The organism is Streptomyces marianii (genome assembly GCF_005795905.1).
Taxonomy (GTDB): Bacteria; Actinomycetota; Actinomycetes; order Streptomycetales; family Streptomycetaceae; genus Streptomyces; species Streptomyces marianii.
The window spans coordinates 6973495-7086025 of the sequence record NZ_VAWE01000001.1; the positions used below are offsets into that span (position 1 = coordinate 6973495).

The 112531-nt window shown below is 72.7% G+C and carries 104 protein-coding genes, 6 tRNA genes and 5 pseudogenes (2 of these 115 running past the window's edge); 75 read left to right on the forward strand and 40 right to left on the reverse strand.

What is annotated here, in order from left to right:
• From FEF34_RS31585 to FEF34_RS31625, 9 genes are all read left to right on the forward strand, one after another.
• Nucleotides 1-112: the final stretch of an FKBP-type peptidyl-prolyl cis-trans isomerase gene (locus FEF34_RS31585; RefSeq protein WP_138056208.1), read on the forward strand. 821 nt of this gene lie to the left of the window's left edge; the window shows 112 of its 933 coding nt (coding positions 822-933); its start codon lies off the left edge, out of view; its stop codon occupies nucleotides 110-112.
• Nucleotides 113-155: 43 nt separating this feature from the next.
• The gene (locus FEF34_RS31590; protein ID WP_138056209.1) at nucleotides 156-530 is read left to right on the forward strand and encodes an FKBP-type peptidyl-prolyl cis-trans isomerase; all 375 of its coding nucleotides are present in this window, start codon (nucleotides 156-158) and stop codon (nucleotides 528-530) included.
• 121 nt (nucleotides 531-651) lie between these two features.
• The gene (locus FEF34_RS31595) at nucleotides 652-1608 is read left to right on the forward strand and encodes a helix-turn-helix transcriptional regulator (protein WP_138056210.1); all 957 of its coding nucleotides are present in this window, start codon (nucleotides 652-654) and stop codon (nucleotides 1606-1608) included.
• 17 nt (nucleotides 1609-1625) lie between these two features.
• Entirely contained in the window at nucleotides 1626-2582 is a 957-nt protein-coding gene (locus FEF34_RS31600; protein ID WP_138056211.1) for a helix-turn-helix transcriptional regulator, read from the forward strand.
• A gap of 28 nt (nucleotides 2583-2610) precedes the next feature.
• Nucleotides 2611-2865, forward strand: a complete 255-nt coding sequence (locus tag FEF34_RS31605) for a hypothetical protein (protein ID WP_138057844.1) — start codon at nucleotides 2611-2613, stop codon at nucleotides 2863-2865.
• Between the two features lie 25 nt (nucleotides 2866-2890).
• The gene (locus FEF34_RS31610; protein ID WP_138056212.1) at nucleotides 2891-3088 is read left to right on the forward strand and encodes a hypothetical protein; all 198 of its coding nucleotides are present in this window, start codon (nucleotides 2891-2893) and stop codon (nucleotides 3086-3088) included.
• A gap of 209 nt (nucleotides 3089-3297) precedes the next feature.
• Nucleotides 3298-3588, forward strand: coding sequence for a Sec-independent protein translocase subunit TatA (gene tatA / locus FEF34_RS31615; RefSeq protein ID WP_138056213.1), 291 nt, complete (start codon nucleotides 3298-3300; stop codon nucleotides 3586-3588).
• A 42-nt stretch (nucleotides 3589-3630) separates the two neighbouring features.
• Nucleotides 3631-4578, forward strand: a complete 948-nt coding sequence (tatC, locus tag FEF34_RS31620) for a twin-arginine translocase subunit TatC (RefSeq protein ID WP_138056214.1) — start codon at nucleotides 3631-3633, stop codon at nucleotides 4576-4578.
• A 138-nt stretch (nucleotides 4579-4716) separates the two neighbouring features.
• Nucleotides 4717-7545 carry a DEAD/DEAH box helicase gene (locus FEF34_RS31625; protein WP_138056215.1) on the forward strand — a complete coding sequence of 943 codons (2829 nt, stop codon included), beginning with the start codon at nucleotides 4717-4719 and terminating at the stop codon, nucleotides 7543-7545.
• 446 nt (nucleotides 7546-7991) lie between these two features.
• Here FEF34_RS31625 and FEF34_RS31630 read toward each other — a convergent pair whose 3' ends face one another.
• The 5 genes from FEF34_RS31630 to FEF34_RS31650 form a co-directional block, all read right to left on the reverse strand.
• On the reverse strand, nucleotides 7992-8804 hold the full coding sequence (locus FEF34_RS31630; protein ID WP_138056216.1) for an anti-sigma factor: 813 nt from the start codon (nucleotides 8802-8804) through the stop codon (nucleotides 7992-7994).
• Nucleotides 8801-9385: a sigma-70 family RNA polymerase sigma factor gene (locus FEF34_RS31635; protein ID WP_138056217.1), complete on the reverse strand. Its 585-nt coding sequence runs from the start codon at nucleotides 9383-9385 to the stop codon at nucleotides 8801-8803. Before FEF34_RS31635 ends, FEF34_RS31630 begins: the two co-directional genes overlap by 4 nt.
• Nucleotides 9386-9871: 486 nt before the next feature.
• The gene (locus FEF34_RS31640) at nucleotides 9872-10708 is read right to left on the reverse strand and encodes a siderophore-interacting protein (protein WP_138056218.1); all 837 of its coding nucleotides are present in this window, start codon (nucleotides 10706-10708) and stop codon (nucleotides 9872-9874) included.
• Nucleotides 10709-10756: 48 nt separating this feature from the next.
• Entirely contained in the window at nucleotides 10757-11704 is a 948-nt protein-coding gene (locus FEF34_RS31645; protein ID WP_138056219.1) for a 5'-3' exonuclease, read from the reverse strand.
• Nucleotides 11705-12062: 358 nt separating this feature from the next.
• Nucleotides 12063-12272, reverse strand: coding sequence for a hypothetical protein (locus FEF34_RS31650; RefSeq protein WP_138056220.1), 210 nt, complete (start codon nucleotides 12270-12272; stop codon nucleotides 12063-12065).
• 280 nt (nucleotides 12273-12552) lie between these two features.
• On the opposite strand from FEF34_RS31650, the gene FEF34_RS31655 reads away from it, so the two are divergent.
• Nucleotides 12553-13104, forward strand: coding sequence for a helix-turn-helix domain-containing protein (locus tag FEF34_RS31655; RefSeq protein WP_138056221.1), 552 nt, complete (start codon nucleotides 12553-12555; stop codon nucleotides 13102-13104).
• Nucleotides 13101-13811 carry a helical backbone metal receptor gene (locus tag FEF34_RS31660; RefSeq protein ID WP_138056222.1) on the forward strand — a complete coding sequence of 237 codons (711 nt, stop codon included), beginning with the start codon at nucleotides 13101-13103 and terminating at the stop codon, nucleotides 13809-13811. The genes FEF34_RS31655 and FEF34_RS31660 overlap by 4 nt, the downstream gene beginning before the upstream one ends.
• Here the strand turns inward: FEF34_RS31660 and FEF34_RS31665 are convergent.
• Complete coding sequence (locus FEF34_RS31665) at nucleotides 13747-14913, reverse strand: SLAC1 family transporter (RefSeq protein ID WP_138056223.1); 1167 nt, start codon at nucleotides 14911-14913, stop codon at nucleotides 13747-13749. The two genes, FEF34_RS31660 and FEF34_RS31665, sit on opposite strands and share 65 nt — an antisense overlap.
• Nucleotides 14914-14983: 70 nt before the next feature.
• Here FEF34_RS31665 and FEF34_RS31670 point away from each other — a divergent pair, with 70 nt between their 5' ends.
• Nucleotides 14984-15907, forward strand: a complete 924-nt coding sequence (locus tag FEF34_RS31670) for a LysR family transcriptional regulator (RefSeq protein WP_171053171.1) — start codon at nucleotides 14984-14986, stop codon at nucleotides 15905-15907.
• Between the two features lie 254 nt (nucleotides 15908-16161).
• Here the strand turns inward: FEF34_RS31670 and FEF34_RS31675 are convergent, their stop codons facing one another.
• The 3 genes from FEF34_RS31675 to FEF34_RS31685 all read right to left on the reverse strand — a co-directional run bounded on the left by FEF34_RS31675 (nucleotide 16162) and on the right by FEF34_RS31685 (nucleotide 19719).
• Complete coding sequence (locus tag FEF34_RS31675) at nucleotides 16162-16845, reverse strand: gamma-glutamyl-gamma-aminobutyrate hydrolase family protein (protein WP_138056224.1); 684 nt, start codon at nucleotides 16843-16845, stop codon at nucleotides 16162-16164.
• 307 nt (nucleotides 16846-17152) lie between these two features.
• On the reverse strand, nucleotides 17153-18604 hold the full coding sequence (gene eat / locus FEF34_RS31680; RefSeq protein ID WP_138056225.1) for an ethanolamine permease: 1452 nt from the start codon (nucleotides 18602-18604) through the stop codon (nucleotides 17153-17155).
• Between the two features lie 386 nt (nucleotides 18605-18990).
• Nucleotides 18991-19719: a FadR/GntR family transcriptional regulator gene (locus FEF34_RS31685; RefSeq protein ID WP_138056226.1), complete on the reverse strand. Its 729-nt coding sequence runs from the start codon at nucleotides 19717-19719 to the stop codon at nucleotides 18991-18993.
• 78 nt (nucleotides 19720-19797) lie between these two features.
• On the opposite strand from FEF34_RS31685, the gene FEF34_RS31690 reads away from it, so the two are divergent.
• The 4 genes from FEF34_RS31690 to FEF34_RS31705 are packed head-to-tail and all read left to right on the forward strand — an operon-like array spanning nucleotide 19798 to nucleotide 24336.
• Nucleotides 19798-21162: a glutamine synthetase family protein gene (locus tag FEF34_RS31690; RefSeq protein ID WP_138056227.1), complete on the forward strand. Its 1365-nt coding sequence runs from the start codon at nucleotides 19798-19800 to the stop codon at nucleotides 21160-21162.
• Nucleotides 21163-21170: 8 nt separating this feature from the next.
• Nucleotides 21171-22541, forward strand: coding sequence for an aldehyde dehydrogenase family protein (locus tag FEF34_RS31695; protein ID WP_138056228.1), 1371 nt, complete (start codon nucleotides 21171-21173; stop codon nucleotides 22539-22541).
• Nucleotides 22542-22547: 6 nt separating this feature from the next.
• Nucleotides 22548-23342 (forward strand): 3-oxoacyl-ACP reductase, encoded by a 795-nt coding sequence (locus FEF34_RS31700; RefSeq protein ID WP_138056229.1) that lies wholly within the window; start codon nucleotides 22548-22550, stop codon nucleotides 23340-23342.
• Nucleotides 23343-23373: 31 nt separating this feature from the next.
• A complete protein-coding gene (locus FEF34_RS31705) occupies nucleotides 23374-24336 on the forward strand; it encodes a DUF2510 domain-containing protein (RefSeq protein WP_234042623.1) in 963 nt (320 codons plus the stop codon).
• A gap of 85 nt (nucleotides 24337-24421) precedes the next feature.
• On the opposite strand, the gene FEF34_RS31710 is transcribed toward FEF34_RS31705, so the two are convergent.
• Entirely contained in the window at nucleotides 24422-25624 is a 1203-nt protein-coding gene (locus FEF34_RS31710) for an amino acid deaminase/aldolase (protein ID WP_138056230.1), read from the reverse strand.
• A gap of 1336 nt (nucleotides 25625-26960) precedes the next feature.
• Between FEF34_RS31710 and FEF34_RS31715 the strand changes: the two genes are divergently transcribed.
• The 13 genes from FEF34_RS31715 (at nucleotide 26961) to FEF34_RS31780 (ending at nucleotide 40659) form a co-directional block, all read left to right on the forward strand.
• Nucleotides 26961-27686 carry a hypothetical protein gene (locus FEF34_RS31715; protein WP_234042624.1) on the forward strand — a complete coding sequence of 242 codons (726 nt, stop codon included), beginning with the start codon at nucleotides 26961-26963 and terminating at the stop codon, nucleotides 27684-27686.
• On the forward strand, nucleotides 27683-28873 hold the full coding sequence (mycP, locus tag FEF34_RS31720) for a type VII secretion-associated serine protease mycosin (RefSeq protein ID WP_138056231.1): 1191 nt from the start codon (nucleotides 27683-27685) through the stop codon (nucleotides 28871-28873). The genes FEF34_RS31715 and mycP overlap by 4 nt, the downstream gene beginning before the upstream one ends.
• A 68-nt stretch (nucleotides 28874-28941) precedes the next feature.
• Nucleotides 28942-29679 carry an SseB family protein gene (locus FEF34_RS31725; RefSeq protein ID WP_138056232.1) on the forward strand — a complete coding sequence of 246 codons (738 nt, stop codon included), beginning with the start codon at nucleotides 28942-28944 and terminating at the stop codon, nucleotides 29677-29679.
• Nucleotides 29680-29702: 23 nt separating this feature from the next.
• On the forward strand, nucleotides 29703-30083 hold the full coding sequence (locus FEF34_RS31730; protein WP_138056233.1) for a DUF1844 domain-containing protein: 381 nt from the start codon (nucleotides 29703-29705) through the stop codon (nucleotides 30081-30083).
• A gap of 401 nt (nucleotides 30084-30484) precedes the next feature.
• Nucleotides 30485-31108, forward strand: a complete 624-nt coding sequence (gene infC / locus FEF34_RS31740) for a translation initiation factor IF-3 (RefSeq protein WP_138057848.1) — start codon at nucleotides 30485-30487, stop codon at nucleotides 31106-31108.
• Nucleotides 31109-31209: 101 nt separating this feature from the next.
• Entirely contained in the window at nucleotides 31210-31404 is a 195-nt protein-coding gene (gene rpmI / locus FEF34_RS31745) for a 50S ribosomal protein L35 (RefSeq protein WP_019884943.1), read from the forward strand.
• A 105-nt stretch (nucleotides 31405-31509) separates the two neighbouring features.
• On the forward strand, nucleotides 31510-31896 hold the full coding sequence (rplT, locus tag FEF34_RS31750) for a 50S ribosomal protein L20 (protein WP_017945472.1): 387 nt from the start codon (nucleotides 31510-31512) through the stop codon (nucleotides 31894-31896).
• Between the two features lie 172 nt (nucleotides 31897-32068).
• Entirely contained in the window at nucleotides 32069-32959 is an 891-nt protein-coding gene (locus FEF34_RS31755; RefSeq protein ID WP_138056234.1) for a TrmH family RNA methyltransferase, read from the forward strand.
• Between the two features lie 213 nt (nucleotides 32960-33172).
• Nucleotides 33173-34291 (forward strand): sensor histidine kinase, encoded by a 1119-nt coding sequence (locus tag FEF34_RS31760; RefSeq protein WP_138056235.1) that lies wholly within the window; start codon nucleotides 33173-33175, stop codon nucleotides 34289-34291.
• 126 nt (nucleotides 34292-34417) lie between these two features.
• Nucleotides 34418-35560: a phenylalanine--tRNA ligase subunit alpha gene (pheS, locus tag FEF34_RS31765; RefSeq protein WP_138056236.1), complete on the forward strand. Its 1143-nt coding sequence runs from the start codon at nucleotides 34418-34420 to the stop codon at nucleotides 35558-35560.
• A complete protein-coding gene (gene pheT, locus FEF34_RS31770; protein WP_138056237.1) occupies nucleotides 35560-38094 on the forward strand; it encodes a phenylalanine--tRNA ligase subunit beta in 2535 nt (844 codons plus the stop codon). The genes pheS and pheT overlap by 1 nt, the downstream gene beginning before the upstream one ends.
• A 607-nt stretch (nucleotides 38095-38701) precedes the next feature.
• Nucleotides 38702-40042 carry a transcriptional regulator gene (locus FEF34_RS31775; RefSeq protein WP_138056238.1) on the forward strand — a complete coding sequence of 447 codons (1341 nt, stop codon included), beginning with the start codon at nucleotides 38702-38704 and terminating at the stop codon, nucleotides 40040-40042.
• Nucleotides 40043-40128: 86 nt separating this feature from the next.
• Nucleotides 40129-40659 carry an NUDIX hydrolase gene (locus FEF34_RS31780; RefSeq protein WP_138056239.1) on the forward strand — a complete coding sequence of 177 codons (531 nt, stop codon included), beginning with the start codon at nucleotides 40129-40131 and terminating at the stop codon, nucleotides 40657-40659.
• A gap of 71 nt (nucleotides 40660-40730) precedes the next feature.
• Here FEF34_RS31780 and FEF34_RS31785 read toward each other — a convergent pair whose 3' ends face one another.
• Nucleotides 40731-40988, reverse strand: coding sequence for a hypothetical protein (locus tag FEF34_RS31785; RefSeq protein WP_138056240.1), 258 nt, complete (start codon nucleotides 40986-40988; stop codon nucleotides 40731-40733).
• Nucleotides 40989-41252: 264 nt separating this feature from the next.
• On the reverse strand, nucleotides 41253-42113 hold the full coding sequence (locus FEF34_RS31790; protein WP_199800758.1) for a 3-hydroxybutyryl-CoA dehydrogenase: 861 nt from the start codon (nucleotides 42111-42113) through the stop codon (nucleotides 41253-41255).
• A 251-nt stretch (nucleotides 42114-42364) separates the two neighbouring features.
• Here FEF34_RS31790 and FEF34_RS31795 point away from each other — a divergent pair, with 251 nt between their 5' ends.
• Nucleotides 42365-43543: a glycoside hydrolase family 10 protein gene (locus tag FEF34_RS31795; RefSeq protein ID WP_456114793.1), complete on the forward strand. Its 1179-nt coding sequence runs from the start codon at nucleotides 42365-42367 to the stop codon at nucleotides 43541-43543.
• A gap of 21 nt (nucleotides 43544-43564) precedes the next feature.
• Here FEF34_RS31795 and FEF34_RS31800 read toward each other — a convergent pair whose 3' ends face one another.
• Nucleotides 43565-43759: a DUF1918 domain-containing protein gene (locus FEF34_RS31800; RefSeq protein WP_138056243.1), complete on the reverse strand. Its 195-nt coding sequence runs from the start codon at nucleotides 43757-43759 to the stop codon at nucleotides 43565-43567.
• Nucleotides 43760-43824: 65 nt separating this feature from the next.
• A complete protein-coding gene (locus FEF34_RS31805; RefSeq protein ID WP_138056244.1) occupies nucleotides 43825-44784 on the reverse strand; it encodes a DMT family transporter in 960 nt (319 codons plus the stop codon).
• On the opposite strand from FEF34_RS31805, the gene FEF34_RS31810 reads away from it, so the two are divergent.
• From FEF34_RS31810 to FEF34_RS43345, 4 genes and pseudogenes are all read left to right on the forward strand, one after another.
• Nucleotides 44783-46228, forward strand: coding sequence for an aminotransferase-like domain-containing protein (locus FEF34_RS31810; protein WP_138056245.1), 1446 nt, complete (start codon nucleotides 44783-44785; stop codon nucleotides 46226-46228). The two genes, FEF34_RS31805 and FEF34_RS31810, sit on opposite strands and share 2 nt — an antisense overlap.
• A 191-nt stretch (nucleotides 46229-46419) precedes the next feature.
• Nucleotides 46420-46839 carry a GNAT family N-acetyltransferase gene (locus FEF34_RS31815; protein ID WP_138057849.1) on the forward strand — a complete coding sequence of 140 codons (420 nt, stop codon included), beginning with the start codon at nucleotides 46420-46422 and terminating at the stop codon, nucleotides 46837-46839.
• Between the two features lie 61 nt (nucleotides 46840-46900).
• Nucleotides 46901-47476, forward strand: a complete 576-nt coding sequence (locus tag FEF34_RS31820) for a histidine phosphatase family protein (RefSeq protein WP_138056246.1) — start codon at nucleotides 46901-46903, stop codon at nucleotides 47474-47476.
• Nucleotides 47477-47509: 33 nt separating this feature from the next.
• A pseudogene (locus FEF34_RS43345) lies at nucleotides 47510-47604 on the forward strand (helix-turn-helix domain-containing protein); the annotation flags it as partial.
• A gap of 286 nt (nucleotides 47605-47890) precedes the next feature.
• On the opposite strand, the gene FEF34_RS31825 reads toward FEF34_RS43345, so the two are convergent.
• Nucleotides 47891-49126 (reverse strand): cytochrome P450, encoded by a 1236-nt coding sequence (locus FEF34_RS31825; protein ID WP_138056247.1) that lies wholly within the window; start codon nucleotides 49124-49126, stop codon nucleotides 47891-47893.
• Between the two features lie 409 nt (nucleotides 49127-49535).
• The gene (locus tag FEF34_RS31830; protein WP_138056248.1) at nucleotides 49536-51056 is read right to left on the reverse strand and encodes a ricin-type beta-trefoil lectin domain protein; all 1521 of its coding nucleotides are present in this window, start codon (nucleotides 51054-51056) and stop codon (nucleotides 49536-49538) included.
• Between the two features lie 324 nt (nucleotides 51057-51380).
• On the opposite strand from FEF34_RS31830, the gene FEF34_RS31835 reads away from it, so the two are divergent.
• Nucleotides 51381-52691, forward strand: a complete 1311-nt coding sequence (locus FEF34_RS31835; RefSeq protein ID WP_138056249.1) for an alkyl sulfatase dimerization domain-containing protein — start codon at nucleotides 51381-51383, stop codon at nucleotides 52689-52691.
• A 314-nt stretch (nucleotides 52692-53005) separates the two neighbouring features.
• Here the strand turns inward: FEF34_RS31835 and FEF34_RS44015 are convergent.
• A pseudogene (locus FEF34_RS44015) lies at nucleotides 53006-53974 on the reverse strand (MFS transporter); the annotation flags it as partial.
• Entirely contained in the window at nucleotides 53971-55179 is a 1209-nt protein-coding gene (locus tag FEF34_RS31845) for a JmjC domain-containing protein (RefSeq protein ID WP_138056251.1), read from the reverse strand. The pseudogene FEF34_RS44015 and the gene FEF34_RS31845, both read right to left, overlap by 4 nt.
• A gap of 535 nt (nucleotides 55180-55714) precedes the next feature.
• Here FEF34_RS31845 and FEF34_RS31850 point away from each other — a divergent pair.
• From FEF34_RS31850 to FEF34_RS31885, 8 genes are all read left to right on the forward strand, one after another.
• Nucleotides 55715-56314, forward strand: a complete 600-nt coding sequence (locus tag FEF34_RS31850) for a TetR/AcrR family transcriptional regulator (protein WP_138056252.1) — start codon at nucleotides 55715-55717, stop codon at nucleotides 56312-56314.
• Nucleotides 56315-56327: 13 nt separating this feature from the next.
• Nucleotides 56328-57236: a phytanoyl-CoA dioxygenase family protein gene (locus FEF34_RS31855; protein WP_138056253.1), complete on the forward strand. Its 909-nt coding sequence runs from the start codon at nucleotides 56328-56330 to the stop codon at nucleotides 57234-57236.
• Between the two features lie 106 nt (nucleotides 57237-57342).
• A complete protein-coding gene (locus FEF34_RS31860; protein ID WP_138056254.1) occupies nucleotides 57343-58005 on the forward strand; it encodes a GAP family protein in 663 nt (220 codons plus the stop codon).
• 350 nt (nucleotides 58006-58355) lie between these two features.
• Nucleotides 58356-59384: an N-acetyl-gamma-glutamyl-phosphate reductase gene (gene argC, locus FEF34_RS31865; RefSeq protein ID WP_138056255.1), complete on the forward strand. Its 1029-nt coding sequence runs from the start codon at nucleotides 58356-58358 to the stop codon at nucleotides 59382-59384.
• Entirely contained in the window at nucleotides 59381-60535 is a 1155-nt protein-coding gene (gene argJ / locus FEF34_RS31870; protein WP_138056256.1) for a bifunctional glutamate N-acetyltransferase/amino-acid acetyltransferase ArgJ, read from the forward strand. Before argC ends, argJ begins: the two co-directional genes overlap by 4 nt.
• Nucleotides 60536-60702: 167 nt before the next feature.
• Nucleotides 60703-61608, forward strand: coding sequence for an acetylglutamate kinase (argB, locus tag FEF34_RS31875; protein WP_138056257.1), 906 nt, complete (start codon nucleotides 60703-60705; stop codon nucleotides 61606-61608).
• Nucleotides 61605-62807, forward strand: a complete 1203-nt coding sequence (locus FEF34_RS31880; RefSeq protein WP_138056258.1) for an acetylornithine transaminase — start codon at nucleotides 61605-61607, stop codon at nucleotides 62805-62807. The genes argB and FEF34_RS31880 overlap by 4 nt, the downstream gene beginning before the upstream one ends.
• A 7-nt stretch (nucleotides 62808-62814) precedes the next feature.
• Nucleotides 62815-63378 carry an arginine repressor gene (locus FEF34_RS31885; RefSeq protein ID WP_138056259.1) on the forward strand — a complete coding sequence of 188 codons (564 nt, stop codon included), beginning with the start codon at nucleotides 62815-62817 and terminating at the stop codon, nucleotides 63376-63378.
• 111 nt (nucleotides 63379-63489) lie between these two features.
• Here FEF34_RS31885 and FEF34_RS31890 read toward each other — a convergent pair whose 3' ends face one another.
• From FEF34_RS31890 to FEF34_RS31900, 3 genes are read right to left on the reverse strand one after another with little or no spacing between them, the layout of a single operon-like run.
• Nucleotides 63490-64242: an FAD:protein FMN transferase gene (locus FEF34_RS31890; RefSeq protein WP_138057850.1), complete on the reverse strand. Its 753-nt coding sequence runs from the start codon at nucleotides 64240-64242 to the stop codon at nucleotides 63490-63492.
• Nucleotides 64243-64280: 38 nt separating this feature from the next.
• Nucleotides 64281-65126: an FMN-binding protein gene (locus tag FEF34_RS31895; RefSeq protein WP_138057851.1), complete on the reverse strand. Its 846-nt coding sequence runs from the start codon at nucleotides 65124-65126 to the stop codon at nucleotides 64281-64283.
• A gap of 38 nt (nucleotides 65127-65164) precedes the next feature.
• Entirely contained in the window at nucleotides 65165-66532 is a 1368-nt protein-coding gene (locus FEF34_RS31900) for a ferredoxin reductase family protein (protein WP_138057852.1), read from the reverse strand.
• Nucleotides 66533-66874: 342 nt separating this feature from the next.
• On the opposite strand from FEF34_RS31900, the pseudogene FEF34_RS31905 reads away from it, so the two are divergent.
• Nucleotides 66875-67018: pseudogene (locus tag FEF34_RS31905) on the forward strand (ISAs1 family transposase); the annotation flags it as partial.
• A 30-nt stretch (nucleotides 67019-67048) separates the two neighbouring features.
• On the opposite strand, the pseudogene FEF34_RS44355 reads toward FEF34_RS31905, so the two are convergent.
• Nucleotides 67049-67237 (reverse strand): annotated as a pseudogene (locus FEF34_RS44355) (transposase family protein); the annotation flags it as partial.
• 400 nt (nucleotides 67238-67637) lie between these two features.
• On the opposite strand from FEF34_RS44355, the gene FEF34_RS31915 reads away from it, so the two are divergent.
• The 3 genes from FEF34_RS31915 (at nucleotide 67638) to FEF34_RS31925 (ending at nucleotide 71223) form a co-directional block, all read left to right on the forward strand.
• Nucleotides 67638-69149, forward strand: coding sequence for a flavin-containing monooxygenase (locus FEF34_RS31915; protein ID WP_138056260.1), 1512 nt, complete (start codon nucleotides 67638-67640; stop codon nucleotides 69147-69149).
• Nucleotides 69146-70042: an alpha/beta fold hydrolase gene (locus tag FEF34_RS31920; protein WP_138056261.1), complete on the forward strand. Its 897-nt coding sequence runs from the start codon at nucleotides 69146-69148 to the stop codon at nucleotides 70040-70042. The genes FEF34_RS31915 and FEF34_RS31920 overlap by 4 nt, the downstream gene beginning before the upstream one ends.
• A 116-nt stretch (nucleotides 70043-70158) precedes the next feature.
• Nucleotides 70159-71223, forward strand: coding sequence for a zinc-binding dehydrogenase (locus FEF34_RS31925; RefSeq protein WP_138056262.1), 1065 nt, complete (start codon nucleotides 70159-70161; stop codon nucleotides 71221-71223).
• 336 nt (nucleotides 71224-71559) lie between these two features.
• Here the strand turns inward: FEF34_RS31925 and FEF34_RS31930 are convergent, their stop codons facing one another.
• Nucleotides 71560-72294, reverse strand: coding sequence for a YoaK family protein (locus FEF34_RS31930; protein WP_138056263.1), 735 nt, complete (start codon nucleotides 72292-72294; stop codon nucleotides 71560-71562).
• Between the two features lie 22 nt (nucleotides 72295-72316).
• Complete coding sequence (locus FEF34_RS31935) at nucleotides 72317-74134, reverse strand: alkyl/aryl-sulfatase (protein ID WP_138056264.1); 1818 nt, start codon at nucleotides 74132-74134, stop codon at nucleotides 72317-72319.
• Between the two features lie 377 nt (nucleotides 74135-74511).
• Between FEF34_RS31935 and FEF34_RS31940 the strand changes: the two genes are divergently transcribed.
• Nucleotides 74512-74784: a transposase gene (locus FEF34_RS31940; protein ID WP_267905297.1), complete on the forward strand. Its 273-nt coding sequence runs from the start codon at nucleotides 74512-74514 to the stop codon at nucleotides 74782-74784.
• 71 nt (nucleotides 74785-74855) lie between these two features.
• On the opposite strand, the pseudogene FEF34_RS31945 reads toward FEF34_RS31940, so the two are convergent.
• A pseudogene (locus tag FEF34_RS31945) lies at nucleotides 74856-75014 on the reverse strand (pyridoxamine 5'-phosphate oxidase family protein); the annotation flags it as partial.
• Complete coding sequence (locus tag FEF34_RS31950) at nucleotides 74990-76522, reverse strand: hypothetical protein (RefSeq protein WP_234042627.1); 1533 nt, start codon at nucleotides 76520-76522, stop codon at nucleotides 74990-74992. The pseudogene FEF34_RS31945 and the gene FEF34_RS31950, both read right to left, overlap by 25 nt.
• Nucleotides 76523-76639: 117 nt before the next feature.
• On the opposite strand from FEF34_RS31950, the gene FEF34_RS31955 reads away from it, so the two are divergent.
• Nucleotides 76640-77833, forward strand: coding sequence for an argininosuccinate synthase (locus tag FEF34_RS31955; protein WP_138056265.1), 1194 nt, complete (start codon nucleotides 76640-76642; stop codon nucleotides 77831-77833).
• Between the two features lie 135 nt (nucleotides 77834-77968).
• Nucleotides 77969-79396 carry an argininosuccinate lyase gene (gene argH / locus FEF34_RS31960; protein WP_138056266.1) on the forward strand — a complete coding sequence of 476 codons (1428 nt, stop codon included), beginning with the start codon at nucleotides 77969-77971 and terminating at the stop codon, nucleotides 79394-79396.
• A gap of 90 nt (nucleotides 79397-79486) precedes the next feature.
• Here argH and FEF34_RS31965 read toward each other — a convergent pair whose 3' ends face one another.
• The gene (locus tag FEF34_RS31965; protein WP_138056267.1) at nucleotides 79487-79993 is read right to left on the reverse strand and encodes an HAD domain-containing protein; all 507 of its coding nucleotides are present in this window, start codon (nucleotides 79991-79993) and stop codon (nucleotides 79487-79489) included.
• 85 nt (nucleotides 79994-80078) lie between these two features.
• Here FEF34_RS31965 and FEF34_RS31970 point away from each other — a divergent pair, with 85 nt between their 5' ends.
• The gene (locus tag FEF34_RS31970; protein ID WP_138056268.1) at nucleotides 80079-80630 is read left to right on the forward strand and encodes a TetR/AcrR family transcriptional regulator; all 552 of its coding nucleotides are present in this window, start codon (nucleotides 80079-80081) and stop codon (nucleotides 80628-80630) included.
• A complete protein-coding gene (locus FEF34_RS31975) occupies nucleotides 80627-82174 on the forward strand; it encodes an MFS transporter (RefSeq protein ID WP_138056269.1) in 1548 nt (515 codons plus the stop codon). Before FEF34_RS31970 ends, FEF34_RS31975 begins: the two co-directional genes overlap by 4 nt.
• 255 nt (nucleotides 82175-82429) lie before the next feature.
• On the opposite strand, the gene FEF34_RS31980 is transcribed toward FEF34_RS31975, so the two are convergent.
• Nucleotides 82430-83092 (reverse strand): lysophospholipid acyltransferase family protein, encoded by a 663-nt coding sequence (locus tag FEF34_RS31980; protein WP_138056270.1) that lies wholly within the window; start codon nucleotides 83090-83092, stop codon nucleotides 82430-82432.
• 253 nt (nucleotides 83093-83345) lie between these two features.
• On the opposite strand from FEF34_RS31980, the gene FEF34_RS31985 reads away from it, so the two are divergent.
• The 3 genes from FEF34_RS31985 to FEF34_RS31995 all read left to right on the forward strand — a co-directional run bounded on the left by FEF34_RS31985 (nucleotide 83346) and on the right by FEF34_RS31995 (nucleotide 85891).
• Complete coding sequence (locus FEF34_RS31985; protein WP_138056271.1) at nucleotides 83346-84524, forward strand: glycerophosphodiester phosphodiesterase; 1179 nt, start codon at nucleotides 83346-83348, stop codon at nucleotides 84522-84524.
• Between the two features lie 143 nt (nucleotides 84525-84667).
• Nucleotides 84668-85327, forward strand: a complete 660-nt coding sequence (locus FEF34_RS31990; RefSeq protein ID WP_234042628.1) for a sigma-70 RNA polymerase sigma factor region 4 domain-containing protein — start codon at nucleotides 84668-84670, stop codon at nucleotides 85325-85327.
• Nucleotides 85328-85363: 36 nt separating this feature from the next.
• The gene (locus FEF34_RS31995) at nucleotides 85364-85891 is read left to right on the forward strand and encodes a GNAT family N-acetyltransferase (protein ID WP_138056272.1); all 528 of its coding nucleotides are present in this window, start codon (nucleotides 85364-85366) and stop codon (nucleotides 85889-85891) included.
• Nucleotides 85892-85997: 106 nt separating this feature from the next.
• On the opposite strand, the gene FEF34_RS32000 is transcribed toward FEF34_RS31995, so the two are convergent.
• Together FEF34_RS32000 and FEF34_RS32005 are read right to left on the reverse strand one after the other, a co-directional pair.
• Complete coding sequence (locus FEF34_RS32000) at nucleotides 85998-86330, reverse strand: hypothetical protein (RefSeq protein ID WP_407698367.1); 333 nt, start codon at nucleotides 86328-86330, stop codon at nucleotides 85998-86000.
• Nucleotides 86331-86445: 115 nt separating this feature from the next.
• Nucleotides 86446-86805, reverse strand: a complete 360-nt coding sequence (locus FEF34_RS32005; RefSeq protein ID WP_138056273.1) for a hypothetical protein — start codon at nucleotides 86803-86805, stop codon at nucleotides 86446-86448.
• Between the two features lie 98 nt (nucleotides 86806-86903).
• Here FEF34_RS32005 and FEF34_RS41590 point away from each other — a divergent pair, with 98 nt between their 5' ends.
• The 9 genes from FEF34_RS41590 (at nucleotide 86904) to FEF34_RS32045 (ending at nucleotide 99103) form a co-directional block, all read left to right on the forward strand.
• Nucleotides 86904-87071 carry a hypothetical protein gene (locus tag FEF34_RS41590; protein WP_171053172.1) on the forward strand — a complete coding sequence of 56 codons (168 nt, stop codon included), beginning with the start codon at nucleotides 86904-86906 and terminating at the stop codon, nucleotides 87069-87071.
• Nucleotides 87072-87391: 320 nt separating this feature from the next.
• The gene (locus FEF34_RS32010; RefSeq protein ID WP_138056274.1) at nucleotides 87392-88465 is read left to right on the forward strand and encodes a methionine ABC transporter ATP-binding protein; all 1074 of its coding nucleotides are present in this window, start codon (nucleotides 87392-87394) and stop codon (nucleotides 88463-88465) included.
• Nucleotides 88462-89130, forward strand: a complete 669-nt coding sequence (locus FEF34_RS32015; RefSeq protein WP_138056275.1) for a methionine ABC transporter permease — start codon at nucleotides 88462-88464, stop codon at nucleotides 89128-89130. Before FEF34_RS32010 ends, FEF34_RS32015 begins: the two co-directional genes overlap by 4 nt.
• A gap of 107 nt (nucleotides 89131-89237) precedes the next feature.
• On the forward strand, nucleotides 89238-90101 hold the full coding sequence (locus tag FEF34_RS32020; RefSeq protein ID WP_138056276.1) for a MetQ/NlpA family ABC transporter substrate-binding protein: 864 nt from the start codon (nucleotides 89238-89240) through the stop codon (nucleotides 90099-90101).
• Between the two features lie 178 nt (nucleotides 90102-90279).
• Nucleotides 90280-90918, forward strand: a complete 639-nt coding sequence (locus tag FEF34_RS32025) for a GNAT family N-acetyltransferase (protein WP_171053173.1) — start codon at nucleotides 90280-90282, stop codon at nucleotides 90916-90918.
• 362 nt (nucleotides 90919-91280) lie between these two features.
• A complete protein-coding gene (gene cbiE / locus FEF34_RS32030) occupies nucleotides 91281-92495 on the forward strand; it encodes a precorrin-6y C5,15-methyltransferase (decarboxylating) subunit CbiE (protein ID WP_138057856.1) in 1215 nt (404 codons plus the stop codon).
• A 369-nt stretch (nucleotides 92496-92864) separates the two neighbouring features.
• Entirely contained in the window at nucleotides 92865-96599 is a 3735-nt protein-coding gene (cobT, locus tag FEF34_RS32035) for a nicotinate-nucleotide--dimethylbenzimidazole phosphoribosyltransferase (RefSeq protein WP_138056278.1), read from the forward strand.
• 352 nt (nucleotides 96600-96951) lie between these two features.
• Nucleotides 96952-98220 carry a uroporphyrinogen-III C-methyltransferase gene (gene cobA, locus FEF34_RS32040; protein WP_138056279.1) on the forward strand — a complete coding sequence of 423 codons (1269 nt, stop codon included), beginning with the start codon at nucleotides 96952-96954 and terminating at the stop codon, nucleotides 98218-98220.
• Nucleotides 98221-98284: 64 nt separating this feature from the next.
• Entirely contained in the window at nucleotides 98285-99103 is an 819-nt protein-coding gene (locus FEF34_RS32045; RefSeq protein ID WP_138056280.1) for a TrmH family RNA methyltransferase, read from the forward strand.
• Nucleotides 99104-99388: 285 nt separating this feature from the next.
• Here FEF34_RS32045 and FEF34_RS32050 read toward each other — a convergent pair whose 3' ends face one another.
• Nucleotides 99389-100594: a serine/threonine-protein kinase gene (locus FEF34_RS32050; RefSeq protein ID WP_138057857.1), complete on the reverse strand. Its 1206-nt coding sequence runs from the start codon at nucleotides 100592-100594 to the stop codon at nucleotides 99389-99391.
• 201 nt (nucleotides 100595-100795) lie between these two features.
• On the opposite strand from FEF34_RS32050, the gene FEF34_RS32055 reads away from it, so the two are divergent.
• The 4 genes from FEF34_RS32055 (at nucleotide 100796) to FEF34_RS32070 (ending at nucleotide 103092) form a co-directional block, all read left to right on the forward strand.
• Nucleotides 100796-101056 (forward strand): hypothetical protein, encoded by a 261-nt coding sequence (locus FEF34_RS32055; RefSeq protein ID WP_138056281.1) that lies wholly within the window; start codon nucleotides 100796-100798, stop codon nucleotides 101054-101056.
• A 186-nt stretch (nucleotides 101057-101242) separates the two neighbouring features.
• A complete protein-coding gene (locus FEF34_RS32060; protein WP_138056282.1) occupies nucleotides 101243-101449 on the forward strand; it encodes a hypothetical protein in 207 nt (68 codons plus the stop codon).
• Nucleotides 101450-101816: 367 nt separating this feature from the next.
• Complete coding sequence (locus tag FEF34_RS32065; protein ID WP_138057858.1) at nucleotides 101817-102767, forward strand: phosphotransferase family protein; 951 nt, start codon at nucleotides 101817-101819, stop codon at nucleotides 102765-102767.
• A gap of 52 nt (nucleotides 102768-102819) precedes the next feature.
• Nucleotides 102820-103092, forward strand: a complete 273-nt coding sequence (locus tag FEF34_RS32070) for a TFIIB-type zinc ribbon-containing protein (protein ID WP_138056283.1) — start codon at nucleotides 102820-102822, stop codon at nucleotides 103090-103092.
• A 122-nt stretch (nucleotides 103093-103214) separates the two neighbouring features.
• Here the strand turns inward: FEF34_RS32070 and FEF34_RS32075 are convergent.
• From FEF34_RS32075 to FEF34_RS32095, 5 genes are all read right to left on the reverse strand, one after another.
• Nucleotides 103215-103286, reverse strand: a tRNA-Val gene (locus tag FEF34_RS32075).
• Nucleotides 103287-103329: 43 nt separating this feature from the next.
• Nucleotides 103330-103401, reverse strand: a tRNA-Val gene (locus tag FEF34_RS32080).
• 43 nt (nucleotides 103402-103444) lie between these two features.
• Nucleotides 103445-103516: transfer RNA gene (locus FEF34_RS32085), tRNA-Val, on the reverse strand.
• Between the two features lies 1 nt (nucleotide 103517).
• Nucleotides 103518-103591, reverse strand: a tRNA-Cys gene (locus FEF34_RS32090).
• 36 nt (nucleotides 103592-103627) lie between these two features.
• Nucleotides 103628-103700: transfer RNA gene (locus FEF34_RS32095), tRNA-Gly, on the reverse strand.
• A gap of 168 nt (nucleotides 103701-103868) precedes the next feature.
• On the opposite strand from FEF34_RS32095, the gene FEF34_RS32100 reads away from it, so the two are divergent.
• Genes FEF34_RS32100 through FEF34_RS32110 form a run of 3 tightly spaced genes read left to right on the forward strand, consistent with a single transcriptional unit; the run spans nucleotide 103869 to nucleotide 106640 of the window.
• Nucleotides 103869-104915 carry a chorismate-binding protein gene (locus FEF34_RS32100; protein WP_138056284.1) on the forward strand — a complete coding sequence of 349 codons (1047 nt, stop codon included), beginning with the start codon at nucleotides 103869-103871 and terminating at the stop codon, nucleotides 104913-104915.
• A complete protein-coding gene (locus tag FEF34_RS32105) occupies nucleotides 104915-105742 on the forward strand; it encodes an aminotransferase class IV (RefSeq protein WP_138056285.1) in 828 nt (275 codons plus the stop codon). The genes FEF34_RS32100 and FEF34_RS32105 overlap by 1 nt, the downstream gene beginning before the upstream one ends.
• A 58-nt stretch (nucleotides 105743-105800) precedes the next feature.
• The gene (locus FEF34_RS32110) at nucleotides 105801-106640 is read left to right on the forward strand and encodes a GNAT family N-acetyltransferase (RefSeq protein WP_138056286.1); all 840 of its coding nucleotides are present in this window, start codon (nucleotides 105801-105803) and stop codon (nucleotides 106638-106640) included.
• Between the two features lie 83 nt (nucleotides 106641-106723).
• Here the strand turns inward: FEF34_RS32110 and FEF34_RS32115 are convergent, their stop codons facing one another.
• Nucleotides 106724-107230 carry a DsbA family protein gene (locus FEF34_RS32115; protein ID WP_138056287.1) on the reverse strand — a complete coding sequence of 169 codons (507 nt, stop codon included), beginning with the start codon at nucleotides 107228-107230 and terminating at the stop codon, nucleotides 106724-106726.
• Nucleotides 107231-107425: 195 nt separating this feature from the next.
• Here FEF34_RS32115 and FEF34_RS32120 point away from each other — a divergent pair, with 195 nt between their 5' ends.
• Together FEF34_RS32120 and FEF34_RS41595 are read left to right on the forward strand one after the other, a co-directional pair.
• On the forward strand, nucleotides 107426-107878 hold the full coding sequence (locus FEF34_RS32120; RefSeq protein WP_138056288.1) for a hypothetical protein: 453 nt from the start codon (nucleotides 107426-107428) through the stop codon (nucleotides 107876-107878).
• A gap of 135 nt (nucleotides 107879-108013) precedes the next feature.
• Nucleotides 108014-108166 (forward strand): hypothetical protein, encoded by a 153-nt coding sequence (locus tag FEF34_RS41595; protein ID WP_017945528.1) that lies wholly within the window; start codon nucleotides 108014-108016, stop codon nucleotides 108164-108166.
• Between the two features lie 67 nt (nucleotides 108167-108233).
• On the opposite strand, the gene FEF34_RS32125 is transcribed toward FEF34_RS41595, so the two are convergent.
• Nucleotides 108234-108800: a CGNR zinc finger domain-containing protein gene (locus FEF34_RS32125; RefSeq protein ID WP_138056289.1), complete on the reverse strand. Its 567-nt coding sequence runs from the start codon at nucleotides 108798-108800 to the stop codon at nucleotides 108234-108236.
• A gap of 191 nt (nucleotides 108801-108991) precedes the next feature.
• Nucleotides 108992-109405, reverse strand: coding sequence for an SsgA family sporulation/cell division regulator (locus tag FEF34_RS32130; RefSeq protein WP_003959770.1), 414 nt, complete (start codon nucleotides 109403-109405; stop codon nucleotides 108992-108994).
• 188 nt (nucleotides 109406-109593) lie between these two features.
• On the opposite strand from FEF34_RS32130, the gene FEF34_RS32135 reads away from it, so the two are divergent.
• Together FEF34_RS32135 and FEF34_RS32140 are read left to right on the forward strand one after the other, a co-directional pair.
• Nucleotides 109594-110052: a TIGR02611 family protein gene (locus FEF34_RS32135; RefSeq protein WP_138056290.1), complete on the forward strand. Its 459-nt coding sequence runs from the start codon at nucleotides 109594-109596 to the stop codon at nucleotides 110050-110052.
• A gap of 96 nt (nucleotides 110053-110148) precedes the next feature.
• Nucleotides 110149-110223 (forward strand) — tRNA-Val (locus FEF34_RS32140).
• A 79-nt stretch (nucleotides 110224-110302) separates the two neighbouring features.
• Here FEF34_RS32140 and FEF34_RS32145 read toward each other — a convergent pair.
• Nucleotides 110303-112531, reverse strand: the 3' portion of a protein-coding gene (locus FEF34_RS32145) for an SCO7613 C-terminal domain-containing membrane protein (protein ID WP_171053174.1). It continues 342 nt past the right edge of the window; only the last 2229 of its 2571 coding nucleotides appear in the window; its start codon lies beyond the right edge, outside the window; the stop codon is at nucleotides 110303-110305.

Sequence of the window (112531 nt, forward strand, 5' to 3'; positions counted from 1 at the left end):
CCGGGTGCTGCTCGTGGCGCCGCCGGACATGGCCTACGGCGACCAGGCCCAGGGCCCCATCCCGGCGAAGTCCACGCTGGTCTTCTCCGTCGACATCCTGGCGGTTCTGTAAGACTGTCAGCGTTGACTCGCACAGAGAACGCAAGGAGCAACACGTGAGCATCGAGAAGCCCGAGATCGACTTCCCGGGCGGCGAGCCGCCGGCCGACCTTGAGATCAAGGACATCTGGGAGGGCGACGGGCCCCAGGCCAAGGCGGGCGACACCGTCTCCGTCCACTACGTGGGCGTGGCCTTCTCCACGGGCGAGGAGTTCGACGCTTCCTGGAACCGCGGCACCCCGCTGCAGTTCCAGCTCGGCGTCGGCCAGGTCATCCAGGGCTGGGACAAGGGAGTGCAGGGCATGAAGGTCGGCGGCCGCCGCCAGCTGACCATCCCGGCACACCTCGCCTACGGCGACCGCGGTGCCGGTGGCGGCCGTATCGCTCCGGGCGAGACGTTGATCTTCGTCTGCGACCTGGTCGCGATCTGATCGCAAGCGGTCCGGTGGGGCCCATGCCCGTACGGGCATGGGCCCCGCGCTTTTGCGGCGACGCTCCGTAGCGGTAGGTTCGACGATCAGAAGAACGGTGAGGAAGGGCGGAAGGGCGTCGATGGCCATTGCCAAGGCCGAGCGGCTGATGAACCTGGCGCTGTGTCTGCTCGGGACACGGCGGCCGCTCAGCAAGCGGGAGCTGCGCGGCTCCATCGAGGCCTACCTGGAAGCCGCCTCCGACGACGCCTTCAACCGGATGTTCGAGCGCGACAAGGACGACCTCCGCGAACTCGGGCTCGTCATCGCCACGGTGGACAACCTCGACGGCGAAACCGGCTATCTCGCCCGCCGCGACTCCAACCGGCTGCCCCCCATCACCCTCGACGCCGAGGAGGCGGCGGCGCTGGGCCTGGCCGCCAAGGTCTGGCAGCAGGCACGGCTCGCCGGAGCGGCCAGCGGAGCCCTGCAGAAACTGCGCGCCGCCGGAATGCCGGAGGCGGAGGACCTGTACGAGGCCCAGCACGGCGCCCTCGAGCCGCGCATCCCCGTCCACGAGGCGGCTTTCGAGCCCTTGATGCTCGCCTGCCGGGACCGGCGCCCCGCCGTCTTCGACTACCGCAAGTCCAACGCCGTGCGTCCCGAGACCCGCCATGTCGAGCCCTGGACGCTGGAGTGCTGGCGCGGGCACTGGTACCTCGCGGGCTGGGACCGCGACCGCGGTGCCGAGCGCGTCTTCCGCCTCTCCCGCATCACCGGGAAGGTCCGCTCCCGCGCCGGCTCCTTCACCGCGCCCGTGCCCGACGTGGTCACGGTGCGCGAGACGGTCGAGAGCTGGGCCGGCGAGACCGCCACCAGGTCCGCGCGGATCAGGCTGCGGGCGGACGCGGGTTACCCGCTGCGAGCACGCGCCTCGTCCGTCCGGGAACTCGGCGACGGCTGGGACGAGTTGGAGATTCCGTACGGGCACGGTCTGGACGCCTGGCTGGTGGAGTTCGGACCGGACGTCGTCGTGCTCGAGCCCGCGGATCTGCGGGCCGATGTGGTGGACCGGCTGCGCGCCGTGGCCAAGGGCTGAGGGAGACTCGTACAGGCATGGCCGCGAACGCCATCGACCAGACCCGGCGGATGCTCTCGCTGGTGACCTACCTGCGCGAACGTCCCGGGGCGCGCGTCGGGGACGTCGCCCGGGCCTTCGGGATCACCGAGGACGAGCTGATCTCCGACCTTGACGTCCTGCCCATGTGCGGGACCAGCTTCCGCGGCGGTGATCTGCTCGACATCGACACCGACGGTGAGCGCATCTGGTGGCACAACCCCGACGACGTCGCCGAGCCGCTCCGGCTGGCAGCCGACGAGGCGACCGCGCTCCTGGTCGCCGCGCGGGCCGTCGCGACGCTGCCCGGACTGCGGGAGGGCGACCGCGAGGCGCTGGTGCGGGCCACCGCGAAGCTGGAGGCCGCGGCCGGTGAGTCCGCGGGCGCCAGCTCCCGGCTCTCCGTGACCTTCGAATCAGAGGGGGGTGTCTTTGCCGACGTCGACCGCGCCATCTCGGAGCGCCGCAGACTGTGGCTCCGCTACTACTCCCCGGCGCGGGACGAGCTCACCGAGCGAGAGGTCGACCCGATCCGGCTCTTCGCCGTCGGCCACACGTACATGGAGGGCTGGTGCTACCTCTCCGAGGCGCGCCGGACCTTCCGGCTTGACCGGGTGGCCGAGATCCGGCTGCTGGACGAGCCGTCGGCACCGCCGGAGACGGAGCTGCGCGATCTGTCGGAGGGGCTGGTGCAGCCCTCGGCGGAGGATCCCGAGGTCGTCGTCGAGGTCGGCCCGGGAGGCCGTTGGGTGGCTGAGTACTACCCGCACGACAGCGCGGAGGAGCAGCCCGACGGCGGGTTGCGGATCAGTCTGCGCACCCCCGACCCGGCGTCCCTGCGGCGGCTCGCGCTCCGGCTGGGGCGCGACGGCCGGATCGTGTCGCCGCCCGGTCTCGCGGAGAGCGCCCGGCGGGCGGCGCGTGAGGCGCTCGCCGCGTACGACAGCCAGGACTGACGGTCGACCGATGGGAACCAAGAGGGATATGTCCGCTCTGTCTGGAATTCGGGCGCCGAAGGTCCCGATGCTCTTCAAGGCCGCCTGCCCCGACTGCCGCGGCCACTTCGAACTCGCGGCGGGCGCGTTGCGCCTCGCGATCGGCGCGAGCAGGCGGACCACCTTCTACTCCTTCACCTGCCCCGAGTGCGGGGCGGCCGTCCGCAAGCCCGCGGGGGAGCGGATAGTCGAACTCCTCACCGGAGGCGGCGTGCGGACGCTGCGCCTCCACTCCACCGTCTGACCCCTCCGACCTCTAGGCTCTGCCCATGTTCTGGCCCATGCTCGCCATCGCCCTGGGATTCCTCGGGATCGCCGTCCTCGGTGTCCTCGGCGTCCGCGTCTTCCTGGAGGCCCAGCGCCTGGGCCGGCAGGTGGCCGCCACCGCCGAACGCGTCGACCGTGCCGCGGAGGACCTGGAGAGAGCGGCGGCGGGGCTGGCGCGCGCGGGCGAGGCGCTGCGGTAGAGGCGGGCGGACTCCTCCTGCGGACGACCCGGAGGTACCCTGCCAGTGGCGGGCCCGTCGCCGCTTCGGGTCGCAATCGCCGGTACGCATGGGCATTGCCCTGCGTTTACTCCGGCGGGTTACGATCGCTGTCAAGTCGGTGGTCGGATTCCTGTCCGCCCCCCCGGGCAGCCCGCCCTTCAGCCGCCTCAGTGAGAAGGAAGTCGCACATGATCGGCAATCTGAAGCCCCTCGAGATCATCCTGATCATCGCGGTCATCCTGTTGCTGTTCGGCGCCAAGAAGCTGCCCGACATGGCCCGTTCGCTGGGCAAGTCCGCCCGGATCCTGAAGAGCGAGGCCAAGGCGATGAAGAAGGACGACGAGCCGGCGGGCGGCCAGACGACGCCGGGCGCCGACCCCGCCGCGCAGAAGGACGCTCCTCGCACCATCCAGGCCGCCCCCGGCGATGTGACGAGCAGCCGTCCGGTCTCGGAGCCGAACCGCACGACCCAGAGCTGACCCGGTTCCCCCGACGGTTCCCGCACGAGACGAGGAAGTGGGTTGCTCAAGTCTGCCCGCAAGCTGGAGAGGGACGCCGAGGGGCGGATGCCTCTCGGAGAACACCTGCGTGAGTTGCGCAACCGGCTGATGAAGTCGGTGCTGGCGATCGTGGTGGTGACGATCGTCGCGGCCTTCTTCCAGAAGGAGATCTTCGAGTTCCTGATGCGGCCGATCCTCGAGTCGGTCGGCTGCGTGAACGGTCAGGTCGTCATGCGGAACGGCCAGCTCTGTGCCGAGATGACGACACAGGGCCTCCTCTCGCCGTTCACCATCGCGCTGAAGGTCGCCCTCATGGCGGGAGTGCTGGCGGCCACCCCGGTCTGGCTCTACCAGCTCTGGGCCTTCGTCGCCCCCGGGCTGCACAACCACGAGAAGCGCTATGCGCTGAGCTTCGTGGCCGCAGGCGTACCGCTCTTCGTGGGCGGCGCCTACCTCGCGTACTCGATCCTGCCGCAGACCGCCGAGATCATGCTCGGCTTCGCCCCCTCCGGCGCGAAGCCGCTGCTGCCGCTGGACGACTATCTGGACCTGATCACCCGCATGGTGATCGTCTTCGGCATCGCCTTCGAGCTCCCGCTGCTCCTGATCCTGCTCAACATGACCGGTGTGCTGACCGGCAGGCGGATGCTTCGCTGGTGGCGCGGAATGATCATCGGTCTCACCGCCTTCGCCGCGATCGCCACGCCGGGTGGTGAGCCGATCTCGATGCTGCTCCTGGCCGGCCCCCTGGCCGTGCTCTACTTCCTCGCCGTGGGCTTCTCCTTCCTCAACGACGCCCGCCGCGCACGCAGGAACCCGGACGCCGGCCTGAGCGACGACGAGGCGTCCGAGCTCGACCTCACGCCCGAGGCCGTCGGCGAGGTCGAGGCCGTCCCCGCCGCCCGCGCGCTCCCCGAGCAGCAGAGCGGCGACCGGGACCGGATCAACGGCTACGACGACGTCACCTGATCCCGGACGGACACCCCGGGGCCCGGGGTGTCCCGCGGGCGTGGGCGCGACGCGTCCGAACGCCCGCCCCGGGCCTCCGCTCGCGCTCGAATAAGATCGCGCCCACTGTCGGACCCGGCGGGTAGGCTCGACTGCAAGATGACAGAGGACCTCTCACCAGCTGAGCGATACGCAGCTGCTCGGACCCGCGCCGCCGAGCAGGCCACCGCGCTCGCTCCCTTCCGCGAGATGTACGACTTCGAGCTGGACCCCTTCCAGATCGAGGCCTGCGAGGCGCTCGAGGCGGGCAAGGGCGTACTCGTGGCGGCTCCCACGGGCTCCGGCAAGACGATCGTCGGCGAGTTCGCCGTGCACCTCGCCCTCACCCAGGGGCGCAAGTGCTTCTACACGACCCCCATCAAGGCGCTGTCCAACCAGAAGTACTCGGACCTGGTGAAGCGGTACGGCCCCGGGAGGGTCGGCCTGCTCACCGGCGACAACAGCGTCAACTCCGAGGCGCCGGTGGTGGTCATGACCACCGAGGTCCTGCGCAACATGCTGTACGCCGGCTCCCAGTCGCTGAACGGCCTCGGCCATGTGGTCATGGACGAGGTGCACTACCTCTCCGACCGCTTCCGCGGAGCCGTCTGGGAGGAAGTGATCATCCACCTCCCCGAGTCGGTGACGCTGGTGTCGCTCTCGGCGACGGTGTCCAACGCGGAGGAGTTCGGTGACTGGCTGGACACCGTCCGCGGCGACACCGAGGTGATCGTCTCCGAGTCCCGCCCCGTGCCCCTGTGGCAGCACGTGCTGGCCGGGCGCCGGATGTACGACCTCTTCGAGGAGGAGACCGACCACGGCGGCCGCGGCGCGGCCCGCCGAGAGGTCAACCCCGACCTGGTCCGACTGGCCAGGATGGAGAACTCGCGCACCTACAACCCGCGGGACCGACGCCGGGGCAAGATGGTCCGCGAGGCCGACCGGGAGCGCGAGCGCCGGCAGCGCGGCCGCATCTGGACTCCGGGACGGCCCGAGGTCATCGAGCGGCTGGACGCGGAAGGGCTGCTGCCCGCGATCACGTTCATCTTCAGCCGCGCCGGCTGCGAGGCCGCCGTCCAGCAGTGCCTGTACGCGGGGCTGCGGCTCAACGACGAGGAGGCCCGCCTCGAGGTACGGGCGATCGTCGAGGAGCGCACGGCGTCCATCCCGCGCGAGGACCTCCACGTCCTCGGCTACTACGAGTGGCTGGAGGGCCTGGAGCGGGGCATAGCCGCGCACCACGCCGGAATGCTCCCGACGTTCAAGGAAGTCGTCGAGGAACTCTTCGTCCGCGGCCTCGTCAAGGCCGTCTTCGCCACCGAGACCCTGGCCCTCGGCATCAACATGCCGGCCAGGTCCGTCGTTCTGGAGAAGCTCGTCAAGTGGAACGGCGAGCAGCACGCCGACATCACCCCCGGCGAGTACACCCAGTTGACCGGACGCGCGGGGCGACGCGGTATCGACGTGGAGGGCCATGCCGTCGTGCTCTGGCAGCGCGGGATGGACCCGGCGGCGCTCGCCGGCCTCGCCGGGACCCGCACCTATCCGCTGCGCTCCAGCTTCAGGCCGTCGTACAACATGGCGGTCAACCTGGTGCAGCAGTTCGGCCGGCACCGCTCGCGCGAGCTTCTGGAGACCTCCTTCGCGCAGTTCCAGGCGGACAAGTCGGTCGTCGGGATCTCGCGCCAGGTGCAGCGCAACGAGGAAGGACTCGAGGGCTACCGGGAGGGCATGACCTGCCACCTGGGCGACTTCGAGGAGTACGCGCGGCTGCGCCGTGAGTTGAAGGACCGTGAGACCGAACTGGCCAAGCAGGGCGCCGCCCAGCGCCGGGCCGCGGCCGCGGACTCGTTGGAGAAGCTCAAGCCGGGCGACGTCATCCACGTACCCACCGGCAAGTTCGCCGGGCTCGCGCTGGTTCTCGACCCCGGGCTGCCGGCGGGCCGGGCCAACGGCCACCGCGGGTACGAGTACCACGACGGACCACGCCCCCTGGTGCTGACCGCCGAGCGGCAGGTCAAGCGGCTCGCGTCGATGGACTTCCCGGTCCCCGTCGAGCCGTTGGAGCGGATGCGGGTCCCCAAGTCCTTCAACCCCCGCTCGCCGCAGTCCCGGCGCGACCTCGCCTCCGCCCTGCGGACCAAGGCCGGGCACATCGTGCCCGACCGGCACCGCAAACCACGCGCCGCCGCCGCGGACGACCGCGAGATCGCCCGGCTGCGCAGGGAACTCCGCGCCCATCCCTGCCACGGCTGCGACGAGCGCGAGGACCACGCCCGCTGGGCCGAGCGCTACCACCGGCTCCAGCGCGACACCCGCCAGTTGGAGCGGCGCATCGAGGGCCGGACGAACACCATCGCCCGTACCTTCGACCGCATCGTCGCGCTGCTGACCGAGATGGACTACCTCCGCGGCAACGAGGTCACCGAGCACGGTCGGCGGCTTGCCAGGCTCTACGGCGAGCTGGACCTGCTGGCCAGTGAATGCCTCCGTGAGGGAGTGTGGGAGGGGCTGAGCCCGGCCGAACTGGCCTCCTGCGTCTCGGCGTTGGTGTACGAGGCGCGGCAGGCCGACGACGCGGTGGCGCCGAAGCTCCCGTCCGGCAGAGCGAAGGCCGCACTCGGTGAGATGGTGCGCATCTGGGGCCGACTGGACGCGCTGGAGGAGGAGTTCCGGATCAACCAGGCGGAGGGCGTGGGGCAGCGCGAGCCCGACCTCGGTTTCGCCTGGGCCGCGTACCAGTGGGCCTCGGGCAAGGGGCTGGACGAGGTGCTGCGCGAGGCGGAGATGCCGGCAGGCGACTTCGTGCGCTGGAGCAAGCAGGTCATCGACGTGCTCGGCCAGATCGCGGCCGCGGCGCCCGGGGAGAAGTCCACGGTGGCGCGTAACGCCCGCAAGGCCGTGGACGCGGTGCTGCGCGGCGTGGTGGCGTACAGCTCGGTCGGCTGACCGTCGCGGCACGGTGCGCCGCCCCGGCGCGGGCGCTCACCGGGCTGTGCGGGCGGCGCACCCCCGGGTGCCGGGTCGCCGCGCCGCGAGCGGCGCCCGTCGGCTCTCAGGCACCACGGGCCGATCAGCCGGCGCCGCCCTGAAGAGGGGGCCGTGAGCCGAGGTATCCCCGGGCGCCCGGCCCGGCGCCGGCGGGGCCGGCGTCCGGACGTGCACCGCCGCGGGCGCTCGGCCGGCACGAGGCAGGGAGACGCCGCACCCGATCGCGACGCCCGGCCACCGCCCGAGCGCGAGTGCCAGGCGCCGCAGGCCCGGCGCGCGGAGGACGCGGCGTCCGCGTCGCGGGAGAGAGACGTGAGGAGGACGCGTCCAGCGGGCGGGTACCGCCCCCCACTCCGTACACCGCCCCCTGCGGGGGCGACGCGTCCCTTCCTGCCGTACCCGCCCTACCGGGCCGGGAAGCTGAGCAGGCCCAGTGGTTCGGAGGTCGGGGCCGGGGAACCGCCAGAGGGCTCGACGGTGATGCCCATGCCCGTCGCCCGGCCGACCGCGCCGTCCATGAGCAGTGCCTCCGCGCTTCCCGCCGAGGCGAGCAGCCCGGCCGGACGCATGGTCCCGCCGTCCGCGAACCAGAGTTGGTACACCTTGCCGCTGTCCGGCCGGGGCAGGCCGGACGCGAGGAAGACGGCCCGGTCGCGTTCCCGGGAGAGAGCCACCGTGCCGGCGGCACCCTTGCCGAGCGCGGTGCTCAACGTGCGCACGTCGGGCGCGGCGAGCACGTCCGCGAGAGCCTGGGTCCGTCGCTGCGCCAGTTCGGCGACCTCGCGGGCCTCGGCCCGCGCCTCCTCGGCGGCGCGCTGCTGCGCGACCGTGACGCCGCCGAGCGCCGCGAGCCCCGCGACACAGGCGGCGAGGACCAACCGCGAGAGCCTGCGCCGGCCGGCCGGGCGGGCCCGGTGGACCGGGGCCGGGATCCGGCCGGCCTCCGCGGCGGCGACCTTCGGAGGTTCCTGGCGCACGGTCGAGATCCGGGCCAGCACCTGGGACTTCATCGCGGACGGCGGGGTCTCGGTCGCGGCGAGTCCGAGCCGTGTCGCCGTGGCGCCGAGCTCCCGCACCTCCTGCTCACAGGCCGCACACACGGCCAAGTGCCGTTCGAACCGGACACGTTCCCGGTCGCCGAGCGCGTTGAGGGCGTATGCGCCCGTCAGTGTGTGCAGCTCGGCGTCCCGCCCCGCTCCCTTCGCCGCGGCGCTCATCCGTTCACCCCCAGGCAGTCGCGCAGACGGATCAGCCCGTCGCGCATCCGTGTCTTGACCGTGCCCAGCGGCACCGCGAGCAGTTCGGCGACCTCCCGGTAGGCGAGGCCGCGGTAGTAGGCCAGGGTCACCGACTGGCGCTGGAGTTCGGTCAACGTGCGCAGACAGCGCCGTACCTGCTCCCGTTCCAGCCGGGCCTCGACCTGTTCGACGACGTCGTCGAACGCCGGTGTGCCGCCGAGCCGTGCGGCTCTCTGCTCGCGTTCGGCGGCCGCCTGGGCGGAGCGTACGCGGTCGACGGCGCGGCGGTGGGCGAGGGTGAGGGTCCAGGTGAGGGCGGAGCCGCGGGACGGCTGGTAGCGCGCGGCGGTGCGCCACAGCTCCACCAGTACCTCCTGCGCGACCTCCTCCGACTGTGCCGGATCGCGCAACACCCCGCGGACGACGCCGAGTACGGGTCCGCAGACCGCGTCGTACACACGCGAGAAGGCCTGCTGATCGCCGCGCGCGACCCGGACGAGCAGTTCGTCGAGTCCCGGCCCCGCCGATGGTGCCCCTGTGATGCGTATCGCTTCCTTCACCGCTCTCCCCTCGCCGCGGTCTGCTCCGGCCGGCCCCTCTTCCCCGGGCCTGCGTCGCCGCGGGTGTCACTTCCCCTATACGGAGCGGAGGCGGGTCTTGACTGCCGTCGTGCCGAACTTTTTGCGCGTCCGTGTTCCGGCCGAGTCCCTCGCCCGTCCGGGGCGGCCGGGGCGGTGGACGGACGGCGAAGGGCCGGCGGGGGAGAGGGGGCCGTGAGCAGCGGAGACGGCTCCGCGGTGGGGCTTGCGGGGCGGTTGGCGGTGCGGGTGCGCGTGAGGTCCCAGTGACGTGCACCCCGCGGGTCGGCGGGGCGCCCCCGGCCGGACGGGCGCGGGGCGTGGTCGCGGTCACGGCGCTCGGTGGCCGTGCGTCCCGCGGGAAGCGCCGGCGTCCGTGCCGAGGCGGGCCGGGCGCGAGCGCCGTACCTGCCGTGACCTCTCCGCGCGCCGCACCGTGTCGGCGGGCGTTCCTCCCGCCCGCTGCGGCTACGCCCCCTGCTCGCGCTCCACTTGCGCGTTCCAGTCGCGCTTGATCGCCCGCCAGTCCTCGTCGGACTTGCCCAGGCGCCAGTAGCCCGAGAGGGAAAGCCGCTCGCGCGGGACGCCTCGCTCCAACCGGAGGTGGCGGCGCAGTTCGCGCACGGCGCCCGCCTCACCGTGGACGAACGCGTGCACGTCCCCCTCGGGGAACTCCAGTCCACGCACCGCGGCGATGAGTGCCTCGCCGACGGGACGGGCGCCCCGGTGCAGCCAGGTGACGGTCACGCCGTCCGGGGTGGCGATCTTCTGCTCCTCCTCGGGACCGGAGACCTCGACGAAGGCGTGGACCCGCGCGCCCACCGCCATCTGCTCCAGCGAGGCGGCGATCGCCGGGAGCGCGCTCTCGTCGCCCGCGAGCAGATGCCAGTCCGCCGCCGGGTCCGGGGCGTAGCCGCCGCCGGGGCCCAGCAGCCGCACGGTCTCACCGGGCCGCGCCGCGGCCGCCCACGGTCCCGCGAGTCCCTGGTCGCCGTGGACCACGAAGTCGATGACAAGCTCGCGGTGCGCGGCGTCCCAGGAGCGGACGGTGTACGTCCGGTTGCTCGGCCACTGGTCGCGGGGCAGTTCCTCGCGGATGCGGGCCATGTCGAACGGCTCGGGGTACGTCACTCCGGGCGCCGGGAAGACGACCTTCACGTAGTGGTCGGTGAACCCCTCCGTGGCGAATGACGCCAGGCCATCGCCGCCGAGGACGAGTCGCACCATGTGCGGGGTGATCCGTTCCGTACGCAGGACCAGCGCCTCATGGACCTGCGGTGCCCTGCGGGCGGCTGTCTCTGCCACGGCGGTCTCCCCTGACTCTAGATGCTTAGGCTTGCCTAAGCTAACACCTCATTCGTGCGGACTCGCGCTCGCCAGCTCCGCGCGCAGCCGGCCGACCGCCCTGCCGAGCCCCCAGCGCGCGGCCAGTTCATCCAGCCCGGCCGGGTCACGGGGTTCCCTGGGCAGCGCCGGATCGAAGGCGGGCAGCGGGACGTCGTCCGCGACCCGGACGACCTTGGGGGCGACCGCCACATAGGGACGCGATTCGTCCAGCCGCCTGCGCTGCGACGGCGTCAGCCCGGACGCGGGGTCGTCGACAGCGGCCATGATCCCGGCCAGGTCGCCGTACGCGGCCAGGAGCTTCGCCGCCGTCTTCTCGCCGATGCCCGGCACCCCTGGCAGCCCGTCGCTGGGGTCGCCGCGCAGCAGGGCCAGGTCCGCGTAACCCGGGCCGTCCACGCCGTACTTCTCGCGGAGCACCGCCTCGTCCGTGGCCTGCATCATGCCCACGCCCTTCAAGGGGTAGAGCACGCGGATCCCGCGGGCGTCGTCCACGAGCTGGTACAGGTCGCGGTCGCCGGTGACGATGTCGACCGGGCCCGTCGCCCGTGCCGTGAGGGTGCCGATCACGTCGTCCGCCTCGTACCCCGCGACGCCGACCCGCGCGATACCGAAGGCGTCAAGGACGTCCTCGATGACGGGCACCTGCGGCGACAGGGTGTCCGGGACCTCCTCCTCGTCCGGCCCCGCCTCGGTCTCCACCGCGACCCGGTGGGCCTTGTACGAGGGGATCAGCTCGACCCGCCAGTGCGGGCGCCAGTCCGCGTCCATGCAGGCCACCAGTTCGTCCGGACGGTGGTCCTGGACCAGCCGGGTGATGAACTCGAGCAGCCCGCGCACGGCGTTGACGGGCGTGCCGTCGGGGGCGCGCACGGAGTCCGGCACCCCGTAGTACGCACGGAAGTACAGGGAGGCGGTGTCGAGCAAGAGGCACTTGCGTAGGCTGCGCGTCGTCATGCGCCCAGGATGCCCGCTGGACGGCGGGAAAACGAAGGCGCCCCCCGCCGGTCACGGCGGAGGCCTTCGCGGCGTCGGCCGGGCGTCGGGCGTCGCCGCCCGCCCACGGTCGCGGCGCGCCCCGAGCGCCGATCGGCCGGACGGCGGCGGCGGTCCACGCGTCACGGTGGGCGTTGTGGAACTGCCGCGCGCCGCGGTCGGCGCAAGGCGCCGTCCGATGCTGCCCCCGACGGACCGCCGGGACCGCGGCTTCCGTTCCCTTCTCCTCCCCGTCCCCTGACCGGACTGGTCGGTCGGGGGTCTCATGCGGAGCGCCCGATTGCGTGTGGTGAGCCTGCGGCGCCATCCTGCCCGGTGATCAACAGGTGCGCGGGGGGTGGGCATCGATCGCCGTATCGCGGTCGTTCGTCTTCGACCGGACGACCGTCTCGCGCTCGCCGGCGATGCGGCCGTACGGCTCGTCGACGGCACGGACCTCGGCGGCACCCCGGCCGACGGGGACACCGGTGGTCGTCGACCGCCTGGTGGCCGGTCGCGGTGACCGGGCGGTGGCAAGGGCGCAGCCCACCGGCCTGGAAACGAGGATCCAGGAAGCCGGCGAAAGAGCGGGAGGCAGGGACGCCGTCCGCACCCGGCCGGCGGAGAACCCCGGCCCCGCCGGCAAGGGGACGCCCCCGGCCGGGGAGCGGCGAAGGGCGCACAGCCGCAACAGACCGGCGGAATCCGCCACCGGTGAGGGTCCCGTCACATAACGTGGCGGGGTCCTCGTCGTTGCGGCAGGGGCAACGGAGGGTTGCCCGGGCCGGAACGTGCGTAAGGTACAGAGAGAGGAGGGAGGGACCTCAGCCATGGGAGACAAGGAAGCTCTCCGTGTGGGCTCCGCCGTCCGCCGAAGGCGCCGGGCCCTGGATCTGACGCTCGCCGCCGTCGCCGGACGCAGCGGCCTGTCCGTGCCCTTCCTCAGCCAGATCGAGAACGAACGGGCCCGGCCCAGCATGCGCTCGCTGCACCGCGTCGCCGACGCGCTGGAGACGACCGCCGCCGAGCTGCTCGCCGCCGCCGACTCCTGCCGGGTCGTCGACGTCGTCCGCGCGGACGACACCGGCCTCGTCGCCCGGCCGGGCGTGCGCCATCTGGTGCGCGGCCACCACCAGCTCCACGCCGTCGAGTTCACCGGTGAGCAGGACGCCGGAGGCGAGCACCAGCACCGCAACGACGAGCTGATGTACGTGGCCGACGGTGGCGCCGAGGTCGAGGCCGAGGGCCGTGCCCACCGTCTGGAGAAGGGCGACACGCTCTTCCTGTCCGGTGGGGTGCTCCACCGCTGGCGGGCCACCCGTCCCGGCACCCGCCTCCTCGTCGTCGCCGTCGCCGACCACATCGAGGCCGTCGCACCGTGACCCGGGTCGTCTCACTTGTGCCCTCGCTCACGGAGGCCATCGCGGTCAGCGCGCCCGGGCTGCTGGCCGGTGCCACCGAATGGTGCACCCGTCCCGCCGGCCTCCGCGCCGCCAGGATCGGGGGTACGAAGAACCCCGACGTGGAGGCGGTGGTCGCGCTGCGGCCCGATCTCGTGGTCGCCAACGAGGAGGAGAACCGGGAGCCCGACCTCGCCGCGCTGCGTGCCGCCGGGCTCGACGTGCTCGTCACCGAGGTGAGGACCCTGCCGCAGGCGTTCACCGAGCTGCAGCGGGTGCTGGACGCCTGCGGGGTGCCCCGTCCCCGGTGGCTCGACGACGCCGAGGCCGCCTGGGACGCCGTCGAGCCGCCGGCCGGGCCGCGCCGTGCGGTGGTGCCGGTCTGGCGGCGGCCCTGGATGGTCCTCGGCCGCGACACCTTCGCCGGCGACGTACTCGCCCGGCTCGGTGTCGACAACGTCTACGCCGCGCACCCGGAACGCTATCCCCGCATCCCGCTCGACGAGCTGAACGCCGCGGGCGCGGACCTGGTCGTACTCCCCGACGAGCCCTACCGCTTCACCGCGGACGACGGTCCGGAGGCCTTTCCCGGGCTCCCCGCCGCGCTCGTCGACGGGCGCATGCTCACCTGGTACGGGCCGTCGCTGGCAGCGGCGCCGACGGCGCTGCGAGCAGCGCTCCGCGGGTGAGGCCCCGCAGCGTGAGGGTCCCGGCCACGACCCAGGCCGCGACCAGGAAGGCGTACAGCGCGGCCGCCGCCCACGCCGGAGCGGCCGCACCCGAGCGCGCCGACAGTGCCGCCGCCCCCGTCACGCACGTACCGACCGGGAACGTGAAGGCCCACCAGGTCATCGCGAACGGCATGCCCCGGCGGGCCGCCCGGGCCACCAGCGCCGCGGCCGGGAGGAGCCACAGCAGCGCGAGGCCGAGCGCCACGGTCCCGTAGGCCGTCGCGAAGGAGCCGAGGGCCGCCGCGTCCGCCGGTCCGACCGCCGAGGGGGCCGCGTCCGCCAGCTTGTGCACGGCGGTCGTGGACTGGCCCAGCGGGCCGAGCACGAGGAACAGGGCAGGCGTGAGGGCGAGCGGCGGTGGACCCTCACGGACGAGCCGCAGGGTCACCAGCGGCAGGATCACGAGCACGGCGAGCAGGCTCACGGCGAACAGCCCGTAGCACCCCAGCAGCGCGGCCCCGCGCCACGGTCCGGCGGGCACCCTGCCCACGAGGAGCGCGCCCAGCGTCGCCGCCACCATCGGGGCCACCACGGGCAGCAACCACACCGGTGAGGCGTCCCCCGCCGTCACCCTGCCCCGGGTGACGAGCAGATACGGAATCGCCACCGCGGCCGTCAGCCCCGTCAGCGTGCCGGCGGCGAACAGGGCCGTCGCCGTCAGAACCGCCGCGTGTTCGCCGACGACGCCCCCGCCGACCGTGAGCGAGCCGATGCCGACCGCGAGGAGCGCCATCGCCGTACAGCCCTGGAACGGGGCGACCGCCGGATCGAGGAGGTCGGCACGTGCCCGGTCGCGGTGGCGTGCCCAGTGCGCGGCGCGCGCGACCAGCACGGTGACGAGCGCCAGCGCGGAGAGCGCCCAGACCGCCCCGAGCACGTCCCGTGTTCCCGCGGGCCCCATCGGCAGGGCCGCACCGGCGACGGCCACCGCGGCCGTGCCCATGACGGCGGAGTACCAGTTCGGCCCGAGGCGGCGCAGTGCGGGCTCGGGCCGCTGCGGGCGGACCGGGCCGGGTGGCACGGCGGGGGAGGAGGTGCGGGGATGGGCGACGGTGACCATGGCCCCACCCTGCGGTTCCGACGGGCCGCCCACCAGGCGCTCCGTCACTATGGCCCCATAAGCTGGCCTTATGAGCGGAGCAGAACGCGGGCCGGTGGCCCACCGGGTGCCCGACCTCGCCGCGCTGGAACTGCTGCTCGCGGTCGCCCGGCACGGGAGTCTGGGGCGCGCCGCACGTGAACTCGGCGTCACCCAGCCGGCTGCGAGCAGCCGGATCCGTTCCATGGAGCGGCAGTTGGGCGTCGCGCTGGTGGATCGCTCGCCGCGCGGTTCCCGGCTCACGGACGCGGGCGCGCTGGTCACGGACTGGGCGCGGCGGATCGTGGAGGCGGCCGAGGCGTTCGACGCCGGCGCGCAGGCGCTGCGTGACCGGCGAGACTCCCGGCTGAGGGTGGCCGCCAGCATGACCATCGCCGAGTACCTGCTGCCCGGCTGGCTGATCGCACTCCGCCAGGAACGACCGGGCACCGCGGTGTCACTGCTCGCGGGCAACTCGGCGGCGGTGGCGGAGCGTCTGCTGCGCGGCGAGGCGGACCTCGGCTTCGTCGAGGGGCTGGCGGTGCCGGAGGGGCTCGACGGCGCGGTCATCGGCCACGACCGGCTCGTGGTCGTCGCGGCGCCGGGCCACGCGTGGGCGCGCCGGCGTTCGCCGCTGTCGCCGGAGAAGCTGGCCGCGACCCCGCTGGTACTGCGCGAACGCGGCTCGGGCACCAGGCAGGTACTCGACTCGGCGCTCGCGGACCACGGCGGTCTCGCCGAGCCCCTGCTCGAACTCGCCTCCACCACGGCGGTGAAGGCGGCGGCCGTGAGCGGCGCCGGTCCCGCGGTCCTCAGTGAACTCGCCGTGACGGAGGAACTGGCGTCCCGCCGCCTCGTCCGCATCCCCCTTGAGGCGGTCCGCCTGCGCCGCGACCTGCGCGCCGTCTGGCCCCACGGCCACCGCCCCACGGGCCCGGCCCGCGACCTGCTGTCGCTGACGCGGTCCGGGGGCTGAGGGCCGGGCGGGCCGGGCGGGCCGGGCGGGCCGGGCGCGTTCACCGTCGGGTGTGGTGCGCTGGTGCCGTGTCGGGCAGGGGTCGCCCGTCGAGGAGCGGCGTCCGGTGTACGGGGTCTCCCCGGCCCTCCGGCCGAGGGGAAGGGCCGCCAGGTGCCGGATCGACCTCGTGGTGGGCCTGCGCGGTCGATCCGGCAGCGCCGCGAGCCGCCGTGCCGGGCGTCGCGACGGGGCGAGCGTCGCCCGAGGCGGCACTAAGGGCTGCAGGCGGCGCGGACGAGGCCCGCCATGACGCGGGTGTCGTCGGCCATCTCCGGGTGCCACTGCACCCCGAGCACCCAGGCCGGGCCCGGGAGCTCGACGGCCTCCACGGTGCCGTCGTGCGCGTGCGCCGAGACGACGAGGCCGTCGCCGAGGCGGTCCACGGACTGGTGGTGGTACGTGGGAACCGACGACTCGTCCGCCACCAGCGAGGCGTACCGCGTGCCGGCGACCGGCGTCACGGCGTGCCGGCCGAACACGCCGACGGCCTCCACGTGCCCGTCGAGGTGCTGGACGAGCGTGCCGCCGAGGGCGACGTTCAGCAGTTGCATCCCCCGGCAGATCCCGAGCAGCGGCGTGCCGGTGTCGATCGCGGCCCGGATCAGGGCCAGTTCCCAGGCGTCCCGCTCCCGGGCCGGCGGTCCGGTGCGGGGATGGGGTTCGGCCCCGTACCGCACGGGCTCGACGTCGGGCCCGCCCGCGACGACCAGCCCGTCGAGCCGGGCCACGGTCGCGGCCGCCCGGCCGGGCTCGTCCGGCGGCAGCATCGCGGCGATGCCACCGGCCGACTGGACGAGGCGCGGGTAGCCGACGGGCAGCAGTGCGGCGCGCAGGCGCCACACGCCCCACGAGGCTTCGTCCAGGTAGGTGCTGACGCCGATGAGCGGCTGGGTCACGGTCGCGGGTCCTCCGGTCGTGATGCGGTGGTGCGGTTGTCCGGTGCTGCGTGGACGTCCTGGTCCCGGCCTCCTTGACGCGGGACCACGGGTGATGTGGGCACGGTGCCGGACGCCCGGCTCCGGGGTGATGGGCCACGGAGGCCGGGCCCGCCCGGGGCAGGGCCACGAGGCCCGACCGCCCGGGACAGGCCACGAGGCCCGGGGCCACGGCCGCCGGTAGCGGGTGCGCGCCCCCGGGTTCCATCGTGCGGCGTCCGCGGTCCGGCGCCCGATCGGCGGGCGCCGGACCGCGGACGCCGGCGCGTCAGTCGCGTGCCAGTTCCGCCTCGGCCGCGGCGAGTGCCGCGAACTCCTCCTCCGGGGCACGGGCCACGAGACGGTTCCGACTGTAGAAGGCGAAGTAGGCGAGGGCGACGCCGTACACGGCGAGTGCGATGAACGCCGCGTCCTTGTCCACCAGGAAGGTCGCCACCAGCGCGGACAGCGCGAGGACGAAGGCGACGGACGAGGTCAGCACACCGCCGGGGGTGCGGTACGGGCGCGGCAGGTCCGGCTCGCGCCGCCGCAGCACGATGTGGGACAGCGCCATCAGGGCGTAGCTGATCGTCGCGCCGAAGACGGCGATGTTCAGCATCCGCGCCCCGTCCCCGGTGCCGGCGGCCAGTGCGAAGCCGATCGCGCCGGGGATCAGCAGGCCCAGGTAGGGCGACTTGCGGCGGCTGGTCAGCGACAGGAAGCGGGGCAGGTAGCCCGCCCGGGACAGGGCGAACAGCTGGCGCGACCCGGCGTAGATGAGCGAGAAGAACGAGGCGACCAGGCCGGCGAGTCCGGCGTAGTTGACGAAGCGGCTCAGCGCCGTCGGGTCGCCGTCGCCCTGCAGCGCCACCACCAGCGGGTTGCCCGCCTCCTGGATCGCGGCCGAGCCGCGGGCGCCGGTGGCGGCGAAGAAGGTGATCAGGGCCAGCAGCACCAGGATCGACATCGACAGCGCGAGTGCCTTCGGCATGGACCGGACCGGGTCCTTGGCCTCCTCCGCGGCGAGCGGTACACCCTCCACGCCGAGGAAGAACCACATGCCGAACGGGAACGCGGCCCAGATGCCGAGCAGTCCGAACGGCAGCCAGGAGTTGGAGCCCAGCGCGTCGCCGTCGACCGGGATGTCGTCGAGTCCGCTCACCTGGAAGTCGGTGAACGCTCCCATGGCGAAGATCAGCAGCGCGGCGACGGCGATCACGGTGACGATGAGACTGAAGCGCAGGGCCTCGCCCACGCCCCACAGGTGAATGCCGATGAAGACGGCGAAGCAGGCGAGGTAGACGGGCCAGCCGGACTCCAGCCCGAAGAGTCCGAGTGACTCGACGTAGTCGCCGATGAAGATCGAGATGGCGGCAGGCGCCAGGATGTACTCGATGAGGATGGCCGTACCGGTGAGGAAGCCGCCCCAGGTGCCCAGCGCCCGGCGCGCGAACCCGTAGCCGCCGCCCGCGGTCGGCAGGATGGCCGACAGTTCGGCGAGCGCGAAGACGAGACAGGCGTACATCAGGCCCATCAGCACGGTGGCGGCGGCGAGTCCGCCGAAGCCCCCCTTGGACAGGCCGATGTTCCAGCCGGAGAAGTCGCCGGAGACGACGTAGGCGACGCCCAGCCCGGTGAGCAGCAGCCAGCCCGCGCTGCCTCGGCGCAGGGTCCGGCGTTCGAGATAGTTGTCCGGTGGAGTGTTGCCGCTCCCGGTGGTGTCGGTGTCTTCCAGCGTCATGGCAGAGCTCCCGCGTCGGGCCCAATGGAATGGACCCATACCTTTGCGGTGACGGTGGGGGAAGCGCAAGACCTTTGCGTTACTTTCGGATTACGCCGTCCCGTTCCCGGGGGTGTGCGGCGGCGTGCCCGGCGCGTGTCCGCGACCCCTTCCCGCGCGCCGCCGACGGCATGCAGACCGGGCTCCGCCGGCCCTGCGCGGCCCGCGCCGACCGCGCCGGGCGGGGTGGGCCCCGGCCCTGGCGCGGCACGTCCGGAGGGCGGTGGCGGGGATCGTCCTCGAGGCCCGCAGCGGGCCCTCCCGGTCCTGCCGGTGAGCCGCGCGGCGCTTCTCGTGCACCGGCGGGCGTCCGGCGGAGCCCCTACGGGGAGGCCGCGCGGCGGACCTCACGCGAGGAAGCCGCGCAGCAGCGCGGCCGTGCCCTCGCAGTGCTCCCGCATCACCTCGCGCGCCGCGTCCGCGTCGCCCTCCAGGATCGCCTCGACCAGCGCGACGTGCTGCTGCTGGGAGTGCTCCAGGTTGCGCACGAGCAGCGGGATGCAGTCGAGCAGATCGTTCACGGCCGCCCGGACGGCCGCGTACTGCTTGGTCAGCGTGGGTGAGCCGGACAGTTCGGCCAGCGTGAGGTGCAGGAGCGTGTCGCACCGCCGGTAGTCGTCCAGGGGTGCGTCGTGCGTCGCCGTCAGCGCCGTGCGCAGCCGCCCGGCGCCCTCCTCGGAGAGTCCGTGCGCCGCGCACAGCCCCGCCGCGCCGACCTCCAGGACCTCCCGGAAGCGCAGTGTGTCCTCGACGTCGACGGCCGCGATCCGGCGGCGCAGCTCGTCCTCGCCCTCGGTGCGCGGGCGGTGCAGGACGAACGTTCCGCCGTAGCGGCCGCGCCGGCTCTCCACCAGGCCCTCCTCCTGGAGGACCCTGAGCACCTCGCGCAGCGTGACCCGGCTGATGCCCATGCGCTCGGCGAGTTCGCGCTCGGCGGGCAGCCGTTCGCCGCCGGGCACCAGTCCCAGCCGTACGACCTGCAGGATCTGTTCGAGGGCCTCCTCGAAGCCGTTGCCCCCGCGCACCGGCCGCAGCACGGACGTGAGCCGGTCCCCGGACTCGCTCTTCTCGACCACGTTGCGGTTTCCCCTTCCCAAGCAATGGTCTTCGGTAATACCTTATGGCTCCCGGCTGGCCTTAGGAGGCGCAATCCCGTGGCAGACCGCACACCCCCGCTGAGCGTCGAGGAGCTCAGAACCCTCGTCGCGAGCGGTGAGATCGACACCGTAGTACTGGCCTTTCCCGACATGCAGGGCAGGCTCCAGGGAAAGCGGTTCGCCGCCCGGTTCTTCCTCGACGAGGTCCTGGAACACGGTACGGAGGGCTGCAACTACCTGCTCGCCGTCGACACCGAGATGAACACCGTGGACGGCTACGCCATGTCCTCGTGGGAGCGTGGTTACGGCGACTTCGCCATGCACCCCGACCTGGCCACACTGCGCCGTGTCCCGTGGAACGAGGGCACGGCCATGCTCATCGCCGACCTGGCGTGGAACGACGGCGCCCCGGTCGTCGCCGCACCCCGCCAGATCCTGCGCCGCCAGCTGGAGCGCCTGGCCGAGCACGGCTGGACCGCCCAGGTCGGCACCGAGCTGGAGTTCATCGTCTTCAAGGACAGCTACGAGCAGGCCTGGGACCGCGGCTACCAGGGCCTCACCCCGGCCAACCAGTACAACATCGACTACTCGGTCCTCGGCACCGGCCGCATCGAGCCGCTGCTGCGCCGGATCCGCAACGAGATGGCCGCCGCCGGCCTGACCGTCGAGTCCGCCAAGGGCGAGTGCAACCCCGGTCAGCACGAGATCGTGTTCCGCTACGACGAAGCCCTCGTCACCTGCGACCAGCACGCGATCTACAAGACCGGGACCAAGGAGATCGCCGCCCAGGAAGGCGTCTCGATCACCTTCATGGCCAAGTACAACGAGCGCGAGGGCAACTCCTGCCACATCCACCTCTCGCTCGCGGACGCCGAAGGCCGCAACGTCATGGCGGGCGACGGACCGGACGGAATGTCGCCGGTCATGCGGCACTTCCTCGCCGGGCAGCTCGCCGCCCTGCGCGACTTCTCCCTGCTGTACGCGCCGAACATCAACTCGTACAAGCGCTTCCAGCCGGGCTCCTTCGCCCCGACCGCCGTCGCCTGGGGTCACGACAACCGGACCTGCGCCCTGCGCGTCGTCGGCCACGGTCGCTCGATGCGCTTCGAGAACCGGCTGCCCGGTGGCGACGTCAACCCCCACCTCGCCGTCGCCGCACTGGTCGCGGCCGGCCTGTACGGGATCGAACAGAAACTGGAGCTGCCCGAGGTCTGCACCGGCAACGCCTACGCCGCCGGCTACGAACACGTCCCGACCAGCCTCCGCGAGGCCGCCGAGCTCTGGGAGAACAGCCCCATCGCCAAGGCCGCCTTCGGGGACGAGGTCGTCGCCCACTACCGCAACATGGCCCGGGTCGAGCTCGAAGCCTTCGACGCCGCGGTGACCGACTGGGAGCTCCGCCGCTCCTTCGAACGCATGTGAGGCACCACTTGTCGCAACCGTACGCACTCGACGTGCTCAACCCGGCCACCGAGGAAGTCGTCGCCACCGTTCCCGGTGCGGACGCCGCCGACGTCGACGCCGCGGTGGGCCGGGCGGCGCGTGCCCAGCGCGCCTGGGCTGCCGCGGCCCCCGCCGACCGGGCCAGGCTGCTGCGCCGATTCGCCGCCGTCGTCGACGACCACATCGAGGAACTCGCCCTGCTCGAGGTCCGCGAGGCCGGGCACACCATCGGCAACGCCCGCTGGGAGGCCGGCAACGTCCGCGATCTGCTCGACTACTCCGCCGGGGGAGTGGAGCGCCTCACCGGCCGCCAGATCCCCGTGCCGGGCGGCATCGATCTGACCCTCCTCGAGCCGCTCGGCGTCGTGGGCGTCATCGCTCCCTGGAACTTCCCCATGCCGATCGCCGCGTGGGGCGCCGCACCCGCGCTCGCCGCCGGTAACGCCGTCGTCCTCAAACCCGCCGAGACGACCCCGCTGACCGCGCTGCGCCTCGCCGAACTCGCCCTGGAGGCGGGCCTTCCCGAGCACCTCTTCCAGGTGCTGCCCGGTTACGGCGCCGTCGCGGGCGACGCGCTGGTGCGCCACCCCGGCGTGGCCAAGATCGTGTTCACCGGCTCCACCCGGGTCGGCAAGCAGATCATGGCGCTCTGCGCCGAGCGCGTGAAGCGGGTGACCCTCGAACTCGGCGGCAAGAGCCCCAACATCGTCTTCGCCGACGCCGACGTCGAGGCGGCGGCCGCCGCGGCACCGATGGCCTTCCTCGACAACAGCGGCCAGGACTGCTGCGCGCGCACCCGCATCCTCGTACAGCGTCCGGTGTACGACGCCTTCCTCGACCGCCTCGCCCCCGCGCTGAAGTCGGTCGTCGTCGGCGACCCCGCGGACGAGGCCACGCAGATGGGACCGCTCATCTCGCGGGCCCAGCTCGACCGCGTACGGGCCTATGTCACCGACGACCTCGCGACGGTCCGGGGCAGCGCCCCCGACGGCCCCGGCTTCTGGTTCCCGCCGACGCTCGTCACCGGAGTCGCCCCCGAGGCGCCCGTCGCCACCGAGGAGGTCTTCGGCCCCGTCGCCGTCGTGCTGCCCTTCGACGACGAGGACGACGCCGTACGCCTCGCCAACGCCACCGAGTACGGGCTCTCCGGGTCCATCTGGACCCGCGACGTCGGCCGGGCGCTGCGGGTCTCCGGCGCGGTCGCCGCGGGCAACCTGTCCGTCAACTCCCATTCCAGCGTCCGCTACTGGACCCCGTTCGGCGGATACGGGCAGTCCGGCCTCGGCCGCGAGCTCGGTCCCGACGCCCTCACCGCTTTCACCGAGACCAAGAACGTCTTCATCAGCACGGAGGCCTGAGATCCCATGACCACTGCCCACAGCGACATCCCCGTCTGCCGCCGGCTCGTCGGCCGCACCGCCGTCATCACCGGCGCCGGCAGCGGCATCGGCCTCGCCGCCGCGCGCCGTCTCGCCTCCGAAGGAGCCCACGTCGTCTGCGGCGACATCGACGAGACCGCGGGCAAGACCGCCGCCGAGGAGGTCGGCGGCACCTTCGTGAAGGTGGACGTGACCGACGCCGAACAGGTCGAGGCACTGTTCCGGACCGCCTTCGACACCTACGGCAGCGTCGACATCGCCTTCAACAACGCCGGCATCTCACCGCCCGACGACGACTCCATCCTGGAGACGGGCCTCGACGCCTGGAAGCGGGTGCAGGAGGTCAACCTCACCTCCGTCTACCTGTGCTGCAAGGCCGCCATCCCCTACATGCAGCGCCAGGGCCGGGGCTCCATCATCAACACCGCCTCGTTCGTGGCCCGGATGGGCGCGGCGACCTCCCAGATCTCGTACACCGCGAGCAAGGGCGGGGTCCTCGCCATGTCCCGCGAGCTGGGCGTGCAGTTCGCCCGCGAGGGCATCAGGGTCAACGCCCTGTGCCCGGGACCGGTCAACACCCCGCTGCTGCAGGAGCTGTTCGCCAAGGACCCCGAGCGGGCGGCGCGCCGGCTGGTGCACATCCCCGTCGGCCGGTTCGCCGACGCCGAGGAGATCGCCGCGGCCGTGGCGTTCCTCGCCAGCGACGACTCGTCCTTCGTCAACGCCACCGACTTCCTCGTCGACGGCGGCATCTCGGGCGCGTACGTCACCCCTGTGTAGGCCGGTGCCCGGCCCCTCATAGGGTGGCCGGATGAGCATGCCGCCCCCTCCCCCTACGCCTGGCGGCCTGGGGGGACCCCCAGGCTGGTACCCGGACCCGGGCACGCCGTCCCACGAACGCTGGTGGGACGGCCGTGCCTGGACCGGGCACATCCGCACCGCCGGTGCCCCGCAGCCGCCGGCCGCCGGGCCGGCCGTCACCGCGCCCGTGCCGCTCGCCGGCGGGTCCGGGCACGGCGGGGGCGTCGGCAAGGGGGCGGTCGTCGCGCTCGTCACCGCCGGCGCGGTCCTCGTGGCCGCCATCGCCACCGGTGTCGTCGTCCTCGGCGAGGACGACGAACGGACGGCCCCGCGGTCCGCGGGGGCCGCCGTCTCGGCGCAGCCCACCGCGACGGGGAACGGCCCGGAGCCGGGTCCGTCGGCCGCCGACGACTCGGACGTCCTCGTCGACCAGCTCAACGGCATCTCCCTGCCGCTGCTCGACGGCTGGGAGAAGTCGACCTCCGGCGTCGATCCGGTGCCGACCATGGTGACCGCCGACTCCTACAAGTGCCCCGGTGACTCCGCGGAGTCCTGCCGCCACGGCACGGTGTCCTCCCGCACGGCCACGGTCACCAACGTGAAGTCGCCCGAGAGACTGGCCGGCCAGGACGTCGGCGTCGCCGCGGACTGGGCGTACGACAACGACCGCGTCGGCAACCGCATCCACGGTGGCATCAAGGGCCACGAACTGGTGAAGTCCGCCCCCGTCACGGTCGCCGGGCGCACCGGTCACGTGGTGCGCTGGCGGGTGACGACGGGAGCCGGTCCGGGCGGCTACGTCCAGTCCCTCGTCTTCCCCTCCGCCGTCGGCTCCGAATCGCTGGTCATCGTCCGCTTCGCCTTCGACGCGGGTCCCGACGCCCCGCCGCTCGCCGACATGGACAGGATCATCAGGGGCATCCGGCCGCTGACGGACGCCAGTGGGGGAGCCGGCTCCACGGTCGAGCCGTGAACGTGCCGGGCCGGGGCCCCGGGCCCGCCGGGCCGCGGCCGTCCGGGTCCTCGACGAGGCATCCGGGCCCTCCCCGCCCGACGGCTCAGAGGAACGTACGGCCCTCGCCCCGGTACGTCGGCACGGTGGCCGTCACCCGCTCGCCCTCGACCAGGTGCAGCGAGGCGAAGCGCTCGCAGAGCTCCCCGGCCTTCGCGTGCCGGAACCACACCTTGTCGCCGACGAGCAGATCGTCCGCAGGCGGGCCCAGCAGCGGCGTCTGCACCTCGCCCGCACCTTCCATCAGGTCGTAGCGGAGCCCTTCCGGCAGGTACGGCACCGGCAGCCGGTCGCGCCCGGCGGCGCCCGAGGCCGGGTAACCGCCGCCGAGCACCGTCACCACGCCGACGCCAGGGCGGCGCACGACGGGCTGCGCGAACCACGCCGCGGGACGCCCGCTGAACGACGTGTAGTCGTCGAAGAGCCTCGGCAGGTACAGGCCGGAGCCGGCGGCGATCTCCGTGACCGCGTCCTCCGCCGCGGTGTGCTGCACACTGCCGGTGCCGCCGCCGTTCACGAACTCCAGGTCCGGGGCCACCGCCCGCACCGCCCGCACCACGTCCGCCCGCCGCCGAGCCAGCTCGCGCCGGGCCGCGGACTGCATCAGCCTCACCACCCGCGAGCGCAGCGGACTGCCCGCGACCGCGTCACCGACTCCAGCGACATGCCCCTCGTAAGCCATCAGCCCCACCAGCCGGAAGCCGGGGCGGGCGACGATCGCGCGGGCGAGCTCGGCCAGGTCCTCGGGGGTGCGCAGCGGCGAGCGGCGCGCACCGAATCGGATCCGGCCTCCCAGCAGACGGAGAGAGGTGTCCAGTTCCAGACAGACCCGGACCTCCTCGGTGCCGCCGTCCCGGGCGCGGTCGATCAGGTCCAGCTGCGCGGGGTCGTCGACCATGACCGTCACGACGCCGACGAGCTTGGCGTCACCGGCCAGTTCGGCGAAACCGGCGCGGTCGGCGGACGGGTAGGCGAGGAGCACATCGCCGAAACCCGCCCGGGCCAGCCAGATCGACTCCTCCAGCGTGTAGGACATGATCCCTGAGAAGCCGTCCTTCGCCAGCACCCGCTCGAGCAGCGCCCGGCACCGCACGGACTTGCTGGCCACCCGGACCGGTTTCCCGCCCGCGCGCCTGACCAGATCCGCCGCGTTGGCGTCGAACGCCTCCAGGTCCACGATGGCGAGGGGCGCGTCGAGGTGTGCGGTGGCCCGGTCGTACCGGGTCCTGAGAGCGGCACGGGGAGTCATGCGCAGAGCTTGTCAGACCGGTCTACCCGAGGGTAGGGGGACGTTCTGCGCAGATCCCCCCGGGGTCGCGATCCTGTTCCCTTCCGACGTGCGCCAGCCCGTAGAGTGAGGGGGCGCGGCGACGAACGGGCCTGCCCCGAAAGGCGATCCGGCGGCGGTACGAACACCAGGAAACGGGGGGCGGATGAGCACCGAGGCGCAGCGCCCGCGTGTCCCCTCCCGCCCGCCCCACGGCCCGCAGGTACCGGACCGCGAGCATGCCGAGACGACCACCCGTCTTCGTCCGCTCAAGGACTCCGCCCCGGACCCCCGAGTCGGCTCCGTCCCGCCGGCACCCCGCCCGCGCACCGCACCAGCTGACGCCCCTTCAGCCCCCGCGCCCCGATCCCGCACGGCCGCCACCACGGGCCACGCCGTTTCGATGTCCTCGGCCGGCGCCGGGAACGACCCTGCCCGGGCTGCGACTGATCCGGGCCGCGCCGGGAACGCTCCCGCCCGGGCTGCGAGCGAGCCTGCCCGGGCCGAGAACGCTCCCGCCCGGGCTGCGAGCGAGCCTGCCCGGGCCGAGAACGCTCCCGCCCGCGCCGCGAACGATCCGGGCCCCGTCGCGAATGCTCCCGCCCGGGCTGCGAGCGAGCCTGCCCGGGCCGGGAACGACCCTGCCCGCGCCGCCAGCTACCCGGCGAGGTCCGGAACGGACCCGACCGGCCCGACCAGACCGACTCCCGGATCGGCGTCCCCCCGCTCGCCGCAGCCGTCGGCACCTCAGGCCACGGGCAGCGGTCCGAGTGCTCCGGCGCTCCGTGGGGCGGGCCCGGGTGTTTCCGCTGGCCGGCCCGCCCGGCCGCCCGCCCGCCCGTCTTCCGTCAGCCGCCCGGCCGCTCGCGCGCCCCGTGCCGTCGAGGAGATACCTCCGCGCCCCCTCACGCCGCCGAGCGCCGGTGGTGCGCCGGGGACGCCCTCCGTTCCCTCCGCGCCCGGAACGCCTCCCGCGCCGGCAGGAGCCCCGGCGCCCGGAACGCCTCCCGCGCCGGCAGGAGCCCCGACACCCGTGACGCCCCCGGCACCCGTGAGGGCCACCGCCCCCGGAGGGCCGCCGGCAGTCACCGCTCCTTCCGTGCCCGCGCCGCCCGCCCCGTACCCCGCACCCGCCCCGGCTGCCGGCGGGGCGGCGAGGGCCGTAGGTGTCCCGGGTGCCCCGGGCAGCCCCTGGCCGTGGACGTCGCCCGGCGTTCCTCCGAGGCCCGGCGCGGGCCCTTTTCCCGAGACGCCCACCGAGATCACGACCCGGCTGCGGCCCGTCCGGGACCGGCGCCCCGCCAGGACCGTGAGTGCCGTGGTCTGTCTCGTACTCGGGCTCGGGCTGATCGGCGGAGCGGTCACCGGAAGCTGGCTGTTGGATGATTCGGCCGCGTCGCCCGCCTCGCAGCCCCTCTACACCGACGCCCGTAAGCTCTGGCACAGCGTCCCCGTCGACTCGCTCTTCCCGCCCACGATCAAGGGCGCCGGCGCGGGACCCGGTGGCGCCGACCGGGTGTGGACCCGGGTCGCGGTCGCGCCCGACGGCCCGTGCACCGGCGCGTTCGACCCGTTGCTGCTCAGGGCGCTCCAGCCGGTCGGCTGCCTGCGGGTCCTCCGCGCCACCTACACCGACGCCACCGCCTCCAGCGTCACCACCGTCGGCATGGTCGTCACCGAGGCGGACCGGGACGGCATGGCGGCCCTGCGCAAGCGGTTCTCCGAGGAGGGACTGGACGAGCGCACCGATCTGCTGCCCCGCGCATACGCGGTCCCCGGCACCCCCGCCGCGGGCTTCGGCGACCGCCAGCGGGCCAGCTGGACCGTCAGCGTGCTCACCGACGCGCCCGTCGTCGTCTTCGCCGTCTCCGGGTTCGCCGACGGCCGCCCCGTCGCCGACCCCATGCCCGCCGCCGAGGCCACGGTCCCCGGCGACGCGTCCGCCCCCGCCCAGGCCGGCCTCGGCCACGAGGCCAAGGGAATCGCGGACCGCATCGAGCGCGCCCTGCGCGAGTCCGCCACCCCACCGGAGCGCCCCGAATGACGGCAGCACGCCTCCGCACCCGCGCCACGCCCCGACGGCTCCTGGGGGCGGTGGCCACGGCCGTCGCGTTCTCCCTCGTCGCCGCCGCGCCCGCGCAGGCCGACGGGATCCGGGTCCGGCAGTGGGCCCTGGACGCCCTGCACACCGAGGACGCGTGGCGTACGACCAAGGGCGCGGGCATCACCGTCGCGGTGCTCGACACCGGAGTCGACGACAGCCATCCGGATCTGGAGGGCAGCGTCCTTCCCACGAAGGACCTCATCGGGTTCGGGGCGAAGCGGGGCGACCGCGCCTGGGCCCGGCACGGCACGGCGATGGCCGGGATCATCGCCGGGCACGGCCACGGTCCGGGCCGTGAGGACGGAGTGCTCGGAATCGCCCCCGAGGCCAGGATCCTGCCCGTGCGGGTGATCCTGGAAGGTTCCGACCCCGCCCGCAGCAAGGCGCGGAGCACCCGTGGCACGGCCCTCGCCCGGGGAATCCGCTGGGCCGCCGACAACGGCGCCGACGTCATCAACCTCTCCCTCGGCGACGACAGCGAGTCCGCCCACCCCGACGCCGGTGAGGACGCCGCCGTGCAGTACGCCCTCGCCAAGGGCGCGGTCGTCGTCGCCTCGGCGGGCAACGGGGGCGAGAAGGGCGACCACATCTCGTACCCGGCCGCCTACCCCGGTGTCATCGCCGTCGCCGCCGTCGACCGCTACGGCACCCACGCCTCCTTCTCCACCCGGCGCTGGTACGCCACGGTCAGCGCCCCCGGCGTCGACGTCGTCATCGCCGATCCCGACCGCAAGTACTACGAGGGCTGGGGCACCAGCGCGGCGTCCGCCTTCGTCTCCGGCGCGGTCGCGCTCGTCCGCGCCGCGCACCCCGGCCTCACCCCCGCCCAGATCAAGCGTCTCCTCGCCGACACCGCCCGAGGCGGTCCGAAGAACGGGCGCGACGACTCCAAGGGGTACGGCATCGTCGACCCGGCGGCCGCGATCGTGAACGGCGGCAGGCCGCCGACCGGCGGCGTCGACCCGGAGACCGCGTCCGTCCAGGGCCACCGCAAGCAGTACTTCGGCACGGGACCGGACGACTCCCCGGCCCAGCCGGGCGGCGGCTGGCTGGCCCCCGTCACCGGCGGCCTCGGCGCGCTGCTGCTGGCCGCGGCGGTCGTACTGTGGCGCGGCCGCCGGGCCTGAACCCTGCCGGGGCCCGGTGCGGCTCCCCGCCGTCCGGGGCACCACCGCCGACGAACTAGGCTCGTCGCGTGGCGCTCAAGAACATTCCCGACCCCGGCTTCTCCGACGACGACGGCACCGCCGACCCGGCCCTGGAGGCGGCGCTCGCCGCGTGGGCCCGGGACCGGACGGCCGAGGGACCCGTGCTGGAGGCGCTCAAGGGTGCCCGGCTCCTCGTCCCGGTCGTCGCCGTGCTCGGGGAGGTCGAGGAGGACGAGTCGGGACTGCGCCGTGAGAAGACCAGCGACATGGCCGTCCCCACGCTGACGGCGGGAAACCGCCGCGCCCTGCCCGCGTTCACGTCGACCGCCTCGCTCGCCCTGTGGGACCCGCAGGCCAGGCCCGTCGCCGTGCCCCTGCACCAGGCCCTCCAGGCGGCCGCCCACGAGAAGGCCGACACCGTGGTCCTGGATCTCGCCGGTCCGGTGCCGTACGAGCTGACCGGGCGTACGCTGCTGGCCCTCGCCGAGGGGCGCACCAGCACCGACCCGCTGGCCGACCCGGCCGTGGCCCGGGCGGTACGGGCCGTGGTGGCCGCCGAGCCCGCGGTGCTGCGCGCCCATCTCGGCCCCGGCAGCGCCGACGGCACGCTCGCGCTCGTCCTCGACGAAGGGGCCGGCGCGTCCCCCGCCGAGGCCGCACAGCGCGTCGCCCTTGCCCTGGCCGAGGATGAGACGCTCAGGGCCCGGCTGGTGCGCGGACTCGACCTCGCGCTGCTGCCCGCGTCGGCGGTGCCGCCGGGAGAGCCCCTGTACATGCGGGCCTGAGGGCACCGCATATCGTGTGCTCCATGAGTGACGCGACCCCCACCCCCGAGCAGCCCGCGGGCGAGCAGGCTCCCGACTTCGCCGCCATGACCCGCGACATCGCGGAGGTCCCCGCGGTCGAGGTGATCGTCACGGTCGCGGTGAACCTGATGAGCGCCGCCGCGGTGAAGCTGGGACTCACCGAGGACGGCGACGAGCACAAGGACCTGGACGAGGCCCGGAAGCTGGTCCACGCGCTGGCCGGTCTCCTCGACGCGGGCGTCACGGAGATCAGCTCCTTCCACGCGGCACCGCTGCGGGACGGGCTGAAGTCCCTCCAGCTGGCGTTCCGCGAGGCCTCGGTCGTCCCGGACGAGCCGGGCCAGGGCCCGGGCGAGAAGTACACCGGACCGGTCTACGGCTAGCCGGCCCGTCGGCCGGGCGGTACGTCCGCCTCCTTCGTCCGCCCGCGTTTCGCGCGGCCTGCCCGTCCTCCGGTTCGCCCCTTCGGACCGGAGCTGCTAACCTTGTGTAACGACCGGTCGGACACGCATGTGCCCGACCCACAAGTGGAGGCTCCGATCTCCCACCTGGCCGCTCTCAGGGGCGGCGGGTCACCGGTCAGACGGCGCCCATCGTTCCGTACGGACGATGGAGCCGTCCGAAGTAGCGCCCCGCGGTTGACGCGTCGGTGCTCCGGTATCCGAGGAGCCCCGCCTGTGTCCCGTCGGGGCATTTTTGTTGCACCGGCGCGGTTGGTCCGTACAGAAACAGACGTTGCGCGGCTGTCCGCCAGACCGCCGCGTGGTGCTACCGAGGAGGATCCATCAGCGCCGAGCCCCGCATCAACGACCGGATTCGCGTTCCCGAGGTGCGACTTGTCGGTCCCAGCGGCGAGCAGGTCGGGATTGTTCCGCTTGCCAAGGCCCTGGAGCTTGCGCAGGAGTACGACCTCGACCTCGTCGAGGTGGCGGCGAACGCCCGTCCGCCGGTCTGCAAGCTCATGGACTACGGGAAGTTCAAGTACGAGTCGGCCATGAAGGCCCGTGAGGCGCGCAAGAACCAGGCGCACACGGTCATCAAGGAGATGAAGCTCCGGCCGAAGATCGACCCGCACGACTACGACACCAAGAAGGGTCACGTCGTCCGGTTCCTCAAGCAGGGCGACAAGGTCAAGATCACGATCATGTTCCGTGGTCGCGAGCAGTCCCGGCCGGAGCTCGGCTACCGGCTGCTGCAGCGGCTGGCGGAGGACGTCCAGGACCTCGGTTTCGTGGAGTCGAACCCGAAGCAGGACGGCCGCAACATGATCATGGTTCTCGGTCCGCACAAGAAGAAGACCGAGGCGATGGCCGAGGCCCGTGAGGCGCAGGCCGCCCGCAAGGCGGAGCGCCAGGGGGACCGGTCCGCGCAGGCCGCGGCCACCCCCGAAGAGCCCGCCGAGGCCTGATTCCGGGGCCCGTCCCGGACATCAACCGATACATCTGACGCTTTCGCCTGCCGGTTTGCGGCCGGTGACGGAAGCGCCACTGACGAGGAGAGAACGGCGCGATGCCGAAGAACAAGACGCACAGCGGTGCCAAGAAGCGCTTCAAGATCACCGGCTCCGGCAAGGTGCTCCGCGAGCGTGCCGGCAAGCGCCACCTGCTCGAGCACAAGTCGTCCAAGCTGACGCGTCGCCTCACCGGCAACGCCGAGATGGCCCCGGGTGACGCCGCCAAGATCAAGAAGATGCTGGGCATCTGATTGACCTCGCGCCCTCGGTGACCGGGGGCTTCCGGGCAAGACCGGGACCAATTCGTTTCCGGGCCGTGTGAGGACAACCGCGGCCCCGCTACAAGGAGTCAAAAAGTGGCACGCGTCAAGCGGGCAGTCAACGCCCACAAGAAGCGCCGGGCGATCCTCGAGCAGGCCAGCGGCTACCGCGGTCAGCGTTCCCGGCTGTACCGCAAGGCGAAGGAGCAGGTCACCCACTCCCTCGTCTACAACTACAACGACCGCAAGAAGCGCAAGGGCGACTTCCGCCAGCTGTGGATCCAGCGCATCAACGCCGCTGCCCGCGCGAACGGCATCACCTACAACCGCTTCATCCAGGGTCTGAAGGCCGCCAACGTCGAGGTGGACCGCAAGATCCTGGCGGAGCTCGCGGTCAACGACGCCAACGCGTTCGCCGCGCTCGTCGAGGTCGCCCAGAAGGCGCTCCCGAGCGACGTCAACGCCCCGAAGGCCGCGGCCTGACGGTCGCGTCCCACCGGACGACAGCCCGGACCCGCAGGCCGACGGTCTGCGGGTCCGAGTGTGTTCCGGACCGGCGCGTGCGGGGCCGTACCACCGCACCGCACGTTACGCACCGCACCGAACGCGCCGCCGCCCGCGTACCGCGGAACGCCACAAGGAAGTGAGAGCCCCCATGGGGACCCCCGAGCTGATCTCCCCGCGGTCTCCGCGGGTCGTCGCCGCGCGGCGGCTCGCCAAGCGGAACTTCCGCTCCAAGGAGCGGCTCTTCCTCGCCGAGGGACCGCAGGCCGTGCGTGAGGCGGTCGCGCACCGGGGCGGCGACGGCCTGCCGACGCTCGTCGAGCTCTTCACCACCGTCGAGGCCGCCGAGCGCTACGCGGACATCATCGACGCCGCCCGTGCCGCCGGGGCCCGGATCCACCACGCACCCGACACCGTGCTCGCGGAGGTCTCCCAGACCGTGACGCCGCAGGGCCTCGTCGGGGTCTGCCGCTTCCTCGACTCGCCGTTCGAGGACATCCTGACCGCCCGTCCGAGGCTGGTGGCCGTGCTGGCGCACGTGCGCGACCCCGGGAACGCCGGCACGGTGCTGCGCTGCGCGGACGCGGCCGGTGCCGACGCGGTCGTGCTCACCGACGCCTCGGTGGACCTCTACAACCCCAAGTCGGTCCGGGCCTCGGTCGGCTCGCTCTTCCATCTGCCCGTCGCGGTCGGCGTACCCGTCGAGCGGGCCGTCAGCGGGCTGGGGGCGGCGGGCGTGCGCGTCCTCGCCGCCGACGGCGCCGGTGAGGACGACCTGGACGACGAGCTCGACGCCGGGACCATGTCCGGGCCGACCGCGTGGATCTTCGGCAACGAGGCGTGGGGCCTCCCCGAGGAGACCCGGGCACTCGCCGACGCCGTCGTTCGCGTGCCGATCCACGGCAGGGCCGAGAGTCTCAACCTCGCCACCGCAGCCGCCGTCTGCCTCTACGCCTCCGCACGGGCACAGCGCAACCCCGGCGGCTGCAGCGCCGCCACCGGCCGCCGGGACGGGTCCGACGGTCCCTCCGGACCCGCCTGATCCAGTCCGCCCGTCCGGCGGTACCGGCCGTGCCGCGCCGCGAGTGCGCCCGGCCGGCGACGCCCGGCAGTCCGGGCGGACGGCGCCGCTTTCCGGCCACGCTTCGGCCGACGTCGACCACCGGTGGACGCAGGGTGTCGCTCCGTCACCACCGACTAGTAGGGTGACGGGCTCGGGGACCCACTGCACCGGTTCGAGAGGTGGGGTACGGGGATGACTGTCGGCACCAGCGGGCCGTCCGAGGCGTTCCTGGCGTTGGCACGCGCCGGGGACGGCGCGGGTCCTGGCATCGGCCCGGACGACCTCCCCGACGGCCTCGTCGTCGCCGACGAGAACGGCCGGATCGTCTGCTTCAACGCCGCCGCCGCGCGCATCACCGCCGTGCCCGCCGCCCGCGCCCTCGGCCGGCCGCTGGAGCACGTGCTGCCCCTGGAGGACCTCAAGGGGCGCCGCTGGTGGCCGCTCACCGATCCCTACGGCGGCCTCGCCACCCGGGTCGGCCAGCCCGAGCGCAATCTGCTGCTGCCGGGCGGCCGCGAGGTCCTGGTCTCGGCCCGCTACGTACGCGAGGCGCCCACGGGCCCCGTGCTCCGCGTCGTCGTCAGCCTCCGCGGCACCGAGGCGCGCCGCCGCACCGAGCGCAGCCACGCCGAGCTGATCGCCACCGTCGCCCATGAACTGCGCTCCCCGCTGACCTCGGTCAAGGGGTTCACCGCCACCCTGCTCGCCAAGTGGGAGCGCTTCACCGACGACCAGAAGCGGCTGATGCTGGAGACCGTCGACGCCGATGCCAACCGCGTGACCCGGCTGATCGCGGAGCTCCTCGACATCTCGCGCATCGACTCCGGCCGGCTGGAGGTGCGGCGCCAGCCCGTCGACGTCGCCGCCGCCGTCGGCCGCCACGTCCAGGCGTACACCGCGGGCGGCCAGTCCCCGGACCGCTTCTTCGTCCGCGTCCACCACGACCTGCCCGAGCTGTGGGCGGATCCCGACAAGATCGACCAGGTTCTCGGCAACCTCCTTGAAAATGCGGTGCGCCACGGGGACGGAACGGTCACCATCGAGGTGGCACCCGCGTTCGGCAGCAGCGATGAGAAGGGAACGGCCGTCACCGTGAGCGACGAAGGCCCCGGCATCCCCGAGGAGTCGATGGGCCGTGTCTTCACCCGCTTCTGGCGGGGGAGCAAGCGCGGTGGCACCGGTCTCGGCCTGTACATCGTGAAGGGCATCGTCGAGGCGCACGGTGGGACGATCACCGTGGGCCGCGGCCCGGGCGGCGGCGCGGAGTTCCGATTTACGTTGCCCGTGGGCACGCCCGCCTATCTCACCTGATAGGCGCCCCGGCGGCCCACGGGCTCATTCGCGTACCGTCACCCCGCTAAACTCGTCCTTTGGCACCTTTGCGTCCTCGGTCGTCGAGCGGGGGCCCCAGCCACCCCATCGGAAGCACGGGAAGAGATGTCGGCACCCAACAAGTCGTACGACCCTGTCGAGGTCGAGGCACTGAAACCGGAAGAGATCGAGCGCATGCGGGACGAGGCGCTCGACGCCTTCGCCGCCGCGGGCGACCTCGACGCGCTCCACGAGGCGAAGATCGCGCACACCGGCCCCACCTCGCCGCTCGCGCTCGCCAACCGTGAGATCGGCGCCCTGCCGCCGCACGCCAAGGCCGAGGCCGGCAAGCGTGTGGGCCAGGCCCGCGGTGCCGTCAACAAGTCCCTGGCCGCGCGCCAGGCCGAACTGGAGGCCGAGCGCGACGCCCGGGTGCTGGTCGAGGAGGCGGTGGACGTCACGCTGCCCCACGACCGCACCCCGTCCGGCGCCCGCCACCCGCTGACCACGCTGTCGGAGCGCATCGAGGACGTCTTCGTGGCCATGGGCTACGAGGTCGCCGAGGGCCCCGAGGTCGAGACCGAGTGGCTGAACTTCGACGCGCTGAACATCGCGGCCGACCACCCCGCCCGCGGTGAGCACGACACCTTCTTCGTGAGGGGCGCCGAGGGCACCGGCGGCGAGGGGGACGAGTCCGCCTCCGGCGTGGTGCTGCGCACGCACACGTCGCCCGTACAGGTCCGCTCGATGCTGGACCGCGAGCCGCCGCTGTACGTGATCTGCCCCGGCCGCGTGTACCGCACCGACGACCTGGACGCCACCCACACCCCGGTGTTCCACCAGGTCGAGCTGCTCGCCGTGGACGAGGGCCTCACCATGGCCGACCTCAAGGGCACCCTGGACCACATGGTCCGCGCGCTCTTCGGCGGCGAGGGAATGAAGACCCGGCTCCGGCCGAACTTCTTCCCCTTCACCGAGCCGTCCGCCGAGATGGACATGGTCTGCTACGTCTGCCGGGGCGAGTCCGTCGGCAACCCGGACCGGCCCTGCCGCACCTGCTCCAGCGAGGGCTGGATCGAGCTCGGCGGCTGCGGAATGGTCAACCCGAAGGTGCTGACCGCCTGCGGCGTCGACCCCGAGAAGTACAGCGGATTCGCCTTCGGGTTCGGCATCGAGCGGATGCTGATGTTCCGCCACAACGTCGAAGACATGCGAGACATGGTCGAGGGTGACGTCCGGTTCACCCGGCCCTTCGGGATGGAGATCTGATGCGGATCCCGCTTTCATGGCTGCGGGAGTACGTCGACCTGCCGGCGACGGAGACCGGCCGTGACGTACAGGCCAAACTCATCTCGGCCGGCCTCGAGGTCGAGACCGTCGAGCAGCTCGGCGCCGGGCTCACCGGCCCGCTGGTCGTCGGCCGGGTGCTGACCGTCGAGGAACTGACCGAGTTCAAGAAGCCCATCCGCTTCTGCACGGTCGACGTGGGCCGGTCCAACCAGACCGGCGAGCCCCAGGAGATCATCTGCGGCGCCCGCAACTTCGCCGTCGGCGACAAGGTCGTCGTGGCGCTGCCCGGCGCCGTCCTGCCCGGCGACTTCCGCATCGCCGAGCGCAAGACGTACGGCCGGATGTCCCGCGGCATGATCTGCTCCGGCGACGAGCTCGGCCTGGGTGACTGGGGGGCGGGGACGCACGGCATCATCGTGCTCCCGCCCGAGATCGAGGTCGGCACCGACGCCACCGAGCTGCTGGAGCTGTACGACGAGGTCCTGGACATCGCCGTCACCCCCGACCGCGGCTACGCCCTGTCGATGCGCGGTGTCGCCCGCGAGACCGCCACCGCCTACGGGCTGCCGCTGCGCGACCCGGCCCTGCTCGACGTGCCCGCGCCGAACTCCTACGGCTACCAGGTGCGGATCGCCGACCCGATCGGCTGCGACCGCTTCACCGCGCGCACCGTCGTCGGGCTCGACCCCGAGGCCCGCTCGCCGATCTGGATGCAGCGCCGACTGCAGAAGGCCGGGATGCGGCCGATCTCGCTGGCCGTCGACATCACCAACTACGTGATGCTGGAGCTCGGCCAGCCCCTGCACGCCTACGACCGCAACCGGCTCGACGGCCCGATCGGGGTCCGCCGCGCCGAGGCCGGCGAGAAGTTCACCACCCTCGACGGGGTCAAGCGCGTCCTGGACGCCCAGGACCTGGTCATCACCGACAGCCGCGGGCCGATCGGCCTCGCGGGCGTGATGGGCGGGGCGAACACGGAGATCGCCGACTCCGAGACCGACCCGGAGACGGGCGAGGTGCGCGGCACCACCGAGGTCGTCGTCGAGGCCGCCCACTTCGACCCGGTCGCCATCGCCCGCACGGCCCGCCGCCACAAGCTGTCCTCCGAGGCGTCCCGGCGCTTCGAGCGAGGAGTGGACCCGCAGGCCGCCGCCGCAGCCGCGCAGCGCACCGTCGACCTGCTCGTCCTGCTGGCCGGCGGCACCGCCGAGGCCGGGGTCACCGAGATCGTCGCCCCGTCCGCGCCGCGCACCATCACGATGCGGGCCGACCACCCGGACCGGGTCGCTGGTGTCGCCTACGGCCGCGAGACCGTGGTCCGCCGGCTGCAGGAAGTCGGCTGCGACGTGTACGGCCAGGACGAGCTCCTGGTGACCGTCCCGTCGTGGCGTCCCGACCTGCACGAGCCGAACGACCTCGCCGAGGAGGTCATCCGGCTGGAGGGGTACGAGAACCTCCCGTCCACGCTGCCCACCCCGCCCTCCGGCCGCGGGCTCACCGCCCGCCAGCGGCTGCACCGCCGCGTCGGCCGCGCACTGTCCGGCGCCGGCTACGTCGAGGCGCTGAACTACCCGTTCGTCGGCGAGGCGGTCCTGGACCAGTTCGGTCTGGCGGCCGACGACCCCCGGCGCACGGTGGTCACGCTGGCCAACCCGATCTCCGACGAGGAGCCGGCGCTGCGCACCACCCTGCTGCCCGGACTGCTCTCCGCGCTGCGCCGCAACGTCGGCCGGGGTTCGCACGACCTGGCGCTCTTCGAGACCGGGCTGGTCTTCCGGCCCACCGGTGAGGAGACGGTCCCGGGCGTGCTGCCGGTCGACCGCCGCCCGACCGACGAGGAGATCGCGGTGCTGAACGCGGCGCTGCCGCACCAGCCGCGCCGGGTCGCCACCGTCCTGGCGGGCGCGCGCGAACAGGCCGGATGGTGGGGCGAGGGCCGTCCCGCGGACTGGGCGGACGCGATCGAGTCCGCCCGGGCGGTCGCGCGTGAGGCCGGTGCCGGGCTCACCGTCCGCGCCGACCAGCACATGCCGTGGCACCCGGGCCGCTGCGCCGCGCTGTACGCCTCGGTGGACGGCGAGGAGACGCTCGTCGGTCACGCGGGCGAACTGCACCCGCGCGTCATCAAGGCGCTCGGACTGCCGGAGCGCACCTGCGCGATGGAGCTGGAGCTGGACCTGCTGGAGCGGGCCGGAGAGGGCGCCCTCCAGGCACCGCGGATCTCCACCTTCCCGGTGGCCACGCAGGACGTCGCACTGGTCGTCGCCGCGGAGGTGCCCGCGGCCGACGTCGAGAAGGCGCTGCACGAGGGTGCGGGCGAACTGCTCGAGTCCATCCGCCTGTTCGACGTCTTCGAGGGCGAGCAGATCGGCGAGGGCAGGAAGTCGCTGGCGTACGCGCTGCGGTTCCGCGCCCCCGACCGGACGCTGACCGTCGAGGAGGCGTCGGCCGCCCGCGACGCCGCCGTCTCGCTCGCCGGCGAGCGCACCGGAGCGGTGCTGCGCGGCGCCTGAGCGTCCACCGCCGACAGCGCGAGGGGCGCGTCCGGACCAGGTCCGGACGCGCCCCTCGCGCATGCACACCACCGTCCCGCTCCCTCGAGCCCACTCGACAGGTGAGTGTCGCGGCGGGGGATCGCCGCGGTGATGCGCGGGCCCGTCCGGCCGCCGGACCGCTCGGCCCCCGCCCGTGCCGTCCGTCTCGCCCCGTGGGCCGCTCCCCGCCGTCGCGCCACCCGGACGGCGGGCCGTGCGGTGCCCCGGGCACGCCGCCGCGGCACGAAGAGCGGACACGGGTGCCGGCGCAGTCCGTCACCGGAGCTGCGCCGTTCCCGCCCTGATCCCTCCAATCACCGACGGGGAAAGGGCTGTTCGCGGCCGGCGCCGTCCGTCCTGCCGCGGAGTGTCGGGCAGATCAGCAGGACGGACGGCGCGGATGCGGGCCGCCGCACTGTACGAGGGGGAGCCGGCGGCCCGGCCGCCTCCTTGAGAGGAAGAACAGTCAACCGGCGCAGGCGGGACGGCGGCAGAGCGCGCACGGCACGGATATATGCACTTGTTTCACACCCCGTGCGAAGCCCGCTCCACTACTCTGGGCCACACCGAGCCAACGGAGGGGCCCATGCAGCCCAACACCCTGCTCGACGCGCTGCTCGACGAGGCGGGCATCTCGCACGCGGGTCTGGCTGCCCGTGTGAACCAGGCGGGCCGGGCGAGAGGCCTCTCGCTTCGCTACGAACACACGGCCGTGGCACGCTGGTTGAAGGGTCAGCGCCCGCGGGGCCGGGTGCCGGACCTGATCTGCGAGGTGCTCGCCGTACGGCTGCGCCGCCCCGTCACCCTCGACGACATCGGACTCGGCGTACCGGGGGAGACCGCGGTCCAGCACGGGTCCCCGCTCTCCGGCTTCGTGGAGCGTGCCACGGCGCTGTGGCGCTCCGACGAGCAACAGCGTCCCCATGTCATCGGCGCGCCTGCGGTCACCGGCACACCGGCCGTGATGCCCGTGTGGGAGTGGGAGAACCCGCCGGAGGACGCGGACGTGTCACGCGACGGCCGCACCCGGGTCAGCATGGCGGACATCACGATGCTCCGCGCGGCCCGGGCCCACTACGAGCTGATGTACCGCAAGGCCGGGGGAATCGCCACCCGCTCCCGGATCGTCGGCTTCCTCGACAGCGAGGCGGCCCCGCTGCTGCGTGGCGCCTACAGCGACGCCCTCGGCCGCCAGTTGCACCGGGCGACCGGTGGTCTGGTGGCCGTCGCGGGCATCTGCGCCTACGACTCGGACGCCCACGGGCTCGCACAGCGCTACTTCCACCAGGCGCTGCGGCTGGCGAAGGCGAGCGGCGACCGGGGACTCGGCGCGTACGTGATCGCGTTGCTCGTCAACCAGTCCCTGTTCATGGGGGAGTACCGGCAGGCGGTCGCCTTCGCCGAGGCGGCGCTGCGGACGGCCGGCCGGCAGATAACCCCGGCGCTGGCCACCGACCTCTACGCGATGCAGGCGAAGGCGTACGCCCATCTCGGCGACGGGGGCGCGGCACTGGGCCGGATCCGGCGGGCCGAGGAGGAGGCGGAGCGGATCCTCCCGGGGCACGAGCCGGACGAGACGGACTACGTGCAGCCGGGACTGGTGAACGTCCAGGTCGCCGAGGCGCTGCAGTGCATGGGGGAACTGGGGGCGGCCAGGGAGCACGCCGACGCGGCGGCCGCCGTGCCGTCCCACGACCGCGGCAGGGTGCACCGGCTGGCCGTGCTCAGCCAGATCGAGCTGAGGCAGGGGGAGGCCGAGCGGGCGGCGCGGACGGCCGTCGAGATGACCGAACGGGCCGGGGGGATGGAGTCGCTGAGGCTCAGGGACCGCCTCCGGACGGTGCGGGCGCACCTGGCGGCGAACGGCTCCGCCCAGGCCGCCGAAGCGGCCGAAGTCATCGAAGGGGCCCTGCGCGTACCCATGTGAGCCCTCCTGCGCCTCCTGTGAGCGTTCCCCTAGGCCCAAGCTCCTGCTGCGATATTGCCATCTACTTGTCGGAAGGTGGCATAACCGTGCAGTGGACGAAGCTGAGCGAGCAAACCGTCTATGAGAACCGCTGGTTCAGGGTCAATCTCGCGGACGTCGAGCTACCGGACGGCCGGCATCTCGACCACTTCCTGATCCGGCTACGCCCGGTCGCCGTCGCGACCGCCGTCAACGAGGCCAACGAGGTCCTGATGCTCTGGCGGCACCGGTTCATCACCGACAGCTGGGGCTGGGAGCTCGCCGCGGGCGTCGTGGAGGACGGCGAGGACATCGCCTTCGCCGCCGCCCGGGAGATGGAGGAGGAGACCGGCTGGCGCCCCGGACCGCTCCGGCACCTGATGACCGTGGAACCGTCCAACGGGCTGACCGACGCCCGGCACCATCTCTACTGGTCGGACGGAGCCACCTACATCGGCCCTCCCGAGGACGACTTCGAGTCCTCGCGCCGTGAGTGGATACCGCTGAAGCTGGTCCCGGACATGGTCGCCCGCGGCGAGGTCCCGGCCGCCAACATGGCGGCGGGGCTGCTGCTGCTGCACCATCTGCGCCTGGGATGAGCGGGGGCGGGTACCCGGTGGGCCCCGACGGCTCCGTACCCGTGCCGGGGCCCTGGCGGCGCTTCCACGCCCTAGCCGCCGGCCGCCTGCCAGACCGCGGCCGCCAGCGCGCCCAGTGCGGTGAGCGCGGCGACCGCGGGCAGGGGCCATCTGGTGTGCTCGAGCGTCACCACTCGCGCGGCCAGATCGTCGAGGTCCCGGTCGATCCGGTCGTGGCGCTGGGCCAGCAGGGCGAGGTGCCCGTCGATACGGGCGAGGCCGACGTCGAGGGAGCGGCGCAGTTCGGCGTACTCCTCGACGGCGGCTAAGTGATCGGGGTCGGTGGTCACCTGTCTGCTCCTGTTCGGGATGGTCGTCCGGTGGTCCCTCGGCCGAACGATCCCGAGTCAACACTCCCCGGTGGGAGCCGGGGAGCGTGTGCGCACGGCATATGCGGACACGCCCCTCACACCCCGTGTGAAACACCTGTGCGAATCATGCGGCGCGTACCGCGCTGCACGGCGCGGCGACCGGACGCGACGAGGCGGATGCGACGCGGCTCCGGACGCACGGCCCGACCCGGGAGCGGAGGCGGCTCGGGCGTACGGCCCGGCTCACGAGTAGGTGTAGAAACCCGAGCCCGTCTTCCGGCCGAGGCGCCCCGCGTCCACCATCCGCTGAAGCAGGGGCGGAGCGGCGTACAGCGGCTCCTTGAACTCGGTGTACATGGAGTCGGCCACCGAGGCGACCGTGTCCAGCCCGATCAGGTCCGACAGCTTCAGCGGCCCCATCGGGTGGGCGCAGCCGAGCTCCATGCCGTTGTCGATGTCCTCCCGGCTGGCGATCCCCGACTCGAACATCCGGATCGCCGAGAGCAGGTACGGGATGAGCAGGGCGTTCACCACGAAGCCCGAGCGGTCCTGGGCGCGGATGGCGTGCTTGGCCAGCACCTGCTCCACCACGGCCTCGGAGCGCTTGATCGTCTCCTCCGACGTGGTCAGTGCCGGGATCAGCTCGACGAGCTTCTGCACCGGTGCCGGGTTGAAGAAGTGGATGCCGATGACCTGGTCGGGGCGGGAGGTCGCGACGGCCAGCTTCACCAGCGGGATCGACGAGGTGTTGGAGGCCAGGATGGCGTCCCGGCTGGTCACCACCTGGTCCAGAACCTGGAAGATCTCGGTCTTGACCTGCTCGTTCTCCACGACCGCCTCGATGACGAGGTCGCGGTCGGCGAACTCCCCCAGGTCGGTGGTGAAGGTCAGCCGCTCCAGCGTCGCGCGGTGCTCCTCCTCGCTGATCTTGCCGCGCTCGGCAGCCTTCGCGAGGGAGTTGTACAGTCGCGTCCGGCCGATCTCCAGGGCTTCGCCGGTGGTCTCGGCGACCTTGACCTCGAGTCCGCTGCGGGCGCACACCTCGGCGATGCCGGCGCCCATCTGGCCACAGCCCACCACTCCGACGCGGGATACGCCGGCCACAGTGTCGGTCACATCGTGCCTTTCGCTGATCTCGGTGCGGCGGGCCCCGTATGGTTCCGGCGCCCGCCTCGACGCCACGACGTTACTCCGCCGGTGCGTGTGGACGGGTGCCCGGGGCGGGCATGCTGTGCGCGGACGCCCGCGAACGCGCGGCGCACGGCGGTGCGGAGGCTCGGTACATGACCCGGCATATGAGGCAGATCACTCGGCGGGGATTCGTCACGGCGGCCGGCGCACTCGCCGCGCTGGGCATGGCGGCGGACGCGGCCGCGGTGCCCTCCCGGGCCCGCCGGCGGGGCTGCCCCCAGGAGTTCCGGGGGATGTGGGTGGCCACGGTCGCCAACCGCGACTGGCCCTCCCGGCCCGGACTGACCGCGGCCCGGCAGCGTTCGGAGCTGCTGGGCCTGCTCGACCGCGCGGTGGCCTGCCGACTGAACACCGTGATCCTCCAGGTGCGGCCGACCGCCGACGCGCTGTGGCCCTCCCCGTACGAGCCGTGGTCCGCGTATCTGACCGGTGTGCAGGGACGGAACCCGGGGTGGGACCCGCTGGGCACCGCCGTCACCGAGGCCCATGCGCGCGGACTGGAGCTGCACGCCTGGTTCAACCCCTACCGGGTCGCCGGCCACACCGACCTCGGCCGTCTCGCGGCGAACCATCCGGCCCGCCGGCACCCCGAATGGGTGCTTCCGTACGGTGGAAAGCTCTACTACAACCCCGGTCTCCCGGAGGTCAGGGCCTTCGTGCAGGACGCGATGCTGCACGCGGTCGGGCGCTATCCCGTCGACGCGGTCCACTGGGACGACTACTTCTACCCCTATCCGGTCGCGGGCCAGGTCTTCGACGACGACGACGCGTACCGGCGGTACGGCGGGGGGTACGTGGACAAGGCCGCGTGGCGCCGCAGCAATATCGATCTGCTGGTGCGGGAGACGGCCGCACGCATCAGGCGCATCGACCCCGGGATCCGTTTCGGCGTCAGCCCGTTCGGGGTCTGGCGCAACTCCTCCACCGACCCGCTCGGCTCCGCCACGCGGGCGGGCGTGGAGACGTACGACGACCTCCACGCCGACACCCGGAAGTGGGTCCGCCAGGGCTGGATCGACTATGTGATCCCGCAGCTGTACTGGAACATCGGTTTCGCGGCCGCCGACTACGCGAAGCTGGTGCCCTGGTGGGCCGAGGTGGCCCGGGGCACCGGCGTGGACCTGTTCGTCGGAGAGGCGCTCTACAAGGCCGGCGATCCCGCTCAGCCCGCCGCCTGGCAGGACCCGGCCGAACTCTCCCGGCACCTCAGCCTCGCCTGCCGCCACCCGGAGGTGCGCGGCCACTGCTTCTTCGCGGCGAAGGAGGTCGTCGCGGACCGGATCGGCGCCATGGCCAGGGTGGTGACCGACCACTATCCGACCCGGGTCCGGCCGCCGCGCTGAACCCCGGGCCCGGGACTCGGATCAGGACTGCTGGCGGTGGCGTACGACGCAGTCGGGGCCGGGTGACATCAGGCACTCGTGACCGTCGTCCTCGAACCGGACGCGGTAGGGCGGGGTGCCCTTGTCCCCGAGTACCTCGACGACTTCGGCCGTCCGGTCGTGCTGACCGACGACACGGCCGTGCACGAGCAGCTTGTCTCCCACACTCGCTTCCATCCTGCCTGACCTCCTTGACGGGGGTTGACGGTATTCAGAGTCTACGTCCCGATGTATGACTTGTGTCACCCTCGGATGCTCGTCCGCTGGGTGACCGCGATGCAGACGAGAACGGCGACGGCGGCGACCGGAGCGGTGGGGGAGAGGGGCTCCGCGAGCAGCAGCACGGACCAGACGAGGGTGAGCAGCGGCTGGGCGAGTTGCAGCTGACTGGCCCTGGCGATGCCGATCGCCGCCATACCGCGGTACCAGACCCAGAGCCCGAAGAAGGTCGATCCCGCGGCCACCCAGAGCAGCCCGGCGAGCCCCTGCACGCTCGGCCGTACCGGTTCGGCCATCAGGGCGAACGCCGACCCCACGAGGCCGAGCGGCAGGCACATCACCAGGGCCCAGCCGACCACCTGCCAGCCCGGCATCAGCCGGGCGAGCCGGCCGCCCTCCGTGTAGCCCGCGGCACAGACCAGCAGTGCCCCGAACAGATACAGGTCCCCGGTCGAGACGGTGCCGCCGCTCTGGGTCAGGGTGAACCCCAGCACCACGGCCGCACCGGCGAGGGCAGCCGCCCAGAACGTCCGGGACGGCCTGCGGCCCGTGCGCACGGCGGCGAAGGCGGCGGTCGTCAGCGGCAGCAGACCGACGACCACCGCGGCGTGCGACGTGGTCGACGTCCGCAGCGCGAGGGTCGTGAGGAGCGGGAAGCCGACGACCACTCCGCCGGCGACCACCAGGAGGGAACCCCGGTGGCGCCGCTCGGGCAGCGGAGCCCGGAGCGCGAGCAGAAAGCTTCCCGCGACGACGGCGGCGAGGACGCTCCGTACGCCGACCAGCGACCAGGGCCCGAAGGACTCCAGTCCCCAGACCGTGGACGGGAACGTGAGGGAGAAGGCGACGACGCCGAGCGACGCGAGCAGGGTGCCGCGCCGGGAGCCGTGCCGGGCCGCCGCTGCCGAGGTGCACGGCCCCTGCGGCGGCGGATCGGTGACCGCTACCGCGTCGCCCGCAGTAGCGCTATTCTGTACTCTCATGCAAGAGCGTAGCAGTGTCGCCGATCTGGTGAGATCCCTGAAAGGGGACCTCAACCGCTACTCACCCGGTGAGAAGCTGCCATCGAGTCGGGCACTGGTCGAACGGCACCGTGTCTCACCCGTCACGGTCTCCCGCGCCCTGGCCCGGCTCGCCGCCGAGGGGCTCGTCGTCACCCGCCCGGGAGCCGGGGCCTTCCGGGCGCAGCCGAGGACGGATCCCGCCACCGTCGACACCTCCTGGCAGGAGGTCGCGCTCAGCGCGGACGCCGCCGAGGCCGTCCCCCGTGCCGTGGACGCCGCCGGCGTGCTCGTCACACTCGCCGCGCCCCCGCCCGGCGTCATCGAGTTCAACGGCGGCTATCTGCACCCCTCTCTCCAGCCCGAGCGGGCGATGGCCGCCGCGCTCGCCCGTGCCGGCCGGCGCCCCGGCGCCTGGGGCCGTCCCCCGACCGACGGGCTGCCCGAACTCCGCGACTGGTTCGCCCGCGGCATCGGCCCGGGCTTCACCGCCGCCGAGGTGCTGGTGACCGCCGGTGGCCAGTCCGCGCTCACCACCGCCCTGCGCGCCCTCGCCCCGCCCGGCACGCCGGTACTCGTGGAGTCGCCCACCTACCCGGGGATGCTGGCCATCGCCCGGGCCGCGGGGCTGCGGCCCGTGCCGGTGCCCGCCGAACCCGCCCACGGCGTCCGCCCCGACCTCCTCGCCGAGGCCTTTCGCGCGACCGGCGCCCGGATCTTCGTCACCCAGCCGCTCTTCCAGAATCCGACCGGGGCCGTGCTCGCCCCCGACCGCCGCGGTGAGGTGCTGGGGATCGCCCGCGCCGCCGGGGCTTTCGTCGTCGAGGACGACTTTGCCCGGCGCCTGGTCCACGCCGACGCCGGCCCGCTCCCGGCCACGCTCGCCGCAGACGACCCCGCCGGAGTCGTCGTCCACGTCTGCTCCCTCACCAAGGCGACCTCCCCGAGTCTGCGCGTCGGCGCCCTCGCCGCGCGCGGACCCGTCCTGGAGCGCTTGCGGGCCATCCACGTGGTCGACAACTTCTTCGTCCCCCGGCCCCTTCAGGAGACCGCGCTCGAACTCGTCGGTGCCCCTGCCTGGAACCGCCACCTCCGCTCGGTCGCCGCCGAGTTGAAGACCCGCCGCGACACCATGACGGCAGCCCTGCGCCTGAGGCTGCCCGAACTCGCCCTGCCGCACGTCCCGGCCGGCGGCCACCACCTCTGGCTGCGCCTGCCCGACGGAACCGACGAGACCGCTCTCGTCGCCGCGGCACTCCGCGCCGGCGTCGCCGTGGCACCGGGCCGCCCGTACTTCAGCGCCGAACCGCCGGCCGGGCACATCCGGCTGAGCTTCGCCGGTGTCGCCGGGGCGGCCGAGATCACCGAGGGGATACGGCGGCTGCGCACCGCATGCGACGAGACCCTGGATCGCGGGACGGGCTGACGGGACGGGCCGGGCGGGCCCCGGACCGGCGGGGCGCGCGGCCGGTCGGTGAGGGTCGGGTGCGGGCGGCGTACGGACCGGGTGCGGGCCCGGCCTGCGGTACGCACCGCCGGGCCCCGGGCGTCCGCGGCCCCGCCGCTGACAGCCGCCCCCGATGCTGCGAAGGTGCGGGGACGAGCGACACGACCGTCATCTCCGGCGAGTACGAGATCTCTTCCGACCCGGCCCGCCTCGACCCCGCCCGGATCCACCACTGGCTCTCGACCGACGCCTACCGGGCACTCGGCCGCAGCCGGAAGCAGCAGGACCGGGCCATTGCCGGCTCGCTCAACTTCGGGGTCTACGACCGGGCTTCCGGCGAGCTCGTCGCGTACGCGCGCGTGGTGACCGACCACGCCACCTTCGCATATCTGTGCGATGTCCACGTCGACAGGGCCGTGCGCGGCAAGGGGCTCGGCACCGGCCTGGCCGAGGCGGTGCGCGACCGTCTCGCCCCGCTCGGACTGCGGCGCGTCGTCCTCGCCACGGACGACGCGCACGGAGTCTACGAGAGGGTCGGCTTCGCCCCGCTCGCCGACCCGGAGAAGTGGATGGCGCTCAAGCCGCTGTGACCGCCGTCAACGGTCAGTAACCCCTCTTGACCTGGGGAGCGTCCGGTACCACGATCCCGCCATGAGTGTTCGGGTCACCCTTGTCACCGCCGCGCGTTGCGCGTCACGGCTGGCCGAGCGCTTCGACGACGACCGGCCCCTGGACCAGGCCGGCTGGTACGAGGTGCAGCTCGCCGCACCCGCGCTCGTTCCGCTGGGCGGGGCGGAACTGCGCTACTGCTCGCCGACCGCCCGCAGCCGGGCCACCGCCGACGCCCTCGGCTACGCCACGCTGGCGCAGCCCGCGCTGAGCGACTGCGACATGGGCCGGTGGCGCGGTCATACGCTTGCCGAGGTGGCGGCGGTGGAGCCGGGCGCGGTGGACGAGTGGCTCGCCGATCCGCGCTCGGCGCCGCACGGCGGCGAGCCCCTGCTGGGCTTCATCGCCCGGATAGGGGGCTGGCTCGACACCAGGCCCGCCGACGACGGGAGCTCGGTGCTGGCCGTCGCCGAGCCCGCCGTGGTCCGCGCGGCACTCGTGTACGCGCTGAAGGCGCCACCCGGGACGTACTGGAACGTGGACGTACGGCCGCTGTCCACGGTGGTGCTGACCGGCCGACCGGGCCGCTGGAACCTGCGGCTGGACACCGGCGGGTGACGCCGCGACGGTCCGCTGCCGCTGCCCGACGTGATGCCGGCCAGGCGAAAGATGTCCGTGGGCGAACTCGCCGAGCGCGTGGGCATCACCCCGCCAACCCGGCGGTGCTCAAGAACGGCCGCGCCGAACCCCGCGCTGCCGCCGCCGTCCCTGGCCGACCTGCTCGACGATGACGACTGGCTCGTGGTGCGGGCGGCGGCCGCGATCCCTTCGCTGCCCCTCACCGTGATGACCCGGCTCGTGCAGTGATTCCGAGACCCGGCCCGCCCGCCCGCAGAGGGGAACGGGCCGACGAGTCCGGCCCGTCCGGGGACGCGCCCGGCGGTGCCCTCGACCGCCGCTCCGGCCGGGGTGCCGGTTCCGCCGCGGGGAACGCCTTGCCGGCGGCGACGGAGCCCGGCGGGGGGTTCGGGGTCAGGGCCGGATGTCGTCGCAGGCGATGGGCAGATGCCGGGGGCCGCGAAGGACCGCGTTGCGGCGGTACGGCGGCGGGTCCTCCAGCAGCCGGGGGTTGTGCAGCCTGCGCGCCAGATGACTCAGCGCGAGCTGTGTCTCCTGGCGCGCGAGCGGCGCGCCGAAGCAGATGTGGATGCCGCTGCCGAAGCCCAGGTGCTCGATGTCCTCGCGGTCCGGATCGAAACGGTCGGGGTCCGCGAAGCGCTGGGGGTCCCGGTTGCCCGAGCCCGGCACCAGCCACACCGCGGCCCCCGTGGGGATGGTGACGCCACCGATGTCGATGTCCGCGACGGCGGTGCGGTTCGGCAGGAGCTGCACCGGCGGTTCGAAGCGCAGCAGTTCCTCCACCAGGGGCACGGCCAGCCGCGGGTCTTCGCTCAGCCGCCGGAGGACCTGCGGGTTGCGCAGCAGGGTGAGCATCCCGTTGGTGATCAGGTTGACCGTGGTCTCGTGGCCGGCGATCAGCAGCAGGGCCGCAGTGGTGATGGCCTCGACCGTCGACAGCGTGTCCACCGCCCCAGAGGCGGCCGCGAGCTCGGAGAGCATGTCGTCGCCCGGCTTGCGGCGGCGTTCCTCGAGGAGTCCGGCGAGATACCCGCCCAGCTGCAGTTGGGCGTCACGGGTCCGTCGGTTGCGTTCCGTCGGGTCTTCCCCGGGCATGGGGTCCAGGCTGGCCGCGATGGTGTCCGCCCACGTGTGGAAGCGCGCCTCGTCCTCGCGGGGGACGCCGAGGAGGCGGCAGATCGCGGTGACGGGGAACGGGTACGAGAACTGCTCCACGAGGTCGATCCGTCCCGCGTCCTCGATGCCGTCGATGAGCCCGGTGACGACCGCCTCGAGTTCACCGCGCATCTCGTGGACGCGCCGGGGCGAGTGGGGCGGCCCGAACGAGCGGTTGGTGATGGTGCGCAGCCGGTCGTGCTCCGGGGGGTCCAGGCGCAGGAACGGTGTCGGCAGGTTCGAGGCCCCGTCCTCTTCCTGGGACAGGCCGTACACGTCCCGCACGGTGCGCCTGCGCCGGTCGGAACTGAGCCGGGGATCGTGCAGGAGGCTCAGGATCTCCCAGTAGGTGCTGACGACGTAGGTGCCGCCTCCGTCGTGGAGCACCGGCGTCTTTCTGAGCTCCGCGTACAGGGGGTAGGGGTTCGCGCGGTTGTCGTAGTCGAGGATCTGCCGGATCAGCGGTTGTGTCATGACGAGTCCTTGGAAGTCCCTGACGGGTCGGTGCCGGGCGGGCCCGTCGGCATACCGCGCCGGGAGAAACGAGGGAGGGGCGGTCGGTGGCCCCGCCGGCCCGAGGGCGGCCTGCGGGGCGCCGCATGACGACCCTGCCGTTTCCGGCACCTGGCCGGGCGACTGCCGCCCGTCCGCGACAGGCGGGGGCAGGCCGATCCGCCGTCCGTCGTCCCCCGCGCCGAGCGGTCGTGGACGAGGGGAGCGAGGACGACCCGTCCGCCGCCTCCATCACCACCAGGATGATGGCCCGCGGCCGACTGTGCGAACGGGAGCGCGACGGAGCCCGTCCGCAGGTGGGACCGGATCACCTCCGGCCCCACCCGCCAACGGTCCGTCGGTGCGACGCCGGGTGCGGACCCGCGTGGACTCAGGCGAAGCGCTGCCGCGCCGAGCCGTCGCACGGGCGCAGGCGCAGATCGCCCCTGGCGGAGGCCAGTGTCAGGCACAGGTGCTGCGCCTGCCTCGGGCTGATGGTCTCGCCCCTCAGGACGAACCGCTGGTTGGGCCCGCCGTGGCAGTTCCACAGGTGCGGCGAGGCCCCCGCCGAGTAGTCGCTGCGGGGCACGTCCAGGCATCGGTCGTGTGTGAGCGCGCTGTGCAGGGAGCCCCGTTCCCCGTCGTACCACCACTCCTGGTTGCGGCCGCCGTGGCAGTCCCAGCCACCCACGTCCGAACCGTTCGCGGTCTTCGAGCGGCCCACGTCGACGCAGCTGCCGGTCGCCCGGTTGCGCAGCGGACGGAACATGTCGTCCCACGCGCCCTCGTAGAGCACGGGCTGTGAGGTGCTGGCCGGGTCGGCACAGCTCGCCTCGCGCCAGTCGACGGCGTACAGCTGGGTCAGGCAGGCCGCGAACGCGGCATGTCCGCGCCTGTTCGGGTGGAAGGACTGCCGGACGGAATTGGCGTTCGGGGGGAAGGGGTTGAGCAGGTCGATGTGGAGTCCCCGCGCCCACGCACTGTCCATGCACACCTCATGCCCGTGGAAGAGGCGCGAGTTGTCGAGGTAGACCGCGCCGGCCCCCCGCGCCGCTTCGCGCATCCCGCGCTCGAACGCGGGGACGGCCTGGTCGCGGCCCCAGGCGGCGTCGGAGTCGTGACCGGTGCAGCCGCCGAGCAGCTTGCCCTTGAAGCCGGGGTTGTCGTACACGTCCGGGCCCACGGGGCTCGGGTAGCCCATGACGACGAGTTTGTAGGCGGTGTCCGCGTACCCGGCGTCGCGCATCACGGTCCGCAGGTCCCGTGCCGCTTTCTCGACCTTGGGCCGCAGTCCGTCGACCCGTGCCTGCCAGCCGGGGGCGTAGGTGGGCGCGCAGGTTCCCTTGAACAGGAACCAGTGCTTGACGCAGTCGGTCATGACGGACCCGAAGCGCAGGTCGTCGTTGGCTCCGACGACCAGCAGCACCATGGTGACGGTGGTGTTCCGTGCCTTGATGGCGAGGTGGTCGCTCTGCACGAGCTCGTCGTCGTGCTGCCTGCTGCCGCCTATCACGATGTGGCCGGTCCGGGCTCCGGAGCAGGCGAGGTTGTACGTGGTGTCGGTGGCGATACCGGTGCGGTGGATCGCCGCGTCGGGTGAGCGATGGCACCAGTTGTCGGGCCCGTTGGTGCCCCGCTCGTATATGCCGATGCCTTCCCCGGAGATCTCGCTGTCGCCGAGCGAGACGATGGAGGTCCTGCGCTCGTCGAACGGGCGCTCGGCGGGGTTGCCGTAGAGCGCTGCGGCTTCCGCCGCCCGGATGCGCTCCAGTTCCGCAGGCAGCGGTGCCGAGACGGCCGGCCGGGTGCCGGTCCCGGCTGCCGACGCCGTGGCGGTCAGGCCGCCGAGTACGACGGCCGAGGCGACGACGGCAACGAGCGTACGTCGGAGCTTGCGTCTTCCGCGGTGCATGGACGTCCTCCTGTCCGTTGAACGGGTTACCGCCGGTTTCTACGGGTGGGTAAGGCCGGTGGGAACGCCGAGAACGAGACAAAAGAGGCCGGTTCGCGTCGTACGCCGTGGCCGCGGTCCACCTGTACGGTCCGACTGCGCCGTCGGGCTGGACAGTTCACGAGCCGTTGGGTAAGTGGTGTGCGCACGAGCCGACGGCACCTCGGGACGACCCTGCGGCCGCCGCTCGTCGGCGAGCGCCGGGGCGTCGCCGCACGGGGGACGACCGTGCCGGCGCACGCAGATCCCCGGGGGCCGCCGTCCGGTCCTCGCCCAAGGAGTGAGATGACTTTCACCGTCACCGAGTACGCCGACCGCGTCTGGAACGGCGAGATCGACGACAGCATCGTGAGCACCCCGAAGAGCGGCGCCGGAGTGATCGACGTCGTCGACGGCGTCGGATGGCGCCCGGGGTTCGGCAACGTCTTCGCGTTCCGCGCGGCCGGCGAGCTGCTCCTGTTCGACACGGGCAATCCGTATGACGCCTCGGGCCTCCACCAGGACCTGCGCCGGTGGAGCAAGATGCCGGTCACCACCGCGGTCTTCTCGCACGGCCATGTCGACCATGTGGGTGGGACCGGCCCGTTCGACGCCGAGGAAGGCCCGGCGCTCACCGTCGTCGCGCACGAGATGACCGGGGCGCGCTTCGACCGGTACCTCCTCACCAACGGCTACAACGCGGTGATCAACCAACGGCAGTTCCAGCTTCCGGGCCTGACCTGGCCCACCGAGTACCGCCGCCCGGACGTCACGTACCGGGACGGCATGACCCTCACGACCGGCGAGCTGACCTGCGAGCTGTTCCACGTCCGCGGCGAGACCGACGACGCGACCGTGGCCTGGTTCCCCCGGTGGCGCATCCTGTGCCCCGGCGACATGTTCATCTGGCTCGCCCCGAACTGCGGCAACCCCCAGAAAGTGCAGCGCTATCCGCGGGAGTGGGCCCTCGCGCTGCGTCGCATGGCCGCCCTGGACGCGGAGATCATGCTTCCCTCGCACGGCGCGCCGGTCTTCGGCGCCGATCGCGTCCGCCAGGCGCTGGAGGAGACGGCGGAATGGCTGGAGAGCCTGGTGGAGCAGACCCTGGCGGGCCTCAACGCGGGTGCGCGGCTGGACGACCTCCTGCACACGGTCAGCCCTCCGGCCCATCTGTCCGGCAGGCCGTACCTGCGGGCCGCGTACGACGAACCCGAGTTCGTGGTGCGCAACCTGTGGCGCCAGTACGGCGGTTGGTACGACGGCAACCCGGCCCGGCTGAAGCCCGCTTCCGACGCCCGGCTGGCCACCGAGCTCGCCGGGCTCGCCGGCGGGGCCGGGGTGCTGGCCGACGCCGCGCGGCGCCACGCCGACGCCGGCGAGTTCCGGCTGGCCGGGCACCTCGCGGAGCTGGCCGTGCTCGCCGAGCCCGACAGGGCGTCCCTGCACCGTGTGCGGGCGGAGGTCTACGAGGCACGGGCGGAGGAGGAGGCGTCCTTGATGGCCAGGGGCGTCTTCCGCTGGGCCGCTTCGGAGTCGCGGCGCAAGTGCGAGGAGGACACCCGAGGGCCGGCCGCGTGCGGGGGAACGGAGTCGCACGGGGCCTCTGCGTCGGAGTAGCCGCCGCGCCTTTGCCCGGGCCCGCCGCTCGACGGCCCGGGGACCGGGCGAGGGGTGCGGGCGAGCGGGAGGGACAGCGCCGCACCCGCCAGTCCGGTCGCCAGCGTGCCGGCGGCCAGGGCCTGCTCCCCGCGCTGGAGCCCCCACGCCGCCAGCAGGGGGGAGAGCGTCCCCGCGGCGGCGAGGACGGTGCCCCAGACCCCCTGGTAGCGGCCGCGCCGGTCCGGGGGAGCCAGCTGCCGGAGGATGTGGGACGTGGCGACGAACCACGCGATCTCGCCGGGGGCGCACGCCGCCGCGGCCACGGCGAAGCCGGACGTCGTACGGGCGAGTGCCGCCGCCGCCATGGGGACGGCGACGGCCACCGACGCGACCGCCACCATGCCCGGCATCGAGCGCCCGCCGGCGGCCCATCGGCTCAGCCAGGGTGTCATGGCGGGGGTGAGCGCGATGACGGCGGCGGAGTTGACCAGTGCCGTGAGGCCGTAGGCCTCGGGGGAGAGACCCCGGGCGGCCATCATCATCGGCACGGCCGCGGCCATGCCGACCAGGGCCGTCATCGTGGCCAGGCCGGAGGCGAGCAGGAGCGCCAGACGCCCGGTGAGCCGGACGCCGCCGCTTCGGCTCGTTCTCGCGCGGCTTGCGCGGCCCCGGCGGTCGGCCGGCAGCCTGCGCAGCGCGCCCACGGCGAAAGCCGCGCACGCCGTCGCGTTGACCCAGTAGAGGGCGTCGACGCCCCACCGGGCGGCCAGCAGGCCGCCGAGGCCGCCGGCGACGAGGGCGCCGCCGTTGACCACCAGTCCGTACCGCAGCGCGTTGACCTTCGCACGCCGTCCGGGATCCGGTACGAGTTCGTCGATCGCGGCGCCGACCACCACGCGCGGTGCGTCGAAGACGAGGCCCAGCGCCAGGGCACCGGCGATCAGCAGGGCCGGCGACGACGTGGCCGTCAGCAGGGGCAGCACCGCGGCGGAGACCAGTGCCGCTGCCACCAGGGTCGTCCGCCGGCCGACGCGGTCGAGCAGTCGGCCGCACGCGGCCTGTCCGCTCATCCAGCCCGCACCGAAGGCGGCGAGCACGACGCCGGCGGTGTCCGGCCCGTGCCCCTTCCCGGCGAGCAGGTAGCTCAGGAACGGGTAGGCGAAACCGGCCGCACGCAGGAGCAGCATCCCGGCAAGGAGCAGCCGGAGCTCCTGGGGGCACCAGGCGCGCAATCCGGCGGCCCGCCGGCCGGCCCCGGCCGCGAGGGCACGGACACGCACCCGGCGTGTGCCCTTCGTCATGGTTCGAGGGCGACCGCTCCCAGCCGCGCGAGGGTCTTCACGGCCTTGACGGAGTCCTCCGGTGCGGCGTTCGGCACGAACCGCCCGGCCGGCACCACCGCGCCCGCGGCGCAGGACCGCAGGGCGTCGGCCACGGATCGCGGCACGGCCACCGTCTTCCCGTCGAACCGCACGCCGACGCGGTCCCCGGCGGCGCTCTGCGTGAACGAGAAGTCGGCGTGGGCCGCCCGCACGGGAGTGGACGCGTCCGTCTCGTCCACGGCCGCGGCGGAGGCGAAGCGGTGCCCGGCCGCGATTCCCTCGGCGTCGCGACCCTCGGCCGTGAGACGTGCGACCTCCGCGCGCGGGTCGATCGCCCGCAGGCGCTCCACCAGGAGCTCGATCCGGTCCTTGAGGGCCGCCGCCTGCTCTTCCGTCGTCTCCTCGGTCAGATGGGGGAAGCCGCGGTGCTCCGGGTCGGCCGGCATCGCCTCGGCCACCGTGGAGCGCAGCAGTTCGGGCCAGGTGCGCGGTGTCACGGTCACGGTCAGGTGGAGCGAGACCGAGTCCTCGGCGGCGGCCACATGGGGGGTGCCGCTGGGCAGGTACATCACGTCGCCGGGCCGCAGGGTCACATCGAGCAGGGGCTCGCCCAGATGCTCGGCCCGGTACTCCTCACCCACCTTGTAGGGGCGGCCGTCGGGCCTGAGGACCTCGGCCGTGGGCCAGACCCTCCACCGCTTGCTCCCGTGCAGGTGGATGACGAAGGTGTCGTTGGGGTCGTGGTGGATGACGAACCCCTGCTGCCCTGCCGGGGTGAGGAAGGCGAGGGAGTCGCTCCGGGTCGCGAACCTCTGCGCCAGCATCGCGTTCAGCGCGCGGAGGTTGGGCCGGAAGTGGTTCATGGAGTGCCACACGACGCTGGCTCCCGTGCGGAAGTGCTCGTACACGCGCTCCGGCACGACGCGGTCGGGGATGTACTTCCGCTGTACGCGCAGCGGTTGCGTGTAGGTGCCCTCATGGATCAGATCACCGCGTTTGACCAGTCTCAGGTACTGGGTGCGCAGGGCCTCCTGATGGAGGCAGTCGTCCAGGTCCGCCACCGAGAGGAGTTCCTCCGGCGGGCCGGTGAGTGCCTCCCTCCGCAGGAGGGGGGACCTGCCGAAGTGCTCGGCGAAGAACCTCTCCTCGTCGCCGACGAGAGAGGCGAACGTGGGTACGTACATGGGTGGCTCCTGTCCACAGGGGGCTCCGCCGGGAAGTCCGGGCTTCCGGCAAGGGGTGCCGACGGCCGGGGGTGGCCCGGGGCGTACGGGCCACCCCCGTCGCCGCTACGGGACGTACTGGGTGATGAGATCGTCCGTTTCGGACTCGATCAGCTCGATTTCGATGTCCGTGTTCATGTCCGTGTTCATCTCCATGTCGCACACCTCCTTCGGGGGGAACTGGACCGGCGCGGCGTCAGGACCGCGCCGGCCATGGCTCCACCCTGGCGGGTCCGGGCGCCCCGGGGCCTCGTGCGATCGGCGGACCGGCCGGTGGAACGTCCGGTCCGCCTGTGGGGGGACGGCACGGTGCCGCGCGCGCCTCGGAACCCCTCGTCGAACGCCGCGGTCGGCCTCGAAGGGACCTCGGCGACCGATGTCCGGCCCGCTCGGCGCGCACGACGCACCCCGGGCACATTGCGCACTGACGGATCATCAGTTCCCTGAGTCGGCGGCCCCATTGAATACTGAGTTGAACTCAACTTAGGCTGAGGGCGTGACCACGCCCACACGCCCCCGCGGTGCCGCCTCGCGCGCCCTGCTGCTGCGTGCCGCGGCCGAGGAACTGGCCGGGAACGGGACGCTGGAGGTCGCTGCCGTCGCCCGCCGTGCCGGAGTCAGCGTCGGCCTGCCCTATCGCTACTTCGGCACCCGGAGCGGGCTTCTCATCGCCGTCGTCGAGTCCTTCTACGAACGGCTCGCGGAAGCCTGCATGCTGCGCGGGTACGACGATCCGACCTGGGTCGAACGGGAGTCGCGGCGGGTTCGCGACTTGGTCGGGTTCCTCTACGCCGAACCACTCGCCCCGTTGGTCCTCGGCGGGCACGCCGGCGACGGCGAGGTGGCCGCCTTCCAGACGCGCCGGCGCTCCGTCCTCGTCGAACTGGCGGCGCGCAACATCGCCCGTGCCCAGCGCACGGGGGAGCTCCCGCCCCGAAGCGACCCCGAGCTGCTGGCCGCCGCCACCCTTGCGGGAGCCGCCGCCATGGTCTCGGTGGCCCTCACCCGCACCCCGCGCCCACCCGCCGAGGAGGTGACCGCCCAGGTGTGGGCCTTCCTCCGCGGCGCGGTGAACCCGTCCGGCCCCGCCGCCTGAGAGGACCCACGCCGTGCCCCCGACCCATGATGCCCTCCGTCGTGCAGGCGGCGATCGCGTCTCGACGCCGGAAGGCCTCGCCGCAGACCTGGCTGCCGGGTACCCGCGCGCCCCCGGCGCGGGCGCACGGGTCGACCGTGCCACCGTCGAGGGCGACCTCGCCGCCGTCGCGCGCGACGGTTACGTGCTCCTCCCCGAGCTGCTCACCCCCCGGGAGTGCGCCGAGATCAGGCAAGCCGTGACGCCGCTGCTCGACAGGACCGGCCGCAACGCCTTCGAGGGCCACCGGACACAGCGCGTCTACAGTCTGCTCAACAAGACCCGCTGCTGCGACCGGCTCGTCGAGCACCCCAGGGTCCTGGCCCTGCTGGACCGGCTGTTCGAACCCGGCTACCTGCTGTCCCAGCTCCAGGTCATCAACATCACCCCGGGCGAGCACGCCCAACTGCTGCACACCGACGACGCGTTATACCGTTCACCGCGCCCGCGACCGCCTCTCGGAGCGGCCACGATATGGGCCGTCGACCCGTTCACCCACGACAACGGGGGCACCGTCGTCCTGCCGGGCAGCCACCTCTGGGGCGACGACCGCCGCCCCGGCGGCCGTGACCCCCGCATGACGGCCGTGATGCCCCCCGGCTCCTGCCTGTTCTTCGTCGGCACCCTGTGGCACGGCGGCGGCGCCAACCGCTCGGGGGGCGACCGCCTCTCCCTGACCGCCCAGTACTGCCAGCCCTGGCTGCGGCCGCAGGAAGCCTTCACCCTCTCCGTCACGCGCGAGACCGCCAGGACGGTGTCCGAGGACATCCGGCGCATGATCGGCTACAGCGTCCACCCCCCGTTCATCGGCATGGTCGACGGCATGCACCCTCGACGCCTGCTGGAGGCGCGGCCCTCCGCCTCGCGGCCGGCGGGCGGGTGACCGGCCGTGCTCGCGGAGCCCGGGCACCGGCGCCCGGGCTCCGCGAGCACGGCCGCCCGCATCCTGTGGACTCCGGGGTGCGGCCCCCGGTCTCGCGGAGCCCGGGGTGGGTGCGGTGATCGCCGAGATCGTGGCCCCCGCGCTGGGGATCGCCCTGTCGCCCTTCCCGCTGGTGCCCGCGATCCTCCTGCTGCTCAGCGCGCGGGCGCGGCAGAACAGCAGTGCCTTCGTCGTCGGCTGGACGGTCGGGGTCGCCGGTGCGGCCGTCCTGTTCACCCTGCTGACCTCCGTCGTCGAGATCGCCGGGGAGCCGCCCGCCTGGGTCTCCTGGGGGCGGATCGGCCTGGGCGGCCTGCTGGTCCTCCTGGGCGCGGGCCTGTGGAGGCGGCGGAGGCGAAGGGGAGCGAAGGCGGATCCGGCGTGGATACGGGCGCTGGAGACCGCCACCTGGCCGAGGGCCCTGCGGCTGGGCCTGCTGCTCTCGGCCGCCAACCCGAAGATCCTGGCCCTGATCGCGGCCGGTGGCGTCGCGATCGGTTCGGCCCGGCCGACGGCTGCGGGCAGGGCGGGCTCCCTCGCCCTGTTCACGCTCATCGCCTCCGCAGGCGTCGCCCTTCCGCCGTTGCTGCGCCTGCTCGCCGGGGAGCGGATCCTGCCACCGCTGGGGCGGGCCATGGACTGGCTGAAGGTCCACAGCGCCGCCGTCGTCGCCATCGTGATCGGCTTGATCGGGATCATGCTGGTGGCGAAGGGCGCCGGTGGGCTGTGACGCCGTTCGCGGCCGAGCGCGCCCGTCGGGCCGCCGAGCCGCTCCCGGCTGCGTCGCGTCAGCGCCGGGCATTCCTCGTACGGCTCGGTTCACCCCGTACGGCCACACCGAGCGAAGTGCGGTCCGCGGTATCGGCCGGTCACCCTCCGCGCGGCTCTCACCGTCCGCTGCCGACACCCCGTGCCGCGATTCGAGATCCGGAGCGCGAGCACCCGGGAGTTCTTGCTCATGCGCACCCCGGGCGGCGGACGCTCGTCGGCCGACGTGGCACGTGGGTCCGGGAGAGATCACTCCATTGCATAAAACTGCACTGATGCGTATAGTCATGCCATCACGTACGGAGGAAACCGATGGCACTGAGCGCAGCAGTCGCAGGAGCGAGCGGATATGCGGGCGGGGAACTGCTCCGGCTGCTCCTCGCGCACCCCGGGGTCGAGATCGGGGCCCTGACGGCCAACTCGAACGCCGGGCAGCGGCTCGGCGCCCTGCAGCCCCATCTGCTGCCGCTCGCCGACCGGGTGCTCGCGGCCACCACACCCGATGTGCTCGCCGGACATGACGTGGTGTTCCTCGCGCTGCCGCACGGCCAGTCCGCCGCGGTCGCAGAGCAGCTCGGCGACGATGTCCTGGTCGTCGACATGGGCGCCGACTTCCGGCTGCGCAGCGCCGCCGACTGGGAGCGGTTCTACGGTTCCGCGCATGCCGGGACCTGGCCCTACGGCCTGCCGGAACTGCCGGGAGCCCGCGCCGCGCTGGAGGGGTCCAGGCGCATCGCGGTGCCCGGTTGCTATCCCACCGCGGTCTCGCTCGCGCTGTTCCCGGCGTACGCGGGCGGCCTCGCCGAGCCCGAGGCCGTGATCACCGCCGCCAGCGGCACCTCCGGCGCCGGCAGGGCGCTCAAGCCCCATCTGCTCGGCTCCGAGGTCATGGGCTCCATGAGCCCGTACGGTGTCGGCGGCGGCCACCGGCACACCCCGGAGATGATCCAGAACCTCAGTGCGGTGGCGGGGGAGCCCGTCACCGTGTCCTTCACCCCCACCCTCGCGCCCATGCCCCGCGGCATCCTCGCCAGCTGCAGCGCCAAGGCAGTGCCGGGCACCACCGCCGAGGCCGTGCGCGCCGCGTACGAGAAGGCCTACGCGGACGAGCCCTTCGTGCGCCTTCTCCCCGAGGGGCGGTGGCCGGCCACGGCGTCCGTCCAGGGTTCCAACGCCGTCCAGGTCCAGGTCGCCCTGGACGCCGCCGCCGGCCGCATCATCGCGATCAGCGCCATCGACAACCTGACCAAGGGCACGGCGGGCGGCGCGGTCCAGAGCATGAACATCGCCCTCGGTCTGGACCAGACCACGGGCCTTTCCACGATCGGAGTGGCACCTTGAGCGTCACCGCTGCACAGGGATTCACGGCGGCCGGGATCGCCGCCGGGATCAAGGAGAACGGCAACCCGGACCTGGCCCTCGTGGTCAACGACGGACCCCGCCACGCCGCCGCCGGCGTCTTCACGTCCAACCGTGTCAAGGCCGCCCCCGTCCTCTGGTCCGAGCAGGTGCTCAAGGGCGGTGAGGTCTCCGCGGTCGTCCTCAACTCCGGCGGGGCCAACGCCTGCACCGGTCCCAAGGGCTTCCAGGACACCCACGCCACCGCCGAGAAGGCCGCCCAGGTCCTGGAGGGCCACAGCGCCGGCGAGATCGCCGTCGCCTCCACCGGCCTCATCGGAGTCCTGCTGCCCATGGACAAGCTGCTGCCCGGCATCGACAAGGCGGCGGCCGAACTGAGCGCCCACGGCGGCGAGAAGGCCGCCATAGCGATCATGACCACCGACACCGTGCACAAGACGGCCGTCGTGACCCGGGACGGCTGGACCGTCGGCGGCATGGCGAAGGGCGCGGGCATGCTGGCCCCCGGCCTCGCCACCATGCTCGTCGTCCTCACCACCGACGCCGACGTGGACAGCGCCGGTCTGGACGAGGCCCTGCGCGACGCCACCCGCGTCACCTTCGACCGGGTCGACTCCGACGGCTGCATGTCCACGAACGACACCGTGCTGCTCCTGGCCTCCGGCGCATCCGGGATCACTCCGGACCACGACGAGTTCGCCGACGCCGTACGGGCCGTCTGCGACGACCTCGCCCGCCGGCTCATCGGCGATGCCGAGGGCGCCAGCAAGGACATCCGCATCGAGGTGGTCAACGCCGCGAGCGAGGACGACGCCGTCGAGGTGGGCCGCTCCATCGCCCGGAACAACCTCCTCAAGTGCGCCGTCCACGGCGAGGACCCCAACTGGGGCCGCGTCCTGTCCGCCATCGGCACCACCGGGGCGGTCTTCGAGCCGGACCGGCTCAACGTCGCCATCAACGGCGTCTGGGTGTGCCGCAACGGTTCCGTCGGCGAGGACCGCGAGCTGGTCGACATGCGGTACCGGGAGGTGCGGATCACCGCCGACCTGGCTGCCGGGGCCGAGTCCGCCGTCATCTGGGCCAACGACCTCACCGCCGACTACGTCCACGAGAACAGCGCCTACTCCTCCTGAACGAGCCCTTCCGCTCTCCCGGAGGGGATTCCGCGGAGGCCGGAGCGCGGAGGCGGGCCCGGGCCCGGCCCCGGGCGCGTTCGAGCCCGAGCCCGAGCCCGGAAGCGAGTCCCGGGCGAGCGAGCAGTGAAGTGAGTTCTGAGCGAGACCCGAGAAAGCCGGAGCCGATGAGCACCCGCAAGCACACCGCACTTCCCAAGGCGCAGACGCTGATCGAGGCGCTGCCCTGGCTCACCCGCCACCACGGCAAGACGGTCGTCATCAAGTTCGGCGGCAACGCCATGGTCGACGACGAGCTGAAGGCCGCCTTCGCCCAGGACGTGGTGTTCCTGCGGCACGCCGGACTCAAGCCCGTCGTCGTGCACGGCGGTGGGCCGCAGATCAGTGCCCAGCTGGACAGGCACGGCCTGGTCAGCGAGTTCAAGGCCGGACTGCGCGTCACCACGCCCGAGGCCATGGACGTCGTCCGCATGGTGCTCGCCGGACAGGTCCAGCGCGAACTGGTGGGGCTGCTCAACCAGCACGGCCCCCTCGCCGTCGGCCTCACCGGCGAGGACGCCCACACCATCACCGCCACCCAGCACCGGCCCACCATCGACGGCGAACTCGTCGACATCGGCCGGGTCGGAGAGATCACCGAGATCGACACCGGCGCGATCAGGGCCCTCCTGGACGACGGCCGGATCCCCGTCGTCTCCTCCATCGCCCGCTCCGCCGACGACGGCCACGTCTACAACGTCAACGCGGACACCGCCGCGGCCGCGCTGGCCGCCGCGCTCGGCGCGGAGACGCTGATGGTCCTCACCGACGTGGAGGGCCTCTACGAGGACTGGCCCCGCAGCGACGAGGTGATCAGCCGGCTCACCGCCACCGAGCTGGAGAAGCTCCTGCCCGAGCTCTCCAGCGGCATGGTCCCCAAGATGCAGGGCTGCCTCCACGCCGTGCGCAACGGCGTGAACACCGCGCGCGTCATCGACGGCCGGGTGCAGCACTCCATCCTGCTGGAGATCTTCACCGACGAGGGCATCGGCACGATGGTCGTGCCCGACGGGACCGAAGGGGGACCGGCATGAGCGACGCATCCGCCAACCAGCGGCTCTCACAGCGCTGGCAGGGCTCGATGATGGACAACTACGGCACCCCGGCGCTCTCACTGGTGAGCGGTGAGGGAGCCAGGGTCCGGGACGCGGACGGCACCGAGTACCTGGACTTCGTCGGCGGCATCGCCGTCAACGCGCTCGGCCACGCCCATCCGGCCGTCGTCGAGGCCGTCACCCGCCAGATCGGCACGCTCGGCCATGTGTCGAACCTGTACGTCGCCGAGCCGCCCGTCGTGCTCGCCGAGCGGCTGCTCCGGCTGTCCGGACGCCCCGGCCGCGTCTTCTTCTGCAACTCGGGCGCCGAGGCCAACGAGGCCGCCTTCAAGATCGGCCGGCTGACGGGCCGTCCGCACATGGTCGCCACCCAGGGCGGCTTCCACGGCCGGACGATGGGCGCGCTCGCGCTCACCGGCCAGCCGGCGAAGCAGCGGCCCTTCCTGCCGCTCCCGGGAGACGTCACCCACGTGCCGTACGGGGACGCCGACGCGCTGCGGGCCGCCGTCACCGAGGACACCGCCCTGGTGGTCGTCGAGCCGGTGCAGGGCGAGAACGGCGTGGTCGTACCGCCGCCCGGCTATCTGCGGGCCGCGCGGGAGATCACCCGCGCCACCGGGACACTGCTCGTGCTCGACGAGGTGCAGACGGGCATCGGCCGGACCGGCCACTGGTTCGAGTACCAGGCGCACGAGGGCGTCGACCCGGACGTCGTCACCCTCGCCAAGGGACTCGGCGGCGGCCTGCCGCTCGGGGCCGCCATCGCCTTCGGCCCGGCCGCGGAGCTGCTCCGGCCCGGGCAGCACGGCACCACGTTCGGCGGCAACCCGGTCGCCTGCGCCGCCGGGCTCGCCGTCCTCACCGCCCTCGACGGCACGCTCGACGAGGTCAAGCGGACCGGGGAGAGGCTGAGGGACGGGGTCGAGTCGCTGGGGCACCCACTGGTCTCCCACGTCCGCGGGGCGGGCCTGCTGCTGGGTATCGTGCTCACCGAGCCTCTCGCCGCCCAGGTGCAGCAGGTGGCTCAGGGTGCCGGAGTCCTGGTCAACGCGCCCGCCCCCGACGTCGTACGGATCATGCCGCCACTGATCATCGGCGACGCGGAGGTGGACGCCTTCCTCAGGGTGCTCCCGGGCATCCTCGACGAGACACGCGGGGACGGACGAGCCGGAGAATGAGACGACGATGACCGATGCGCAGGGCACCGAGAACTGGGCGTCCCCCCAGACGGAGTCTGGGGGAGGGCCGTCCGTGCCGCAGACCCGCACGGCCCGCCACCGCCGGATCGTGGACATCCTCAACCGGCAGCCGGTGCGCTCCCAGAGCCAGCTGGCCAAGCTGCTCGCCGACGACGGGCTGAGTGTCACCCAGGCGACCCTCAGCCGCGACCTCGACGAGCTCGGGGCGGTGAAGATCCGGAACACCGGTGGAGAGCTCATCTACGCGGTGCCGAGCGAGGGCGGATTCCGCATCCCGCAGGCCCCGTTGGGGGAGTCCGCCAAGGAGGAGCGGATGCGCCGCCTCTCCGGTGAGCTGCTGATCTCCGCGGAGGCCTCGGCGAACCTGGTGGTCCTGCGTACGCCCCCGGGCGCGGCCCAGTTCCTCGCGTCGGCCATCGACCAGGCCGAACTCCACGCGATCCTCGGCACGATCGCGGGCGACGACACGCTGCTGCTCATCTCCCGCGATCCGGCGGGCGGCCAGGCCCTCGCGGACCATCTGCTGCGACTGGCACAGAGGGAACGCTGACCGGCCCGGCCGGCCGCGGCCGCGCACCCGGCGCGACCGCAGCCGGCCGCACCGGCGACGGCCCGCGAAAGGCCGCGCCGCCCGACTGCCCGCTTCCCGGGCCGACGGCCCTCAGGCCGCCCGGCCCTCCCCGTCACCGTGCCGTGCCAGATACCGGGCGAATCCGCTGGTCTGCCAGGTGGTGCCGTCCGCGGTGACGGCGAACCCCTCCGTGCCGGGGAGCTGTTCCAGCCAGGCGCGTGCTTCCGGGCCCATGGCGTACGCGGCCGTCGCCCGCGCGTCCGCCTGGGTCAGCCCCCGGCCGACGACGGTCATCGACGCCAGGCCGTCGTCCGGAGTGCCGCCGGTGCGCGGATCGACGATGTGGCAGCCGCGTTCGGCCGGACCCGAGGTGGCGACGGCGAGGCCGTCGTGTGCCTCGACGACCGCCGCGAGACCACCGGGGTGCAGCGGATCGGCGATGCCGATCCGCCACGGTCCGCCGTAAGACTGGACGTCGCCGCCGCCGTTGAGGCAGACCGCCGCCGCGCCGGAGGAGGCGATCATGTCCACCGCGCGCTGCACGGCCCATCCCTTCACCAGACCGGTGGGATCGAGCCCGCCCGCGTAGCGCGGGGTGAACCAGCCGTCGCTCAGGCGTTCCTCGGTCTCGCAGAGCCCGAAGACCTCGGCGACGTCCGGCCCGCAGCCGGCGAGGGTGAGCTCCCCTCTGGCGAGCCTGCTGATCCGGCTGTCCGGGCGGTAGGGGGAGAACACCTCGTCCACGTGGTGCAGTCCGGCCACGGCCGCGGCGAGCCCGGCGCGCACCCGCTCGCGGTCGGCATCGCCCTCCAGCCGTACGTCGAACGAGAACACCGTGCCCATCACGTGCTCGACATGGCGCATCCGCGCCCGTTCCCCGGTCACAGGCCCGCCTTGTCGAGGGCGCTCTGCAGGGAGCGGGTGTAGCCCTCGCTGGTGTAGGTGGCGCCGGAGACGGCGTCGATCTCGGCGCTCTGGGCGGCGACGGCCGCCTGGTTGAGCTTGGGTACCGCGTCGGCCGCGATCTTGCGGCTGTTGGCGTCGGAGTCGGGCGCCTTGACGGCCTCGGCGGCGGTGACCCGGCCGCCGCTGACGGTGAGGCGCACCTGGACGTCGCCGTACTGGGTGCCCGCCACGTCCCCCAGCACCGACTCCGTCTCGCCACCCGCGCCGGCGCCCTGCCCGGAGCCGGAACCCGCACCTTCGCCGGAGCCGGTGCCCGTCTCCCCGCCCGGGGCGTTCGCGCCGCTCCCGGCGCCGGGCGCCGCGTCCTGCTCCGCACCCTCCCCGCCGCCGGTTCCCGCCGCCCCCGCCTTGTCGAGGGCGCTCTGCAGGGAGCGGGTGTAGCCCTCGCTGGTGTAGGTGGCGCCGGAGACGGCGTCGATCTCGGCGCTCTGGGCGGCGACGGCCGCCTGGTTGAGCTTGGGTACCGCGTCGGCCGCGATCTTGCGGCTGTTGGCGTCGGTGCTCGGCACCTTGACGGCCCGGGCCCCGGTGATCCGGCCGTTGCTCAGCGTGAGTTCGACCTGCACCGGCCCGAACTGCGTGTCGGCCTCGTCCCCCAGCACGGTCTCGCCGCCCGCCGGGACGGCGCCGCTGCCGGCGGGTGCGGAGGCGGCGGGCGGTGTGCCCCCGGCCTGGGACGCGGCTCCCGCCACCGTGGTGCCCGGCTGCTTCAGCGTCAGGAGCAGTGCGACGGCCGACGTGGTGCCGGCGACCGCGATCATCATCCGGAGCAGTGGATGCTTCCTCTTCACGTACGGCCTCACATCTCGAACGACTCGTGATGGATGCGACGCGACGGCACGCCCGCCGCTCGCAGTGCGTTGTAGGACTCCTCGGCGAGCCCGGGCGGGCCGCAGAGGTACACGTCGTGCTCGTCGATGTCGGGGAACACTTCCTTCAGCCGCTCGGTGGTGATCTCCGGACGTGCCCCGTCCGGCCCGTTCACGGCGTACAGCAACTTCGCCCGGCGGGTCTCGGCGATCTCCTGGAGCTCGGTCCACAGCGCCAGGTCCTCCGTCGAACCGGCACGGTAGAGCAGCGACAGGTCCCCCGGGCCGCCGGGCAGCGTCTCGAACAGCGCCCGCAGCGGGGTGATCCCGGCGCCTCCGGCGATCAGGAGCACCTTGTTCCGGCTGCGCCGGCCCGCGGTCATCGCCCCGTAGGGACCCTCGGCCCAGACCCTGGTCCCCGGCTCCAGCCGGCTGAGCGCCCTGCTGTGCTCCCCGGCGGCCTTGACGGTGATGCGCAGCAGATCGGGACGGGGCGGCGCGGAGAGGGAGTACGGGTTGGAGCTCCAGCGCAGGCCGTCGGCGAGGAACCGCCAGCGGAAGAACTGGCCCGCCTCGGCGCCGATCCGGTGCAGCCGCCGTCCCGTGATCAGGACGGACACCACGCCCGGGGCCTCGTCCACCACGGATTCGACCCGCAACCGGTGCGTGAGGTTGAGCCGCACCGGCGCCAGGATCCGGTACCAGAGGAGCAGTGCGCCGACCGTGCCGTAGAGCACGTACCAGATCGCGCGGGCGGTCGCGCTCGCCACGAACTCCGAGCCCGTGGCGAGCTGGTGCCAGAACGTCAGGTACACGGCGACGTAGGTCAGCAGATGCAGGTAGTACCAGGTCTCGTAGCGCATCCGGCGGCGCACGGCGCCCGCCGAGACGAAGCCGACCAGCAGCAGCAGCGCCGTACCGATCGTCGCCTCGATCATCTCGGGGAAGTCGACGACGACGGTGACGGTCTGCTCGACCAGGCCGGTGCGGGCCTGGACGGAGTACCCCCAGACGGTGAGGACGACATGAGCGACGACCAGGCTGATCGCGTACCGGCCGCTCATCGCGTGCCAGCGCGTGGCCCGGTCGGAGCCCACCCGCCGCTCCAGCGCCGGGACGCGTGCCATCTGCAGCACCACGAGGGCGATCATGTAGCCGCCGAGCAGTCCCGTGATCCGGCCCGCGCCGATCAGCCACTCCGCGGTGTCCATGTGGACGACCGCGGTGTTGTCCCACCACAGCCACATGACGGCGGAGGCCCCGGCCCAGGCGGCGACCAGGAGCACCGTCGCCGGATTGCGGCGCGGCCGGATCGCCTGCATGGTCAGGCGTCTGGCGGCCCGACCGCTCTGAATCATCGTCACCGCTGCTCCTCGGTCATCCGTATCGCTCAGGTGGATACGGAGAGGAGGTACGGGGAGTTCAATCGCCGGGCGGACTGCTCGGCGCCACCGGGCGAGGCGTCCGCGAGGTCGCCGGCCCGCCACCCGGAAGGGGTTCTCCGTGGTCCCGTCCCCTCCTTTTCCCCACGTCCGCCCCCGGGCCCCGGCCTGCGTCCCGGCGCGGCGCCGGGGAGGTGCCGAGGAGCGCACGCGTCCGGCGTCCGGGCGCGGTCCGGTACTTCGTGGTATTCCCGAAACGCTGGGTAGTAGAGCAGAGTGGTTCTGCTTGCCGAGTAGTGTAGACGCGCCGCCCAGTAGGAGCTGGCCGCTTTCGGTCTGCCCTACCATCCATTGCTCGGCCGCTACCGGATCCCGAGCGAGAAGACCTTGCGCACCGTTCTGGGGCGGCTGGATCCCGGTGAGGTCAGCGCAGCCGGCTACGACCACCTGCGGGATCTGCTCGGTGAAGGACCGGCGGGGGCAGCCGGGCTCCCGGCACCACCAGCGGCGCTTGTGCCAGCGGAACTCCAGTCCGCTCTCGCCGTACGGCAGATCGCGGGGCCGGGTCGTCGCGGAGCCCTTCACCCGGGTGGCGAACACCCCGCACTCGGGGCAGGCCCGTGCCTGCTCATCGGCAGTGATCAGGTGCACCCGGCGGGTGTCGTCCTCCAGCCGCTCCACCCGCGCTACGGCCAGGTCGAGCAGCAACGTCGTATCGTTGTCCAAGTCCGTGGTTTCTGGGTGATCGTTCTGCGTCGAGAACAGAAATGATCACTCATGGCCACGGGCATCCTGCTGCCGGGGCAACCTCCACCATCCGCGGTCCTCAAGCAACGTGACAGCCAGTCAGTCCACTTGGGTCGACACACCGCTCAAGTTCGAAGACCCATCAAACCGGATGGCCCGGGCAAAGGCCGGGGCTCTGGATCCCGCACCGCTCGGTAGCGGCCTTTCATCAGTTCGCGCGCCTTGCGCCGTTTCGCTATATCCTTAATTCATAATTCCGTAGCGCTCGGTCTCCGTCTGCGCCCTCTGGAAGGCGGGAGACTCCCGAGTAGGGGCAAGGCCTTAGGAGTCGCATATGTCTTCCCTCCCCGTCGTGGATAGCCTCGACATTCTCGTCATCGGTGCTGGCATCTCTGGCATCGGCGCTGGCCACTACCTCGTCACCGAGCAGCCCGCGAAGAGTTTCGCGATTCTGGAAGCCCGGGGGGCATGTGGCGGGACATGGGATTTTTTTCGTTACCCAGGCATACGTTCCGACTCCGATCTGTATACGTTCGGATACGAGTTCAGGCCTTGGCGAGGCCAGGAGTCGATTGCTTCCGCGCCGCGGATCTTGGCCTACCTCCGAGAGACCGTCAAGGAGAACGGCCTAGAGAACCGCATCCGCTACCACCACAGGGTATTGCGCGCCGACTGGTCCGGTGAGGATGCCCGCTGGCTGGTGCAGGTTGAGCGTACAGATACGGGCGAGCGCCTCGTCTTCAGCGCCCAGTGGATCTTCGATGCGGGCGGCTACTATCGGTACGACGAGGGTTTTGTGCCGAATTTCAAGGGGCGGGAGAGGTTCCACGGTCAAATTGTTCATCCACAGTGCTGGCCAGATGACATCGACTTCACTGGCAAGCGGGTGGTGGTGATCGGAAGCGGCGCTACCGCAGTCACTCTTGTACCAGTCATGGCTCGAACAGCTGCGCACGTCACCATGCTGCAACGCACACCAACGTACATCCTTCCACTTCCTGAACGCGACTGGGTCGCTCATCTGCTGATGAGACTGTTCGGTGAGGAACGCGGCTACGCTCTGACGCGGAGAAAAAATATAGCTCTGCAGAGCGGACTGTATCGGTGGTGTCGGCGTTTCCCCAAGGCCGCACGGCGCCTGATCCGGAGGATCAACGCAAAGCAGCTCCCTCCGGGGTTTCCGGTGGATGAGCACTTTAACCCGCCGTATGACCCTTGGGAGCAGCGCCTGTGCATCGTTCCGGATGGCGATCTGTTTCGTGCAATTCGCGATGGATCCGCCTCCGTCGTCACTAATTGTATTTCCAGAATCACGGAGCGTGGGATTCTATTGGACTCCGGTCAGGAGCTGGAGGCGGACGTCATCGTCACCGCAACAGGGTTCAATCTGCAACCTTTGGGTGGTGTGCAGTTGAGTGTGGAAGGCCGGCAAATTCAGCTCGCCGAAACCGTCGTCTACCGCGGCATGATGCTCAGCGGGGTACCCAACTTCGCCTTCGCGGTTGGCTATCAGAGTAGTTCGTGGACACTGAAGGTCGGCCTGTTGTGCGAGTACTTCTGTAGGCTCGTTTCCTACATGGACGCCAACGGATACGACACCGTATGGCCAGTCGTAGATCCGGACATGCCCAACCAGCCGATGATGCAATTGACTGCCGGCTATGTCCAACGATCCGTCGACCACATGCCCCGGCAAGGCCCTGCGACCCCGTGGAAAATGTCGAAGGACTATAAGACCGACTGGAAGCTCCTACGCAAGGGCCCCATCACCGACTCAGCCCTTCATTTTTCTTCTCCCGCTGCCCGCGCATCGAGATCAGGCTGCACCGAGGTGCCGGCACCATGAGCACCGACCAATATGCCTGCCTCCCCAACGGGATGCACGTCTGTTATCGCGCGCGCGGTAATCCCAGCGATGAAGCCCTGCTTTTGATCTCCGGACTCGCGGAAGATCTAACCTGCTGGCCCCCGGTATTCCTCGATGGCCTCGTAGAGCGCGGTTTCTACGTCATCCACTACGACAACCGAGACGTGGGCCGCTCCACCACCATGCGCACCCCGCCACCGAGCACACTCAGGCAGTTGCTAGGCCGCGCCCGATCGGATGCCTACACCCTCACCGACATGGCCGCGGACGGCGCCGGTCTGCTGGACCATCTCGAAATCGATCGCGCGCACGTAGTCGGACGATCCATGGGCGGCATGATCGCCCAGACCTTCGCTGCCACCCACCGCGTGAGAATACGGACCCTGACCTCAATCTATGCGACCACCGGCCAACCATCTGCCGGGCAGCCCACCTGGTCTACAAGAATACGTGTCATCGCCAGTCGCCCCCCGCGCACCTGGCAGGAAGCCGTCCAGCGTCACCTGACCATCACCTCCCGCATCGCCGGCTCCGCCTACCCACTCGACGATTCCTGGGAGAAGCAGTACGCCAAAGGCGCCTGGGACCGCTCGTGCGGCGCGGGCCAAGCAGGGGTCGCCCGTCAGATCCAGGCGATCCAGGCATCAGGTGACCGCACGGGACAACTGCGCACCATCACAGCACCCACCCTCGTCATTCACGGCGACAAAGACCCGATGGTGAATATCACCGGAGGCTACGCTACAGCCCACGCCATCCAGGGGGCCCGCCTAGTGGTCATTCCCGGTATGGGGCATCATTTCGCCCCCGGCCTCCTAGGCCGACTGTTGAACCTCATCACCCAGCACGGTCGCGAGGGAGTCCCTATGTGAAGAACCCTACGGGACGGGAATGCGATTTGAGGGTTGCAGTAGTGCGCTAACTCTATTTTAGAGCAGTATCCGATCTGGCTATTTGGTCCACCCTTTCAGAAGGCAGGGAAGCCACAATGGACACTATGCTCGCCGGACGCCTGAACCTGGCAACGGGCAGTTTCGCTGTTACGGGCGTACCCGTCCCCGAGCCAGGGCCAGGAGAGTTGCTCATCGAAGTAAAGGCAGCAGGCGTCTGCCTGTCTGATGTGCACCTCATCGACAGAACCCTTCGTCCTGTATTCAACCCAAACAACGAGGTCACGCTGGGACACGAAGTCGCCGGCATCGTATTCCGGCTCGGCTCCAACCTTAAACGCCCATGGAAGCCCGGTGCGCGTGTGGTCCTCCTGGGAGGCGAACCATGTGGCACCTGTGACGCCTGCTGGCGGCATGCTCCGTGCCTTGTCCCCCGGACCAGAGGCGCCGACTTCGACGGAGGCTGGGCTCAGTACGCCGTGGCACGGGAAGAGTGCGTTTATGCGATCCCCGACCACCTGCCATTCGAACAAGCGGCCATCATCCCCGACGCCGTTTCGACGCCGTACGCGGCCGTCGTGGCCACCGCGGGGGTGCGTCCCGCTCAAGCCGTCGGTATCTGGGGAGCAGGAGGTCTCGGCGTACACGCCATCAGCGTGGCCCGCCTGGTGGGCGCTGAGCCGATCATCGCTATAGACCCCCTTACGGACGCTCTCGAACGAACCCTCTCCTACGGAGCCGATGTAGCGCTGCAACCCGAAGATCCGAACTTTCACGAGAAACTCATGGAAGCCACTCGCGGACAGGGTCTCGACGTAGCTTTCGACTTCGCCGGCGTACCTACAGCACGTGAGCAAGCGGCGACCAGCCTGGCGAGAAACGGAGTTCTAGTCCTTGTCGGTATCGCGGCACAACCTTTCGCCATAGCAGATGATGCTGTGTTCAACTACTCGGGAAACGAAGTGCGCGGTCACTACGGGTCGACTCCCGCCCACCTCGAAGAGCTGATCCGTCTCACTTCCGCGGGTCGGCTTGACCTGACTGCTTCGGTGAGTGAACGGCTGCCTCTGAGCCAGGCATCCGAGGCCGTTGCTCATCTTGCTCACAAGAGCGGAAGCCCCGTCCGTATCGTGCTCACTCCCGCCCACAGAGCCGGGGCTTGATCCAGCCCGGGAAGGGGCCGTGTATTGGACACTCCCAACCCGTCCCGTCCGAACACCCACCGGCGGGGAGCCGTCGTCCTCCTTCGCCGAGGTCGTGAAACGCCGCCTTCGTCGGCATTTTCAATGCCGGGCAACAGACTGAACCGCCGACTTGTATGAGGCAGCGGGATAGTCCGGAGCCCCCATTCAGGCCGGGGCGGTTCATGACAGAGTCGAGTTGAGGGACTTCCTTGGGCTGTGCGCGAGCGCCTGAAGCGAACCGAGCTTGGCGTCGGGCAGGCACCCCGGTTGCTCAGGGGCCAGTCGAGATGGCCTTCCCGGAAGGTGGGGGGCACCTCACCCCGAGGTGCCGTCGATCGTCCCCCGTCCGGACAGGTCGGCGTGCACGATAGTGGCTGCTGCGGCCGTCAGCACGACGGCGGCGATCGCATGAGCGGTGGAGTACGACCAGGTCAGCGTTACGGCAGCACCTCCTGCGGCCCCCAGCATGTAGGCGAGGAAGACCAGGGAGAGCAGCCGCACACCACGACGGGCGGCGCGTCCGCGGTCCTGGACAGCACGGGTGATCAAGGCGACCAGGGTGCTGGTCAGGGTCGTCGTGGACACCCCTTGCAGAGCGACCCGCGCCGCGTAGAGGCTCTGTACTCCCATGGCGGCCGCGATCAGCAGCACGGGCACCTGATGGGGAGCGGCGGTGGCTGCGGCGGCCACGAGCAGGGCCGCTTCCACGACGAGCAGGAACCAGCGGCTGGCCGTTAGCGCCCGCCAGGCCCTGCCGAGCCCCCGAAGGCTCTGGTGGCCGAGCACGGCCGCCAGAAGGACTCCGGCGCAGAATCCGCAGATCGAGGCCAGCGGGCCGCTTGTCTCGCCCACTGCCCGCCCCAGGTCTGGGTGGTGCAGAGAGCGTTCGGTGAGGCGGGCGGCGAGGAACACGGCATTGCCGGTCTGGTTCGCGACGAAGACCCGGCTGGGCCCCGTGTACGCGGCGGCGTCCACCCAGCCTGCGACGGCGGTAAGCAGCACCATCAGGCCCTTCAGTGGCCCGACGAGACCGGGACGCTTCCCGAGCATGGTGAGAGCGTCGCCTTGGGGGTCAGGGGGTGACGATGTCGAAGTGGGGGTCCGGGGTGTCCAGGAGCCCCAGGAGGCGCCGGAGTGCACCGGGATCGCCCTGGGTGGAAATGTCTTCCTGGGCACCGTTGGCGAGTGCGAGGAGTTGGAGTCTGGTCAGGGTGAGGGTGGCGTGTGCGTCGCCGGCGGGCGGATGGCCGGGCGGTGTGCTGCGGTGGGTGAGGGCGCCGTGGGAGAGCGTCAGGCGCCATGTCTGCTGCTCATCCGTCACCCGCAGGTCCAGCACCAGGTGTTCGTCCCAGGCTCGGGGGCCGTCGACCCGGACAGCCATGGTGTCGAGAATCTGGTCGACGGTCAGGGCTGTAGCCATCCGGGAGTGGAGGGGGACGGGGGCGGGGCGGCAGATCAGTTCCAGGGCGCCGGTGAGGTAGATGTTGCGCCAGGTGGCGTTCTCGGCGCCCTGGCCGAGCCGTTCGTAGACGGAGGCAAGGGCTTCCCGCGCTTCGACGCAGTCCGGCTCGGCGAAGACCGCGTGGTTGAGAAGCGTGGCGGCGAAGCGCAGGTCGCCCTGGGCCGCGTACTCCCGGGCGCGAGCGGTCACCGCGGCGGAACCGCCGTAGTCGGCGACGTAGCGGCGGGCCAGATCGACGGGCGGGTGCTCCCACAGATGTGCGGGGTTGCCGTCGTACCAGCCCATGTAGCGCTGGTAGATCGCTTTGACGTTGTGGCTCACCGACCCGTAGTAGCCGCGTACGGACCGGATGGCCTCGAGTGACGGTGGCAGCCTGACCTGCTCGGCGATCTCGGTACCGGTCAGCCCTTTGTTGGTCAGACGTAGCGTCTGGTCGTGTAGATAGGCATACAGGTCCCGTTGGGCCGTGAGGAACTCGGCGATGGCATCGGTCTCCCAGGTGGGCCAGTGATGGGAGGCGAAGGCGACGTCCGCCTCCGGGGCGAACAGGTGCAGTGCCTCGTCGAGGTAGCGGGCCCAGAGGCGCGCGTCGCGGATCTCGGCGCCGCGCAGGGTGAGCACGTTGTGCATGGTGTGGGTGGCGTTCTCGGCCATGCACAGCGCGCGCCGCTCCGGCAGGAGGAAGTTCATCTCCGCCGGGGCCTCGGTGTCCGGCGTGAGCTGGAACACGAGCCTGACGCCGTCGATGACCTCTTCCTGCCCGGTTCGGGTGACGTCACGGGTGGGAGGAATGAAGGTGATGGTGCCCTTGGAGACGGCCATACCCAGACCACAGCCGACCTGACCCGTGGGTGACTCGTCCAGCAGAATGCCGTACATGTAGGAGGCGCGACGGGACATCGCGGGGCCGGCGTAGACGTTCTCACTGACCAGGTGCTCGGCGAATCCGCTCGGGGCGATCACCGGTACGTCACCGGCGCCGTCGGGTAGTACACCGCCCGCTCCGCCGCAGTGATCGGTGTGGCTGTGGGTGTAGATCACCGCGGTGACGGGGCGCTCGCCTCGATGAGCGCGATACAGGGCGAGTGCGGCCGCGGCCGTCTCGGCGGAGATGAGCGGGTCGACGACGATCACACCGTCGGTGCCCTCGATGAGAGTCATGTTCGCCAGGTCGAGATTGCGGACCTGATACACGCCCTCGGTAACCTCGTAAAGGCCCTGTTTGGCGCAGAGCTGGCTCTGACGCCACAGACCGGGATGCACGGTGTCCGGGCAGTCGGGGGTGTCGAGGAAGGCGTATGCGTCGGAGTCCCAGACCACCTGCCCGTCCGCATGGGTGATCCGCGCAGGGGACAGCGCGGCCACGAAGCCGCGGTCGGCCGCGGTGTCGTCAGGGGGCCATGGATCGTGGCCGGAGCGTCTCGTCATGCCCGCATGCTAGGGATGTGGCCCGGCCGCAGGACGTTGGCACGAGAGGGGTGGATATGGGTTCACCCGTCTCACCCGCAGTCAGCACACTCCTCGCCGGGTCCTGCGGGTCGGTGAGCCAGTGGACGACGTCGGCGTCGGTCATCCAGATCGCCTGCGTTTCGTGGGCGTCGCCGTGCTGGACGACGTGGACGCGGCCCTGCGGGGACCGGCGCTGCTTGGGAGCGGGGCCGACTATCGGGGCCAGGCGCCGCCTGCGCCGGATCACCCGGCAAGCCAACGCGCTCGGCCTGACCGTCCGCTTCGAACCCATCGAAGCGGCGTGACACCGGCCGCCCGGACTCAGTCAGGCTGCGAACGGCAGATACGGCCGCAGCCTGACGCTCTTGTCCCGAGAGCAACAGCAGGTCCTCGAACAGCGACACATCGAGCAGCGGACCGAGGACTGGAAGGCCCGCTACGACGTCCGGGCAGGCGTCGAGGGCACCATCTCCCAAGCCGTCCGCCGCACCGGCCTGCCCAAGACCCACCTCGGCAACGTTCTGGCCGTCACCGCGATCAACCTCATCCGACTCGATGCCTGGCTGACCGGAACACCACTCGGCGAGACCCGCATCTCACACCTCACCCGACTCGAACTCGCCGCCTAACGACAAGGCCATGCCCGGTTTGCAGGTTTCCCAACGGAGTCCTGAACGCCGGGGCTTTCCGCAAGAGTCCCGGTAAGTTCGTCCAGGACGACGAGGGTGCCCCGGCGGCCCTTGGGGGAGAGGTTGACATGGCCGTCGGCGGTGAGCGGCGCGGTGGCGGTGAAGAAGACCGGCTGCTCCTCGATGAAGGCGCGGATGCGGCCGTCTATGCGTTCGTAGGTCTGACCCATGCCCGGATTATGGCCCGGACGCGCCGTCGGCGCAGAGGTGCGCCGCCGCCGGCCGGACGTGCCCGGTCCGCGCCCGTCCCCGGAGCCGTCCCCGCTTCCCCGTCCGCCCCCTTCTCCCCGTCAGTCCGGGGCCGTTCGGTGAGTCCCGCCCGCCACCGCAGGCGCAGCAGCACGTACTCGCTGAACAGATGCGTGCAGCGGTTCAGCAGCGCGTCCAGTTCGGCGGGGTCGTGGTGTCCTCCCACCGGCGGTTCCCACTGCTGGATCGCGGGCGCCGCCAGCGCCCTGAGCGACGGGTCCCGGTCGTCCAGGAGGGCGACCGCGGCGCGCAGTTCCGCGACCCCGCCCCGGGCGCGCAGCAGACGGAAGGCCGTCCGCCGGGTGTGGGCGGGGCTCCGGCGCGCGGTGAGCCGGGGCAGGAGCCAGTCCTCCGGGAGCCGGTCGGCCCAGGGGAGGAGCGCGGTCGCGGCCTCCCGGGCGACGGCGGGCGCGGGGTCGTCGAGCAGCGGCCGCAGCCGCTCCACGTCGGTCCTGCCGAGCAGACGGAGACCGGCGACGGCTCGGGCCCGTACGGACGGCACGGGATGGGCGGTCAGCGGCCACAGCAGTCGGGCGTCCCGGGGCTCGCCGCACTCGGCGAGTCCGAGCGGCGCCCAGGCCGGTATGCCGCGGTCGGCCGGGTCGGCGCACAGGGCGCGGTAGACGGGGAGCGGTTCGGCTCCACCCTGCCGCAGCACATAGCGGGCGCAGGCCCGTACCAGCCCCGAGCGGTCGGTGAGGTACGGACGGGCGTCGTCGTGGCGTCCGGCCCGGCGCAGCGCCGTCACCCCGGCGGACCGCGCATCGGGGTGCCGTGACCGCAGCAGCGGGACGAGCACGTCGTCGCCGGTGGGGCCGAGCGCGAGTGCGGCCTCGGCGCACAGGCGCCGCACCACGGCGTCGTCGTCGGCCCCGGCGGTGAGGGCCAGGCGCGCGGCGGGGAGGAGCCCGCGCTCCACGGCCAGGCCGTGGGCGAACCGGCGGGTGGCGCGATCCGGCGCGGCCAGCAGGGGTTCGAGGGCGCCGGGCCGGGCGGACCGCAGGAGAGCGGCCACCGCCTCGCGCGCGAAGCCGCCGCGCTCGCGGCGCGCCCCGCGCAGGGCGAGCGCTGTCAGCGGCACCAGTGCTTCCGGCTCCGCCCCGGCCAGCAGCGCGGGAAGCAGCTCCCGGGCCCGCGCCCGGACCGGAGCGGCCCAGTCCGCGGTCCGGATCACAAGCAGCGGCAGCAGCTCCGGGCGACCGGCGACCCGCTCCAGAGCCGCTTCCCGGACCCTCCCGTCGCGGTGGCACAGCGCCAGTGCGGGCACGCGGGCGCGGTCCCGGGACCGGCTCTCGGGTGCGGTCGGCCGTACGAGGCGGGCCTCCGCGTCGAACTCCAGCCAGGCGTCCGGGTCCGTCGCCCCGAGCGCCTCGTGGAGCCCCATCCCCTGCATGAGCCGCTCGACGGCCGTGTCCCCCCTGGTCAGCATGGGGGTGAGGGTATGCGGCGGGGTGACCGGCGGCCACCGGATTTCCTGCGCGTTGACAAAACATACGGAGGACTGCATAGTTATACCCATCACCGCATGCACCGTAAGGAGAAACCCGTGACCGAGCGCGTCGTACTCGCCTACTCGGGCGGTCTGGACACCTCCGTCGCCATCGGCTGGATCGCCGAGGAGACGGGCGCCGAGGTCATCGCCGTTGCCGTGGACGTCGGCCAGGGCGGCGAGGACCTGGACGTCATCCGCAAGCGCGCGCTCGCCTGCGGTGCCGTCGAGGCCGAGGTCGCGGACGCCAAGGACGAGTTCGCCGAGGAGTACTGCCTCCCGGCGATCAAGGCCAACGCCCTCTACATGGACCGCTATCCGCTGGTCTCCGCCCTCTCCCGGCCGACGATCGTCAAGCACCTCGTGGCCGCCGCGAAGAAGCACGGCGCCTCGATCGTGGCCCACGGCTGCACCGGCAAGGGCAACGACCAGGTGCGGTTCGAGGCGGGTATCGCCTCCCTCGCGCCCGACCTGAAGTGCATCGCGCCGGTCCGTGACTACGCGATGACCCGGGACAAGGCCATCGCGTTCTGCGAGGCGAAGCAGCTCCCGATCGCCACCACCAAGAAGTCGCCCTACTCGATCGACCAGAACGTCTTCGGGCGCGCCGTCGAGACCGGCTTCCTGGAGGACATCTGGAACGGGCCGATCGAGGACATCTACGAGTACACCTCCAACCCGGCCGAGGTCCGCGAGGCCGACGAGGTGATCATCTCCTTCAAGGAGGGCGTGCCGGTCGCCCTCGACGGCAAGCCCGTCACGGTCCTGCAGGCGATCCAGCAGCTCAACGAGCGGGCCGGCGCCCAGGGCATCGGCCGGATCGACATGGTCGAGGACCGGCTCGTCGGCATCAAGTCCCGTGAGGTGTACGAGGCCCCGGGCGCGATCGCGCTGATCACCGCCCACCAGGAGCTGGAGAACGTCACCGTCGAGCGCGAGCTGGCCCGGTACAAGCGGCAGGTCGAGCAGCGCTGGGGCGAGCTCGTCTACGACGGCCTGTGGTTCTCCCCCCTCAAGCGGGCCCTGGAGGGCTTCGTCGACGAGGCCAACCAGCACGTCACCGGCGACATCCGGATGACCCTGCACGGCGGCCGCGCCGTCGTCACCGGCCGGCGGTCGGAGCAGTCGCTGTACGACTTCAATCTCGCGACGTATGACACGGGCGACACGTTCGACCAGTCGAAGGCCCAGGGCTTCATCGACATCTTCGGTCTCTCGTCGAAGATCGCCGCGAAGCGCGACCTCGCCTGATTCCCTGGGGCCACCGCCTTCCGCGGGTGCACCGCCGCCTCCCCTCCCGTCCGTCGGGGCCCGGGCCCGCCGAGGGCCGGGAGCAGGGAGGCGGCCGCACATCCGAAGTCCGGCAATTCTTGAGGAGCAAGTGCTGTGAGCAGCAACAACGGTGACGTCCGGCTCTGGGGCGGCCGGTTCGCCGACGGTCCCGCCGAGGCGCTGGCGAAGCTGTCGGCGTCGGTCCACTTCGACTGGCGGCTCGCGCCGTACGACATCGCCGGCTCCCGTGCCCATGCCCGTGTGCTCCGCAAGGCGGGCCTGCTCACCTCCGACGAGCTGGAGCGGATGCTCGCCGGGCTCGACCGGCTGGAGGCGGACGTCGCCGACGGGAGCTTCACCGGCACCATCGCCGACGAGGACGTCCACACGGCCCTCGAACGCGGCCTCCTGGAGCGCCTCGGCCCGGACCTCGGCGGCAAGCTGCGCGCCGGCCGGTCCCGCAACGACCAGGTCGCCACGCTCTTCCGGATGTACCTGCGCGACCACGCCCGGATCATCGGCGGGCTGATCGCCGAGCTCCAGGACGCGCTGGTGGGGCTGGCGGAGTCCCATCCCGACGTCGCCATGCCGGGCCGCACGCACCTCCAGCACGCCCAGCCCGTGCTCTTCGCCCACCACGTGCTCGCCCACGTCCAGTCGCTCTCCCGGGACGCCGAACGGCTGCGCCAGTGGGACGAGCGGACCGCCGTCTCCCCGTACGGCTCCGGCGCGCTCGCCGGGTCGTCGCTCGGACTGGACCCGGAGGCGGTGGCGCAGGACCTCGGCTTCGAGCGCGGCAGCGCGGGGAACTCCATCGACGGCACGGCCTCGCGGGACTTCGTCGCGGAGTTCGCCTTCATCGCCGCGATGATCGGGGTGAACCTCTCCCGGATCGCCGAGGAGGTCATCATCTGGAACACGAAGGAGTTCTCCTTCGTGACGCTCCACGACGCCTTCTCCACCGGTTCGTCGATCATGCCGCAGAAGAAGAACCCCGACATCGCCGAGCTGGCCCGCGGCAAGTCGGGCCGGCTCATCGGCAATCTGACCGGTCTGCTCGCCACGCTGAAGGCCCTGCCGCTCGCCTACAACCGCGACCTGCAGGAGGACAAGGAGCCGGTCTTCGACTCCTGCGACCAGCTGGAGGTGCTGCTGCCCGCGTTCACCGGGATGATGGCCACCCTGACCGTCAACCGCGAGCGGATGGAGGAGCTCGCGCCCGCCGGCTTCTCGCTGGCCACGGACATCGCCGAGTGGCTGGTCAAGCAGGGCGTGCCGTTCCGCGTCGCGCACGAGGTCGCGGGCGAGTGCGTCAAGGAGTGCGAGGCGCACGGGATCGAGCTGGACCAGCTCACGGACCAGCAGTTCGCGAAGATCTCGCCGCACCTCACGCCGGAGGTCAGGACCGTGCTCGATGTCCCCGGCGCGCTCGCCTCCCGCAGCGGCCGCGGCGGTACGGCCCCGTCGGCCGTGGCCGCCCAGCTCGCCGAGGTCAAGGCGGACCTGGCCGCTCAGCACGCCTGGGCCACCGCCAAGCGGTAACCGTCACGGCGCCGCCTCGCCCCCGCCGGAGCCGCCACCCACGGTGCCCGGCGGCTCGCGGTGCTCCCCGCGATCAAGCACCACCACAGTTCACAGCGCCGCCGCCCAGTCCGCGAGCGTGTCGAAGTCCGGCCGGACCAGTCCGATCCGGTGGTCGACGTGCAGCAGCAGGGCGGCGGCGAGGTGGTTCCGGTCGACGTACTCACGGTCCAGATCCGTGATCTCGTCGTCGATCCAGGCGAACGGCCGCCCGGCCGCGTACTCCAGCACGTACTGCGTCTTCCAGAACGTCCCCCGCGGTGAGGCGCCGTGCATCACGGGCCAGTCGACGAACGGCAGCTCGGGCAGCCCCAGTTGCGGTCCCACCCAGACGTTGGCGTCGCCCTTCCACGTGGTCGCCCAGACCAGTTCGTACCGGTCCCCGAGCGCCAGCAGTTCCTCGCCGTGACCCGGGTTGAGCCAGACCCGCAGGGGCTTGTCGTGCGCCCAGCCGCCCGGCCGCATCCGGTGCGTCGTGTACCCGTCGGGGCGGTGCTGCGGCTTACCGCCGTACGGATTGAGCGGGCCGTCGATGTCGATCAGCAGGAGCGGCTTCATGGGCTCAGCATCCCTTTCCACCTCTGTATGAGGCATCGATTTATCGAATGAGACATTGATGTCTCATTCGGTGTATGGTTGTCTCATGGCCATGGATCGTGAACAGGTGCTGCGCGCCGCCGCCGCCCTCCTCGCCCGCAAGTCGACCGCGACGATGGACGAGGTCGCCCGCGCGGCGGGTGTCGGCCGCGCCACCCTGCACCGGCACTTCGCCGGGCGGGACGCGCTGGTGAAGGCGCTCGAAGCCTTCGGTATCGAGGAGTTCGAGGCGGCCGTCGACCGCGCCGCGCTCGAGGACGGTCCCGCCGGCGACGCGCTGCGCCGGCTGATCGCCGAGATGGAGCCCGCGGCGGATCTCTTCGCGTTCCTGGTCACCGAGAACCAGCTGTTCGAGGGCGACCAGGTCGACGAGGGCTGGGCCCGGCTCGACGCCCGGGTCGGCGCCCTGTTCCGGCGGGGCCAGGAACAGGGCGAGTTCCGGATCGACCTCCCGCCCATCTGGCTCACCGAGGCCCTTTACGGCCTCATCAGCACCTGCGCCTGGGCCGCCATGGACGGCCGGGTCGCCAAGAACGACTTCCAGTACATGATCGCCGAGCTGCTGCTCGGCGGAGCACGACGGAGTGTGGAGAAATGACCAGCAGTACCGTCCAGCGCGTGAGCGGGGCGGACGAGACCCCGTACCGCCCCGGACGATGGCTGGCCCTGGCGGTGCTGGTCCTGGCCGTCCTGCTGGTGGCCGTGGACGCCACCGTGCTCGGCCTCGCGACGCCCTTCCTCAGCGAGGACCTCAAGCCCACCGGCACCCAGCTGCTGTGGATCGGTGACGTCTACTCGTTCGTCATCGCGGGCCTGCTCGTCTCCATGGGCAGCCTCGGTGACCGGATCGGCCGCAAGAAGCTGCTGCTGACCGGTGCCGTCGCCTTCGGTGCCGTGTCCGTGCTCAACGCCTACGCCACCACGCCCGAGACGATGATCCTCGCCCGGGCCCTGCTGGGCGTCGCCGGCGCCACGCTGATGCCGGCCACACTGGCGCTGATCCGCAACATCTTCCACGACCCGCGCGAACGCAGCATCGCCATCGGCATCTGGGGCGCCATGGCCTCGGCCGGTGCCGCCGTCGGACCGGTCGTCGGCGGCTTCCTGCTGGAGCACTTCTGGTGGGGCTCCGTCTTCCTCATCAACCTGCCCGTGATGGCCGTCCTGGTCCTCGTCGGCATCAAGCTGTTGCCCGAGTCGAAGAACCCGGTCGCCGGCCCCTGGGACCTGATCAGCGTCGCCCTGTCGCTGATAGGCATGGTCGGCGTCGTCTACGCGATCAAGGAGGCCGCGAGCCACGGAGTGGGCTGGGAGTCCGGCGCCTCCGCGCTCATCGGTGCCGCCGCGCTGTACGGATTCGTCCGCAGGCAGTTCACCCTGCCGTCGCCACTGCTCGACATGCGGCTGTTCCGCCACCGCGGCTTCTCCGGTGCGGTGCTCGCCGACCTGCTGACCATCCTGGGCCTGTCGGGACTGGTCTTCTTCCTCTCCCAGTTCCTCCAACTGGTCCAGGAGCGGCCGCCGCTGGAGGCCGGGCTGGCGGAACTGCCCGCCGCGATCGGCGCGGTGGCGACCGGACTCGTCGCCGGCCGTTTCGCCCGGCGGTTCTCCGTCCGGTCCGTCGTGGCCGGGGGACTCGCCGCCGTGGGCGTCGCGCTCGCGGTGCTGACCGTCATCGGCAGCTCCACGGGCTATCCGCTGCTCGGCGCGGCCCTGCTCGTCGTCGGTGTCGGCGCCGGCTTCTCGTTCACCGTCACGGCCGACGTCATCCTCTCCAGCGTGCCGAAGGAGCAGGCCGGCTCGGCATCGGCCGTGTCCGAGACGGCGTACGAACTCGGTGCGGCACTCGGCATCGCGCTGCTCGGTTCGATCGTGACCGGTGTGTACCGGGACTTCGCGACACCGGCCGGGGTTCCGGCGGACGTGGCGTCCGCCGCCCATGAGTCGCTGGGCGGGGCGGTGGAGGCCGCGGCCGTCCTGCCGGCCCACCAGCAGGCCGAACTGGTCGGCGCGGCACAGGAGGCGTTCGTCGAGGGGCTGCGGCTCGCGTCGGGCGCGGGCGCCGCCGTGCTGCTGGCCACTGCGGTGGCGGCCTGGTTCCTCATGCGCGGCCAGAAGCTGGCGGACGGCGTCGAGCACTGACGCCCGGGTGCGCCGGCTCCTCCGGTGCCGGGGCCGCAACCCCGCGCACGGGAAGGGTCTCCCCGCACATGACGCCGCCCCCGCACGCGACGTGCGGGGGCGGCGTCATGTGCGGGGGCGGGCCGGGCCGGTGCCTGGAGGCGGTCACGCCGACCCGGTGCCGTCGACCCGCGTGCCGCTCCCGTGCGAGGTTCCGGCCGGGGTCCAGGACTCGGCCCCGTGGGGCGGCCGGACGAAGCCGGCCGAACGGAAGGCTCAGGCGGCCTTCGCCTTCGTGGCGTACATGTCCACGTACTCCTGGCCGGACAGCCGCATCACCTCGGTCATCACCGAGTCGGTCACCGCCCTCAGCACGTAGCGGTCGCGGTCCATCCCCTCGTACCGCGAGAACTCCATCGGCTTGCCGAAGCGGACCGTCACCCGGCCCGGACGCGGCAGTCCGGCGCCGCCCGGCTGGAGCTTGTCCGTGCCGATCATGGCGAACGGGACGACGGGCGCGCCCGTCATCAGGGTGAGCCGTGCGATGCCCGTACGGCCGCGGTACAGACGGCCGTCGGGGGAGCGGGTGCCCTCCGGGTAGATGCCGAAGACCTTGCACTCCTCCAGCACCCGCCGGCCCGTCATCAGCGCCGCCACACCGCCGTTCGCGCCGTCCCGGTCCACCGGGATCATGCCGACGCCGGTGAAGAACCAGGCCATCAGCCGGCCCTTGAGCCCCTTGCCGGTGACGTACTCGTCCTTGCCGATGAAGTAGACCGGCCGATCGCACACGATCGGCAGCACCATCGAGTCGATGAAGGTGAGGTGGTTTCCGGCGAGGATGACGGGGCCGTCCCCGGGGATGTTCTCCGCGCCTTCCACACGCGGGCGGAACATCAGGCGCAGGATCGGTCCGAGCACTGCCTTGATGAGCGACAAGCGGGACAACGGGTCCTCCGGTGTCAGGAGTGGGACGGCGGTACGGCCGGCGAAGTCTCTGCAGGTGAGGACGATACTCGCGGGTGGTGCCCGACCGCACATTGGGTTCACCGAGCAGATACACAGTGTTGACCTGGGTTTGGTCCGCGTTTGCCCTGGGTCTCCCGTACGTAACGCCCCCGGCCCTAGCCTGTCCGCCGTGCGTCCCCGCCGATCGGGTGCGGGACATCACCAGTCAACGGAGGAGCGTTCTATGACACACGGTGCGGAAACCACCCCCGGGCGGCGGACCCTCCTGGGGGCGGCGGTGCTCGGGTCGGCGGCGCTGGGGATGTCCGCCGCGCCGGGCGCGCACGCCGCGGAACGCGCCGCCGGGGACCGGCCGTCCCCGGCGGCGCGGCACGGCTCCGGCCACCACGGGCTGCCGGTGCCCACCGTCATCGCCCACCGCGGGGCGAGCGGCTACCGGCCGGAGCACACCATCGGCTCCTACCGGCTGGCCCTGGACATGGGGGCGCACGTCATCGAGCAGGACCTCGTCCCCACGAAGGACGGCCACCTGGTCTGCCGCCACGAGAACGACATCACCGGCACCACCGACGTCGCCTCCCGTCCCGAGTTCGCCTCGCGCCGGACGACCAAGTCGGTGGACGGCGCCGGTATCACGGGCTGGTTCACCGAGGACTTCACGCTCGCCGAGCTGAAGACGCTGCGCGCCAAGGAGCGGATACCGGCGAGCCGCCAGGAGAACACCGTCTACGACGGGCGGTGGACGATCCCCACCTTCGAGGAGGTGCTGCGCTGGGCCGACGCGGAGGGCCGCCGCCGGGGCCGGCCGGTCTGGCTGCACGCCGAGACCAAGCACCCCACCTACTTCCGCGGTATCGGCCTCGGCCTGGAGGAGCGCCTGGCGAAGCTGCTGCGCCGCTACGGCCGGCACCGTGCGCACTCGCCCGTCTTCCTCCAGTCGTTCGAGCCGAGCAGCATCCAGCGGCTCGCGAAGCTGGTGGACTCGCCGCGTGTCGTCCTGCTCTCCGGTGCGAACACCCGCCCCTGGGACTTCGTCCAGGCCGGTGACCCGCGCACGGTCGCGGACCTGGTCACACCCCGGGGCCTGGAGTGGATCGCCTCGTTCGCGCAGGGCATCGGCCCCACCCTCGACCTCATCGTGCCGAGGGACGCGAGCGGCGGGCTGGGCACGCCCACCACGCTCGTCCGCGACGCCCACGCCCGGGGCCTGATCCTGCACCCGTACACGATGCGGAACGAGAACTCCTTCCTGCCCGCCGACTTCCGGCGCGGCACGGACCCGAACGCCTACGGCGACGTGTTCGGCGCGTTCAAGGTGTACTTCGAGCAGGGCATCGACGGGATCTTCACCGACAACCCGGACACGGGACTGCTGGCCCGCGCCGACTTCGTCGGCGGCTGACGGTCCGTCGAACCGGGCACCGGCCGGGCGACGGGCCTCCGTCGCCCGGCCGGCCCACGTCAGCAGCCGTACGGCCGTCATGCGGTCGGGTGAGACGGTGCCACGGCGGAAACCGCAGCTCGTGGCGGGGCGTCCCGCAGGGCATGACACCGTGTGAAGAGGACGCCGCCCCACCCTCCGTCACCGCCCGGGGCACGACGGCGACCAGGTCGGCCACCGTCGTCCGGACCGCCACCGCGCAGGGACCGGTCTCCGGCGGCACCGCCTCCGGCGCCGTGTGGTCGGGGGCCGCCGGAGCGCTGGTGCGCGATCTGCGACCGCTCGTCGCGGCGGAGGCGAGCGCCGAGGCGCACGGCGAGGCCCTGGACTCCGGGGACCTGGAACAGTCCGTCTGGGTGCGGCTCCTGGAACGGCTCGATGCCGAAGGCCCACCGTCCGACGCCGCCGGCTGGATCGCGGGGGCGGTACGGGAGGAGGCGAGCCGTGCCCGGCACCACGCCCGGCGGGAACGCCCCTACCCGGCCGAGCCCGCCACCGGACCCGCCGCCTGCCCCGAACGGGCCGTGCTCGTCGCGGAACGGCGCCGCGCCCTGAGGGCCGCCGTCGCCCGCGCGCCGGGTCGCTGTCGCCGGCTGCTGACTGCGATGCTGGCGCCGGAGGACCCCACGTACCGCGAAATCGCAGGAGAGTTGGGAATCTCACAAGGAAGTCTGGGGCCGATGCGTTCCCGCTGCCTGGGATGTTTGCGCAGAATGCTCGCGACAGAGGTTGCGGCTCCTGAACTCCGGGGAATGGAGCGGTAGACAACCGGGCGGCAGGTGAGCGGGAGGCATGCGCACATGGGCATGAGCGTGACCATCTCAGCGGCAACGGCGGAGGACGCCGAACAGATCCTCAAGCTGCAGTACCTGTGCTACCAGAGCGAGGCCGAGCTCTACGGCGACTACCGCATGGAACCGCTCATCCAGACCCTCGGCGAACTGCGTGCCGAGCTCGACCGCGGCCACGCCCTGGTGGCCCGCCTCGGTGACGAGGTGATCGGCTCCGTGCGCGGTGAGATCGACGGCGAGGGCACCGCCACGATCGGCAGGCTCATCGTCCACCCCAGGATGCAGCGCCACGGACTCGGCGGCCGGCTGCTCGACGCCATCGAGGCGCAGTTCGCCGGTGAGCCCGCGGCCCGCCGCTTCCGGCTCCTCACCGGCCACCGCAGCGAGCGGAACCTGCGCCTCTACCGCGGCCACGGCTATGCGACCGTGTCCACCCGGGTGCTGACCCCGAAGCTGACACTCGTCACGATGGAGAAGGACGCGGCGGCCGCGGTGCCCTCGGCCCGGACCCCGGGGACGTTCGTCGCCAGCGCGTAGTCCCTGAGCGGTCGGGCGAGAGGCCCGGTCCGGCGAGGGGACCCGGCTCGCGGGCGAGGGGCCGGTCCGTCGACCGGGCGCGTTCGGCCCGTGGACGGGGCCCGGTTCAGCGCCGGGCCCGGCGCAGCCAGAGCATTCCGGTCACGGGCAGCAGCACCGGAATGAACAGGTACCCCATGCCGTAGTCGGACCAGACCGTGGCGTCCGGGAAGGCGGACGGGTCCATCAGCGTCCACGTGCCCACGGTCAGCACGCCCACCAGCTCCGCGGCGCAGCAGACCAGTGCCGCCCTGCGGGCCCGCTCGCCGCCGCGGAACAGGGTGTACGTGATGAACGCGTACACCACCGCGGCGATCGCGGAGAGCGAGTACGCGAGCGGGGCCCGTTCGTACTCGGTGGCGATCTGGTACACCGAGCGCGACACGGCGCCCACCGACATCACCCCGTACAGCCAGACCAGCAGCAGCCCGGGGCCCTTGACCAGCCTCGTCGCCGACGCGTCCCGGACCCGTCCCTCGGCGGTGCGCCCTGTCGTCCCTGTCTCACCGGCCATCTCAGCCTCCCCAGATGTCGTGGAGCCGGACCTCCAGCACCGCCAGCACGACCGCCCCGGCCGCGACCGTCGCCGAACCCCAGCGGGTCCGCTCGGCCAGCGACAGGAATCCGGCGGCGGGAACCGCGGCGAACGCCCCGACCAGATAGGCGATGAAGATCGTCGCGCCCTCGTCGGCCTTCTCGCCCCTCGCCAGCTGCACCACCCCGATCACCAGCTGGACCAGCGCCAGCAGCGTGACCACGGCCATGCCGATGAAGTGCCAGTCCTTGGTGGGCTGGTCCCGGAAGGCGGCGAAACCGCACCAGGCGGCGAGGGCGAGAGCGGCCACGGACACCGCGACGGTCAGGGCGACGAGCATGGGTGAGAGCGTATTACGGGCCAAAAGGCCCGATGCGCGCGGCCCCGGCGGGGCCCGTGTGCGGGGTGGACGCGGGCCGCGCCGCCGGAACGACGCCCATGGCGTCGACCACGACCCGGGTCGCCTCCGAGCCGGCTGCCGGTATCGCCGTCCCGGTCCTGCCGGCCGTGTCCGCGCAGGCCGAGGCCCGCGTGGTGGAGATCGTCGCCGTCGGTCGGAGCGTCCGGATACCGGACTCCTTCATTCCGCTATTCGGACGGCCGTGATCCGCTCCCGTGGCGGTCTGTTTTACTGGCCGCATGACCACGACGAGCAGCCGCACCCTTGCGACCGAGGCGATCACGACGCCCGGTGTTCGTCGCATGTGTCGAATGCGCGCCTTCTGAGGGCCCCTGCCCGAGCCTCGCGCCCCGAAGCGAGATCCCGACAGCCAAGCCGTGTCCGCCGTGACGGCGACGGACCGAGCCTGCCCGCGCACACGCCTGCCGAACCGGTGACCCGTGCTGCGCCGACTGTCCCCAAGACGACATGCCCCGTGCCCGGCGAGGGAACCCCGCGCCGGGCACTCGACAGTGACGGAAACCCTGTGATCACCACTACGGGCCTCACCAAGGTCTATCGGTCGCGAGGCCGCGACATCACCGCTCTCGACGGCGTCGACCTGCACGTCCGCGAGGGCGAGGTGTTCGGCGTCATCGGCCGCAGCGGAGCCGGGAAGTCCTCCCTCATCCGCTGCGTGAACCTGCTGGAACGCCCCACCTCCGGCAGCGTCGTCGTCGACGGTACCGACCTCACCGCCCTCGCCGGACGCGGCAACCGCGCCGGAAGGGAGCTCCGCCGGGCGCGCAGCCGCATCGGCATGGTCTTCCAGCACTTCAACCTGCTGTCCTCGCGCACCGTGCGGGACAACGTCGAACTGCCGCTGGAGATCCTCGGCGTCTCCGGAGCCGAACGTTCACGCCGCGCCCTCGAACTCCTCGACCTCGTCGGCCTCGCCGACAAGGCCGGGGTCCATCCCGGACAGCTCTCCGGCGGCCAGAAGCAGCGCGTCGGCATCGCCCGTGCCCTCGCCGGGAACCCCAAGGTGCTGCTCTCCGACGAGGCCACCAGCGCCCTCGACCCCGAGACCACCCGGTCCGTCCTCCAGTTGCTGCGCGACCTCAACCGGCAGCTCGGGCTGACCGTGCTCCTCATCACGCACGAGATGGACGTCGTCAAGACCGTCTGCGACTCCGCCGCCCTGATGAAGCAGGGGCGGATCGTCGAGTCCGGCACGGTCGGCGAACTGCTCGCCACGCCCGGCTCCGAGCTCGCCCACGAACTGTTCCCCGTCACCGGGGACGCCTCCGGTCCGGACCGCACCGTCGTGGACGTCACCTTCCGCGGCGACGCCGCCACCCAGCCGGTGGTGTCCCGGCTGTCCCGCACCTACAACATCGACATATCGATCCTCGGCGCCGCGATGGACACCGTCGGCGGCAAGCAGATCGGCCGGATGCGCATCGAGCTGCCCGGCCGCTACGAGGACAACGTCGTACCCGTCGGCTTCCTGCGGGAGCAGGGCCTGCGGGTCGATGTCGTGGATGACGCGCCGGCCGCGGTGCCCGCTCGGAGCCACGGGGCCCGGGGCGCCGCACCGGTGAAGGAGGCCGTCAAGTGACGTGGTCGGAGATGCGGCCCCTGCTCACCCAGGGCACCCTGGACACCCTCTACATGGTCCTGTGGTCCACCCTGGTCACCGTGATCGGCGGACTGCCCCTCGGCATCCTCCTCGTCCTCACCGACAAGGGCGGGCTGCTGCAGAACACCCCGGTGAACAAGGCCGTCGGCGTCGTCGTGAACATCGGCCGCTCGCTGCCGTTCATCATCCTGCTGATCGCGCTGATCCCCTTCACCACGGCCGTGGTCGGCACCTTCATCGGCCCCACCGCCATGATCGTGCCGCTGGCCGTCGGCGCCATCCCTTTCTTCGCGCGACTCGTCGAGACGGCGATCCGCGAGGTCGACCACGGACTGGTCGAAGCCGTCCAGTCCATGGGCGGGTCCATCCCGACGATCATCCGCAAGGTGCTGCTCCCGCAGGCCCTGCCCTCGATCGTCGCCGCGGTCACCACCACCGTGATCGTGCTCGTCGGCTACTCGGCCATGGCCGGCGCGGTCGGCGGAGAGGGCCTCGGCTCCAAGGCGGTCACCTACGGCTTCCAGCGGTTCGAGACCGAGTTCATGCTCGTCACGGTCGTCGTCCTGATCGCCGTCGTCACGGCCGTACAGCTGGTCGGCGACGGGATCGTCCGGCTGCTGGCCCGCCGCGGCCGCACCGCCTGACCACCACCCCGCACCACCTCGGGCCGGCGCTTCGCCCCGGCACCTCCAGCGAGCCCGCACTCCTTGTCCGGGCGTCATCACCGCAACACCGGAAAGAGGCACTCTTCGTGCGCAACTCCCGCCAGAACACCAAGCTCGCCGCTGTCGCCACCGCCGCGCTCGCGCTCGGCCTCACGGCCTGCGGCACCGCCTCCGACCCGGCCGCGGCCGGGGCCGGCGACAAGGCCGCCGAGTCCGGGCCCCTCGTCGTCGCTGCCTCCCCGACCCCCCACGCCGACATCCTGAACTTCGTCAAGGAGAACCTCGCTGAACAGGCCGGCCTCGAGCTGGAGATCAGGGAGTTCACGGACTACGTCCTGCCGAACACCGCCACCCAGTCCGGCCAGGTCGACGCGAACTACTTCCAGCACAAGCCGTACCTGGACGACTTCAACGAGAAGAACGGCACCACGGTCGTCCCGGTGGTCGACGTCCACCTCGAGCCGCTCGGCCTGTACTCCAAGAAGGCCCGGTCGGTCGAGGACATCAAGCCCGGGCAGACCGTCGCCGTCCCCAACGACACCACCAACGAGGGGCGCGCCCTCCGACTCCTCGCCGAGCACGGTCTCATCACCCTCAAGCCCGGCGTCGGCACCAGCGCCAGGCTGTCCGACATCACCGACAAGAAGGGCCTGGAGTTCAAGGAACTGGAGGCCGCCACCGTGCCCCGCGCCCTGAACGACGTCGACGCCGCCGTCATCAACGGCAACTACGCCATCGAGGCCGACCTCAGGCCCTCCGAGGACGCCCTCGTCCTGGAGGAGGCGGAGGACAACCCCTACGCCAACTTCCTCGCCGTCAAGAAGGGCAACGAGAAGGACGCGCGCGTCGCGAAGCTCGCGAAGCTCCTCAACTCCCCCGAGGTGAAGCGGCACATCGAGGACACCTACACCGGCTCGGTCGTCCCGGCGTTCGGCGCTCCCGCCAAGTGACGCCGTCCGTAGGTCTCTTGAGAACATACCGATGAACGCGGGCCCCGCGCACCCCCGGTGGTGTGCGGGGCCCGCGGCGTATCGTGGGCCGTACCGACCCGGCCATGCACATCGCCGCCGCGATGCTGCATGCTGTGCCTTTACGGCCCTTACGACGGTCTTCGGCATGGAGCTGCGCATGACTACCACGTTCCCGGACATCTCCATCAGCACGGAGCGGTTGGTGCTGCGCGCGCTCGAACCCGCCGACGCCCCCGCCCTCGCCGAGATGATGAACGACGAACAGGTCGCCGCCTGGACCGCCGTGCCCCAGCCCTACACCGAGGCCGCGGCCCACGGCTGGATCGCCGACCGCGCCCCCACGGAACGCGCCGCGGGCCGGGGTATCGATCTCGCCGTCACCGAGTTCCTCACCCAGCGACTGGTCGGGGTCGTCCAGCTGAGCAGGACCGACTGGCGGGTGCGCGCCACCGAGATGTCGTACATCATCGCCCCCTGGGCCCGCGGCGAGGGCTACGCCTCCGAGGCGGCCCTCGCCACCGCCCGGTGGCTCTTCCGTGACCAGCGCTTCGAGCGCCTCGAACTGCGCACCGCCGCCGACAACACCGCCTCCCAGCAGGTCGCCCAGAAGATCGGCTGCATAAGCGAGGGCGTCCTGCGCGGCGCCTGTATAGCCCGCACCCGCACCGAGGGCGGGGGCTGGGCCGATCTGCGCACCGATTTCATCGTCTGGAGCCTGCTCCCCGAGGACCTGGAAGGGGTCGCCGACCAGATGGCAGAAGCGGGCGGGTTCGGGGCGTACACCGACTGGAACTGACCGGCCGCCGCCGGCCTCGACCGGACCGCGGACCGGGCCCCGGAGACGGGGGACGTACGGACCCGGCCGGGCAGGGCGTCCAGGACGGACGGCCCCCTCGGCCGCGCCGGACGCGCCGCGAGGCGGGTGGACGCCGGTCTCCGGCCGGACGCAGCGGGAGGCGGGCGCACCCCGCGCGGTGCCCTGCGGACGAGGGCCGGGCCGCAAGAACCGTGGGACCCCGCACCGCACCGGCTTGCAGGAACCGGCGGACCCCGCACCGCACCCCCGCCCGTCACCGACACCGGGTACCCTCGGGCCTGCCTGCCCCGCACCCCGTGGGCACGGTCCTCACCTGCGACGACACCAGGAGAAAGACGACGATGGCCGACCGGGTCACGGTGATCGGCTGGGACGGCTCGCCGCTGACCGCGGCCGCCAGGTCCGCCCTGTCCGCGGCCACGCTCGTCGCCGGGGCCGCCCACCACCTGGCGCTTCCCGAAGTACCGCCGGGCGCCGAACGCATCCGCCTCGGCAGCGTCGACCTCGCCGCCCGCAGGATCGCGGGACACCGGGGCAGCCCCGTCGTCCTCGCCGACGGCGACCCGGGCTTCTTCGGAGTCGTGCGCACCCTGCGCGCACCGCAGCACGGCCTCGAGGTGGAGGTCGTTCCCGCCGTCTCCTCCGTCGCCGCCGCCTTCGCCCGGGCGGGGATGCCCTGGGACGACGCCCAGATCGTCGTCGCCCACAGCCGCACGCTGCGCCGCGCGGTCAACGTCTGCCGGGCCCGACCCAAGGTCGCCGTCCTCACGTCCCCGGGCGCCGGACCTGCCGAGCTCGCCCTCCTGCTCGACGGCGTCCACCGCACCTTCGTGATCTGCGAGGAGCTCGGCACCGAGCGCGAGCAGGTCACCGTGCTGACCTCCGACAAGGTCGCCGACCACAGCTGGCGCGATCCCAACGTCGTCATCGTCATCGGCGGCGCCGCCGGCGCCCAGGGCGGCGCCGGCTGGGTCGCCGGCGGGGAGCCCGGCTCCTCCGCACGGGTACGCGGCTGGGCCCTGCCGGGGGGCGAGAGCCGGCCGGCCGTCGAGGGCGAGTCGCTCCAGCTGCGCGCCGCCCAACTCGCCCGGCTCGGGCCGCGCCTGGGCGACCTCGTGTGGGACATCGGCTGCGGCAGCGGGGAGCTGGCCGCTGACGCGTCCCGCTTCGGTGCCGCGGTGATCGCCGTCGACGACGACCCCGCCGCCTGCATCCGGGCGGACGCCGCCGCCCGCCGCCACGGCGTCCTCCTGCAGACCGTCCGCGGCCGGGCGCCGCACGTCCTGGAACGGCTCCCCGAACCGGACGTCGTACGGATCGGCGGGGGCGGGGTCCCCGTCGTCACCGCCTGCGCCGACCGAAGGCCCGAGCGCATCGTCACCCACGCCTCCACCCGGGACGAGGCCGAGGCGATCGGCGCGGCGCTCACGGAGGGTGGCTACGCCGTCGAGTGCGCCCTCCTCCAGTCCGTCGAGCTCGATACCGGCGACTGGTCGGAACGCGACCGGTCGGTCGTCTTCCTGCTCGCCGGTCACCGTCGGGAACCGGCTTCCTGACCACTCGGCGGCCGTTGCCCCGGCCGCCCCTGGACCGGGCGCGGAACTGTGGCGCGGTAGGCTGGCCGATCGTTGTACCGCAGCTGGGCGTTGGTCGATTCGCTCGCCAATATCCGGAAAAGGGGGCGATTTTGACCCCCGTTGTGGTACGGCGCGACCGGGGGAGGCGCAACGTGGCGCAGTCCACACCGCACCGTGGCGAATCCTGCTGCCGCGGACGCGAACGCCCACGACAATGCTTGTGTCCGCGGGCTTTCGTGCCGCGTCGGGCACACGCTCGTTCTTGTAGTGACGGGCACGGGTGTGTGCCGCGATCGGGCGTCCCGGGCGAAGGTCTGAAGGAGCACAACCGATGGGCGAGGGGTACGCATGACTGACACCGGCCAGGTCCCGGGCCAGGGACTGCCGGAGAACGCAGGCATGGTGGAGCAGCCGGGCGTCCCCGCTCCCGGCGCGTACACCTACCTCGACCACTCCGGCGGTGCCCCAGAGGCCGTCACCGAGGACGACGACCTGCTCCTGATGCCGGGCGCACAGGGAGCGTGGAGCGACCCGGCCGCTGCCCCGCCCACGCCGCCCGAGCCGGCCCCGGCGGCGGCTCACGGCACGGGGCACGTCCAGCCGGTACCGGCCGCCCAGGCCGCGCCGGGGTACGCCGGAGCCGAGACGGCCGCGGTGCCCGCGCCCGAGCAGCCGCACGCGCACCTGGCGCAGGAGCAGCAGTACGCGGTTCACGAGGAGCGGCTCCGAGCGGCCGAGCAGCAGGCCACCCCCGCCCAGGGCGTGCCGCAGCAGGCCGCCCGCGCGCAGGCGGTTGCCGGGCCGTTGACGGCCGGGCAGGGGGTGGCCGGACAGGCGGCGACCGCCGCCGCTCAGGGGCAGCCCGCCGTCCAGGAGCAGCTGCCGGCGCCGGCACAGCCGACGGCGGCACACGACCAGCAGTCCGGCCACGGCCGGGCCGTTCCGCACGGTCAGCCCGCCCAGGACCCGCAGGCCGCGGCGGAGCAGCCCTTGTACGAGGCCGGTGCCCACGAGGCCGGTGCCCACGAGGCCGGCGGCCGGGACTCCGGGTCCCTCGATCTCGGCGGTGTGCGGATGCCGCCCCCCGCCGCGCCCGCGCAGACGCCGCCCCCGGCCCGCCGCCCTCTCCATATGGGCCCGCCGGTTCCCGAGGCGAACAGCGGTGTGGTCCGCTCACTCGCCGACCGCGGTCCCGCCGCCCATCGGGCCGGCGGCGCCGCCCCCCAGCAGGGAGCCGCGACGGCACCCTCCTCCGTTCCGCCGGCCGGCGGACCGGAGTACCTCGACGTACCGCGTGACGAGGCGGACCTGCTGCCCGGTCCGCAGCTGGGCGCGATCCCTCCGCAGGGCGCGTCCCCGTGGGCCGCCCGGCATGCGCAGCCCCAGGCCGCCGCGGCCGTCCCCGCGGAAGCCGCGCCCGAGGCGGTCGCCCGGGTCTCCGCCGAAGCGGTCCCCCCGCGGAACGTGCCCGCCTCCGCCGCCGAACCGGCGGCGCCCGGGCCGCATCCGGCGGGAGCGCCCGCCGAGCCGGCCCCGGAGCCCATGGCCACAGGGCAGTTCGCGGCAGCGGAGAGCCCGCTGCCGACGGGGCACCGACCCGAGACCTCGCCGGTGGCCGTGATCGTGCCGGCCGAGGCGGGGCAGCCGGGGGCCGAGGCTCCCGCGCCCTCCCCCGAGCCTGCCGGCGAGCCCCCCGTGCCTGCCGGCGCCGCCACGCCTCCCCCCGAGGCCTCCGCGGGCTGGGGCTCGGAGCCGGAGCCCCAGCCCGCGGAGGCGTCCCAGCCCGTCACCGCGTCCGGGTCCGTACCGGCGCCCGTGGCCGGGGTGGCCGAGCCCGTCGTCGCTCCTCAACACGACGTCGCCGCAGTCGGACCCGGTGCGGCTCCGGAGCCGGAAGCCGTCGCCGTCGTGCCCGCGATCCGCGAGGGGGAGGGCGAGGACGGGGCCGCTGCGGCCGACCAGGTGGGGCGGACCGGACGGAGCGCCGAGGTCCTCGACGCCACGCAGCCGGCCGGAACCCCCGTACCGGCCCCCGAGGACCGCTCCACGGGCGAGCCCGGGGCACTCGACCCCGTGCCCGCCGCCGAGCAGGCGCCCGGGGCCGAGGCCACCGCGGACACCGAACGGCCCGTCGTGCCGGCGGACGCCGGGAACGCGGCCGCCGAGTCCGTAGCGGCCCCGGCGGAGGAAACCGCCCCCGAAGCGGAGCCGCCCGCCGAGCCCCGGCCGGTGGTCGGGCCCGAGACGGCCGCCGAGTCCGCGCCGGGCCGGGAGCCCGAGGCACACCCCGTCGCCGACGGCCTGCAGGGCGCCGGGGAGGACGTCGAGGCGGAGGCCGAGGAGACCCACGGCACGGCGGCGCCCGGATACGCCGACGCCGAACGCGAAGCCGTGCTCCGCGTGATGCGTGAGCGCCGGGACATCCGCAACGGCTTCCGCAGCGACCCCGTCCCGCACGACGTCCTGCTCCGGGTCCTCGAGGCCGCGCACACCGCGCCCTCCGTGGGCCACTCCCAGCCCTGGGACTTCGTCGTCATCCGCTCCGCCGAGACCCGGCGCTCGATGCACGAACTCGCCCAGCGCCAGCGCGAGGCGTACGCCAAGTCGCTTCCCAAGGGCCGGGCCAAGCAGTTCAAGGAACTGAAGATCGAGGCCATCCTCGACACACCCGTCAACATCGTCGTCACCGCCGACCCGACGCGCGGCGGCCGCCACACCCTCGGCCGGCACACCCAGCCGCAGATGGCGCCGTACTCCTCCGCCCTGGCCGTCGAGAACCTCTGGCTCGCCGCCCGCGCCGAAGGACTCGGCGTCGGCTGGGTCAGCTTCTTCGACGAGCGCGAGATGGTCCGCACGCTCGGCCTGCCCGAGCACCTGGAGGTCGTGGCCTACCTCTGCGTGGGCTACGTCGACGAGTTCCCCGAGGAGCCCGAACTGATGCAGGCGGGCTGGTCCAAGCGCCGGCCGCTGTCCTGGGTCGTCCACGAGGAGACCTACGGCCGCCGCGCCCTGCCCGGCGAGGAGCCCCACGACCTGCTCCAGGAGACCGTTTCCAACATCCGCCCGCTGGACGCCAAGGCGCTCGGCGAGGCGTGGGAGCGGCAGAAGCGGATGACCAAGCCCGCGGGCGCTCTCGGCATGCTCGAGATCATCTCCGCGCAGCTGGCCGGACTGTCCCGGATGTGCCCGCCCCCGATCCCGGAGCCCGCGGCCGTCGCGATCTTCGCGGGCGACCACGGGGTGCACGCCCAGGGGGTCACGGCCTGGCCGCAGGAGGTGACCGGCCAGATGGTCGCGAACTTCCTCGGCGGGGGAGCGGTCTGCAACGCCTTCGCCAACCAGGTCGGTGCGGAGGTCTGCGTCATCGACGTCGGTGTCGCCTCCGACCTCCCGGCCACCCCCGGGCTGCTGCCGCGGAAGGTGCGTCCCGGAACGGCCGACTTCACGACCGGCCCCGCGCTCGGCCGCGAGGAGGTCCTCACCGCGATCGAAGTGGGCATCGAGACCGCCCGCGACCTGGTCTCCGCTGGCAACAAGGCACTGCTCACCGGTGAGATGGGCATCGCCAACACCACGGCGTCGGCCGCGCTGATCTCCGTCTACACCGGCGTGGACCCGTCGGAGGTCACCGGGCGCGGCACCGGCATCAACGACGAGATGCACGCCAGGAAGGTGGATGTCGTCCGTCGTGCGCTGGAACTCCACCAGCCGGACGCGGCCGACCCCGTCGGCGTTCTCGCGGCGGTCGGCGGCCTGGAGCACGCGGCCCTGGTCGGCTTCATCCTGGGCGGTGCGTCGCTGCGTACGCCGGTCGTCCTGGACGGTGTCTCCGCGGGCGCCGCGGCGCTGGTCGCCCGGGCGGTGGCGCCGGAGGCCCTCGCGGCGTGCATCGCCGGGCACCGCAGCGCCGAGCCCGGCCATGTCGCCGCCCTGAACAAGCTGGGCCTGCGTCCGCTGGTCGACCTGGACCTCCGCCTCGGCGAGGGTACGGGCGCACTGCTCGCGCTCCCGCTCGTCCAGAGCGCGGCCCGCGCGATGCACGAGGTGGCGACGTTCGACTCGGCCGGCGTCACGGAGAAGTAGCGCGGGGGCAGGGCACGCGCCACCCGTCACGGGTGGCGCGTGCCCTGCCGGTGCCGCACCTGTGCGCGTCCACCCCGGTGCCTGTGCTGGTGCCCATGCGCGGGCGTTCCGCGTTCGTGCCGGCGGTGCGCCCGTACGCCGCGTCGCGGGCCAGCTCGGCGACCGGTGTGCGCGCGTCGCGGTGTGCGGGAACGGGATCGTCCCTGCCCGGGCCGCGAGCCGTCCCTCCCGGCCCCGGTAATGCCGCGCCTTCCACCCCGTATCGTGTTCGCCAGGACCGTTCCACCCGTTCCCACCAGCCGCTTCACCGTCGCAGCGGCCCCGCACCGCCGCACCGAGGAGCCGCACCGCCATGGCCGAGCCCGCCGAGCAAGCCAAGAGCCCCGCGCACCCGCAGCACGACTCCCGTGAGGAGTGCCCCGCCTACCCCGTCGGACTCCGTCTCGCGGGACGGCGTGTCGTCGTCCTGGGCGGTGGCCAGGTCGCCCAGCGCCGTCTCCCGGCCCTCGTCGCCGCCGGCGCCGACATCACCCTGGTCTCGCCGTCCGCGACCCCGTCCGTCGAGGCCATGGCGGAGGCGGGGGAGATCACCTGGGCCCGCCGCCGGTACCAGGACGGGGACATCGCCGACGCCTGGTACGCGCTCGTCGCCACCAGTGACCCGGTCGCCAACGAGACCGCCTCCGCCGAGGCGGAGCGGACGAAGACCTGGTGCGTGCGGTCCGACGACGCCGAAGCGGCCACGGCGTGGACACCCGCCACCGGGCGCAGCGAGGGCGTGACGGTCGCGGTGCTGACGGGGCGGGACCCGCGCCGGTCGGCCGCCGTGCGGGACGCCATCGTCGAGGGCCTGCGCGACGGTTCCCTCGCCGCACCGCACAGCCGCGACCGGACGCCGTTCGTCGCCCTCGTCGGCGGCGGCCCGGGCGATCCCGACCTGATCACCGTGCGCGGCCGCCGGCTGCTCGCCGAGGCCGACGTCGTCATCGCCGACCGTCTCGGCCCGCGCGACCTGCTCGACGAACTCCCGCCGCACGTCGAGGTGATCGACGCGGCGAAGATCCCGTACGGCCGTTTCATGGCGCAGGAGGCGATCAACAACTCCCTCGTCGAGCACGCCAAGGCGGGCAGGTCGGTCGTGCGGCTCAAGGGGGGCGACCCGTTCGTCTTCGGCCGCGGCATGGAGGAGGCACAGGCCCTGGCCGAGGCCGGTATCGCCTGCACGGTCGTGCCGGGCATCTCCAGTTCGATCTCCGTTCCGGGCGCCGCCGGCATCCCGGTCACCCATCGCGGTGTGGCCCACGAGTTCACGGTGGTCAGCGGCCATGTCGCGCCGGACGACCCCCGTTCGCTCGTCGACTGGGAGTCGCTCGCCAAGCTGACCGGCACGCTGGTGATCCTCATGGGCGTCGACAAGATCGGTGCCATCGCCGAGGCCCTCGTCTCTTACGGCAAAGCGCCGGACACCCCGCTCGCGCTGGTACAGGAGGGCACCACGGCCGCCCAGCGACGGGTGGACGCGACGCTCGCGACGGTCGCTGAGACCGTCAGGACGCAGGACGTCCGCCCCCCCGCGGTCATCGTCATCGGCGATGTCGTCGCCGAGGGCCCCCACAAGTAACCATCGGTAACGGAACTCGGTCCCGCCCGTTGGCACCTCTCCCCGGACAAGGCAGTATCACCCTGTGGCAGATCTCATCACCGTCGACGACCCCGAGGACCCTCGCCTGCGTGACTACACGGGCCTGACCGACGTCGAGCTTCGGCGCAAGCGAGAGCCCGCGGAGGGCCTGTTCATCGCCGAGGGGGAGAAGGTCATCCGCCGCGCCCGGCACGCCGGTTACGAGATGCGGTCGATGCTGCTCTCCGCCAAGTGGGTCGACGTCATGCGTGACGTGATCGACGAGGTCCCGGCGCCGGTGTACGCGGTCAGCCCGGACCTCGCCGAACGCGTCACCGGCTACCACGTCCACCGGGGCGCCCTCGCGTCCATGCAGCGCAAACCCCTGCCGACGGCCGGCGAGCTCCTGCGGGGCACCCGCCGGGTCGTGATCATGGAATCGGTCAACGACCACACCAACATCGGCGCGATCTTCCGGAGTGCCGCCGCCCTCGGCATGGACGCGGTGCTGCTCTCGCCCGACTGCGCCGACCCCCTCTACCGGCGCTCGGTGAAGGTCTCGATGGGCGCGGTGTTCTCCGTTCCGTACGCCCGCCTCGACTCCTGGCCCAAAGGGCTTGAGACCGTACGGGAGTCGGGCTTCAGGCTGCTCGCGCTCACCCCGGACGAGAAGGCGTCGCCGATCGACGAGGCCGCTCCGCACCGGCTGGACCGGGTCGCGCTGATGCTGGGCGCCGAGGGCGACGGACTGTCCACGCAGGCCCTGATGGCGGCCGACGAGTGGGTGCGCATCCCGATGGCCCACGGCGTGGACTCGCTGAACGTCGGCGCGGCCGCGGCGGTGGCGTTCTACGCGGTGGCCACGGGCCGCCCCGGGAACTGACCCGGCCGGATTCCGCGGGGGCCCGCGGCACGGCCGTGTCCGGTGCCGCGACGGGGCGAACGTTGCCTGATGCGGCACTAGGGCGTGTGGCGAAAGTCCCTCCTGGCCCGCGACGCCTGGCACGCACGCTCGCTGCGTTGTCGGAGTCATCCGAGTACGTCCAGTACGAGGATGATCCTCCGCCTTGCGATCTTCCCCTCGGCCCGGAGGGCCGGGGGAGGCCCCATGCACCAGACGCCGCAGGCCCCGCCCTACGGGCGGACGGAGCTACTTTCGCAACACGCCCTAGCCCCGCAGGCTCTGCGCCACCGTGATGCCCAGCGCCACGACGAGCGTCACCACGACGAACACGAAGATCCGCTGGCGCAGCAGGCGGGGATTGGCCGGCCTGCGCCCGGTGGACGTGGTCCTGGCCCCGGGGCGGGTCGCGGGCCGACCGCCCGTCTTCGTGCCGCCGCGCGACTGCGGCGGCCGCGAGCCGCCCGTACGGGATGTCTGCCGTCCCGGCATCCGTTCCCGGGACGCGGCAGGCCCCGAGCTCCCCCCGGTGCCCGGCGGCCTGCCGTGGGTCGTCCGCTCCGTGTACCGCGCGGTGCTGCGCCCCGACGCCAGCTCCTGCTCGGTCCGTTCCCGCTGGACCGGGGGACGCACCTCCGAAAGCCCCTGCGCCTCACGGGCCGCGATCTCCTTCAGTCGCATGGACAACTGCAGGGTGCTGGGCCGTTCCTCGGGGTCCTTCGCCAGGCATGCCCGCAGCAGCGGGGCCAGTGCGTCCGGCACCCCGTGCAGTTGCGGTTCCTCGTGCACCACCCGGTAGAGCATCACTTCGGAACTGCCGTGCCCGAAGGGGGAGTCGCCCGTGGCGGCGTACGCCAGCGTGGCCCCCAGCGAGAAGACGTCCGTAGCGGGGGTGACCGCGGCGCCGCGCACCTGCTCGGGGGCGAGGAAGCCGGGGGAGCCGACCGCGGTGCCGACATGGGTCAGCGTGCTGGCGCCGGTGGCCCAGGCGATGCCGAAGTCGATGATCCGGGGACCCTTGGGGGAGAGGAGGATGTTCGACGGTTTGAGGTCCCGATGGACCACCCCGGCCTCGTGGACGGCCACGAGCCCCTCGGACAGCGCCGCCCCGACGGCCGCCGTCTCTGCGGCCGTCAGCAGGCCCTCCCCGGCCACCCTGTCGTGCAGGGACGGCCCGGGCACGTACTGGGTGGCGAACCAGGGACGGTCCGCCTCGAGGTCCGCGGCGACCAGCCGGGCCGTGCAGCCGCCCCGGATCCGCCGGGCGGCCGACACCTCACGGGCGAAGCGGGACCGGAACTCCTGGTCCTCCGCGAGGTCCGGGCGGATCACCTTCAGCGCGACGCGCTGACCGCGCCGGTCGGAGCCCAGGTACACGACCCCCATGCCGCCGGCGCCGAGTCGCCGGTGCAGCCTGAACGAGCCGACGACACGCGGATCCTCGCGCCGGAGCCGCATCATCGCCATGTTCATCCCCGCCGGCCGGTGGTCCTTCTGACGTGGCACAGCTTACGTACCCGCGGGCCGGTGTGCTCATAGGCCGCGCCCTCGTGGGCCGATCGATTGTCAGTGCCCGGTGGGAGAATTGAGGAGTGGTCAGGAGCCCTGGGAATCCGGGGCCCCGCTGACCCGTGCGCGATCCCAATGAGGCGTGGCAGAAGGGGGATTGAATCGATGAAGGGCGACCGCGTGGAGATAGTCGTGGACGCGGGGGACACGACGAGGACGTACGAAGTGGTGGCAAGCCGGGCGGGCCGGCGGGTTGAGACGGCGGTCCGGCGCGGGGTGGTCGAAGTGAGCGAAGTCACGCGTTCCGGTTCCATCGTGCGAACGGCCCGCTTCATGGCCAATCGGGTGCTGGCGCTGGTCGAGCAGCCCGTGCCCGCCGAGGCTCCCGGAGACCGTCGTTCCCTCAGGGAAGACCCCCAGACCTAGGTCCACTTCTCCACCCAGGGGAGTACATCGGGTCGGGCGGCCTCATCCTCCTGGAGGCCCGCCAATCGGTACGCGGGCATGACGTGGCGGACCCCCCGGCTCCCTAGTCTTGAGGTCAAGCGGCGGGGGCGGCACTCGTCCCCCGAGGTCACGCACTCGCCGCGCCGACTCGACGGGAGAGGGACCATGGCGGACACGGCATCGCGGACCATGATCCGCACGCAGGGGCGCAAGGCCTTCGCCGCGTTCGACGGCCGTCCCGGCAGCCGTCGCCACCCGCTGGTGGCCACGGCCATGGTCCTCCCCCTCGCGACCCTGCTCGTCGTCGTCTTCGGCGGCTGGGAGGCAGTGGTCACACAGGCGTCGTCCGTGGGCGTGATGCTGGGGCGCTGAGCGGCGCCCCGGGCCCGGGAGAGCGGTCCGGGTCGGGGACATCCCACCCATAACCCCGTGGGGACGGGGGTGTGGCGGACGGCAGTGCTCGGCCGGCCAGCTGGGGAGCTGGCCGGCCGGGCTGTTACTCCGTCCGGGACTGTGCCGTTCCGGGGCCGGGCCCCGGTCGGCGACCCCGTTCGCCGTCAGGTCCGCCCGGCACGCGGCCCTTTCCGGCCCCGTAGCGGCCCCGCCGAAGGTCCCGGCCCCGTCCGTGCGTTCGTCGTGACCGCCCCGGACCTTCGGCCACGACCACGCCCAGGGCCGCCGGAGGCCCGGATGTACCTGCCCGTACCCTCGGCGCGTGGAGCGGAGCGATCGCGCGCTGGTGCGCGCCCTTGCGGAGGTCGCGCGGGAGGCGGCACACGTGCCCCGTCCGCGGGGCGCGTGCCCGGCCTGCGGGCAGGAGGCGGACGTACTGGCCGAACGGGCCGACGCCGTCGTCGTACGGCACGGCCCCGCGGTCGCCAAGGCCCACGCGCCGTGGACGGACCCCGACGCGCACCGCGTAAGGATCGCCGTCGCCGCGCATCCGCGGCTCGCCGGGATACTCCTGCCGCCGGGCCGGGACACCGCGCGCCTCGGTGAGCGCCCCGTCACCACCTGGCCCTACGGCACTCCCGTGGACCCCGCCGACCCGGACGCGGCCCCCTGGGAGGAGGCCGCGGCGCTGCTCGCCCGGCTCCACTCCGTGCCGCTCGACGCACTGCCCGACCCACTGCCCGCGATGCGGGGCCCCGCCAAGGCCGCGGCGTCGGTGGCGCGGATGCACTCGGCGGCGCCCGCGCATCCCGCCGGGCGCGCCGTGCTCGGCGCCTGGAGCCGCCTTCCCGCCTGGGCCCGCGACGAGGCCCCCGCGCCGATGCCCGCCCGGCTGTGCCACGGCGATCTCCACCTGGGCCAACTGGTCCGCCATCCAGCGGGCGAGGGCCCCTGGCAGCTCATCGACGTCGACGATCTCGGCCTCGGGGACGCCGCCTGGGACCTCGCCCGTCCCGCGGCATGGTTCGCGGCGGGCCTCCTCGCCCCTGACGTATGGGCGCGTTTCCTGGGCGCCTACCGGGCCGCCGGCGGCCCGGCAGCGGGGCCCGAAGGGGCCGATCCGTGGCCACCGCTCGACGTGCCGGCCCGCGCTCTGACCGTCCAGGCCGCGGCCCTCGCCGTGGCGAGGAGCACCGCCGAAGGGCGCGATCTCGACGACGTGGAACGGGCGATGACCGAAGCGTGCGCCCGAATTGCCTCCCTCCCGCCCGAGTTGGACGACATGATCCCGTCGTAGATTGGGAACGGGATCACCCGATGAGACCGAGCGGCGAGGAGCTGACCGAACGATGCAGTGTCCCAAGTGCCATGCACCGATGCACACGTACAACCGCAACGGCGTCCAGATCGAACAGTGCAGCGGTTGCCGGGGGATATTCCTGGACTACGGGGAACTGGAGGCGCTGACCCGGCTGGAGAGCCAGTGGGTGCAACAGGCTCCGCCGCCCGCCCCGCAGGGCTATCCGGCGCCCGCGCAGCCGGCCTGGGGCGCCCCGCACCACGGCCCCCACGGCGGACACCACCGTCAGCGGGGCTTCGGGCGGATGCTCTTCTCGTCCTGACGACCGGCCGGCCGCTCCCGGGACCGGTACCTTCGGGTGACCGGTGGGGCCCGGCCTCCCGGCAGTGACGGGAAACACGACGGAGCCCCCGGCCGCGCACTGCGGCCGGGGGCTCCGGGCTGTGGACGATACTGGGATTGAACCAGTGACCTCTTCCGTGTCAGGGAAGCGCTCTCCCGCTGAGCTAATCGTCCTCGGGGCCACGGCCCGGAGGCCGTGGGTACTGCGTGTGCTGCGTGGACGATACTGGGATTGAACCAGTGACCTCTTCCGTGTCAGGGAAGCGCTCTCCCGCTGAGCTAATCGTCCTCGGGATCACGGCCCGGAGGCCGTGGGTACTGCGTGTGCTGCGTGGACGATACTGGGATTGAACCAGTGACCTCTTCCGTGTCAGGGAAGCGCTCTCCCGCTGAGCTAATCGTCCTTGGAGGTGGAGACGGGATTTGAACCCGTGTAGACGGCTTTGCAGGCCGTTGCCTCGCCTCTCGGCCACTCCACCCCGGAGTGCGGGGGTCGGGAAGATCCCCCTCATTCGAGCGGACGACGAGATTCGAACTCGCGACCCTCACCTTGGCAAGGTGATGCTCTACCAACTGAGCCACGTCCGCCTGTCGTTTCCGGCCCGCTTCCGCGTCCCGGCGACGTGTTGAACTTTAGCGGATTCCTGGGCCAGCACAAAAACGCGTTTCCGCAGCGTGCTGAGCCGTGCTCACGCCGGGTTCGTCTCCGGGTGCGCGCCGGAGCGGCCGCCGGGGCCTCGCCATAGACTCACAGCCGTGCACGACCTCGCTCCCATGGCCCGCTTCGGCGGCCTCGTCGCCACCGACCTCAGGGACGTCACCAGTGACCCCGAGGCATTGGACTCGTCCGGCTTCTGGGCCGTCGCCGCCGACTTCGAAGGGCGTCTGACCTGCGCCCGCTTCGGTGACGTCCGCCCCGAGCCGGTGCCCGCCCCGGACCCGGCGCGCTGGTGCGGGCCCGCCGCCGGCGACTGGACCTCGTCCCTGGACCGGGCCGCGTACACCGCCGGAGTGCGCCGTATCCGGGAGCACATCGCGGCCGGCGAGGTCTACCAGGCGAACCTCTGCCGGGTGCTGTCCGCGCCGCTGCCCGATCCCGCCGCCGCCGACGTCGACGCCCTGACCGCGCTGCTCGCGCGCGGCAACCCGGCCCCCTACGCGGGCACGATCAGGCTGCCGGCCCACGGCGTGGAGATAGCCACCGCCTCGCCCGAGCTCTACCTGCGCCGTGAGGGGAGCACGGTGGAGTCCGGGCCGATCAAGGGCACCGGCCGCACGGCGGCCGATCTCCTGGAGAAGGACCACGCCGAGAACGTGATGATCGTGGACCTGGTCCGCAACGACCTCGGGCGGGTGAGCGCCTCGGGGTCGGTGACCGTCCCGGCCCTGTGCGCCGTCGAGGCCCACCCCGGACTGGTCCACCTCGTCTCCACCGTCCGCGGCGAGCTCGTGCCTGGCGCCGGATGGCGCGAGCTGCTGGACGCCACCTTCCCGCCCGGCTCGGTCACCGGGGCCCCGAAGTCCAGCGCCCTGCGGATCCTGGCCGGGCTGGAGACGGCACCGCGCGGCCCGTACTGCGGCGGCGTCGGCTGGGTCGACGCCGACCGGGGCACGGGCGAGCTCGCCGTGGGCATACGCACCTTCTGGATCGACCGCTCCCAGGGCGTCCTCCGCTTCGGCACCGGCGCCGGGATCACCTGGGGCTCCGACCCGGAGCGGGAGTGGGACGAGACCGAGCTGAAGGCGTCCCGGCTGCTCGCGGTAGCGTCGGGAACGTACGCGCAGAGTGGAAGGACCGTGTGATGAGGATCTGGGTCAACGGCGGGCTGCGGGACGCCGACGACGCCCTGGTTTCCGTGTTCGACCACGGGCTGACCGTGGGCGACGGCATCTTCGAGACGGTGAAGGCGACCGACGGCCGCCCCTTCGCCCTCACCCGGCACCTCGACCGGCTGACCCGCTCGGCCCGCGGCCTCGGCCTGCCCGACCCGGACCACGACGAGGTGCGCCGCGCCTGCACGGCCGTGCTCGAGGCCAACCCCATGCCGCTGGGCCGCCTGCGGATCACCTACACCGGCGGGCTCTCCCCGCTCGGCTCCGACCGCGGTGACAAGGGCCCCTCCCTCGTCGTCGCCCTCGCCGCGACCACGCGCAGGCCCGACACCACCGCGGTGGTCACCGTGCCGTGGACCCGCAACGAGCGGGGTGCGCTGGCGGGGCTGAAGACCACCTCGTACGCCGAGAACGTCGTCGCCCTCGCCCGGGCCCGCGAGCAGGGCGCATCCGAGGCGCTGTTCGCCAACACCGTCGGCCGGCTCTGCGAGGGCACCGGCTCCAACGTCTTCGTCGTCGTCGACGGCCAGCTGTTCACCCCGCCCGTCTCCTCGGGCTGCCTCGCCGGGATCACCCGCGCGCTGACCGCGGACTGGACCGGAGCGCAGGAGGCGGACCTGCCGATGGACGTGCTGGAATGCGCCGAGGAGATCTTCCTGACCTCCTCGACCCGTGACGTCCAGGCCGTCCACCGCGTCGACGGCCGCGAGCTGCCCGGCGCCCCCGGCCCCCTGACGGCCAAGGCCATGCGGATCTTCGAGGAGCACGCCGCCGCGGACCCGGACCCGCTGCCCTGAGGGACGAGTCCGTACGGACATGGTGACGGGTGGCCTCCGGGCAGGTAGAACACCCCTGATGACCACCACCCTGCGGCCGAACGGGCCGCTCCAGCGGGGCGCGGACGGCGCCCTGGCACGCGGCTACGACGTCTGCGTCAACGGCAGGCCCGTGGGCACCGTCGAACTCGCCCGGGACCCGGACGCCGGTCCGTCGACCGGTGTCGTGCGGGCCCTGGGCATCGACGAGGGAGATCGGGGCCGTGGCCGGGGCGCGGTCGCGGCGCTCGCAGCCGAGGAGGTGCTGCGCGGCTGGGGCTGCCGCCGCGTCGTGACCGTCGTCCCCGCGGACGCCACCGCCGCCCTGCGTCTGGCCGCCGCCCTCTGGTACACCGAGACCGGCCGCACCCTGCACAAGGAACTGCCGCCCGAGCCGCCCACGCTGCCCGACGGAGTGGCGAGCCGCCCCCTCACGGACGCGGAGTTCCGGTCATGGCGGTCGGCGGCCGTCGAGCGGTACGCGCGGACCTGGACGGAACGGGGCCTGCCCTCGGACCGCGCCCGCGCCCGGTCCGAGGCCGACCACCGGGAGAAGCTCCCCGACGGGCCCGCGACCCGAGGCACATGGCTGCGCGCGCTGGTCGTGGACGGCGCCGCCGTGGGGCATGTCTGGGTCGCGGAACGCGCGCCGCGTCCGGGGGAACGGGGCGCTTACGTGTACGACGTACAAGTCGAGGAGGAGCACCGAGGCCGGGGCTGCGGGCGCGCTCTGATGCTGGTCGCCGAACGGATCGCCCGGGAGGCCGGCGCGCCCGTGCTCGGTCTGCGCGTCGCCGCCGGGAACGCCCCGGCCGCCGGCCTCTACGCGTCACTCGGCTACCGGACCGCCTTCCACCACCTCGCCAAGCCGCTGCTCTAACTCAGCCAAGACCGTGTCCAAGCCTGTCCAAGCCTGTCCAAACCAGACCGCCCCGGCAGCCGAGGCCGGCACGGGACGCGCTCTCACTCCGCGAGGAGCCGGTCCGCGATCGCCTCGACGCGCTCGCGCAGCCCCTCCTGGCTCTGCCCGCCGTCGAGCCTCTCCTCGCCGATGACGAACGTCGGGGTGCCGGTGACCCCGATCGCCTTGCCCTCGGCCTGGTCGGCGTCGACTGCCAGGATGTGCCGCCCGTCGACGAGTGCGGTGTCGAACTCCTCCGCGTCCAGGCCGAGTTCACTGGCGACCCGGAGGAGCAACGGCTCGCCCTCGCGGTCCAGCTCCTCGACCCGGGCGAGCACGGCCTCCACGTACTCCCAGCCCTTGCCCTGCTCGACGGCCTCCTCCGCGGCCTGTGCGGCGGCGAAGGCGTGCTTGTGCTTCTCCAGTGGGAAGTGGCGCAGTCGGAGCTCCAGCCGGTCGCCGTAGCGCCCGCGCAGGGCCCGCAGGTCGGAGAGGGCGGTACGGCAGTCGGGGCACTGCAGCTCGCACCAGACGTCCAGGACGACGGGGGCGGGGGAGGGGTCGCTCATGGGAGCCAGTCTTCCAGCCGTGCGGACCGGGTCCCAACCCGGACCTGCCCGGCACCTGAGGAGGAGGCTGCCCCGGAGATCACCCTGAGGTGGGCCGGGACCGTGGCCCCGGCCCCGCCGTCCGGTGCAGGATGGAGGTGACCGCCTTCCCCCGGGCGACCCCGGGGGTGCCGTCCCGCTCGCCTGGAGGACCGGATGATCGCCGAGACGATTTGTGCCGCGGTGTCCGCGGCCGGACTGGGCATCGCCGCGGTCGCGGCGTACCGGAAGCGCTTCCTCACGGCGGCCCGTATCGCGGCGTACGCGCTCGTTCCGCTGGGCCTCGTCCTGACGGGCGTCGTGGAGTGGGCGGCGGGCACGGTCTTCAGCCCCGCGGCCTGGGTCGGCGTGGGCCTGCTCGGCGCGGCGTGGGGACTGTTCACGACCACGCGCGCCGTGGAGCGGCGCAGACTGGCCAGGGCGTCCGCGGAGGACGCCGCCGGACCGCGCCCGGTTGCGCCCTCTGCCTCGGCGCCCGCGGTCGGCAGGGCCGGCCGCCCGGCCGCAGGGCCCGGGGGAGCCGCCAAGGCCAAGGGGAAGCAGCCCGCCGCCGGGACGGACGACGACTTCAGCGACATCGAGGCCATTCTGAAGAAGCACGGCATCTGAGCCACGAGGAGCCGGCCGGTTCCGGCGGTGCGCGGCCCGGAGGTCGAACACCACCACGGGATCCGGTGAACTGCCCCGGCATTCACGCGTGTTGGTCGATCGTCGGGGCCTGTCCTGCGTCATCATCACCCCGAGATGCTGGATACCTCCCGGGGCCAGGCCCCCGCCCCCTCCGACGAGCCGCGTGGCTGTCTCTTCGCGCTCTCCCAGCCGCCCCTGATGATCTTTCTCGGGGTGATCGGCTGCCTACTGCTCATGGCCGCGGTCCACGACCTCTTCCTGCTGTGAGGCGACGGTGAGGCGACGGTGATGCGACGGTGATGCGACGGTGATGCGACGGTGATGCGACCGGGACTCAGCCGGCCGCTTCCCTGCGGCGTGCCCGGTAGGCGGCGACGTGCAGGCGATTGCCGCAGGTACGGCTGTCGCAGTAGCGGCGCGAGCGATTGCGTGACAGGTCGACGAAGGCGCGGCCGCAGCCCGGTGCCTCGCAGCGCCGCAGCCGCTCCTGCTCGCCCGCCACGATCATGAACGCCAGGGCCATGCCGCAGTCGGCCGCGAGGTGCTCGGCGACCGAGGCTCCCGGCGCGAAGTAGTGGACGTGCCAGTCGTAGCCGTCGTGGTCCGTCAGCTGCGGCGTGGTCCCCGCGGAGGCCACGAGCCGGTTGATGAGCTCGGCGGCGCCGCGGGCGTCCGGCGCGGCGAACACCTCCTCGAACCTGCTCCGCACCTCGCGCACGGCTTTCAGGTCGTGTGCGCGGAGCTCACCCACGTCACTGATGTTGCACTTCTGCACGAACGTGTACAGCGACGGCACGTCCCCGAGCTCGTCGCCCTTGGGGCTCTCGTCGCGCTCGGCCGCGGTGTTCACCAGATCGACGACGATGTCGAGGGCGATGCGGGTGTCGTGAGGGATCAGCACGATTCGCTCCCTGGCATGCTGCGGGCTGGGCACCCGCCGAATTTGCGCTGACTCTAGCCGGTCCGCGGAGAACGCGACGGCGCCGTCGTCGCGGTGGATTCCGCGACGACGGCGCCGGAGCTGCCCTTATGCGGTTGTCCGTGCGGTGCCGTCTCCCCGAGTCGGACGGCGCCTGCTGCCCTCGCCCTGGTTCAGCTTTCCGCCAGGATGTGCGAGAGCTCGGTATCGAGATCGAAATGGCGATGCTCCGTGCCCGGTGGGACCGCGGCGTCCGTCCGCTTGAGGAACGACTCCAGGGCCCGCGCCGGCGCCTCCAGCAGGGCCTCGCCCTCCGGAGAGCTCAGTGCGATGCAGACGACGCCCTGGCCGTGACTGCGCGAAGGCCAGACTCTGACGTCGCCGGTGCCGGTGGGCCGGTGAAGACCCTCGGCGAGAAGGTCGCGGGCGAACACCCATTCGACCGTCTCCTCGGCTCCGGTATGGAAGGTGGCGTGCACGGCATACGGATCGGCCGTGTCATACCGCAGGCCCGCGGGTACAGGCAGTGAGGACTCGCTCGATACAACGAGGCGCAGGTGCAGCTCGCAGCTGACCGTGGTGTTCATAAGCGCCAGGGCCTTTCGCTCAGTGTGCGCTCGGGGATTCGCACGTCGGCGAAATCGACATGCCACCTACGGTGCCGTTGTAAACCCCTCTGTCTGTTTTGTGATCCTTGGGGTACCCCATACGGAGGAGTTCCACGTACGACCGTACGGTCATGCCGACCGGTGGTTTCGTCGGGTACGTTGGGATTATGAATGCGGAGAGTGACGAGCGGATCGGGGCTGCCGCCACTGCGGCCCCGGGCTCCGCCGCGGGGGATGTGACCGCGCCCGGTGGGCCCGTTCTCGGCTCGAGGGCGCCCGAGTTCGTGAAGAGATGGCGGACGCTTCATCTGAGCTGGCAGGTCGGCGTCTTCATCGTCGGCCTGGCGGTCGTCGTGACCGGCGTGATCATGCTTCCGCTGCCCGGGCCGGGCTGGCTGGTGATCTTCGCGGGCATGGCGATCTGGGCCACCGAGTTCGTCTGGGCGCAGCTCGTCCTGCACTGGACGAAACGGAAAGTGACCGAGGCGGCACAGCGGGCGCTGGACCCCAAGGTCCGCCGGCGCAACCTCGTCCTGACCGCCGTCGGACTGGTGATCATCGCCGTGCTGTGCGCGATCTACGTCGCGAAGTTCGGGTTGGCGATGCCCTGGAAGATCGAACAGTGACCGGAGCCGGCGGCGACCGCCCGGAGGCCGCCTCCCGGCCGGGGGTCAGGTGGTCATGAGGCACCGCTGACATGGGGTAATGTTTGCGGTGCGCCCGGGCGATTAGCTCAGTGGGAGAGCGCTTCGTTCACACCGAAGAGGTCACTGGTTCGAACCCAGTATCGCCCACCACCCGGACCGAGGGCCCCGGAGACCGCCGAGTCTCCGGGGCCCTCGGCGTGCACGGCCGCGCCCCGGCGGGATCACCCGTTCAGCGCATCCGGCCGAGGGTCTTCCGGATCCGGCGCGCGTCGCGCAGCCGCTGCTCGTACGTCGCCCCCACGGCCAGCAGCAGCAGTCCAGCCAGCGCGGGTGGCAGCCACCGCGGCAGGGCGTCGACGACCTGGACGACGTACGGCGCGAGCTCGTGCAGCGCGTCCAGGGTGAGCGTCAGGCCGCCGAGGACCAGCGGCGCCCGGAGCCGCAGACGGGCGCCGGCGAGCGTCACCCCGAGAGCGGCGAGACCCAGCAGAAGCGGTCGCGGCCAGTCGGTGTCGCCCCAGGCCGCCAGCAGACTCGGCACCAGCGTCGCGGCGAGCCCCGGACCGTACGCGGCCCACGACGAGGCGGACGGGTCCGTTCGGCGCCGCAGCAGGCCCACGGCCAGCGCCGGGACGGTCACGGGCAGGGTGTACGCCTCGGGCACCTCCACCCCGGACGCGGCGAGGCGCACCCACGTCGCGGCGACGAACAGCACTGCGGCGACGTACCCGGCCAAGGGCCGGCGCTCGGCCCGGACCGCCGTGCCCGCGGCCACGACACCCGCGAGCGCGAGCACCAGCGCCAGGGTCGGCGGGTGCGGCACCGCCAGAGCCACGGCGACGAGTCCGGCCGCGGCGGCCGTCGTCTCCAACGGCAGGGCGAGCGGATGCCGGCCGAGCCGGGCGCCGAGCAGGGCGGCCGCCGCCGGTACGGCGAGGAGCGCGAGGCCGACGTGGTGAACGGGAAGCCCCGCCGCGGCCGCCGCTGCGGTCACGAGCCCCGCCGTGCCCACCACGGCCGCGCAGGCGGCGACGGTCCGGACGGGCCCGCGGGCCGCCGCCGCGGCGGCGGCGCCCAGTGCCACCAGCACGCCCAGCGCGGTGAACGTGGCGGGCCGGGTCGCCAGTCCCAGCAGCGCCGCACTCGTCGCCGACCCCAGCGCGCACACAAGCGCCGTCCCGGCGAGGGCGTCGGCGGGGCCGAGGGCGTGCGACGGGGGGTCCGGCCGCGCGGCGACGGGTTCGCCACGGGCGGTGCCGTCGGCCCGGACCCGCCCGGCCCCGGGGCTCGCGGGGCCGCCGGCCGCCTCGTCGGAGGCGCGGCCTTCGCCGGCCGCTCCGGTGACGCGGCCGGCCGGGTGCGGCTTCGGCCCGGCCCCCTCCACCGTCGGCAGGAGGGCGGCCGCGAGTGCGGGGCGGGCCGCCAGGGTGAGCGCCGCGGCCGTCGCCGTCAGCTGGACGGCCAGCGTGGGTCCGAGCGGGAGCGACAGGGTGACGGGGGCGGCGACAGCGGCCGACCACGTCAGGACGAGCGCCGCGCACTCGGCGGCGGGGCGGGGCAGCGGTGCGGCGGGCAGCAGCCGGGGCGCCGCCCACAGGACCGCCGCCACCGCCGCCAGGACCACCGGAGCGGTCACCGCGCCCGGCAGGGCGGCGTCGTGGACCGGAGGTCCGCCCCAGACGTCCTCGAGGGTGGCGGCCGGTCCCGTCAGGGCGAGCAGGGCGACCGGCGCGGCCCACAGGGCCGAGGCGAGATGGACCAGGCCGGAGGCGACCGCGAGCCCGCTGAGCACCCCGCGCGGCAGTGGGGCGCGTACGGCCGCGAGCAGTACCGCGGCGCACAGCAGGTACGCGGGCACGGCCCAGTCGGCCGGCACCGTCGTCCGCAGCACGCCGCCGGTGGCGGCGACCGTCGCGAGTCCGCCGACGGCCGCGGTCGCCGCCGCTGCCGCCGGTGCGCGCCACGCCGCGGCCAGGGCCAGGGACGCGGCGGCAAGGAGCAGCAGGGCCGGTTCCACCGAGGCGGCCGGGGACTCCGCGGACAGGGACAGCCAGAGGCCGGTGAGCAGGGTCCAGCCGCCCGTCGTCACGGCGCCGGTGACGGCGAGCGCCCGGACGGCCCTCCGCCGGGCGGCGAGCGCGATCACGACGTCGGGACCGGCCGTCGCCAGCGCGGCCCACGCGGTGGCCTCGATGCCGCCGCCCGCGGACAGCGCCCACAGCGGCAGTGGGAGCTGGCCCGCCACCACCGCGCTCGGCAGCGGCAGGCGCAGTCTGCCGACTGCGCGCCCGTACACAGCCCACACCGCCGTGAGCGCACCGGCGGCCACGGCCGTGTAGGCCACGGCGTCGGTCCCGGGAAGCACGGCGCGGCGCAGCGCGTACGCGTCGAGGACGGTCAGGACGAGCCCGAGCGCCGCCACCGACTCCGCGGTCGAGACGAGCTTCCGGCGCAGCAG

Excerpts from the sequence above, each read along its gene's own strand:
- FEF34_RS31595 (WP_138056210.1), top strand. The coding sequence starts at position 652 with ATGGCCATTGCCAAGGCCGAGCGGCTGATGAACCTGGCGCTGTGTCTG.
- FEF34_RS31600 (WP_138056211.1), top strand. The coding sequence starts at position 1,626 with ATGGCCGCGAACGCCATCGACCAGACCCGGCGGATGCTCTCGCTGGTG.
- FEF34_RS31605 (WP_138057844.1), top strand. The coding sequence starts at position 2,611 with ATGTCCGCTCTGTCTGGAATTCGGGCGCCGAAGGTCCCGATGCTCTTC.
- FEF34_RS31610 (WP_138056212.1), top strand. The coding sequence starts at position 2,891 with ATGTTCTGGCCCATGCTCGCCATCGCCCTGGGATTCCTCGGGATCGCC.
- tatA (WP_138056213.1), top strand. The coding sequence starts at position 3,298 with ATGATCGGCAATCTGAAGCCCCTCGAGATCATCCTGATCATCGCGGTC.
- FEF34_RS31625 (WP_138056215.1), top strand. The coding sequence starts at position 4,717 with ATGACAGAGGACCTCTCACCAGCTGAGCGATACGCAGCTGCTCGGACC.
- FEF34_RS31630 (WP_138056216.1), bottom strand. The coding sequence starts at position 8,804 with ATGAGCGCCGCGGCGAAGGGAGCGGGGCGGGACGCCGAGCTGCACACA.
- FEF34_RS31645 (WP_138056219.1), bottom strand. The coding sequence starts at position 11,704 with ATGACGACGCGCAGCCTACGCAAGTGCCTCTTGCTCGACACCGCCTCC.
- FEF34_RS31655 (WP_138056221.1), top strand. The coding sequence starts at position 12,553 with ATGGGAGACAAGGAAGCTCTCCGTGTGGGCTCCGCCGTCCGCCGAAGG.
- FEF34_RS31665 (WP_138056223.1), bottom strand. The coding sequence starts at position 14,913 with ATGGTCACCGTCGCCCATCCCCGCACCTCCTCCCCCGCCGTGCCACCC.
- FEF34_RS31670 (WP_171053171.1), top strand. The coding sequence starts at position 14,984 with ATGAGCGGAGCAGAACGCGGGCCGGTGGCCCACCGGGTGCCCGACCTC.
- eat (WP_138056225.1), bottom strand. The coding sequence starts at position 18,604 with ATGACGCTGGAAGACACCGACACCACCGGGAGCGGCAACACTCCACCG.
- FEF34_RS31700 (WP_138056229.1), top strand. The coding sequence starts at position 22,548 with ATGACCACTGCCCACAGCGACATCCCCGTCTGCCGCCGGCTCGTCGGC.
- FEF34_RS31705 (WP_234042623.1), top strand. The coding sequence starts at position 23,374 with ATGAGCATGCCGCCCCCTCCCCCTACGCCTGGCGGCCTGGGGGGACCC.
- FEF34_RS31710 (WP_138056230.1), bottom strand. The coding sequence starts at position 25,624 with ATGACTCCCCGTGCCGCTCTCAGGACCCGGTACGACCGGGCCACCGCA.
- mycP (WP_138056231.1), top strand. The coding sequence starts at position 27,683 with ATGACGGCAGCACGCCTCCGCACCCGCGCCACGCCCCGACGGCTCCTG.
- FEF34_RS31730 (WP_138056233.1), top strand. The coding sequence starts at position 29,703 with ATGAGTGACGCGACCCCCACCCCCGAGCAGCCCGCGGGCGAGCAGGCT.
- rpmI (WP_019884943.1), top strand. The coding sequence starts at position 31,210 with ATGCCGAAGAACAAGACGCACAGCGGTGCCAAGAAGCGCTTCAAGATC.
- FEF34_RS31755 (WP_138056234.1), top strand. The coding sequence starts at position 32,069 with ATGGGGACCCCCGAGCTGATCTCCCCGCGGTCTCCGCGGGTCGTCGCC.
- FEF34_RS31760 (WP_138056235.1), top strand. The coding sequence starts at position 33,173 with ATGACTGTCGGCACCAGCGGGCCGTCCGAGGCGTTCCTGGCGTTGGCA.
- pheS (WP_138056236.1), top strand. The coding sequence starts at position 34,418 with ATGTCGGCACCCAACAAGTCGTACGACCCTGTCGAGGTCGAGGCACTG.
- pheT (WP_138056237.1), top strand. The coding sequence starts at position 35,560 with ATGCGGATCCCGCTTTCATGGCTGCGGGAGTACGTCGACCTGCCGGCG.
- FEF34_RS31775 (WP_138056238.1), top strand. The coding sequence starts at position 38,702 with ATGCAGCCCAACACCCTGCTCGACGCGCTGCTCGACGAGGCGGGCATC.
- FEF34_RS31795 (WP_456114793.1), top strand. The coding sequence starts at position 42,365 with ATGGCGGCGGACGCGGCCGCGGTGCCCTCCCGGGCCCGCCGGCGGGGC.
- FEF34_RS31800 (WP_138056243.1), bottom strand. The coding sequence starts at position 43,759 with ATGGAAGCGAGTGTGGGAGACAAGCTGCTCGTGCACGGCCGTGTCGTC.
- FEF34_RS31810 (WP_138056245.1), top strand. The coding sequence starts at position 44,783 with ATGCAAGAGCGTAGCAGTGTCGCCGATCTGGTGAGATCCCTGAAAGGG.
- FEF34_RS31805 (WP_138056244.1), bottom strand. The coding sequence starts at position 44,784 with ATGAGAGTACAGAATAGCGCTACTGCGGGCGACGCGGTAGCGGTCACC.
- FEF34_RS31820 (WP_138056246.1), top strand. The coding sequence starts at position 46,901 with ATGAGTGTTCGGGTCACCCTTGTCACCGCCGCGCGTTGCGCGTCACGG.
- FEF34_RS31825 (WP_138056247.1), bottom strand. The coding sequence starts at position 49,126 with ATGACACAACCGCTGATCCGGCAGATCCTCGACTACGACAACCGCGCG.
- FEF34_RS31830 (WP_138056248.1), bottom strand. The coding sequence starts at position 51,056 with ATGCACCGCGGAAGACGCAAGCTCCGACGTACGCTCGTTGCCGTCGTC.
- FEF34_RS31835 (WP_138056249.1), top strand. The coding sequence starts at position 51,381 with ATGACTTTCACCGTCACCGAGTACGCCGACCGCGTCTGGAACGGCGAG.
- FEF34_RS31845 (WP_138056251.1), bottom strand. The coding sequence starts at position 55,179 with ATGTACGTACCCACGTTCGCCTCTCTCGTCGGCGACGAGGAGAGGTTC.
- argC (WP_138056255.1), top strand. The coding sequence starts at position 58,356 with ATGGCACTGAGCGCAGCAGTCGCAGGAGCGAGCGGATATGCGGGCGGG.
- argB (WP_138056257.1), top strand. The coding sequence starts at position 60,703 with ATGAGCACCCGCAAGCACACCGCACTTCCCAAGGCGCAGACGCTGATC.
- FEF34_RS31880 (WP_138056258.1), top strand. The coding sequence starts at position 61,605 with ATGAGCGACGCATCCGCCAACCAGCGGCTCTCACAGCGCTGGCAGGGC.
- FEF34_RS31885 (WP_138056259.1), top strand. The coding sequence starts at position 62,815 with ATGACCGATGCGCAGGGCACCGAGAACTGGGCGTCCCCCCAGACGGAG.
- FEF34_RS31890 (WP_138057850.1), bottom strand. The coding sequence starts at position 64,242 with ATGGGCACGGTGTTCTCGTTCGACGTACGGCTGGAGGGCGATGCCGAC.
- FEF34_RS31895 (WP_138057851.1), bottom strand. The coding sequence starts at position 65,126 with ATGATCGCGGTCGCCGGCACCACGTCGGCCGTCGCACTGCTCCTGACG.
- FEF34_RS31900 (WP_138057852.1), bottom strand. The coding sequence starts at position 66,532 with ATGATTCAGAGCGGTCGGGCCGCCAGACGCCTGACCATGCAGGCGATC.
- FEF34_RS31915 (WP_138056260.1), top strand. The coding sequence starts at position 67,638 with ATGTCTTCCCTCCCCGTCGTGGATAGCCTCGACATTCTCGTCATCGGT.
- FEF34_RS31920 (WP_138056261.1), top strand. The coding sequence starts at position 69,146 with ATGAGCACCGACCAATATGCCTGCCTCCCCAACGGGATGCACGTCTGT.
- FEF34_RS31925 (WP_138056262.1), top strand. The coding sequence starts at position 70,159 with ATGGACACTATGCTCGCCGGACGCCTGAACCTGGCAACGGGCAGTTTC.
- FEF34_RS31930 (WP_138056263.1), bottom strand. The coding sequence starts at position 72,294 with ATGCTCGGGAAGCGTCCCGGTCTCGTCGGGCCACTGAAGGGCCTGATG.
- FEF34_RS31935 (WP_138056264.1), bottom strand. The coding sequence starts at position 74,134 with ATGACGAGACGCTCCGGCCACGATCCATGGCCCCCTGACGACACCGCG.
- FEF34_RS31950 (WP_234042627.1), bottom strand. The coding sequence starts at position 76,522 with ATGCTGACCAGGGGGGACACGGCCGTCGAGCGGCTCATGCAGGGGATG.
- FEF34_RS31965 (WP_138056267.1), bottom strand. The coding sequence starts at position 79,993 with ATGAAGCCGCTCCTGCTGATCGACATCGACGGCCCGCTCAATCCGTAC.
- FEF34_RS31970 (WP_138056268.1), top strand. The coding sequence starts at position 80,079 with ATGGCCATGGATCGTGAACAGGTGCTGCGCGCCGCCGCCGCCCTCCTC.
- FEF34_RS31975 (WP_138056269.1), top strand. The coding sequence starts at position 80,627 with ATGACCAGCAGTACCGTCCAGCGCGTGAGCGGGGCGGACGAGACCCCG.
- FEF34_RS31985 (WP_138056271.1), top strand. The coding sequence starts at position 83,346 with ATGACACACGGTGCGGAAACCACCCCCGGGCGGCGGACCCTCCTGGGG.
- FEF34_RS31990 (WP_234042628.1), top strand. The coding sequence starts at position 84,668 with ATGACACCGTGTGAAGAGGACGCCGCCCCACCCTCCGTCACCGCCCGG.
- FEF34_RS31995 (WP_138056272.1), top strand. The coding sequence starts at position 85,364 with ATGGGCATGAGCGTGACCATCTCAGCGGCAACGGCGGAGGACGCCGAA.
- FEF34_RS32000 (WP_407698367.1), bottom strand. The coding sequence starts at position 86,330 with ATGTCGGTGGGCGCCGTGTCGCGCTCGGTGTACCAGATCGCCACCGAG.
- FEF34_RS32005 (WP_138056273.1), bottom strand. The coding sequence starts at position 86,805 with ATGCTCGTCGCCCTGACCGTCGCGGTGTCCGTGGCCGCTCTCGCCCTC.
- FEF34_RS41590 (WP_171053172.1), top strand. The coding sequence starts at position 86,904 with ATGGCGTCGACCACGACCCGGGTCGCCTCCGAGCCGGCTGCCGGTATC.
- FEF34_RS32025 (WP_171053173.1), top strand. The coding sequence starts at position 90,280 with ATGACTACCACGTTCCCGGACATCTCCATCAGCACGGAGCGGTTGGTG.
- cbiE (WP_138057856.1), top strand. The coding sequence starts at position 91,281 with ATGGCCGACCGGGTCACGGTGATCGGCTGGGACGGCTCGCCGCTGACC.
- cobT (WP_138056278.1), top strand. The coding sequence starts at position 92,865 with ATGACTGACACCGGCCAGGTCCCGGGCCAGGGACTGCCGGAGAACGCA.
- cobA (WP_138056279.1), top strand. The coding sequence starts at position 96,952 with ATGGCCGAGCCCGCCGAGCAAGCCAAGAGCCCCGCGCACCCGCAGCAC.
- FEF34_RS32050 (WP_138057857.1), bottom strand. The coding sequence starts at position 100,594 with ATGAACATGGCGATGATGCGGCTCCGGCGCGAGGATCCGCGTGTCGTC.
- FEF34_RS32055 (WP_138056281.1), top strand. The coding sequence starts at position 100,796 with ATGAAGGGCGACCGCGTGGAGATAGTCGTGGACGCGGGGGACACGACG.
- FEF34_RS32060 (WP_138056282.1), top strand. The coding sequence starts at position 101,243 with ATGGCGGACACGGCATCGCGGACCATGATCCGCACGCAGGGGCGCAAG.
- FEF34_RS32070 (WP_138056283.1), top strand. The coding sequence starts at position 102,820 with ATGCAGTGTCCCAAGTGCCATGCACCGATGCACACGTACAACCGCAAC.
- FEF34_RS32105 (WP_138056285.1), top strand. The coding sequence starts at position 104,915 with ATGAGGATCTGGGTCAACGGCGGGCTGCGGGACGCCGACGACGCCCTG.
- FEF34_RS32110 (WP_138056286.1), top strand. The coding sequence starts at position 105,801 with ATGACCACCACCCTGCGGCCGAACGGGCCGCTCCAGCGGGGCGCGGAC.
- FEF34_RS32115 (WP_138056287.1), bottom strand. The coding sequence starts at position 107,230 with ATGAGCGACCCCTCCCCCGCCCCCGTCGTCCTGGACGTCTGGTGCGAG.
- FEF34_RS32120 (WP_138056288.1), top strand. The coding sequence starts at position 107,426 with ATGATCGCCGAGACGATTTGTGCCGCGGTGTCCGCGGCCGGACTGGGC.
- FEF34_RS41595 (WP_017945528.1), top strand. The coding sequence starts at position 108,014 with ATGCTGGATACCTCCCGGGGCCAGGCCCCCGCCCCCTCCGACGAGCCG.
- FEF34_RS32130 (WP_003959770.1), bottom strand. The coding sequence starts at position 109,405 with ATGAACACCACGGTCAGCTGCGAGCTGCACCTGCGCCTCGTTGTATCG.
- FEF34_RS32135 (WP_138056290.1), top strand. The coding sequence starts at position 109,594 with ATGAATGCGGAGAGTGACGAGCGGATCGGGGCTGCCGCCACTGCGGCC.